Raw genomic sequence first — 113,234 nt, forward strand, 5'->3', positions numbered from 1 at the left:
CCACCGCCCGGATGGGCACATCCAACCGCCCGAACGAACTCAGGTCTGGATAAAACTTGGGGGCAACGTCATCGAAGATTTGTGCTTAAAAATCAAAGACGAACCGCGGTCCGAAACAATCGAGTGGGAGTAGTGCTGCAGGCGGCTATCGCGTGCTTGGCGTAGGTCTAGGATTGTCTCTCGCCTCCAAGAGACGAACTTAGCCTGTTTGGAGCGACAATCATACCGCTCCGAACAGGGGAGTGCAGCAGCGTAGTTGAGCGTGCGGAAGGGAGGGGTGCTCGCTTCGGTGCTCATTACATGCCTGGTACGTCAGCAAATCATCGGCCGGGATGAAGACAACTGGAGCGCGCCGCACAGGTGATGCGTCCGGCGCGAATACCGAGCCCTCAGTGCCCTGATATCTAGGCAATCGTCTTCAAATACAGGCTTGGATCGAAGTATTTGCTCGCTGGCGTGAAGTCCTTGATGCCCGCATTGGCCATGAAGAAGTCTGTCGACTGCTGCAGCCAGTTGGCGACCGTCCCGTCCGAGTACATCCGCTTCCAGTCCTTGGACGTGAACATCTTTTGGGCCTTGAACGACTCGTTGATATCCGACAGCGGCGTCTGACTGTAATGACCCTTCTGCAGCTTCTCCATCGCTTCTGCGCTGTTCGCGACGATGTAATCATTGGCATCCGCCCAGCCGCGGATCAGCTTGGCCAAGGTCTCCTTGTTGGGCTCATAATAGTCATTGGCGGCCGCCCAGCCGCCAATGATCGCCGCCTTCGGATAATAGGCTGACGCATCGGCCAGTTTGATCGCGCCCGGCACCTTGTCTCGAACCGTTACATTAAACGGCACCCAGAGCGCGACGGCAGGGACCGCGCCGGAAATGAAGGCGGTTACGGCGGCCGGCATGGTCTGGTTGACGAGTTCGACCTCCTTGGGATCGACCTTGTTGGCACGGAGCGCGGTATCCAGGAATACGTGCGCCGTTGTGCCGGTCGCAGTTGCAATGCGTTTGCCTTTTAGATCCTCGAACGATTTGATGCCCTGATCGCCGCGAACCCAGAGCTGCGCCGTGGCGACCTCGATGTCGTTGATAAGGAAGACTTTGCCCTGGCCGCGCGCTGGGAAGTTCGAGAGCACGGCGCCGGTCGCCAGCACGTCGAGGCTGCCGCCGATCAGTGCCTGGAAGATTTCCAGGCCGGTGTTGAACTGACGTAGCTCGAGATCGAGGCCCTGCTTTTCGAAGGAACCGCGATCCATGCCGGTCCAGATCTGGCCGTCGACGGCGACGGTGTGAAGATAGCCGACGCGGACTTTTGTTTTCGCTTGCGCGATCGCCGGTGCCGAGGCCGTGAAGGTGCCGAGTGCAAGGCCTGCCGTCGTCGTCAGAAATTGCCGCCGATCCATGGTGTGTCCTCCGTTTTGCTTGTTATTCCGAGAATGAGACCGGACGCATCTGCGCCTGCTGGGCGCGATATTCGTCCATCACGAGCTGCCTGATATGGCTTCGCAGTTCGGCGAATTCCGGACGCTCCTGGATCGACTCGTCGCGCGGGTAGGCGAACGGCACGTCGATGATCTCTTTGATCCGTGCCGGCCGCGCGGTCACCACCACGATGCGGGAGGCGAGGTAGATCGCCTCCTCAACGGAATGGGTGATCAGCATGACGGTCTTGCCTTCGGTCTCCAGCACCTTGAGCAGCAGGTTTTGCATGTTGGAGCGGGTCTGAGCGTCGAGCGCGCCGAACGGCTCGTCCATCAGGAGGAATTGCGGCTTCACCGCATAGGCCCGTGCGATCGCGAGCCGTTGCCGCATGCCGCCGGACAAATGTTTCGGATAGGAATTGGCGAAGTCGGACAGGCCCATCAAGCCGAGATAGTGATCGCAGATCGCGTCGCGCTCGGCGGTCGCGACATGGTTGGCGTTGAGCGTCAGGCCGAAGGCGATGTTCTGCTTCACCGTCAACCAGGGGAATACGCCATATTCCTGGAAGATCACGCCGCGTTCGGGGCCGGGGCCCCTGACGGGACGTCCATCGAACAGGACCTTGCCCGTCGTCGGTTTCTGGAAGCCGGCGAGCATGCTCATCGTCGTGGTCTTGCCGCAGCCGGACGGGCCGATCACCGCGATGAAATCGCCGTCGTTGATGTCGTAGCTCACGTCCTCGACCACGTTGAGGCGGCCCTTCGGCGTATCGAAAGACAGCGAAACCCCGTCGAACTGTGCGCGCTTGGTCATGCGATGGCCCGATCCTGCCAGACCAGCAAGCGGGCTGTGATCTTGCGCAGGATCAAGTCCATGATCAGCGCGATCAAGCCGATGCAGATGATGCCGACATAGATGACGTCGAGCAGGAAGTAGGTCGAGGCATTCTGAATCATGGCACCGAGCCCACGCTGCGCCGCGATCAGCTCGGATGCGACCAGCGTTGCCCAGGCTACGCCCAACGCCACGCGCAGCGCTGTGAGGATGTGCGGCACGGTAAGGGGAATGATGACCTTGCGAAAGATCTCGGCCTGGTTGGCTCCGAGCGTCTGCGCCACGCGGATGTAGAGCGGCGTGATCTGCGACACGCCCTCATACATCACGATCACGCCGGAGAAGAAAGAGGCGTAGAAGAGGATGACGAGCTTTGCGAGCTCGTCGACGCCAAAATAGACGATCACCAGCGGGATCAGTGCGATCGGCGGCAGCGCACGGAAGAAGTTGATCATGGGGTCGGCGAAGGTGCGGGCGGGGCGATACCACCCGAGCAGAAATCCGACCGGCACTGCCACGAGGATGCCGAGCGCGACGCCGAGAAAGACGCGCCGGGTCGAGGCGAAGATGTCGATCAGCAGGCCTTCCCTGGTGAGAAGCTCGAAGAACTTGGCGGCGACATGGTGTGGCGCCGGGATCAGCGATACGTTGACGAAGCCGCTCCAGCGCACGGCGTACCAGAGCAGGATTGCACCGATCCATGGTATCAATCCGAGACCAAGGCGTCTCAGGCCGGCTCCGTTCATTCGACGCGTCCACCCAGATTGCGGTTGCTGTTTTCAGAGGTCATATTATAAATAGGATGACCATACAAGTGGCGCCTTTGGTCATAGGCGTCGCAGGCTTTCCCGCATGACACCGTCGCCTTTCACAATTCGAAGCGCCCAGGCGTTTGGCTATCGCTACCCGCTTACGACGCCGGTCATCACGTCGTTCGGGCGGATGAAGGATCGGCCTGCCGTCTTCGTTCGCGTCGAAGACACCGATGGATATGTGGGCTGGGGCGAGGTGTGGTGCAATTTTCCGGCACCTGGCGCCGAGCATCGTGTCCGGCTCGTCAACGACGTGCTCGCGCCGGCTCTGGTTGGATTTCATGCGACCGAGCCGCCCGCTGTGTTCGAGCACTTGACGCAGGGAACTTCGGTGCTGGCGCTGCAATCGGGCGAAGCCGGCCCGTTTGCGCAGGCGATCGCCGGGATCGATCTCGCCGTCTGGGATCTCCACGCGCGTCGCCAGAACGTTGCGCTGTGGAAGCTGCTCGGCGGGGCCAAGCGCACGATCAAGGCCTACGCTAGCGGCATCAATCCGCTCGGGTCTGAGCGGACCGCTGAAGCGGCGCTGGGCCGCGGATATCGCGCGTTGAAGCTGAAGATCGGCTTCGATCCTGCGGGCGACCGCGCCAATCTCGCCGCGCTGCGTCGTCTTGTGAGCGAAGGCCTGCTGGCTGCCGACGTCAATCAAGGGTGGACCATTGCGGAGGCGTTGGAACTTGCACCGCAGATCGAGCGCTTCGATCTCGCCTGGCTCGAAGAGCCGATCCGCGCGGACCGGCCGCGGGGGGAATGGAGACAATTACGTGAGGCCATCGACATTCCGCTCGCAGCCGGCGAGAACATCGCGAGCCGCGCCGGATTCGCTGAGGTGCTGCGCGAGCCGGTTCTTGGTGTTGTTCAGCCCGACATTGCCAAATGGGGTGGGCTGTCGGCGTGCGCGGGCATTGCACGCGACATCCTGGCGTCGGGAAAGATGTTCTGCCCGCACTATCTCGGTGCCGGCATCGGCCTTCTGGCATCCGCGCATCTTCTCGCCGGCGTCGGCGGCGACGGGCTGCTAGAAGTCGACTGCAACGAGAACCCGCTACGCGATCGTTTCTGCGGTCCGGTGCTCGATGTCCGCGACGGCATGATCGAGCTCGGCGACGAGGCGGGCCTCGGCATCACGCCCGACCTTGCCTCCATCGAACAATACCGGACGATCTGATGTCAGCACGCGGTTACGACTACATCATCGTCGGCGCGGGCTCGGCGGGCTGCGTCGTTGCCAACCGGTTGTCGGCCGATCCGGCCTGCCGCGTGCTGTTGCTCGAGGCCGGCGGATCGGATCGGAATTTCTGGCTGAAGCTTCCCGTCGGCTACTACCGGACCATCTACAACGAGCGATTCTCGCGCCTGTTCAGGACCGAGCCCTCGGAAGGGAGCGGCGGTCGCGCCATCGTCTGGCCGCGTGGCCGCGTGCTCGGCGGCTCCTCGTCGATCAACGGTTTGATCTTCATCCGGGGACAGCATGAGGACTTTGACGATTGGGAGCGCGTTGGCGCCGCTGGCTGGAGCTATCGCGAACTCCTGCCCTATTTTCGGCGCTACGAACGCTACCGCGGCGGCGAGAGCCAGTTTCATGGTGGGCTCGGGGAGTTCGAGGTATCCGATCTGCGCAACGACAATCCGGCATCGAAGGCCTGGGTCGAGGCGGGCGTGCAGTTCGGCCTTCCGCGCAATCCCGACTTCAATGGCGCAACGACGCTGGGTGTCGGCACCTACCAGCTGGGTATCGGGCAGCACTGGCGGACCAGTTCCGCCTCGGCGTTTCTGCGCCCCATCGCCGGCCGTCCCAACCTCACGATCATCGCCCATGCGCAGGTCAGCAGGGTTGTCTTCAACGGTCGCGTCGCGACCGGCGTCGAATGGATCAGCAAGGGACAGGTCCACAAGGCGACGGCTGATCGTGAGATCATTCTGTCCGGCGGCGCGCTGCAGTCGCCGCAGATCCTTCAGCTTTCCGGCGTCGGTCCGGCCGACCTGCTGCGCAAGCTCGGCATTCCCGTCGTTGCCGATTCTCCTGAAGTCGGCGCCAATCTTCAGGACCATTATCAGGCCCGGCTGATCGTCCGCCTGAAGGAGCGAATTTCGCTCAACGATCAGGTTCGCAATCCCGTCGCCCTTGCGAAGATGGGCTTGCAGTGGATGCTGGCAGGCAGCGGTCCGTTGACGGTCGGCGCGGGGCAGGTGGGCGGCGCAGCCTGCACGGAATACGCCGTCGGCGGCCGGCCGGACGTGCAGTTCAACGTGATGCCGCTCTCGGTCGACAAGCCTGGCGAGCCCCTGCACAGCTATTCCGGCTTCACCGCTTCAGTCTGGCAGTGCCACGGAAAGTCGCGCGGACAGCTTGCGATCAGCTCGATCGATCCGTTCGAGCAGCCGCGTATCGTACCGAACTATTTCGCCGAGGAGATTGACCGTAAGACCATTGTTGCGGGTTTGAAGATTCTGCGCGAGATCTATCAGCAGAAGGCGTTTCGTCCGCTCTGGGATGTCGAGATGGTGCCGGGCGAGGCAGCAAGGGATGATGCCGGGCTATGGGACTTTGCGCGCAACACGGGTGGTACGGTGTTTCACTGTGTCGGGACCTGTCGCATGGGGCGGGACACGCAGGCCGTGCTCGATCCGCAGCTGCGTGTGCGCGGCGTCGAGCGGCTGCGTGTGATCGACGCCTCGGTGATGCCGCAGATCACCTCGGCCAACACCAATGCGACCAGCCTGATGATCGGCGAACGCGGTGCAGCGCTGGTCATGGCTTGATCGCGCCACCTGAATTCCGGAGGACGAGATGGAATTGAGTTCCGACAGTCACGTCCCCAAGTATGCGCAGATCGCCGACATCTTCCGGCAGCGCATCGCGCGCGGCGTCTGGACTCAGGGATTTCGCCTGCCGGCCAACGAGGAGCTGGCGGCTGAGTTCGGCGTGTCTCGCGTCACGATCAGGCAAGCGGTGGAGCTGCTCGCCCGCGACGGCGTGATCGAAGCGCAGCAGGGCCGCGGCACTTTCGTGACGGGGACCGTGCGGCAGGATCGTTGGCTCAAGGTCGAGACCACGCTGTCCGATCTTGCCGACATGTATCGCGACACCTCGCCCGAGATCATCAACATTTCGGAAAGTCGCAGCAATGCGCCGCTGCTTCCCGGAGACGGCAAGCCGGCCGAAAAATACGTCTTCATGCGTCGGCTGCATTCGCGGCAGAAGCAGCCTTACTGCGTCATCTCCATCTATCTCGACGAGAAGATCTTCCGCAGGTCGCCGAAGCGCTTTCGCAACGAGACCGTGATTCCGATCCTGAACGACCTCAGGGATCCCGCCATCGCCAGCGCGCGCCAGACCTTGACGATCGGTACCGCGGATATCGAGGCGGCGCGGCTGCTGCGCGTGCCGCTGAACTCGCCGGTGGCCGAGGTCCGCCGCATCTTCACGACGCAGGACCGTACGGTGATCTATCTCGGCGAGGTCACCTATCGCGGCGACTTCGTGCGGATCGACATGGATCTGCGACCCTAGCGCCCTCAACGCGAGAACAGCTCCTGGTTCCGGCGCTCGAGCTCTTCTCCGTAGGTGCGCAGAACGTGAGCTTCGCTCAGGGTGCCGATCGTGGCGCGATGGTCGGGACGGTCGACAACCGCGAGCACGTCGGCTTCGCTGCGTTCGAACGCCTTCAGGATCTCGCGAACCGGCGTGGTCGGGAGCAGGTATTCCTCCTGTTGCTGCGCCAGCGACCCGAGCAGCTCCTCGTCCCGGCTGGCCACGGAATGCAGCGTGGCGGCGGGCACGATGCCGGCATAGATGCCGTTGGGATCGCGCAACACGATTTGGCGGACCAGGGCCGGTGAGAACTGCCTTTGCGCCTCGCCGATCGGCATCGTCGTCAGCGCATTCTCGAAGTCGGCGCGCATCAGGGATGCCGCGCTCATCTGCCGGACCCAGCCAACGTCCTGCGGGCCGCGGATCGCCTCGCCGCGCAGATGGAAGCGCCATGTCGCGAAGCTGTAGCCGAACAGCTCGCGGACGATCAGCGCGCAGACGGACGAGGCGACAACGGCGCCGACGGTGACGGAGAAATCGCCGGTGATCTCGAGCGCGAGACAGACCATGCTGAAGGGCGCTCCGAGCACGCCGGTTCCGAGCGCGGCGAGCGCTGCAATCGCGGCGGTGCCGGGCTGAAGCGCGATCGTGGGAAGAGGGCCGGTCAGCACGACGCTGTAGAGCTGTCCGATCAGCGCGCCGAGCAGGAGCGAGGCGAAGTACAGGCCGCCGCGAAAGCCCGAGCCTAGCGAGATGGCGGAGGCCAGGATCTTGAACACGATGGTTGTCGTGAGCAGGAGCCAGGTCGGATTGCTGACCAGCAGTATCTGCATCGCGCCGTGGCCGGCGCCGAGCACGGTCGGCGTCAGCAGGGCGAGGCCGCCGAGGAGCAGGCCGCCGAGCATCGGCCGCAGCAGGCCCTTGAGCACCGTGATGCGCTGAAAGCAGCGCTCGGAGAATGCGACGGCGAGCATGACGAGGATGCTTACGAGGGCGCAGATGATGCCGATCAGCACCGTCTGCCCGATCATTTCGACGGACACAGGCGAGGGGAATCCAGGCACCATCAGGAAGGACTGGTGCGTCAATTGCCGCGCGACGAGCCAGGCGGTTACGGCGCTGGCGATGACCGGCACGAGTCCAGCGGACGTATAGGCACCGAGTACGACTTCGAAGGCATAGAAGGCGCCGGCGAGCGGTGCAGAAAACGCGGCGCTGATGGCTCCCGCGGCGCCGCAGGCCACCAGGAGCCGCATGTCATTGCGCCGGGCGGCCAGGCGCTGGCCGATATGGGAGCCGAACATCGAGCAGATCTGGGTGTAGCCGGCTTCCAGCCCGACCGATCCGCCGAACCCGTTGGACAGCAGTGTCTGAGTCGAGATCAGCAAGCTGCCGCGAAAGGACACCCGGCCGCCATAGAGCGCATTGGCCTCGATCGCGTCGGCGAGCTGCTGTCCCTTGACGCGCCGGGCGAAGTAAAGCCCGATCAGCGCAAGCACCAGGCCACCGAGCACCGGGATCAGTAGCGTGCGCTGCCACGAGATCACGCCGGTGGCACTGAGGTGGGCGTCGAAAGGAATGTCGAACAGCAGGGCGTGAAAGAGCTGGCTGAGGCTCGAGATCGCAGCCACGAGCACGCCGCTGAGCAGCCCGACGACTATGCCGACCAGCACGGGGCCGGTTTCGCGGTTGCGCACGAAATTGCGCAGGAACAGCGGCAGCAGGCGGATGCCGGGCGCCGCAGCCGGCTTCGCAGGATGTGGTGCCTGCGCCATCCTAGGCCGGAACCCGTAGCGGCTCGGTGCGCACGACGCGGAAGCCGATATTGCTGGACGAGGAATCGGGCGTATTGGAGCTTCGCGCCGCGGCGCGGTAGCGATTGCAGTAGGATTCGTGGCAGAGGAAGGATCCACCGCGCACCGACCGGTTGGGAGCAGGCTCGCGGTTCAAGGGATCTCGCGATGGCGTGAGGCGGTGATAGCTCGGCGAAAAATAGTCTTCGCACCATTCCCAGACGTTTCCCGCGGCATTGTGCAGGCCATATCCGTTGGGCGTGAAGGCGTGAACGGGCGCCGTACCGAAATAGCCGTCCTCCATGGTATTGCGGTCGGGAAAGTTGCCCTGCCAGATATTGCAGCGATGCTCGCCGCCGGGCTGCAGCTCATTGCCCCAGGGGTAGGTGGCCTGGTCCAACCCGCCGCGCGCGGCCATCTCCCATTCCGCTTCGGTCGGAAGACGCGTGGCGGACCATTGGCAATAGGCCTGTGCATCGTTCCAGGAGACGTGGACGACTGGATGATCGAGCCTGTCGAGAATGCTGCTCGACGGTCCTTCCGGCTGTGCCCAATAGGCGCGCGTTACCGGCACCCACCATGGCGTTTCCTGAACGCGCGTCGTGCGGTCTGCACGTGTCTCTTCCGGCAACAGCCCGTCGAAGACAAAGCTCCAGCCGTAGCGTTCGGCATCCGTCGTGTAGCCCGTGGCCCGGACGAAGTCGCCGAATTGCAGATTGCTCACGGTGTGACAAGCAATGGCAAACGGCGACAGCGTGACGAGCCGCACCGGGCCTTCGCCGTCTTCGACAAAGCCTCCGCCCGCGGATCCCATGTGGAAGGTTCCGCCGATCAGCGAGCTCCATCGGCGCGGGATCGGGGTTGGACTGGGCAGGATTGCTGCTTGCGCATCAATGCCCGGCGGCGGTTCGTTGCCGGCGGTGCGCAGGGTGCAACAATGTGAGCGATCCCCTGTCATGCCCCTATTTCTGCTTCTCCTCCTCCCAGAAGGCGGTGCCGCCTTCCGCCTTCATCAGCTCGAGAATTTTCTCGCGCGGGATCACGCCGCAACGGTCGGCCCATTGCTGGTACTGAGCCGTCATCTCGCGGACGCGATCCGGATGCTGCGCGGCCAGATCGTTCATCTCGGTGCGGTCGGTCTCCATATCGTAGAGTTCCCATGGGCCGGGGTACTTCCGGACCAGCTTCCACTTGCCGACGCGCACGGCCGCATTGCCCTCGTGCTCCCAGAACAGCGGGCCACGGTTGCCATAGGCTGAGGCGAATGACGGCACGAGGCTCTCCCCTTCGCAGGGCAGGATGGCGTTGCCGTTGTACTCCTTGGGATAGGTGGCGCCGGTGACGTCGAGGATGGTCGCCATCACGTCGGTGAGCTGGCTTGGATTGTGCCGCAGCCCGCCTCTCTCGGAAATGCCGCGCGGCCAGTGCACGATGAACGGGGTTGCGATGCCGCCTTCGTGGATCCAGTGCTTGTAGAGACGGAACGGCGTGTTGGAGAGGTTGGCCCAGGCGGTGCCGTAGCTCTGGTAGGTGTCCTCGGCGCCGGGCATCAGGGTCGGGTCATTGCCGAAGCGCACCGGTCTGCCGTCGCGCGTCTTCGCCTGCGCGATCATGAGCTGGTCGACCAGCTCCTTTGCCGTGACGCCTTCCGGAATGTCCTCGGCGCAGGCGCCGTTGTCGGAGAGGAAGATGATCAGCGTGTTGTCCATCTGGCCGGTCTCGTCCAGCGCCTTCAGGATGCGGCCGATGCCCTGGTCCATGCGGTCGATCTGGGCCGCGTAGACCTCCATGCAGCGCAGCGTCCATTCGCGCTGCTCCGCGTCGGTCCACGGCGGTTGGGTCGGATCGCGATCGGTCAGGCGCCAGTTCGGATGGATGATGCCGTCGTCGACCAGGCGCTTGAGGCGCTCCTCGCGCAGCCTGTCCCAGCCCGCATCGAAGCGGCCCTTGTACTTGGCGATGTCCTCGTCATGGGCATGAAGCGGCCAATGCGGCGCCGTATAGGCGACGTACTGGAAGAATGGCGCGTCGGGCTTCTGCGCCTTGTGCTGGCGGATGAAGGCGGCAGCCTGATCGCTGATCGCATCGGTGTAGAAGAACGAGGGATCCTTCACCGCCTCGTGCTCGATATTGTCGTTGCCGCGGGTGAGCGTGTTGGGATGGTAAAAGGAGCCCGCGCCGATGATGGTGCCGTAGAAGTGGTCGAAGCCGCGCTGCATCGGCCATGCGTCGGTCGGCTCCGTCAGGCTGCTGGCGATGTGCCATTTGCCGCTGAGGTAGGACGTGTAGTTCTTGCTTTTCAGCGCCTCGGCGATCGTCACGCAGCTCTTGTTCAGATTGCCAGCGTAGCCCTCGGGGCCGTTGCTGTAGGTAAGGATGCCGATGCCGGTCTGGTGCGGATGCAGGCCGGTGAGCAGCGAGGCGCGTGAAGGGCTGCAGCGGGCGGTGTTGTAGAACTGCGAATAGCGCAAGCCATTGGCCGCGAGGCGATCGAGGTTCGGCGTCTGGATCTCGCCGCCGTAACAGCCGATGTCCGAGAAGCCCATGTCGTCGTTGAGGATGAGCAGGATGTTGGGGCTGTCAGGGGTCTTTGCGCCATTCGGCATGTTCTTGTCCTCGTGATTGACGTGTGGCGGTTAGTGGCGGCGCGTCAGGCTGATGCTGAGGCGGAAATATTTTGGCAAGTACACGGCGCGCAGCAGCTCGAGCGCCCGTCCGTCCTTGCCAAAAGTGACGCGCTCGATGGAGAGCAGGGGCGAGCCGACCTTGACCCCGAGCAGCTTGGCGCTGCCGGCGTCGGCGAGGTCGGCGCTGATGGTCTGCTGGGCGTCCTTGATGGCGAGGCCAAGCTCGTCCTCAAAGACGCGGTACATGATGATCGAGACCAGATCGCGCTTCTCGAGCTCGAGACCGATATCCGGGGGATAGAAGGCGTGCTCGATGGCGATCGGCGTGTCGTCCGCGAGCCGCAAGCGCCGGAGCTGCCAGACGGCGCGCTCGCGCAGCTGTTCGCGAACGGCGGCGTCGTGCCGGTTGGTCATGCCCTGCTGCAGGATCGTGGCGCCGGCCTGGTAGCCGGCATCGCGGATGGTTTCCGAAAAGCCCATGAGGTGGCCGACCCAGTTCTCGGGCTGGTTCGAGCGCAGGAAGGTGCCGCGGCCGCGCGAGCGGTCGAACATGCCTTCGGTCACGAGGGGGGCTATGGCGTTGCGGATGGTGATGCGGCTGACGCCGAAATGGCGGCCGAGCTCGGCCTCGGTCATCAGGCGGCCGGTCTCGTCGATCAACTTGCCGTCGCGCACCTGGCTGCGAATGGATTCACGGATCTGGATATGCAGGGGCGTCGAGCCCTCCGCGGCTACATCGCTGCCGAGCGGTGCAGGTTTCTTCTTGCGTGTTTGAACAGCCATGGTGTCAGAGCCGCCTGCGTGTCGCTGGATCGAACAAGTGAATGTCCTGGGGACGGGCGGTGATCGAGATCGTGTCGCCTTCGCCGGGAATGTTGCCGTCGGAGACGCGCATGCGGATCATGGTGCCGGCGCAGTCGAGATCGAGTACGGCGGTATCGCCGAGGTCCTCGATCAAATCAACGCGTGCGCCGAGGCCGCCTTCCGTCATGCGCAGGGCGCCGGGGCGTAGGCCGACCACCACGTCCCGCTCACCCGCAGTCGCGGTCGTCGTCTTCAAACGGTGGCCGGCGATGATGACGTCGCCGTCCACGTAGCGGGCGGGAACGAGGTTCATCGGGGGATTGCCGATGAAGCCGGCAATGTCGATCGAGTTCGGACGGGCGAAGACCTCTGCGGGCGTACCGACCTGCTGGATCTCGCCCGACATAAACACCGCCATGCGGTCCGCAAGCGTCATGGCCTCTTCCTGGTCGTGGGTGACGTAGACCGCGGTGACGCCGAGCGAGCGCTGCAGCTTCTTCAACTCGGCCCGGGTTTCCAGCCGCAGCTTTGCATCGAGGTTCGAGAGCGGCTCGTCGAGCAGAAACAGGCGAGCCTTGCGCACGATGGCGCGGGCCAGCGCGCAGCGCTGCTGCTGGCCGCCCGAGAGCTGGCCCGGCTTGCGATCGAGCAAATGGTCGATCTTCACCTTGCGCGCCGCATCCTTCACGGCGGGCGTGATCTCGGCCTTCGGCAGCTTGGCCATCTCCAGCGGGAAGGCGATGTTCTCGGCCACCGTCATGTGCGGGTAGAGCGCGTAGCTCTGGAATACCATGGCGATGTCGCGGTCCCGCGCATCGGTCGAGGTGACGTCCTTGTCGTCGATCAGAACGCGGCCGGCGGTCGGCGCATCGAGGCCTGCGAGGATGCGCAGCGTCGTGCTCTTGCCCGAGCCGGACGGGCCGAGCAGCGCGAAGAACTCGCCCGGCCTGATGTCGAAATTGACGCCCTTCAGAGCGGCGAACTCGCCGTGCATCTTGACTATGTTGCGAAAACTGACCTGACCCTGGCCGCTCATCGGCGTCCTCCGCCCTTGACTGCACCGACCGTCAGGCCCTTCACGATATGCTTCTGCGCGACCACGCCGAGGACGACGACTGGCAGCATGGCAAGCACCGAGACCGCGGCGAGCTTGGCCCACAGCGTCTGCTCGACGGAGACGAAATTGAACATGGCGACCGTGACCGGGCGCACCGTGTTGCCGCTGAGTACGACGGCGAACAAAAATTCGTTCCACGCATTGAGAAACACGAACACGACCGTCACGGCGATGCCGCCACGGACCTGCGGAATGATGATCCGCCACAATGTCTTCAATCGGCTGGCGCCATCGAGATAGGCGGCTTCCTCCATCTCGAAAGGAATGTCCTCGAAATAGGAGACCAGCAGCCAGATCGCGAAGGGCAGGGAGAACGACAGGTAGATCAGGATGATGCCCTGATAGGTGTCGATCCAGCCGATGTTCCGCAGCACCAGGAAGTAGGGGATGATGATGCCGACCGGCGGCAGCATCTGCGTGGCCAGTACGTAGAAGCCCGCGAACTTCTTGCCGCGAAAGCGCAGACGCGCCAGTGCGTAGCCTGCCGGCACCGCCATCAGCATGGTCACGATTGTGGTGCCGACCGAGATGATAGCGCTGGAGAGAAGGTTCGGCAGGATCGATCCCGAGCCGAACAACACGTCGCGATAGGCTTCCCACGTCGGCGTGAACACCAGCTTGGGCGGATAGGCCAGCACGTCGGAATCGGTCTTGAGCGAATTCATGACGCTCCAGACGATCGGAAACGCCCAGGCGAGCAGGAAGACCGTGGAAATCGCGAGCAGGGCGATGATGCGGAAACGCTTTGCGGTCATTTCGCCCTCCGCATCGCAAACAGGATTCCGGAGATGATGATGGTCACGATCAGCAGCGCGACAGCGAGCGCTGAGCCGTAGCCGATCGACAGCTCGGTGAAGGACTTCCGGTACGCATAGAGATTGAGGATCTCGGTCGCCGTGCCGGGACCGCCGGCGGTGACGGTGAAGATCGCTGCGAACGCGGTCAGCGCCACCATGGTCCGCATGATGATGACCATGACGATCGCCGGGCGCAGCAAGGGCAGGGTGATGCGGCGAAAGCGTTGCCAAGCGGAGGCGCGGTCGAGCTGCGCCGCCTCGTAGATGTCCTCGGGCAGCGAGGCGAGCGAGGCCAGCAGCACCATGAACGCGAACGGCGTCCACTGCCAGGTATGGATCGCGATCACCGAGACCATCGCAAGCGTGGGGTCGCCGAGCCAGTTCTTGCTGCCGAGGCCGGCGTTGATGGAGAGGAAATCGACGATGCCGAATTCCGGTGCCAGCATGAAGGTGCGCCAGATCATGCCCACAACGGCCGGCGACAGCACCACGGGCAGGATGGCGATGACCCTGAACCAGCCCTGGCCGCGCTTCATGTCCATGACCAGCAGGGCAAGCGCCAATCCGATGATGACCTGCAGCGCGACGGTCGAGCCGGTATAGACGAGGCTCACCAGCAGCGAGGTCCAGAAGCGTTCGTCGGAGAGCAGCACCTGGTAGTTCTCGACTCCGACGAAGCCATTGGTGAACGGCATCGCCAGGTCCATCCGGAATGCGCTAGTGTAGACCAGGAAGAGCAGCGGAAACGTCGTCGTGGCGAGCAGTGCAAGAAACGCCGGTGCAAGCAGGGTCGCTGCAAACCGGCGCTCGCGCTGCGCCAGGACGCGTCCGAAATCGCTGCGAGGCGCCTCGCTCGCGATCCCGGCCGATGTCACCGCGGTCGTCGCCATGGCTCAGCCGCGCATCATGGGTTCGATGCGGCGCTGCGCATCGTCCAGTGCGGCCTTGATCGAGGCCTGGCCGGAGAGGGCCGACTGGATCGCGGTCGCCATGGTGTCGCCGATCGCCGGCCATTGCGGCACGCGCGGACGCCAGTCGACGTCGGTGTCGTCCTGCAGGGCCCCCATCGTAGCCTCGACGAAGTTCTCGCCAAAGCCGTTCATCAGCTTGATGTAGTCGGGATCCTTCCACACCGAGGTGCGGTTGACGCCCGAGCGTTTGGTGGGACCGGCGAACTTGTGCGCGGTGCGCGCCTGGGTCTCAGCGCTCGCGGCCCACTGGATGAACAGCCAGGTCGCCTTGCGCTTCTTCTCCGGCAGTGCGGAATTGATCGGAAAGCCCCAGTTCCAGATCGACGTGGTGCGCTTGCCCGAGGGCCCCTTGGGCCAGCGGGCATAGGCGACCTTGCCGATCACCTTGGACTTCTCAGGGTTGTTGATGACCGAAGCCGACGAATGCGCGTCGATGTAGCTGGCGACGGTGCCTTGCGAGAAGGCGTCGGCGATATCCGGCCAGTTCCAGTTGGCGGCTGCCGTCGGCGCGTACTTCTTCATGATGTCGACGTACCAGGCGAGCGCCGCCTCGGCCTCGGGGCCGTTGACGGTGAGCTTGCCGCCCTTCATCCAGTCGCCGCCGAACTCGCGGAAGATCGACGGATAGATGTACATGTTCTGGCCGGCACCGGCGACGCCGCGCAACGCTGCGCCCCAGACGCGATCGTTCGGTGTGTTCAACGCCGCGGCATTGGACATGTAGGCCTCTAGCGTGTCGGCCGGCTTCAGGCCCTTCGCGTCATAGAGGTCCTTGCGATAGACCTGGATAGTGACTTCGCCGTCATAGGGCATGCCATAGAGCTTGCCGTCGATGCCGTTGGCGCTGCGCCAGGCCGGAATGATGTCGTCGAGCTTGAACCAGGCCGGATCGGTCAGCGATTTGTCGGCGAGGTAAGTGTCGAGCGGCTCGACCCATTTGTTAGCGGCATAGAGCGCGTAATACATGGGATCGGCGGCGTGGGTCGCGTAGGTGCCGGTCTTCGAGGTCAGGTCGATGACGCTCTTCTGCCGGATCTGCGCTGGCGGAATCTTCTCGAAGCGGACGTCGATGCTGGTGAGCGCCTTGAACTGCGGCGCCAGTGCAATGAGGTTTTCGAAATAGCTTGCCGGGATCACGGCGACCGTGATGGTCTCGCCGGAAACCTGCTGCCAGTCGATCTGAGCGGATTTGTAGGGCGCGAGGTCGGCGTCCTGCGCGGCAGCTTGCCGGAGAAAGGCCGGGCCAAGCGTCGCGAAAGCGGCGGCGGCGGTTCCGGTCTTGAGTAGCGTTCGTCGCGTCGGCGTGAATGACGGCATGCGGTCCTCCCGAAAATCCGGATTTATACTTCCGGTTAGTTAGGACATTTGCCTAAAAGTTATAACAAGTCAACCGCGGCAAGACTGATCGTCATCCAGCCATTTTGCCGGAGCGTGAATCGATACGGACCTCGCCCCTTAAGGAGACACGATTGGGCTGAGTAGCGATAATGTGCAGTTGCAGCCTGGGGGCTGTCCAAGGCGCTGGAGATCTGCGCGAGCCGGGCATTGTAGAGCATTAGGAAGAGGGCCAATCGCTTCCTCCCGAACTCGATCGTCCGATCGCAGGGGTTCAGAAAGTCGCGCTCGCCAAGCCCAGCCTCTGACGGTGGGGAACAGCACCCGCAGCCTGACTGTATTCTATTGAGCGGGAAGAGCCCGGATCGGGCCGTGAAGGGGCAGATAGTCACTCAGACGATGAGGTACCCCGGCGTCCTTTGGAACGCGATTACTTCCCGGTAAAGCGTGGCGCCCGCTTTTCGACGAAGTGGGCTACGCCCTCTCTGAAGTCTTCAGTTCCGCGGCAGATTGCGACCTCTCTGTTTGCGAGCTGGGTGGCTTCGGCCAAGGTCTGCCGGGCCGCCGCCGTCAGCTGCTGCTTGATGATGCGCATGGACCGGGGGGAGCAGAGATTGGCGAAATCCGATGCGGTCTGCTGCACGGTCTCGCGGAAGGTTTCGGCCGGCAGCATTCTGACGAGACCGAGCCGCTCGGCTTCCGCCGCCTCGACGACGCGCCCCGAAAGAAGAAGGTCTGCGGCGTTCATCGGCCCGATGAGCTGGCGCAACATCCAGGCGCTCCCGTGTTCCGCGATCAAGCCGCGCCGGGCGAAGGACGTGGTCAGCTTCGCACCTGCGGCCATCAAGCGGAGATCGCAGTACAGCGCGATGCAAAGACCAACGCCCGCGATCGCGCCGTTGATGCCCGCAATGATCGGCTTGGGAACGGCTAGTAGGTAGCTGTATCGTTGCGCCAGATCGTCATCGCTGTTAGGGGGAACGACCGGTGCAGCGTCGGCAACATTTCCCGTCGACGCATCGGACAGGCGGCCCATATCCGCGCCGGCGCAGAAGCCGCGGCCCGCACCGGTGATCACGATCGCACGGACATCGTCGTCCTCAGACGCGATCGCCATCAGGCGGCGCAGCTCGCTCTCCATGACAGGTGTCCACGCATTCATCTTGTCCGGCCGGTCGAACGTGATTGTCGCGACGCGATCGGACACTTTGAACTTCATCTGCTCGGCACCAACCATGGGCGTGCTCCGTTTGGCGAGCCTTCTAGCAAACCACCGGCACCCATGAAATCGGTTTCGCTCATCAGAAAACTTTTCTATCTATGTGAAAACGTGAGGGAGGAAAGCGTGTCGAAAGAGGTCATCAAAACGGCCAAGCGGCTGTTCGAGATTCTGGAATATTTCGATGAAATGCAGCGGCCATTGAGTCTCAAGGAGGTCGCGCTGCGCTTCGGCTACCCTGTCTCAAGCGCATCTGCGGTCCTCAAGAGTATGGTAGTGCTCGGCTATGTCGATTTCGACCGCTATTCGCGCACGTACATGCCGACGATGCGGATCGTCCAACTCGGGCACTGGGTGCAGGGCGCGCTTTTCGGCGAGCGTGGAATTTCGGCGCTGGTCAACCACCTAAACAAGGAAACGGAAGAGACCGTCAGCATCGCAACGCAGAGTGACCTGTACATGCAATATATCCATGTTCAGCCATCACCGCGCACGATCCAGTTTTCGATCAGACCAGGGACGATCCGGCCCCTCGCGCGCTCGGGCCTTGGATGGATGATATTGAGCGCACGTTCGGACGATGTGGTCGAGAAGCTCGTGCGCCGCATCAACTTCGAAGAAGAGGATCGAAAGAAGAAGGTCGACCTGAAGGAGCTGATGCAGAAACTCCGTAAGATCCGCAAAGATGGCTACGTCATCTCCCTTCATACCGTTACAGCCGGTGCCGGAGTCATTGGCATGTTGCTCCCGGAGCGGCGTCATGGTCGCATCCTGGCGATTGGCGTCGGGGGCCCGGTTGAACGGCTGGTTTCCAAGCGAACGCAGATTCTCAGATCGTTGCGCGAAGGGATCGACAGATTCGTCTCCAGGGAGGACCTCACACCTGCGACGAAAGCCCGCGACTAAGCAGAGTCATTTTCACATATCTGTAAATATCAGCGCATATCTGTAATGCTCTAGCTTTCAGCATCGGCTCGGCACATTGTTCTCCCACTCCACGCCCTGAATGCGCGGAGGTACTAAGATGGTAAAAAAGGGTGGATCGTGCAGGAGAAGGTCGTCGATCTGAAAACCAGGGATGGGGTGATGAACACGTATGTGTTTCATCCTGACCGTCCAGGACCGTTCCCTGTCGTCATCTTCTATATGGACTCGGTCGGTGTCCGCGAGGAGCTGTCAGACATGTGCCGGCGTCTCGCGACGGTCGGCTATTACGTCATCATGCCGAACATGTATTACCGCATGGTCCGCTGCATCGATCTCGACGCCAATAGACTGTGGGATCCAGCTTGCGCAGACAAGCTGGAGCTGATGTGGAAGCTCAACCGCCACCTCACGAACACGATGGTGATGGAAGACACTCAGGTCATGTTCGATTTCCTCGCCAATGAGGAGGCGGCGCGACAGGGCAAGACGGGATGCGTTGGCTATTGCATGAGCGGCCGCTACGTCTATCGCGCGATGGGCGTGTTTCCGGATCGCATGGCCGCAGGCGCGTCCGTCTACGGTGCCCGGCTCGTCACCGACCAACCGGATTCCGCCCATCTCGTCACGGACAAGATCAAGGGCGAGATCTACTTTGCCCTCGCCGAACACGATCACTACGCACCGCCCGAGATGCTGGAGCAGGTGTCTCAGGCAATCAAGACAGCCGGTATCAACGGACGGTTGGAGTACTATCCGGAGGCCGAGCACGGTTTCGCGTTTCCGAGCCGGCGCCTCTACCACAAGGCCAGCACCGAGCGACATTGGGAGCGCCTGTTCGATCTCTTTCAGCGCAATCTGAATTGAGTTCGAACGTCTGAGCCGACCTGCATTCAAGGAAGCCGCCGGGGCGTCGCAGCGCGTGCGGCAGAAAATCATAAGGGAGGAACGATGAAGCTTGCGGATCGTATAAAGGTCATGTTTTCGGCAGGGGCCGTCGTGGCCGCCACTTTGCAGCTCGCTTACGCGCCCAGCGCGATGGCTGCCGACCCGGTAAAGATCGGTCTGGCGCTGCCGCTGAGCGGCGCGGCAGCGACTTACGGACAAGAGCTGCAGCGCGGCGCGGAATATGCAGCGGAACTCATTAATCAGCGCGGCGGCATTCTCAGCGGCCGGAAGATCGAGCTGGTCTTCGAAGACGAAAAGGGCACTCCTCAGGGCGGAGTTGCAGCGGTGCAGAAGCTGATGTCTGTCGGCCGGGTGAAGGCAATCACGGGCGGAACGAACAGCTCGGTCGTGCTTGCGGAGTCCTCTGTCACAAAGAAGCGCATACTGCAGGTGAACGCGGGTGCGCAGGCTGACGCCATCACCGATCAGGGAAGCCCCTGGCTGTTTCAGATCAACAACACGGTATCGCTGAATTCGGAAGCCTTCAACGCCTACATCGTGAAGACCTTGAAGCCCAAGACGGTCGCCTACATGGGCGAGAATTCCGAGTTTAACAAGACCGTTCTGGAGAAGCTCAAGGAAAGCCTCAAGTCAGCCGGCATCGAACTGGTCAGCACGTCGACCTACGATGCCGAGACAAACGACTTCACGTCTATCCTCACCAAAATCAAGGCGAGCAATCCCGACATGATTTACGTCGCCGATGCCTATCCGGCGCGTGCAGCCCAGCTCTGGAAGCAGGTGCGACAGATCGGCGGCTTCAAGATCGAGGTTATGTCGCCGGGCGTGGTGACGCCGGGCATGATCAAGCCATCTGAGGGCGCCATGAATGGCATCATCACCGGTGAAATCTTCATGGCGTCCGATCCGGGGCCCGACGGGAAAGAATTCGTTGAGAATTACCAGAAGAAGTTCAACAGTGTCCCGGGCAAAGGCGAACTGGTGATCTTCGAAGCGATCAACCTGATTGCGTCCGCGATGGACAAGGCCGACACCGATAGCGACTACGACAAGATCTCGAAGGTCATTCGCGAAGGCGCCTGGCAGAGCCCGCGTGGCCTGTTGAAGTTCGACGAAAAGGGCAGGGCGCGCGCGCCGTACTTCTACATTCAGCGTGTCGAGAACGGGGCTGTCGTTCAGCTCGAGCGCGTCAGCGCGAACTGAAGATCGACCGCTGATCTAAGTAGAAGGTGCGTCGGCTTTGGAACTTCTGACTCAAACCCTCGTCAACGGATTGGTGCTGGGCGCCGGCTATGCCGTCATCGCCGTCGGCCTGACGCTGATCTTTGGAATCGTAGGCATCGCAAACTTTGCCCATGGCGCGTTCTTCGCCATGGGCGGCTACGCCTGCTATTTGCTGACGTCGCAAGGCCTGAACTATTTGGCCGCTGTTCCGCTATCCGTCCTGATCGTCGTGATCATTGGAGCGCTGACCGAATGGATTGTCATCCGGCGCAGCCTCTACGGAGATTCGCATCACGGCTCGTTGATCGTGACCTTCGCGCTTGGTCAGGCCGCTGTGGCCGGATTGATCCTGATCTTCGGGCCGGATCCGCTTCCTGTCCCGTCGCCTCTAGGGCAGAGCACGATGCGATTTCTCGGGATCTTCGTCGCTTCGCAGCGCGCTTTCATCTTCGTCTGCTCAGTGCTCGTGCTCGGTGCCCTCGGCCTGTGGCTTCGTCTGAGCATCAAGGGTCAGCAGGTCGTCGCGGTTGCCCAGAACGCGCGCGGCGCGCTTTATTCCGGGATTGACGTGCCCTGGATACGCGCGCTCGCCTTTGTGCTCGGGGTCGGCGCGGCGGGTCTTGCCGGTGCGCTGCTGGCGCCGATCTCGACGATCTATCCGACCATGGGATACAGCGCCCTGATCGTCGGATTTACCGTCGTCATCCTGGGCGGCATGGGCAGTATTCCCGGCGCGATGCTGGGAGCGCTTCTGATCGGTGTCGCCAACGCGCTGTTCGAAACTTACGTCTCTGTCTCGTGGACGCCTGCGTTGGGCTGGGCGCTTGTCATCGCCACGCTGCTGTTCCGTCCACAGGGACTGCTTGGCCAAGTCCAGCAGCATCGGCACTGAGATGGCGATCCAGGATTTCGGCGCGATGATGGACAGGAAGCAGGCCGGCGCCATGTACGGCAACAAGGCTGCGCGCGCCGCGCGAGAGATCATTTACGTCGCATGCGCCGCCATGGCCATCGCGGCGTTCGCCTTCGCGTTCACCGATCCGTTCGTGGTGACCCTCGCCGGTTACACCTGTGCGTTCGCCCTGTTTGCTCTGAGCATCAACATCATCCTCGGCGGCGTCGGCGAGGTGCCGCTCGGCCAATGTCTGTTTTTCGGCGTCGGCGCTTACGGCGCGGCTATCGGAATGGGCAAGCTTGGGTTGCCGTTCGAGGTCGCGGTGCTCATCGCACTTGTGTTTTCCGTGGTGCTGGCCGCCATCATCGGCGTCATCACGCTGCGTTTGACCGGCGCCTATTTCTCGATCGTGTCCTGGGGCCTGACCGGCGTCGCCATGGTCGCGGCGACGAATCTCGAGGAGATTACCGGGGGGCCGCTCGGCCTGTTCGGCTTTCCGCCTATCGAGATCGGCCCGCTTCAGCTGTCGGATCCGCAGACCTACTTCGCGGTCACCGCCACAATTCTTCTGCTTGCGATCGTCTTCCTGGTGGCCCTGCGCCGGTCTCCGTTCGGCGGCGCCATGGACAGTGTCCGCCAGAATCCCCATCTCGCGCGCTCGGTCGGCGTCGATGTGGCGCGCGTCCGGCTGAAGGCTTTCATGCTGAGCGCGCCGTTTGCCGCGCTGGCTGGTGCGCTCGCCGTTCCCTACACGCAGATTGTCACGCCCGAGGTCTTTAGCGTCGCGAACACGGTGGACGGGCTTCTGATGGTCCTGCTGGGCGGCGCGCAGCTCGTGGTCGGACCGGTGATCGGCGCTGCGATGTTCACCCTGATACCGCAGGCGATGAACCTCGATCCGAACGTGAGGATCCTGGTGTTTTCGTCGATCATCATCCTGATCATGATGTTTGCCCCCGGCGGACTGCACCAACTGGGAGTCGCTCTGCGTGACCGGCTCGGAAGGAAGACAGATGACGATCGCAGCCGCTGAACGTCCGGTCGTCTCGGCCCGGGACATCGTCAAGCGATACGGCGGCGTGACGGCTTTGAACGGCGTCAGCCTCGATGTCGAGGAAGGCGAAATCTTCGGCATTATCGGCCCGAATGGTGCGGGCAAGTCGACGCTGTTCGATATCCTCTGCGGCATCACCGTGCCGACCAGCGGATCGATCCGCATCATGGGAAGCGAGATCTCGGGGATGCCGCCGCATCTCATCGCGCGCACGGGCGTCGCCCGAACCTTTCAGAGAACGGCCGTGTTCGCCGAAAGCACGGTGCTGGAAAATCTCCTGTTCGGGCGCCATACGAGCTTTCGCCATGGCGTCTTGGGCCGCATCGTCGGCAGCAAGTCCTATGTCCGGGATCAGCAGGCCTTCCTGGCTGGCGTCGAGGAGGTTCTTGCGCTTATCGGCCTCGACGGAGAGCGGCACCGGAAGGCTGGCGTGCTTGCCTATGGCGTGCAGCGCCGGCTGGCCGTCGGGATCGCATTGATGTCCGATCCGAAGATCATGTTCCTCGACGAGCCCGCGGCCGGCATGAACGGGCGCGAGACCGCCGACTTCATCGCGCTGATCCGCGCGATCGCGCCGGGGCGGACGATCCTGATCGTCGAGCACGACATGGCGGTCATCCGGCAACTCTGCGGCCGCGCGCTCGTCGTCGTCGACGGCAAGCCTGTCGTGGTCGACGCGCCACATCACGTCCTCAGTCATCCGGAAGTCGTGACCGCTTATCTGGGGGCCGACGATGACGAGTGATGGCACGCTGCTGACCGTCAAGGACGTCTCGGCGGCTTACGGAAAGGTCGTCGCGCTCCGCGGTGTCTCGCTTTCCGTCAATCGCGGCGAGATCGTCGCGATCCTCGGCGCCAACGGCGCCGGCAAGACAACGCTTTTGAACGCGATCTCCGGTGTCCTGCCGATCACCGCGGGCCGCATCGAGTTCGCGGACCAGCGCATCGACGGGCGCAAGCCGTGGACGCTCAGCCGGGCCGGCATCAGCCACGTGCCGGAAGGGCGCGAGATCTTTCCGTCGATGACGGTCGAGGCGAACCTGAAGATCGTCGACGCGTTCGGCAGTGGCCCCGTGTTCTCGGTCGAAGACATCCTGAACATGTTTCCGCGCCTGCGCGAGCGCTTCCGGCAGGCCGCCGGCAACCTCAGCGGCGGCGAGCAGCAGATGCTGGCCATCGGCCGCGGCCTGATGGCGCGTCCGCGGCTGATCCTGTTCGACGAGCCGTCACTCGGTCTGTCGCCGTTTTTCTCCAAATTCGTGCTCGGCGCGATCGGCGCGTTGCGGGCCAAGGGCCTCTCGGCGCTCCTGGTCGAACAAAACATGCGCGCGGCGCTCAAGATCGCCGACCGCGCCTATGTGCTCAGGGTTGGCTCGATCGTGCGCGAAGGCTCGGCCGGCGAAATCGCCGACGCGCCCGACATCCAGGAAGCCTATCTCGGCGCCTAGCTGAGATAGATCGTTGCAAGGGATTTGAGACAGACACATGCAGGGTCGACGCAATCTTCCGCTTGATGGCCTCACGGTAATCGATCTTGGCCAAGTCTATCAGGGGCCGTACGCGACGTATCTGATGGCCAAGGCCGGGGCCAGTGTGATCAAGATCGAGCCGCTCGCCGGTGAGCCGGTTCGCCAGCGCGACAGCGTCAGTCGCGGCTCGGGCGCGCCTTTTGCGATGCTGAACGGCCACAAGAAGTGCATCACGCTCGATCTGAAATCCGCCAACGGCAAGGAAATCCTCAAGCGTCTTGTCAAGAACGCTGACGTTCTGCTCGAAAACTACGCGCCCGGCGTGATGGATCGTCTCGGCATCGGCTGGTCGGTGCTGAACGAGCTCAATCCCAGGCTGGTCTACGCCTCGGGATCCGGCTACGGGCTATCGGGTCCGGACAAGGACAATCTGGCGATGGACGTGACCGTTCAGGCCGTGTCGGGGCTGATGAGCGTCACCGGTTTTCCGGACAGTCCGCCCGTCAAGGCCGGTCCGGCGCTGGTGGATTTCATGAGCGGCATTCACCTCTATGCAGGCGTGATGACGGCCTTGTATGAGCGGCAGATCACGGGCGTCGGCCGGCTGGTGGAAGTGGCGATGCAGGAAGCCGTGTTTCCCGCGCTCGCCTCCAACCTTGCCTACATGTACGACATCGGCCGGGCGCCGCCGCGCACCGGCAATCGGCACGGCGGGCTCTCCGCTGCGCCCTACAATGTCTATCCGGCGAGCGACGGCTACATCGCGATCATCGCGACCAACGACAAGCATTGGAGCAATTTGCTGCAGGCAATCGGGCGGACCGAGCTGGCCGACGACCCACGCTTCCGTGACAAGGTCGCGCGCGTTCGCAACATGGACGAAACCGACCAGCTGATTACCGACTGGAGCTCAAAGATCACCCGCGAGGAGGCTTGCGCGGTGCTGGCGAAATTCAAGGTGCCCTCCGCGCCGGTCCGCGACCTCGAGGAGGTCTGCAACGACCGGCATATGCATGCGCGCGGGATGCTGGAATGGCTCGAGCATCCGCAGTTCGGACGGATCGTGATTCCAGACAGCCCGATCCGCATCCACGGTGCCGACAGGTTGCCCGCTGCGGTCTCCTCCCGATTGGGTGCGAACACCGACGAGGTACTGTCCTCCATGCTCGACATGTCGGAATTCGAAATCGCCGCGCTCCGAACCGAGGGCGTGATCGGCGCACGCCCTTCATCCACCTGACGAGAAAAATGACGATGTCAGCTTCGGAAACCCTGGTTGTCGAAACGGCCGCGCGTGTCCTTGCGGATCTTGCCGATCCGCAGACCATCGTGCAGAAGCGCGACAATGCCTGGAAGGCACCGCTCTGGTCGGCACTTCAGGAGATCGGACTGGACCTCGCCTGGGCTTCCGAGACTGCCGGCGGGGCAGGGGCGTCGCTCGGCGACGGCTTCGGCATCATCCGCGAGGCGGGCCGCGCGGCATTGGGAGTGCCACTCGCTGAAACTCTTCTCGCCGGATGGCTGCTGGATCGGGCGGGTCTGACCGCGCCTGGCGGCCCGATGACGGTGGCGCCGGTGCGGCCGAAGGATCATCTCACGCTCGACGAGGCCGGCCGCATCAACGGTCGGGCTCGCATGGTGCCCTTCGCGAGCGATGTCGAGCATCTCGTCGTTCTGGCCACTGGAGACGACGGGCCTTCAGTGGTCCTGGTCCGAACGGCCGATTGCAAGCTGAAGTCCGGCAAAAGTCTGGCGGGAGACGCGCGCGATACCGTGGAGTTCGCGAACGTGCTGCCGGTTCATCGTGCGCGCCTAAAGGAATCGGCAGCGTTCGAGAAGGAGGTCCTCCTGCTGATGGGCGCAGCTGTGCGAGCGCAGCAGATTGCGGGCGCTCTGGACAGGATCCTCGAACTTTCGGTTCATTATTCGCAGCAGCGCGTCGCGTTCGAGAAGCCGATCTCGAAATTCCAGGCGATCCAGCACAGCCTTGCGCGGCTCGGCGGCGAGATTGCTGCGGCCGCGTCCGCGGCTGCGTCGGCGGCCGATACGATCGCCAGCACCGGCCTTGGTGATGACGCCGCGCTGCTGGAGATTGCTGCGGCGAAGATTCGCTGCAGCGAGGCCGCCGAGATCGGGACCGGCATTGCCCATCAGGTACACGGTGCGATCGGCTTCACCGATGAGCATATCCTGCACCGCTTCACGCTGCGTCTGCTGTCGTGGCGTGATGAGTTCGGTGACGAAACGTTCTGGAGCCTCAAGCTCGGCGAGTTCATTGCCGCCAGAGGTCCCCGGGAACTCTGGCCCCTGCTAGCCTCTCGCTGAAGGAGCCGCCATGTCCCTCGTTTATTTTGATGCCATGCGCCTGCCGGCTCATTGCCAGGAGCTGCGTAAGGAAGTCCGTGCGTTTTTGGAGAGCGAGGTCGCAGCCGGCACGTTCGATCCCGACAGGCCGGAGGTCGGCGACAAGAACGCGGATGAATTCTCCCGCCGTGTCGGCGCGAAAGGCTGGATCGGCATGACCTGGCCGAAGAAATATGGAGGTCAGGAGCGCAGCTTCCTCGAGCGCTATGTCGTCACAGAGGAGATGCGCATCGCCAATGCGCCCGTGCGGCGCTTCTTCGTCGCGGACCGGCAGAGCGGCCCGACCCTCATTCGTTACGCCCATGAAAAGATCAAGCAGGACGTCCTTCCCCGCATCATCCGCGGCGAGCTGTGCTTCTGCATCGGCATGAGCGAGCCCAACTCCGGCTCCGACCTGTTCGCGGCGAGCACGAAGGCTACCAAAACGGAAGGCGGCTGGCTGATCAACGGAACGAAGGTCTGGACCAGCAGCGCGCACATTGCGGACTACATGATCGGCCTGTTCCGGACATCGGGTTCGACCAAGGAAAACCGGCGGCATGGCCTGACATCGTTCCTGGTCGACATGAAGACGCCTGGAATCACCTGCCGGCCCATCGGCCAGATGAGTGGCCAGCGCGACTTCAATGAGGTCGTGTTCCTGGACGCATTCATTCCGGATGATCATGTCATTGGCGAGGTCGATGGCGCCTGGAAGCAAGCCACCAGCGAACTAGCCTATGAGCGCTCCGGGCCGGAGCGTTTTCTCGAAACCTACGACGCGCTGCTCGCGCTCACCAACGCGGCGGGCGCCAAGCCGGATGTCCGAGTGACCGTCGGTATCGGGCGGCTGGTCGCGCAGCTGCACACTTTGCGCCGCATGTCCGTCTCGGTGGCGGGGATGCTCGAAGCAGGCCGCGAGCCCGTCGTCGAGGCCGCGATCGTCAAGGACCTTGGCACCGTCTGGGAGCAGGGCCTGCCGCATCGAGTGCGCGAACTCGCTTCGCTGCTCGACCTCGAGGACGACGAAGAGGATGCATTCCGCAACAAGCTCGACTTCGAGCTCAAGATCGCACCGAAGCTGACGATCCAGGGCGGCACTACGGAGGTTCTGCGGGGCATCATCGCGCGCGGACTTGGACTTCGCTAATCAGGACAAAAGGAGTCTGACGCCATATGAGCACTGATATCGCGGTTACCTCGCAAGGCCACGTCGCAATGATCGAGATCCAGCGGCCGCCGCTGAATTATTTCGATCTCCAGCTCATCCGCGACATTGCCGATGCACTCGACAAAATCGATGCGAACAGCGAGATCCGGTCCGTCGTTCTGGCCGCGCAGGGCAAGGCGTTCTGTGCCGGCGCGGATTTCAACACGCCGGCGCAGGGCGCGCAGGCCAACAATGACCGGCAGGACGGCGGTCACCTTTATATCGAGGCCGTGCGTATCTTCCGGAACAAGAAGCCGATCGTCGCAGCGGTGCAGGGCGCCGCGATCGGCGGCGGCTTTGGTCTCGCGATGTCGGCAGATTTCCGCGTGACCTGCCCCGAGGCCCGGTTCGCCGCGAACTTCACCCGCCTCGGCTTCCATCCCGGCTTCGGACTGACCGTCACGCTGCCGGAAGCCATCGGCAAGTCGAACGCCGAGCTGATGTTCTACACCAGCCGGCGCGTCACCGGTGAACAGGCGCTGGCGATGGGATTGGCGAGCGTTTTGGTCCCTCAGGACCAGGTTCGCGCGGCCGCCATATCGCTCGCGCAGGAGATTGCCCAATGCTCGCCGCTCGGCCTGCTGTCGACCCGAGCGACCATGCGAGCCGGGTTGGCGGACCGCGTCAAGAAGGCGACGGATCATGAGCTCGCCGAGCAGAACCGCCTGCGCGTGACGGACGATTTCCGTGAAGGCGTCAAATCCACGGCGGAGCGCCGATCCGCCAATTTCACCGGCAAGTGAGGGCACCATGACGGAAAAGCTCGAAAGATTCCCGGACGGAAGTTGCGATTGCCACGTCCACATCTATGGGCCGTTCGATCGTTTTCCCGTCGACTATTCCGGAAAATTCGCTCCGAAGCAGGAATTCCCGGTCGAGATGCTGTTCGAAGTTTGGAAGTCGATCGGCATTTCGCGCGGCGTGATCGTCCATGCAGGCAATGCCGGCTCGGACAATGAGGTGACGCTCGAGGCCTTGAAGCGCTTTCCGGACAAGCTGCGCGCGGTCGCGATCCTCAATCAGGACGTCACCGACAAGCGGCTGGACGAGTTGACCGATGCCGGTTTCAAGGGCGTGCGCATCAATCTTCTGTATCAGGACGGCCAGCCTGTATTGTCGGGCGGCGGCATGAATCTGGACGACTTGAAGGCCTTGGCGCCGCGCATCGCCGAGCGCGGCTGGCACGCACAGCTATGGATCGAGACCGGCGACCTGCAGCAGCTTGCGCCTGAGATCGAAAAGCTCCCGCTCGACTTCGTCATCGACCACCAAGGCCGCACCATGGCGGACAAGACTGTCAGCTACAGCGGCTACCAGTGGTTCTGCGACCGCGGCCTCAAGAGCGGCCGCTATTGGTGCAAGCTGTCCGGCGCGGATCGCAACACGCGCATCGGCAGCCCCTACGAGGACACAGAAGACTTCATGAAGGCGCTGGTCGCCGCCAACCCCGAGCGGTTGGTCTGGGGCAGCGACTGGCCGCATGTCGGACATGCCGACGATGCGGTCCCGAAGGAGTCCGTGCTGACGGATCTGTTCAGGCGCTGCGTGCCAGACGAGTCCGTCCGCAAGAAAATCCTCATCGACAATCCGGCCCGGCTCTACGGCTTCTGAGAGCCGGAGGCCGCGAAGAGATCACGCCGGGCTGGTCCCGGTGGGAGTCTTGGGACGCAGGGCCGCTGTCGAGCTTGCCGTTGCGATGAGCACGTCGTTGGCGTCCCGCAGCTCGGCCTCCATGAAGCCAATGCTGCGGCCCTGCCGAACGACCTTGCCATAGGTGCGGTACAGGCCGGGATGCGCCGGAAGCAGGAAGGAGACCTTGATCTCGAGGCTCGCGACCGCGATCAGGTATTCGCCGCGCAGCAGGCTCGCAGTCGCCATCGCCGCATCGAGCCACCCCGTGACGATTCCACCCTGCACGATGCCGCCCTTGGGATGTCCTTCGGTGGAATGACAGTGCCGCGGCTCGGCATGCCATTCGATCGTGACGCGATCGCGTGTCTGATCGTAGGAGACGGCGCCGACGCCGAGCAACTCCCACGCGGCCGGGCGTCGCGCCTCGGTCTGCCTGATCAGGTCTTCGTACGACATTTTTGGTGATGGCTCGCAATTGCTGAATGTTCACGAGGCGAGCTGCGGCACGCCTCGCAATCAATCAGCACAGGCGATGTCGCCGCGCAACCGCGCCCGGCGGTGATCAGCTATCCGCCGCGATGCCCTTTTGCCACGTGGAGGGATTTCCGCCAAAGCCGCGGCGGGCACGCTTTTCGAGCCAGTAGCCCATCTGCGGCGGGACCGCGCTGAAGGTCGGATCGACGCCGAGCTTCTGGGCCGCATCCATCGCCCAATTCGGGTTGTGGATGAACTCGCGGCCGACCGCGACGAGGTCGGCCTTCTTGTCCTGCAGGATCGCCTCGGCCTGGTCGCCGTGAATGATCAGGCCGACCGCCATGGTCATGATGTCGGCTTCGCGGCGGATATAGTCCGCGAACTGGACCTGATAGCCGTACTCGTTGAGGCGGAAGAAGTTCGGCACCTTGCTGTTGAGGCCGCCGGCTGCAGTCGATGACGTCGACGCCCTTCGTCTTGAGGATGCGCACCAGCCTGGCGTTCTCCGCCGGACCCCAGCCCGCCTCGTCCTCGATCGACAGACGGACGAACAGCGGCTTCGACGCCGGCCAGTGGGTGCGGACGGACTCGGCCACCACGATGGCAAACCTCATGCGGTTGGCTTCGCTGCCGCCATAATCGTCCTCGCGCTGGTTGGCCTCCGGCGACAGAAACGAATGGATCAGATAGCCGTGGGCGGCATGCAGCTCGACGACGTCGAAGCCGGCCCAGTCGGCGCGCGCGGCCGCCTTGCCCCAGGCGTCGATCGCATCGGGAATCTCAGTGCGCTCCAACGCACGCGGCGTGAAATAGCCGTTGCCGAACGCAAGCGCGCTTGGACCGATCAGGTCCCAGCCGTTCACGTCGTCGACGTCAGCAAGATCCTGGGCGGAGAGGGTGCCATCTCCCTCCCAGGGACGCCGGGCTTTCCCCTTCCGGCCGGTATGTCCGAGCTGAATGCCTGCCGTGGCGCCGTTCGACTTGATGAAGCTCGCGATGTCGCGGAGGGGGGCGATGAACTTGTCATCCCAGATGCCGAGGTCCCCGACCGCTCCGCAGCCGCGGCGCTCGACCTTGGTCGACTCCACGATCACGAGCCCCGCGCCGCCCGCGGCGAACTTGCCCGCGTTGGTGATGTGCCAAGGGGTCGGAAAGCCGCCCTCCGCAACGTATTGCAGCATGGGCGGGACCACGATCCGGTTCCTGAATGCGACGTCCCGAATGCGTAGCGGCGAGAACAGCAGCGTTTCGTTCATCCCGGCCTCCCTTGTTTGTTGCGGGAAGATTAGGGGGGGCGGTGTTCGCATGCCAATGCGCGTCAGTGAGGGCGCAGCATTTCCATGGATGTGAAAAGAGACGTTGACGATGTCCGCGGAAGCGCCAGGCGGCAGCGTTGCCGCTGCCGTCCGGCTTTCTCACGATGCCTGGCGATCAGGACTTCTTCATCAGCGAACACTTGCTCTGGTCGCGGGGGATGTTGGCGTCTTCGGCCGGGACGGTCGCGACGACTTCGTAGAAGTCCCACGGCATCTTGGACTGCTCGACCGTCTTTGCCCGCAGCAGATAGTAGTCGTGGATGTGCATGCCGTCCTCGCGCACATAGCCCTTCTCCGAGAAGAAGTCGTTCACGGGCATCGAACGGAATTTCGCCAGAACGGCGGCGGTGTCGAGCGTGCCGGCCGCTTTGACCGCCTTAAGGTAGTGCATGGTCGCCGAGTACATGCCGGCCTGAACCATGGTCGGCATTCGGCCGACCTTGTCGGAGAATCGCTTCCCGAACGCACGCGATGCGTCGTTGCGATCCCAGTAGAAGGCTTCCGACGTGTACAGGCCCTGCATGTTCTTCAGGCCGACCGACTTGGCATCCGTAATCTGAAACAGCAGCGCCGCGACCTTCATCTTGCTCTTGAGGCCGAGCAAGCCGAATTCGTGAGCCTGCATCAGCGAGTTGGAGGTATCACCACTGGCATTGGCGAGCGCCAGCACATTGGCGCCAGAGCTCTGGGCCTGCAGCAGAAACGAGGAGAAGTCGCTGGTGTTGAAGGGGTGGCGTACCGAGCCGACGACCTTGCCGCCGTTCGCCTTGACCACGGCCGAAGCATCCGCTTCGAACGCATGACCGAAGGCATAGTCGGCCGTCAGGAAGAACCATTCGTTGCCGCCCTGGCCGACCAGCGCCTTCGCCGTGCTGCGCGCCAGCGTGGCGGTGTTGTATGTCCACTGAAACGTGTTCGGAGAGCACTTTTCATTGGTGATCGTCGATGCGCCCGCCGACGACACAATCATCATCTTGTTCTTGTCGCGGACGAGGTCCGCCAGCGCGAGCGCTACCGCGGAGTTGCCGATGTCGAGAATGACGTCGACGTTTTCGGTATCGATCCATCGCCTGGCGATGCCCGAAGCAATATCCGTCTTGTTCTGGTGATCGGCGAAAATGAGCTCGATCGGCTGTCCCAGCAGCTTGCCGCCGAAATCGGCGATTGCCATTTTGGCGACTTCGACTGCCGCAGGCCCGGCGGCATCCGCATACTGCCCCGACTGATCGTTGAGCACGCCGAGCTTGACCGGCTTCGATGCAGGCGTCTGCGCATGCGCCGAAGCAAGGCTCAGGAAAACAATCGACGCTGCCAGCACACTTCTCATTGTTTCACTCCCTTTGAAAATTGTGAATGCTTGAAGTCGGGATTGACCTTGCGGGTTATCCGCGCGGGTGAGGCTCTATTCCGCCGCCTCGCGGTATCGCTCCACCCCGTCCAGGCTTTCGCCACTGGCACGAAGCGCGCCGCCCCATTTGGCAAGCCACCAGCCATATTGCTCGGGCCACTTCTCGAAATTGCCGGTCAGCCCGAAATGCTCCGCGGCATGGAGCGCCCAGAACGGATCGTAGAGCATCTGGCGGGCGAGAAAGATGAGATCGGCCCGGCCGTCCTGCAGGACCTTCTCGGCGAAGTCAGGAGTGCGGATCATGCCGACGGCGCCGGTCGCAATGTCGGCCTCACGGCGAATGCGTTCGGCAAACGGCACCTGATAGCCCGGACCGCGGCCGAGATTGGCGTTGGTCGATCCGGCGCGCAGATTGCCGCCGGTCGAGCAGTCGACGAGATCAACGCCCAGCTCCTTGAGTTTGCGGGAGAAGACGACGCTGTCCTCGATCTCCCAGCCGCCGTCGATCCAGTCGGTGGCCGAGATGCGCACGAACAGCGGCGTGGACGAGGGCAGTGCAGCCCTCACGGCGCGCGTCACTTCAAGCGGAAACCGCATCCGGTTTTCGAGGCTGCCGCCATATTCGTCGGTGCGGAAATTGGCGAGCGGCGACAGGAACGATTGCAGCAAATAGCCGTGCGCCATGTGAAGCTCGATGACATCGAAACCGGCAAGCATGGCCCGGCGCGCCGTCGCGACGAAGGCGTCGCGCACGCCGACGAGACCATCCTTGCTGAGCGGAATGGGCGTCTGGAAGCCATCGGAGAATGGGACATCCGAAGGCCCCGTGGGCACCCAGGTTTCCTCGCCCATCTCAATGTCGCGGTCCGTCAGGTGGCTGTTGCCCCGGAACGCGCGCTGCTGGCTAGATTTGCGTCCGCCGTGATTGATCTGGATCGCCGCCTTCGAGCCGCCGGATTTGATCACGTGAACGATCTGGCGCATGCCGTCGATCTGGCCGTCTTCCCACAATCCGGGATCGCCGTTGGTGATGCGCCCCTTCCGGGTGACGGAGGTCTGCTCGACGAAGACGAGGCCAGCGCCGCCTTGGGCGAACTTGCCGTAGTGGACCAGATGGAACGGCGTGACGTAGCCGTTCACGGCCGAATACATCCCCATCGGCGAGACGACGATCCGGTTGCTCAGCTCGACGCCGCGGAATGCAATGCTTTCAAACAGCTTGACCATGGTGATCTTCCCCTGAATTGGCGGACCGGGACATTTGCGTGTCGGCGTTCGTCATGCTTGCGCGATGGCGCCGGCGCGGCGCAACGCATCGATCTCGCTGTCGGACAAGCCGAGATATTCCGACAACACCTCGCCATTGTGCTGGCCGAGACGCGCAGACGGGACGTAGTCCGGTGCCGCCGTGTCGTGGAGCAACAGCGGGCTGCGGTGGACGAGGATGTCGCCGTATTCGGGATGCGCGATCTCGCGCAGCATACCGCGGGCGTGGAGATGCTTGTCCTCGGTCACCTCGCGCAAATCGCGAACCGCCGCGCACGGCACCCGGTTGACGCGGCAAAGCTCGGTGATCTCGTCGCGCGTAAGCTGCGAGGACCAATCGGACACGATCTGGTCGGTCAGATCGATGTGCTTCAGACGGTCGAGCACGGTCTTGAACCGCGCATTGTCGGCGAGATCCGGCCGCCCCATCGCGCGCGTCAGCCCGGTCCAGTGGGATTCGTTGACGCTAATTATGGCGACGTACCCGTCGGACGCGGGATAGACATTATAGGGCGCTTCCGCGAGGCCGCCGTGACGATTGCCGGTGCGGGGAGCCGCCGCCTTGCGATTGAAGACGTCGGCGAGGTTTGAGGCCATCGCCGGATAGACGGTCTCGACCATCGCGATCTCGACCAGCCGGCCGCGGCCGCTCTTCTCGCGGTCGTAGAGAGCGGTGAGGATACCGGCGTAAAGATGCACGCCGCTGATGAAATCGGTGATGGCAGGCCCGGCCTTGACCGGAGGACCATCGGCGAAGCCCGTCACGCTCATGATGCCCGACACCGCCTGCACGGTCAGGTCCATCGCGAGATTGTCGCGGCTCGGACCCGACAGGCCGTAGCCGGTGGCCGAGCCATAGATCAGCCGCGGGTTGATGGCGCTGAGCGCCGCATAGCCGACGCCCAGGCGATCGAGCACGCCCGGCGCATAGTTCTCGATCAGCACGTCGGCCTTCGCCGCGAGTTCCTTCAGAACCCTGACGCCGTCAGTCGACTTCAGGTTCAGGCTGATGTTACGCTTGTTCGCATTGAGCATCGCGAACGGGACGGCGTTGCCCTTGCTGATGCGGGCGCGATGACGCACCGGCTCGCCGTTCGGCGGCTCGACCTTGATGACGGTCGCTCCGGCCTGCGCCATCAGGAAGCCGGCATACGGACCCTGATAGACCTGGCCGAGATCGATGACGATCACGCCGTCGAGCGGCAGCTTCTTGTTGTTGTTCAAGGTGTCCTCGGTCCTGTCAGAAATTGTAGAGCCGCGCCGGATTGGCGATCAGGATCTTGCGGCGGGTGGCCTCGTCGGGGACGCAGTCGTGCAGCAGACGAAGCAGGTCCTGGAGATCGGGCATAGTCTCGGCGCTGTGGCCGACATGGGGCCAGTCGCTGCCCCACACGACCTGATCGGGCGCGGCCTGAACGATAGCCCGCATGAAGGGCGCCGTGTCGGCATAGGGACGGCCGATGCGCGTGTTGCGGTCGGCACCGGAGATCTTGGTCCAGTAGCGCCCGGTCTTCAGCCGCTCGGTGTAGGCGCGAAAATCGGGATGCTCGTGGCCCTTGTCGGCCATCGTCCGCGACATGTGGTCGATCACGTAGTTCAGCGGCAGTTTCTCGAGCTCGGCCGCGGCGGCGGCCAGGTCCGAGCTCTCGATCCAGAGCTGGGCGTGCCAGCCGCGCTCGGCGATGCGCGGTGCGAGCTTGACCAGATCGTCGTAGCTGGTGCCGAGCGTCGAGACCGGCTTGCCGTCCTGCCGGATCATGGTCACACGCACCGCCTTGAAGCCGGCGTCGGTGAGTTCATCGAGCCGCCGATCCGAGACGTCGGGCCGCAGGATCGCGACGGCACGAAGCCGGTCGGGGTAGCGGCGCAGCGCGTCGTAAGTGACGGCATTGTCGTCTCCCGATCCCACCGCATGGACGATAACCCCCCGCGTGATGCCGAGCCTGTCCCAGACGGCAAAGGCGTCTTCGATCGTGAAGGGCTTTACGGCAGTGAAGCGTCCCTCGTCGCCCTGCGGAAAGCAATCGAAGGGGCCGTAGATGTGAAAATGACAATCGCAGCTGCCTTCAGGCAATCGGTAGTCCATGCAAGCAAATCCCTGTTCGGTCCTGAGAGGTGCTGCCGCCGCTGCGCGCGGTGGCACGGCGAGCGTCATCGTCGTGAACGCGATGGCTGATCTGTATGGTGGTGAGGAGGTTCAACTTGGCGACGGGAGGTCCGCGCGGCGGCCGGTCAACACATCAGTCGATCGCAGCAGAAAAATTCAATTCCGGCTCCATGACGCCTCCCTGCAAGCGCGCCACCCTGTGGTGGGCGGTTTTGTTTTTGAGCGGCCGTGACGCCGTGGCCTTGCTGGCCGGAGAGAACACTAAGAGCGGGGCGGGCCCAAGTCCACCAAGTTACATATATGTAGTTCTATTTCTACATATATGGAAAATGTTGCATCCAAGCATCTGAAACGCTAATTTACCGAACAGATCTATCCACCTTTGGGACGGAATTCTTTCCACATATGTGCAAAAGATGAATTCCAGCATCAAGTCAGCCAAGCGGATCTTCGAAGTCCTCGAATATTTCGAGGACGTGAAACGCCCGGTTTCGCTGAAGGAAGTTGCGACGAAGTGCGACTATCCTACGTCGAGTGCCGCAGCCCTGCTGAAGAGCATGGCGATGCTCGGTTATCTGTTTTACGACAGCTATAATCGCACCTACATGCCGACGATGCGCATTGCCCAGATGGGCCGGTGGCTGGACGCCGGACTCTTCGGCGACAGCGCCATCCTTGCGTTGGTCGATTTCGTCCATGAAAAGCTCGACGAGCTCGTCAGCATCAGCACGCAATCCGATCTGCATGCTCAATACATTCACGCTCTGCAAACCAGCAAGCGCCTGCGCTTCGAAGTCAAGCCCGGCGATGTCCGGCCGCTTGCCATCAGCGGAATTGGGCGAACGCTGCTCAGCGGTCATACCGACGTCGAGATTGCACGACTCCTGCGCCGCATCAACGCCGTTTGCCCCCGGGAAGAGCACTTCGAACTGAATACGCTGATGAAGATCATCAACGGCATCCGGCGAGACGGCTACATGTTCTCCAAGCACATCATCGTTCAGGACGCCGGCGTGATTGCCGTCCTGTTGCCAAAGCGCGACTTCGGGCGCCACCTGGTCCTCGGCGTCGGCGGGCCGGTATCCCGTCTCGAGGAGCGACAGGACGAAATTCTGGCTTGTATCCGCGAAGGCATCGCCCGGTTCCTGGCGTGACCCCGGGCGTTCGACAGAACAAAGCTCTTCCCAAGACCGCAGATGAATTTTGTCGACCTTCATGACCCGATGGGGCGCTCATAGACCCGTCGCCTGGGAGGGCGCGATCGACGTTGGTACGGGGCTGCTACCGACGCTCGAAATCTGCGCGAGCGTCGCTGGCCGTATGGGTTTGCGCGACATATTCGGCGTCGTGCCGAGCCCGATCATCAGCGGCGACCCGCGGGGATGAGTTTGGCGGTCGCTTGCGCGATCCGCCGCTTGGCGTGGGCGTTCAACCTGTGTCTGCTGCCATAGGCGAGGTTCTGGTTCCGGACGCGGAGCTGCCCCCGCATGCACGCGCCGAAGCAGTCCTTGGCCGCAGAGCGGTGTAGCGTGCATAAGGATCGGAGCGTGTGGACTCAAGCCTCAGCCGAAGGAAGACTGTTGTGGCGCAAGCAGGACGTTCGGCCAGCCGTGCATGTCACAGAAGGACCAGAAGCGGAGGCCAGAGTATGATCTAAGGTGCCAATCAACTGAGAGATCATCGCGGTCTATCCGGTGCGCGTGCTGCGGCTCGTCTCCTCAATGTGACGATGCAAACAGCAAATATTGGAGCATAGCATAGGAGATTGTGGCCTGATCCCCGCCCGCGACTGAAGGCGATCTAACCCGTTGCGCGCGGTAGCATGCCCCTTGTCGTGATCTCCGCCGAAAGTTCCTCGATCGTCTTGCGCTGCTCCATCGCGGTTCTGCGGATCAGGGCAAAGGCGGCCGGTTCGGCGAGCGCATGCGAATGCATCACCCGGAGAACGGCGGCGAGCACGACACGGCGTGACCGCAGGCGCTGTTCGAGCTTGAGAATCTGTTGCTTCAGTTCGCTGGTGCGTTCGTTGCGCTCGAATGCCATGACGAGCGCTGCGTAAATGCCGGCCGAACGCAACGGCTTGATCAGGAACGAAGCCGGATCGAGTTCGAACACCAGCTTGAGGCGGCTTGGCGTCTCGGTGCCGAGCAGCGCGATGACAGGCGATCGCGCCAGAAACGCGCGTTGCACCGGTTGCAGCAGGGGCAGGATCTCGTCGTCGATCAGCGACAGATCCGGAGCGAAGGTGACGGGCTCCGTCGGCGGCCATACAACCCCCTCGATCCCGAGACGTTCGAATTGGCGCCGCACGATGGTTGCGTCGCGTTCGTCCTTGATGGCGACGAGCGCCTTGCGTCCGCGTAGCGAAAATGAAGACGGTCTGCTCATTTTACAACCCGCAAATGCGGCGCATTCGGCAATGCGCCGCCCGCCGAGGTTTCTTTCGACGGGCTGACGGCAACGTCGAGCTGCGTCAGGTAAGGATCAGGCTTAACAGGCGCGTCGGCTTCCCAGAAGATATCAAACTGTCCTTGCGGATTGGATACCGCAAGCCGCGGTGTAAGGACGCAATGATTGTTGCCTCCGTCGATCCATACCGGTCCTTGCGGCGAATTGTAGCGATACCCGGCCGCGGCGCGCCGCACCTCGGAAATGTCCGACGTGCCCGCGCGTTGCAGCGCGCGCGCCAGCAGATAGACTGCGACATAGGCGGATTGCCCGTCGACGGAAGGGCTGCTGTCCTCCCCATAGCGCGCCTTCCAGCGCGCGACGAAGGCGCGGTTCTCCGGCAGGCGGATGCTCTCGAAATAGGCCGACGACGTGATGCATCCGGCCGATGCCGGCCCGACGATCGCCAGTTCCGGCTCGCAGAGGCTGCAGCTCAGCATGGGTATCTCCAGCCCCGCAGCCTTGGTGCCGGCGTGGAATGCGCGGATGAAGTCGTAGCTCGAGCTTCCGACCAGCGTATTGAACACGATCGGCGGTTTGCGGCGAACGATCTCGTCGACGATGTGACCGACGGCGCTCTCGCCGAGCTCGAGCAGCCGCTCGGCGAGGATGTGGCCATCCGCCGCGCTGACCAGTTCACGGGTGACGCGATTGGTCTCCCATGTCCACACGTAGTTGGAGCCGACGCAGAAGATCTCCCGCGACAGATTGTCGAGCACGTAGCGGACCAGTGGCAGCACGTTGTGATTGGGCGAGGCGCCGACATAGATCACGTTGTCCGAGCACTCGAAGCCTTCGTAGCGGGCGGGATACCAGAGCAGGCGATCGGTGCGCTCCACGATGGGAAGCACCTGCTTGCGCGAGGCCGAGGTGTAACAGCCGACGATGTGCGCGACGCCGACATTGCGGATGAGGTCGTCGCAGACAGTGTGATATTCGGAGACGATGCCGCGAGGATCGCGAACGTGGGGCGCGATTGCGAAGTCGAATTCCGCCTGGCTGTTGATCTCGTCGACCGCCATCATGGCGCTCTTGAGGATCTCGCGGCCCATCGCCTGATAGGGCCCCGACTGCGAGCAGATGATGCCGACGGGAACAGAAGGCTTGGTCATTGACGGCTTTCGATCGCGTAACGCGAAGATGAAATCATCATCGCCGATGACAGCGCAAGTGGCTTGCCGTTTTGCTGCACAGCACTCTCGAAATTTAGGCAGACAGCATCGTTGACAACGCGATAGGCAGTTACTTAGACTTTTCTCCTACAGGGCAACCTGTCGAACCTCGCGTGCGCCGATCTGGCCGATGACGTCCAGTTCCTTGCACTAAGTGCTTCGTTCGATCACGGACCCTAAAGCGACAGATCATAGCCGCGGCATTTGAGCCATTCGTCACCTCATTCGGGAGGGACGGGTGGCTTTTTTCGTTTGCCGCCGAAGAAGCTGGCGATGCGTCCGCGTCGCCAGAACGGTGGCGCATGCGCGAGACGGCGGTGTGTCATGTGAGCGGGAGGAGAAGAGCGATGGCGGAAACGGATCTCCACTATCTCGGGCTCGTCGACATCGGGCGAAAGATCCAGGCGAAGGAGCTGTCGCCGGTCGAAGCGACCAAGGCGATGCTCGGGCGGATCGAGAAGCTCGACGGCAAGCTCAAGAGTTTTGCCTATGTGATGGCTGACTCGGCGCTCGCCGATGCGGCCGCGGCCGAAAAGGAGATTGCGTCCGGCAAGATCAGGGGGGCGCTGCACGGTGTGCCGGTGGCGGTCAAGGATCTCTGCTGGGCCAAAGGCGCTCCTGCTGCGCATGGCATGACGATTCACCGCGACTTTCGTCCCACCGAAGATGCAACGGTGGTCGCGCGGCTGAAGGATGCCGGCGCCATCATTCTCGGCAAGCTGCAACAGACCGAAGGTGCCTATGCCGATCATCATCCGAAGATCGACCCGCCGAAGAATCCCTGGAATCCGGACCTCTGGCCCGGGGCCTCTTCGAGTGGGTCCGGCGTTGCCACCGCGGCTGGGCTTTGCTTCGGCTCCCTCGGCACCGACACCGGCGGATCGATCCGCTTTCCGTCAGCGGCCAATGGTGTCACCGGACTCAAGCCGACCTGGGGACGCGTCAGCCGGTACGGCGCGTTCGAACTCGCGGCAACGCTGGATCACATCGGCCCGATGGCACGGAGCGCGGTCGATTGCGGTGCCATCCTCGGCGTAATCGCGGGGCAGGATCCCAAGGACATGACATCGGTACCCCTCGCCGTGCCGGACTATCTCAAAGGTCTCTCCGCCGACCTGCGGGGCGTCACGATCGGCGTCGACCGTCGCTGGACCACCGAAGGCATCGACGGCGATGCGGCCAAGGTGCTCGCCGAGGGCTTGCGTGTGGCGGCCGATGTTGGCGCGAAGATCAAGGAGATCGAGTTTCCCGATCCCAAGGCGATTATCGACGACTGGTTCCCGCTCTGTGGTGTCGAGGTCGCGGTCGCGCACGAGGACACCTATCCGGCCCGCAAGGATGAGTACGGCCCGGCGCTCGCGGGCCTGCTCGATCTCGGCCGGCAGCAGTCCGGCATGGACTATCAGAAGATCGTGCTCCGGCGCGAAGCGTTTCGCGGCGCGGTGCGCATGCTGTTCGAGACTGTCGATCTCATCGCTGTCCCGGCCCAAGCGTTCGCGGCGCCCACTCTCGCCAAGATGGCGGCGCTCGGTGAGGACGCCTCGCTGATCGGTGGCCTGCTCCGCTTCACGTGTCCTTTCGACATGACGGGAAGTCCGACCGTGACGCTGCCCGGAGGTTTCGCTGCCAATGGGGGCCCGGTGGGCTTCCAGTTCGTGGGCCGTCATTTCGATGAAGCCGGCCTCGTTCGTGCAGGCGATGCGTTCCAACGCGTTACCGACTGGCACAAGCGTCATCCCGGGATCTGAGCTGAGGGGCCGATCACATGTCCGAAGACTGGTTGAAGACATCCATCATGGCCAAGCGTGCCCTTGCCAAAGGCGCGACCGGCGCGACGCATAGTCTAACGATCGAGCAGCAGGGCGGCTTCCACTACGTCTATGGTCCCTATGCGAAGCCGACCCTGTCGATCGACCCCGGCGGGGTAGTCGTCGTCGAGACCGAAGATGCCTTCGGCGGCGTGCTCACCAAGGAGACCGACAGCCCCACCGCCAAACTCAACTTCCCTTATCTCAACCCGCAATGCGGGCCGATCGCGGTGAAGGGCGCCAAGAAGGGCGATTGTCTTGCGATCTATATCCGCGATGTAGAGACCCGGGGCGAGCAGCCGGCCGGCACGACCTGCATCATCCCGGAGTTCGGCGGACTGGTCGGAACCGGCTCGACGGCGCTGCTGAATCCGCCGCTGCCGGAGCGCGTGAAGAAGTTGCACGTCGACAGGAATGGCGTGCGCTGGAACGACAGGCTCACGCTGCCTTACGAGCCGTTCATCGGCACCATCGGCGTCTCGCCGGAGATCGAGGCGATCTCCTCGCTGCAACCGGACTATCATGGCGGCAACATGGATCTGCCCGACGTCGCTCCGGGTGCAATTATCTATTTCCCGGTCCATACCGACGGCGGAATGCTCTACGTCGGCGATTGCCACGCAACACAAGGCGACGGCGAGCTTTCCGGCGTGGCGATGGAGCAGCGCGCGACCGTCACATTGCAGGTCGACCTCATCAAGGACTGGAGCTTCGCCTGGCCTCGGCTTGAGACCAAGGACTTCATCATGACGATCGGAAGCGCGCGTCCGCTCGAGGACGCGGCGCGCATCGCCTATCGCGAGCTCGTCCGGTGGATGGCGGCCGACTACGGCTTCGACGAGATCGACGCCTACATGCTGCTCAGCCAGGCCGGACGCATGCGCCTCGGCAACATGGTCGACCCCAAATACACGATGGGGGCCTCGATCCTCAAGAATTACCTCAAGCCTTGACATCCAACCGCTTTCAATCACAGGGGACATCACGATGAATTCGGGACATAAGTTACGGATGGCTTTGCTCGGCGCCATGCTCGGTGCAGCGACGACGATGAGTGCTGCTCGGGCCGCGGAACCACCGCTGAAGGTAGGCCTGCTCGAGGACGTGTCCGGCGATCTGGCCTTGATGGGCATGCCGAAGCTGCACGGCTCGCAACTAGCCGTCGAGGAGATCAACAAGAGCGGTGGTATCCTGGGTCGGCAGATCGAGCTGATCCACCTCGATCCGCAGGGCGACAACGCGCGCTACCAGGAGTTCGGCCGGCGCCTGCTCAATCGTGACAAGGTGGACGTGCTGATCGGCGGCATCACCTCCGCCTCGCGCGAGGCGCTGCGTCCGATCGTCGATCGCACCACGACGCCTTACTTCTACACCAACCAGTACGAGGGCGGTGTCTGTGACGCCAGCATGATCAGCATGGGCGCGGTGCCAGAGCAGCAATTCTCGACGCTGATTCCATGGATGGTCGAAAAGTTCGGCAAGAAGGTCTATGTCATCGCCGCCGATTACAATTTCGGTCAGATCTCGGCGGAGTGGAACCGAAAGATCATGAAGGATCTCGGCGGCGAGGTCGTCGGGGAGGAATTCATCCCGCTGGGTGTGTCGCAGTTTGCGCAAACCATTCAGAACATCCAGAAAGCGAAGCCGGACTGGCTGCTGACGATCAACGTCGGTGCTGCCCAGGATTCGTTCTTCGAGCAGGCGGCCGCGGCCAACCTCAACCTGCCGATGGGCTCGTCGATCAAGGTCATGCTCGGATTCGAGCACAAGCGGTTCAAGCCGCCGGCGCTCAACAACATGCACGCTACCGCGAACTGGTTCGAGGAGATCGACACGCCCGAGGCCACTGAGTTCAAGAAGCGATGGCACGCGAAATTCCCCGACGAGCTCTACATCAACGACATGGGGTACAACGCCTATAACGCGCTCTACATGTACAAGGCACTGGTCGAGAAGGCGAAGTCGATCAAGCTCGAGGACATGCGCAAGGTCATCGCGACCGGCGAGGCCTGCATCGACGCTCCGGAGGGCAAGGTCTGCATCGATCCTAAGAGCCAGCACACGTCGCACCGCATGCGCCTGATCTCGGTCGGACCGAAGCATGAAGTGAAGGTCGAGAAGGACTACGGCACGATCCAGCCTTACTGGCTTGGCGAGATCGGCTGCGATCTGACCAAGAAAAACGACAAGGATCAGTACACGCCGAGCCATCTCCCCAAGAAATCGTGATGTCCGGGCGCGGATCTTGCTCGTGTTGCGCATCACGATCTCGAAGGCCGGCGCCGTAACGATGCGGCGCCGGGAGCGACAAGGGGATCAAGATGTCGGCTGAATTGTTCTCGGCATTCTATCAGTTCGCCGACGTGTTCGCGTTTCTCATTCTCTCGGCGGCAGGCCTCGCCATCGTGTTTGGGATGATGGGCGTCATCAACATGGCACATGGCGAGTTCATCATGTGCGGCGCCTATGTCACCGTTGGCCTGGTGAATCTTGGCGTGCCGCTCGCGATTGCCCAAATCATGGCCGCGGTGACCGCAGGTCTCATCGGTGTCGTCGTCGAGTTCCTGGTCGTGCGACGCTTCTACAAGCGGCCGCTGGATTCGCTGCTCGCGACCTGGGGACTAAGCCTCATCGTGACGCAGTCGATGCTCCTGATCGTCGGCTCCACCGTGCGAGGCATCGGAACGCCCGAGGGAAGTTTTGCGATCGGCGGCTATACGTTCTCAACCTATCGCCTGGTTCTGTTCGGTTGCGCGGTGGCCGTGCTGGCCGGCCTCTACATCATCTTCATGAAGACGCGGTTCGGCGTGATCGCCCGCGCGACCATGCAGAATGCGGCGATGGCGAAGGCACTCGGCGCGCGCACCGGGCGCATCTATGCCATCAGCTTCGGGATCGGCACCGGCCTCGCCGGGCTTTGCGGGGCGCTATACGCGCCGACCATGACGCTGATTCCGACCATGGGGGCGACGTTCGTCGTCGAGAGTTTCGTCACTGTCGTGATCGGCGGAGCCAATGTGCTGCTCGGAACGGCGCCAGCGGCGGTGTTCCTGGCGATGATCCGGATGGCGCTGAACGCGAGTTACGGCCAGATCATAGGGCAGATCGGCATGCTGGTGGCCGTCATCCTGATCATCCGCGTGCTGCCCGAAGGGCTCTCCAGCGTGCTGGTTCGTCGTGGGCGCTAGGAGGAAACGTTGATGTTCAAGCTGCTGGAAGGTCCACAGACCCTTGGACGTGGCAGGATGTTCTGGTCTTGCTTCCTGGTTGGGTTGGGGGCGGCGCTGGCCTACCCGCTGTTCGCCGACTCCTACGATGTCGGCAACTTCGCCTACTTCCTGATCTGGATCTTCATGGCACTTGGCCTCTGCCTGATGTGGGGCTATGGCGGGATGCTCTCGTTCGGCCAGACCCTGTTCTTCGGCATTGCTGGTTACGGTTACGGCGTGCTCGCGATCAACATGGGCGGCGGCACCGCGACGATCGCCGCGCTCGTGCTCTCTGTGGTCCTTGCGATGATCGCGGCCGGCATCCTCGGCTACTTCATGATCTGGGGCGGCATCAACGGCATCTTCTTCGGTATCGTGACGTTGTCCGCAACGCTGGTGCTGGCCTTCTTCCTCGGCCAGACGGCGGGGCCGGAATGGCATATCGGTCCAGCGCGACTGAACGGCTTCAACGGCATGAAGGGCATGGACCCGTTGACCGTGGGTGACTTTTACATCGAGGGATCGGCGCTCTACTACGTCATGGTCGCGCTCATCGTGATCGTCTATCTCGCCCTGCGGATGCTGGTGAATTCGGGCATCGGCAACGTCATCGTAGCGACGCGCGAAAATCCGCAGCGTGCGGAAATGCTGGGCTATGACGTCCGTAAATATCAACTTCTGACATTCGTGATCGGCAGCGGCCTCGCGGGGCTGAGCGGCGCGCTGTACACGTCCTGGGGTCAGTTCATCACGCCATCCAGCATCGGCTTGCCGGCTGCCGCGATGCCGATCGTCTGGGTCGCCTTCTCCGGGCGGAGCGATCTGACTGCCACGCTGGTCGGGTCGTTCCTGCTGCTGTTCGGCTTTCAGACCATCACCGTCTACAGCCAGCAGGCCGCACTGGTGCTGATGGGGGCGCTGCTGCTCGCCACGGTGATGCTGGCGCCGCGGGGCTTCGTGCTCGGCATCGGCAAGCTCGTTGCGGACTGGTGGCGCGGACGACGTCGCGGTGACGGTGACGTCATCGCGGAGACCGGTCGCTTGCAGTCGGAAGAGTCCTGATCATGGCGCTGGTCGAAGTCAAAGGCGTATCCAAGCGGTTCGGCGGATTGACCGCGGTCTCGGGCGTCGACCTCACGGTCAATGCCGGCGAAGTGCACTGCCTGATCGGTCCCAATGGCGCCGGCAAGAGCACGCTGTTCAAGCTGATCGTGGGTCTCTACCCCCCGACCGAGGGCAGCATCCTGTTCGACACCATCGACATCACCAAAGAGCGTCCCTATGCGCGCGTGCAGCGGGGCATAAGCATCAAGATGCAAGCCCCGAGCGTGTTCAAGGAATTGCCGGTCCGGCAGAACATTCAGACTGCGCTCCAGGAGCGATTGTCCGGCGCGGAACGCATCGCGGAGGAAGATCGCCTGCTGACGCTGCTCAACCTCGCACCGGACAGCGACAAGCTCGCGGGCGCGCTGTCGCATGGCCAGCAGCAATGGCTCGAGATCGGGATGGCGCTGGCGCTCAAGCCGCACCTCCTGCTGCTGGATGAGCCGACGGCCGGCATGTCGCCGGAAGAAACCTACAAGACCGGCGAGCTGATCAAATCATTCAATGCCGAGGGAATGACGGTGCTCGTCGTCGAGCACGACATGGCCTTCGTACGCCAGGTCGCCCAGCGCGTCACGGTGCTGCATCTCGGCAAGATCTTTGCGCGCGGCAATCTCGAGAGCATCTTGCAGGATGAGAAAGTCGCGGAAATCTATCTCGGCAAGACCCATGCTCACTAAGCCCAATCCCACCGACCGGATTCTGGACGTATCGGAATTATGGGCCGGATATGGTGCGACGCCGATCCTGCAGGGAGTCACCATGTCGGTCGCGCACAGCGAGATTGTCGGCGTGATCGGCCGCAACGGCGTCGGCAAATCGACCTTGATGCGATGCCTGATCGGCCTGCTGCAGACGTGGCGCGGCACGATCCGCTTCATGGAGCAGGACGTCACGGCTTTGGAAGCCGATGCACGGGCGCGGGCCGGCTTCGGCTACATCCCGCAAGGGCGCGAAGTGTTTCCACAGATGACCGTCGAGGAGAATCTTCAGGTCGGAGAGCTGATCGGCGGCCCCGGCGGCAAGAAGCTGCCGGAGCTCGTCTATGAGTATTTTCCGCGGCTGAAGGAGCGTCGCCGGCAGGCCGCGGGCACCATGTCGGGCGGCGAGCAGCAGCAGCTCGCCATCGGCCGGGCGCTGATCGGCAATCCGTTGCTCATGATCCTGGACGAGCCGTCCGAGGGCATCCAGCCGTCGATCGTCCAGCACATCTGCGAGGCGCTGCGGTCGTTCCGCAACGAGCTCGGAACCACCATCATCTTCGTCGAGCAGAACCTCGACACGATCCTGGCGATCGCCGAGCGCTGCTACATCATGGAGAAGGGCAGGATTACGCAGTCGCTGGCAGGCGCCGAGGTCAACGAGGACAACGTCCGCGAACAGCTTCTGCTCTGAACGGCAGCATGCGTGTCTTGAAGTCGTCGATAGGGAGAGAATGAACATGGATCTGGGACTCAAGGGAGCAAGGGTTCTCGTCACCGGCAGCACCAAGGGTATCGGCAGGGCGATCGCCGACACGTTTGCGGCCGAAGGCGCCAATGTCGGCATCTGCGCGCGCAACCAGGCCGACGTCGACAACGCGGTCACCGCGATCAAGGCGAAGGGCGTCGCCGCGTTCGGCAGCTTGGTCGACGTTTCCAACGGTCCGGCGCTCAAGGCCTGGGTGGAGGATATGGCCTCCAAGCTCGGCGGCATCGACGTCGTCGTCGCCAATGTCAGCGCGTTGTCGATTGGGCAGGACGAGGAGAGCTGGGAGAGGGAGTTCTCCACCGACATGATGGGCACTGTGCGGCTGGTCAACGCGGCGATGCCGTATCTGGAGAAGAGCAAGGCCGCCGCGATCGTCACCATCTCCAGCGTGTCGGGCCGCGAGGTCGATTTCGCCAGCGGGCCCTATGGCACGTTCAAAGCCGCGATCATCCACTACACGCAAGGGCTCGCCTTCCAGCTTGCCGGCAAGGGCATCCGCGCCAACTCGGTCTCGCCGGGCAACACCTATTTCGAGGGAGGCGTCTGGAACCAGATCAAGGACGGCAATCCCGAGCTGTACAAGACTGCGCTTGCGCTGAACCCGACCGGCCGCATGGGCACGCCGCAGGAAATGGCGAACGGTGCGGTGTTCCTTGCCAGCAAGGCTGCAAGCTTCATCACGGGGACCAACCTCGTGGTCGATGGCGCGCTCACGCGCGGCGTGCAGTTCTAGGGCCGGACCGCATCGCACTTTCTCCTCGCCTGCGGGGGAGGATCGGGGAGAGGGTGTCTCCGCGTCGGGAGTCCCCAAGAGGAGAAAGCCCTTAGCCGCGCCAGTGGCGCGACCTCTCCCGCAAGCGGGCGAGGTGCACCGAGTTTGTCGTCCGGTTGAGAATAACACCAAGAAGAAGAGCCTCCGATGTCCACCGATCCAATCCACTACAAGCAGATCACCGAACTCTCCGAGCTGTTCCGCCGGGGTGAGCTCCTGCCGTCGAAGGTGACGGAGGCCATGCTGAGCCGGATCGAGAAGCTCGATGGCAGGTTTCACGGCTACGCACTCGTCCTCGCCGAGCGCGCCATGGCTCGGGCGAAAGTTTGTGACGCCGAGCTCGCGAAAGGGATCTGGCGCGGGCCGCTACACGGCGTGCCGATCGGGCTGAAGGATCTCTGCTACACCACCTTTGCGCCGACGGCGGGCGGCACCACGATCCACGCCAAGTTCGTCCCGTCCTTCAATGCGACGATCGTGGACCGGCTCGAGCATGCCGGCGCCGTTACGCTCGGCAAGCTGAAGATGACCGAGGGTGCCTACACCAGTCACCATCCGGACGATCAGGCGCCGCTCAATCCCTGGAACGTCGAGTACTGGGTCGGCTCCTCCTCGAGCGGATCGGGCGTGGCGACCTCGGCGGGGCTCTGCTTCGGCTCGATCGGCAGCGACACCGGCGGCTCGATCCGGTTTCCGTCCGCGACCTGCGGGCTGACCGGCATCAAGCCGACCTGGGGACGCGTCAGCCGTCACGGCGTCTTTCCCCTGGCGGACTCGCTCGACCATGTCGGGCCGATGTGTCGAAGCGCAGCCGATGCGGCCGCCATGCTTGGCGTGATCGCGGGAGCGGATGTCAACGACCCGACGGCGCTGCAGGTGCCGGTTCCGAACTATCTGGCCGGGATCGGAGACGGCATTCGAGGCTTACGGATCGGCATGGACCGCAGCTACACCCAGGATGGGATCGATCCGCAGGTGGTCGCCGCGCTGCTGGACGCCGAGCGGACGCTTGCGGCGCTGGGGGCCGACATCCGCGAGGTCAAGTTTCCGGTCTATGAGAAGCTCGTGAGCATGTGGATTCCGATGTGCTCGATTGAGACCGCGGAGGCGCATCTCGAGACCTATCCGTCGCGGAAGTCGGAATACGGCCCCGATCTGGCGCAGCTGATCGAGCAGGGGAGGTCAATGAGCGGCGTCGAGATCGCGCAGATCCATCACGAGCGCCTGAAGTTCTGCGGCAGCCTCTCGGCGTTGTTCCGTGACGTCGACCTCCTGCTCATTCCCACCATGCCCGTACCGATCCCGACGCTAACCAAGATGGGCGAATACGGCGCCGATCCGAGTGTGCTGCTCAGCATCCTGCGCTTCACCGCGGTGTTCGATTTCTCCGGCAGCCCGACGATCACGCTGCCGAACGGCATAGCGTCGGACGGCCTACCGCTGAGCATGCAACTGGTCGGCCCTCATTTGTCCGAGGATGTGCTCGCCCGCTCCGGGCATGCCTTCCAATCGGTGACGGACTGGCACACCCGGCGTGCTCTGATCGATTGAACCTATTTCGGCCCGGCTCACGGGCCGAACCATCGCTTTCCGCATCACTGACGGTATCTTGAATGATACTGTGGCAGTTCAAGCAGTGGCGATTTCCGCCACTTCTGTAAACTATTCAGTCGATCGACTCCGATAGGTAGCGATATTGCCGGTACTTCAAACAGCGCAAATTATCCTGTGAATTCAAGATCGAAAAATTGCAGCGGATATACCGTCGGGATATGTCCGTCAGATGTGGAGATTTGTGCTTGTAGAACAAGGACGAAACTTCCTGCTCAACAATCGAGTGGGAGTGAGTGATACTCTCGGCGGCGATAGCGGAGCTTGGAGCGCTTTCGACTGGCTCGATCGCCTCGATCACACGACATCATCCGGCGCGAGGCGGCATCGATCCTTGTCGCCGATTTCGATCTGCAGCGTGACATGGGCGATGGAAAAATCATGCGCCAGCTCGTCCGCAACCTTGTCCAGAAAACTGTCGCCGGGATGTCCTGCTGGTATGATCAGATGTGCTGTCAGCGCCGCTCTGGTCGTGCTCAAGGACCAGATGTGCACGTCTTGGACGCTGGCAATTCCCGGGCGCGACCTCAGCCATGCCACGACTTTTGTGCGGTCGATGGATGAGGGCACGTCGTCTCGGCCGGGTTGAACGCGTCCGCGCGGCCCGTCAAGTCGGGGTCGAGCGTGATTTCCGCCTGTTACGTGGTGGCGACACTATCGTGGGCGTCAATACGGCGCGCCTCTACTGAATATTCCAGCATCACCCTCGCAGCCATGTCTCGAGGGCATCTTCCTTCGGCAATCCGCCCGCGTGGACGACCTTGCCATCGACGACGATGCCCGGCGTCGAGGCGATGCCGAATTTCGCGATTTCGGCATAGTCCGTGACCTTTTCGACCTTCACGTCGATGCCGAGTTTCGACGCGGCATTCTTTACCATTGCCTCCGTGGCCTCGCAGCGCTTGCAGCCGGGGCCGAGCACCTTCACGTCCTTCATCTTGCGCACTCCCTGTGTGTCTCAGTGGAAAAGCATGTTGAACAAGAAGCCGACGGCGAGGATGCCCGTGCCGACGACGCCGACGAACACCGCGATCAGGCGCAGCGTCAGAACCTTGCGCAAGATGATCATCTCCGGCAGCGACAGGGCGATTACCGACATCATGAAGGCGAGGGTCGTGCCGAGCGCCGCACCCTTGCCGAGCAGCGCCTCCACGATCGGGATCACCCCGGCCGCATTGGTGTACATGGGGATGCCGATCAGCACCGCGGCCGGCACAGACCACCAGGCATCCGCCCCCATGATCCGGACCATCAGGTCGGCCGGCACATAGCCGTGGATCAGGGCGCCGGCCGCGATGCCAGCGATGATCCAGATCCAGACCTTGCCGACGATGTCCTTGACGGCTTCAATGCCGAGCTGGATGCGGTCAACGAAGGTCAGCCGTTCGTCGGGGACCACCATCGCGGCACCATGGATGTCCTTGACCCAGTCCTGCAGCCAGCCCTCGAGCTTCAAGCGGCCGATCACCCAGCCGGCGACGATGGCGACGCCGAGTCCGAAACCGAGATAGGTGAGTGCTACCTTCCAACCGACGAGGCCGAACAGCAGACCGAGCGCCACCTCGTTCACCATCGGCGCGGCAATGAGAAAGGAGAAGGTAACGCCGAGCGGGATGCCGGCGGAGACGAAGCCGATGAACAGCGGCACGGCCGAGCAGGAGCAGAATGGCGTGAAGACGCCGAGGCCGGCGGCCATGATGTTGCCGAGTCCCTCCCTTTTGCCAGCCAACAGAGCGCGGGTCTTTTCCGGCGAGAAGTAGCTGCGCACGACGCCCATCACGAAGACGATAAGCGTCAGGAGAAGGATGACCTTTGGAGTGTCGTACAAGAAGAAGGCAAGTGCTTCGCCAAGACGGCTCGCCCGGTCGACGGGCAGAAGCGAAACCGCCCATTCCGAAGCGGGGATGAGCTGGCTATAGACCAAGCCCCATGCGGCAAGGGCCATGCCGAGGCCGGCCAGCCATTTCCACCTCGGCTCCCGCTTCGGCTCATCGGCGCGGATCGCGACGCTTTCAACGCTCATGCGGCAATCCTTCCTTTGACGTCCGTTGCGGCAATCACTGCATCGACGATGCGCGCAGCGCTTTGCGGTAGATCAGGGTTGCGCCGATAACGAACCCACTGGGCATCGCGCCGGTCGATGACGAGCCCGGCGGCCTTGAGCACGCCCATGTGCCTGGACATGCGCGACTGTGTGGCACCGAGGTGGCGCATGAGCTCGCAGACGCAATACTCCCGGCCATCCCAGAGGAGCCGGAGCGCGGCGAGGCGGGTGGGTTCCGCAAGAGCGGCGAGAAAGTCTTCCGGAGTTTGCATAGACGCTATATAAGGTCATGCGCATATGCGTTCAAGCGCATAAGCTTCGGGAACCAGCGGCGAGCTCGAAGCGTTAGACGCAAGCCGCAGTTGTTGTGGGGGCGAAGCCGTGTCTGACCTGCTGCCCAGTGCCTTGGATCTCGCGCGGTTTCAGTTTGCCTTTACGGTCGTCTGGCATTTCCTGTTTCCCGCCTTCACCATCGGACTGGCGAGCTATCTTGCCGTGCTCGAAGGCTTGTGGTTGTGGACTGGCCGGACGGCCTATCTTGATACCTATAGGTACTGGCTGAAGATTTTCGCCGTCGCCTTCGCCATGGGCGTCGTGTCCGGCTTGGTCATGTCATACCAGTTCGGGACGAACTGGTCCGTGTTTGCCGACAAGACATCCCCGGTCCTCGGGCCGCTCCTTGGTTATGAGGTGCTGACGGCATTCTTTCTGGAGGCCGGCTTCCTCGGGGTCATGCTGTTTGGCCTTGGCCGCGTTGGTCCGCGCCTGCATTTCGTCGCGACGTGCTTCGTCGCGGGCGGCACCTTGCTCTCGGCCTTCTGGATTTTAGCGGCGAATTCCTGGATGCAAACGCCGATGGGACATGCGACGGGACCGGACGGCCAGTTCATTCCCGACAGCTGGCTCGCGATCATCTTCAATCCGTCGTTCCCCTACCGTTTCGCCCATACGGTCACAGCGGCCTACCTGACGACCGCGATGATCGTGAGCGCCGTGGGCGCCTGGCATCTCCTGCGGGACAGGATGAACGAACGCGCTCGCATCATGTTTTCAATGGCGATGTGGATGGCCGCGATCGTGGCCCCGATGCAGCTCCTGATCGGCGATCTGCATGGCGTGAATTCGTACCACCACCAGCCCACAAAGGTGGCGGCCATGGAAGGTCACTTCGAAACCGAGCGCCGCGCGCCTTCCATCCTGTTCGGCATGCCGGATGCCGAAGCCGGCGTGACTCGCGGCCAGATTGCCATTCCTGCCTTCGCGAGTCTTTACCTCACGCATAGCCTTGATGGAGAGGTCAAGGGGCTCAAGGCTTTCGCGAAAGATACATGGCCCACCAATATCCCACTCGTCTTCTGGGCGTTCCGCATCATGGTTGGATTGGGGATTTTGATGATCATGCTGGGCGTGGCGTCGCTTTGGCTGCGTCGGCGCAACAGGCTCTATGACACGCCATGGCTCCACCGCTTTGCCGTGGCCATGGGGCCGTCCGGGCTGATAGCGGTTACCGCCGGATGGACGGTGACAGAGGCTGGACGACAGCCTTTCACCGTTTATGGACTCCTGAGGACCGCCGATAGCGTCTCGCCGATCGCCGCGCCAGCCGTCGCCGCATCGCTCGCCGCATTCGTTGTCGTGTACTTCGTCGTGTTCGGCGCGGGCATCGCTTATCTGTTCCATCTCTTCCGCCAGACGCCTGAAGCGGGCGAGCACGGACCGCCACAGGGCCAGCCGGTGCGCACGGCCGGCATTACGCCGGCGCCAGCCTTGATAGACCTGGCGCCAGAGACGCACAGAGCAGAACCGCGGCCGGCGGGGATCAGGCCATGAGCATCGACCTCACACTGATTTGGGCCCTGCTGATCGCGACGGCCGTGTTGCTCTACGTGATGATGGACGGCTTCGACCTTGGCGTGGGCATCCTGTTTCCGGCCGAGGTGGCGAGAGCCGACCGCGATGTCATGGTCAATTCCGTGGCGCCGGTCTGGGATGGCAACGAAACCTGGCTCGTCCTGGGTGGCGGCGGATTGTTCGCCGTGTTTCCGTTGGCCTACGCGACGATTTTTCCCGCGCTTTACATGCCGCTCATTCTGATGCTGCTCGCATTGGTGTTTCGCGGGGTGGCCTTCGAAATGCGGTTTCGGGCGCGGACATCGGCCGGTGAGTTATGGTGGGACCGCGCCTTCTCGTGGGGCAGCTTTGCCGCCGCATTCCTCCAGGGTGTCTGCCTTGGCGCCATCGTGCAGGGCATTCGCGTGGAGGGGCGTGCTTACGCCGGCGGCTGGTGGGACTGGCTGACGCCTTTCTCCGTTCTGACCGGTGTTGCCCTGGTTGTCGGCTATGGCCTGCTTGGCGCGTGCTGGCTGATCTGGAAGACCGACGGCGCGCTTCAGGCACGCTGCCGCAACTATGCACGCGTTCTCGGCTTTGCGACGCTCGGATTCATCGCGGTCATATCCGTGATGATGGTCATCCAAAGCCCGGCGTTCCGCGCGCGATGGCTGACGCTGCCAAACATGCTTTATGCAGCGCCTGTGCCAGTTCTCCTGGCCCTGCTGGCGTGGCGCTTTCACCGCGCGCTCGGCAAGGGCGAAGATGTGGTGCCGTTCCTGTGCGCGCTTGGCTTTTTCGTGCTGTCCTATATCGGGCTTGGCATCAGCATGTGGCCGATGATCGTGCCGCCCTCCGTTACGATCTGGCAGGCAGCCACGCATCCCAGCAGCCAGATGTTCCTGCTCGTCGGCGCGGCGGTGCTGGTGCCGGTGATCCTTGTCTATACGGGCTACGTCTACTGGATATTTCGCGGCAAGGTGCGGCACGGTGAGGGGTATCACTGATGCTGCGTGTGTCGCGAACCTGGAGGCAGCTGTTATGGTTCGTGGCGCTGTGGGCGGCAGGTGTGATCACGCTGCTGGCGATCGCAATACCGATCCGATGGCTGCTGAAGACGGGTTAGAGAAGCTGCCGATCGATTGGCGTGGTCAAAGCCGCGGCAAGAAACGCGAGCAGAAAGGACTCCCCTCGGGAAGCCCGTGCATCACCATACCGAGCGCGACCAGCGCAAGCACACTGGCCGTGAGTAGGCTTCGCTCCGCACCACGTGCACTCTCGTAGCGGGAGTCCAACTGGCGTGGTTTGACAAGGATCAACTTCAAGAGGCTCCGGTAGGCGGTAGCTCAGGCCGTTCGCGTTCTCGGAGCCTGCCTGAATGATCCGTCTCTCGGCATTGAGTTCGACACGGCTGCGCATTGCGCTGGTCATCGTGCTCGGATTGATCTTTGCGGCCCTGCAACTCGCTGCAAACGTTGCGCCGTCGCCTAAGAGCACATCTGCTTGGCAGCACGATGGAAGGCTTCACGTCTTCTTTCATCCGGACTGCCCTCATTGCCACAGGGCCATCGAGTTTCTCAGGACACAGCCGCGTGTCGATTTCGTCCTGCACGATGTGTCGAATTCGGCCAACGAAGCCCTGTTCCTTGACATTGCTCGTCAGCACGCCATACCGGAGAACGAACTTGGCGTTCCCCTCTTCGTGCGCGGCTCGCGCTACCTGCTCGGCTTCGAGTCGGCGGAGAAAACGGGCAGGGACCTGCTGGCTCTTGCGGCTGATGAGACCGCGATTGCGCGTCCGGCGGGCTCCGCACGCACAATAAGCTTGCCGTGGCTGGGAGACATCGACCCCGTCGGTTATTCCCTTCCGACGCTGGGCATTCTGATGGGCCTCGCCGATGGCTTCAATCCCTGCGCCATGTGGGTCCTCGTCTATTTGATCTCGCTGATCGCGGGCATCAAGGACTACGGCAAGATCTGGTGGCTTGTGGGAACCTTCGTGCTCGCTTCAGGCGTGCTCTACTTCCTGTTCATGACGGCGTGGCTGAACACATTCCTCGTCGTCGGTCATATCCGTCCGCTCACGCAGATCGTTGGGCTGGTGGCGATCGGGATCGGCATCGATCATCTCTATGAGCTTGCCGTAACGCGTGGCGTGATTGTCTGCGACGTCGGTAATGCCGAACAGCGGCAGCACACGATGCAGCGGATCCGCAAGATCGTCGCCGCGCCCGTCGGCCTGGTAAGTCTCCTGCTGATCGTCGGTCTGGCGTTTGCCGTCAACGCTATTGAGTTCGCGTGCTCGGCGGCGCTACCGGCGATCTACACGCATATGCTCGCGCTGGCAGACCTCTCGACCGGAGCATACTACGCCTACATCGGATTGTACGTAACGTTCTTCATGCTCGACGATCTCGTCATTTTTGGACTCGCGGCATTCACCGTGCAGAAGGTCATTGATACGCGCTATGCCGCGTTGAGCCGCGGGGCCGGCGGCGTGGTCCTGATCGGGCTTGGCCTCTGGATGCTGGCGCGCTGAGAATGAGATTCCCGAGAAGCGAACTGTTATCTCTTGAATCAATGTATTGCCAATACTTGGATTGAGTGGGAGCAAGGGGCGAAAGTCGGTCGTATCGCCGGATGAATTGGTGTCGGAGGGCGTTCTTCTCGTTGCCCGTTCCGCGACGGCTTGTTTGCGAAAGGCCTTCCCGGTTTGACCTACGTCATTGTGACGATCCTCGAAGCTGGTAGCGTGCTCCTGTCCGTTCAAACGCTGTTGCGAGGTCGATGACAATGAAGAGTCTGGCCCTATCGCGCATTTTCTCGGCGAGCCTGGCGGCTGTGATCGCCGTTGCACCATCGCTCTCGCTCGCTTGTACGCGGCTGGTTTATCTCGGCGCCAACAATCAGGTCGTCACTGCGCGGTCGATGGACTGGCGGTTCGAGATGCCGACCGATCTCTGGATCTTCCCGAGAGGCATGGCGCGCAGCGGGGAGGTCGGGCCGAACTCGCTGAAATGGAAATCCAAATTCGGCAGCGTTGTTGCCTCCGCTTACGATGTTTCGACGTCGGATGGCATGAACGAGGCAGGACTGGTCGCCAACGTCCTCTGGCTTACCGAATCCGAATACCCGAAGCTGGATTCCAGCAAGCCCGGCCTGTCCATTGCCGCCTGGGCCCAATACGTGCTCGACAATTTCGCCACCGTTCGGGATGCAGTTGCGGTGCTCGAGACGGATCCTTTCACGATCGTCACCGACAACGTTCCCGGACAGAAATTGCTCGCCACGCTTCACCTGTCTCTTTCGGATGCCACGGGTGACAGCGCGATCGTCGAATACATCAATGGCCGGCCGGTCATCCATCACGACCGCAAGTACCAGGTGATGACCAACTCCCCGACCTTCGAGCAGCAGCTGGCGCTGAACGAATATTGGAAGGAGATCGGCGGCACGGTGATGCTGCCGGGCACGAACCGCGCCGCAGATCGGTTCGCGCGTGCGTCCTTCTACGTCAATGCGATTCCGAAAGATGAAAATCCCGACCGCGCCTTGGCCAGCGTGTTCAGCGTGATCCGCAACGTGTCCGTGCCGTTCGGCATTTCAACGTCGGAACAGCCGAACATTTCCTCGACGCGGTGGCGCACCGTCGCCGACCATCAGCGCAAGCTGTACTTCTTCGAATCCGTGCTGACCCCGAATGTATTCTGGGTGGATCTCAAGGGAATCGATTTCTCGCCTGAAAAGGGAAAAGTGAAGAAGCTCGATCTTGGGCCCCAACAGTCGCGTACTTTTGCCGGCGATGCGACCGCGAATTTCCAGGAGGCTGAGCCATTCAAGTTCCTGGGTCTGCCGATGTGAGCACCACTCGCTGCAACAGCGCCGCAGCGAGGCCAATGCGATTCCCGGGGGGCCGGATGGCCCTCGCGCTGGGGGGAGGGCGGGAGACCGCCTGATGAGCTTGGCGATTCGCGCGCCATGGGAATTGGCCGGGTGGGCAGCCACGGCAGGGGCCGCACAATATGGATTAGGGTCAGCCTGCAGCAGGAGAATGCGTCGCCATCCGGGTTCGCGTGATTTCGCCGGAGCTGTCCAGATGAAGGAAATACTCCGTCGTCCTTTCGCCGGTCCTATGCTGTTCTTCATCCTTGTGTTCTGCTGGACCTGGGCATTCTGGATACCGGCCGCAGCATCCGGCATCAGTGTGCAGACGAGGGGCGGCTGCTTCTCGTACTGGGCCGATGCTGGGCGGCATTGGATTTACATGCGCTACCCGGACGGCCGGCGATTGGAGCGACTATTGGCTGCGTGTTCGACGTCGGCCGCATTCCGGCCAGATGGTATGCAATTATTCTGTTGTTTGCGCCGGTGCTCTTCACCATCGTGGTGCTGCTCGATCGTCCCTCCGGCGGAAGCGATGCAGCGGCGCAAATCAGCAGGACGCTCACATCATTCTTCTCCGCCCCGTCGACGATCGCTCCTTTTCTGCTCGTCACACTGATCAACGGCCCGATTCCCGAGGAGTTGGGCTGGCGCGGATATGCGCTCGACCACTTGCAGGCACGCTTGGGCGCCGTGGCCGCGAGCATCGTTCTCGGTGCGCTCTGGGCGATATGGCATCTTCCGCTGTTCTTTTTTGAGGCATGAAGCACGACGTCGGCATACGGTCCTTGTGGTTTTGGCTTTTCGTCCTGCAGACGATACCAGTCACGATCATATTCACGTGGATTTTCAATAATACGTCCCGCAGCACTCTGGGCGCGATCCTGTTTCATTTCATGACGAATTTGACTGCCGAACTGGCTAACAGGACGGACGGGACGAACCTCTATTCGACAGCGTTGTGGAGTCTCGCGGCTGTCGCGGTGGTGGCGTGCCAAGGCGTCGGCACGTCGATACGAGGTGAGCATGGGTAGCGAAGCCCAGCGCGTTTGAGACGCTGGATTGAGGATTTGCTGCGAAAGGCAGCCGGAACGGAGCGTGATGCGATGCTTGGCGGTGGCCCGTTGGCTGGCGCCACCCATATCCTGCGTTCGCCGTCCCTGCTCAGCATCGCCGTTAGCGGACCAAAAGATTCGGCCGTCCAAACCGCTACGGGCTCGTCGTATTGGAAGCGGATGGCGAGAAATGGCAACGGTCGTTCGGTTCGGATACGTCAGCCCACGACTAAAGCATGATCCGGAAAAGTGCGCAGCGGTTTTCCGAAAAGATCATGCTTAAACAACAACCTAAAGCGCGATGACGATTCATCCTAATCGCATCGCGCTTTAGGTGCGACATCGCTCCCGCTATCCGGCCATCGCACGATGCTCCCGAAAGGCGGCGGCGAGCGTGCGCAGTGCGGCACGCGATTTGGGATCGGTGAGCGTCGAGTGCAGCACGATCTCGGACGACGGCAGGCGCGGCAGCCTGAAGCGCTCTCCGACTTCGATGGTGCCGGGCGGAGCAAGGCGACAGGAAAAGATGGCCATGGCCAACCCGGCGGAGACGGCTGCCGCCACCGCCGACGAGCCGCCACCGAGGAATACTTCTGTCCAGGCGATGCCTGCCTCGTCGAGGGCACGGGTCGCGATATCGCGCACGCCGCAAGAAGGCGACAGAGCTGCCAGCCGTAGAGGCTCGCCCTGCCGATGCTCGAAATTCGGCGCGGCAAACCACCCGAAATGCTCCGGCCCGAGAATCTCGCCATCGCGCCGGTCGTCTTCGCGACGAATGATACAGGCGTCCAGTTCTCCGCGATCGAAGGCGTCGAGCAGCGTGCGCGAATTCTCGAGGCGGACCTCGATACGCAGACCGGGATCATGCGCGTTGAGTTGTGCCAGAAGGGTCGGAAGCTCCGGCCCGGCAACATGCGCGGCAATGCCGAGGCCGAACCGGCGCGGGGTCGTGGAGGCGAGCGCCGACAGCGCGGCTTCATGCGCAGCAAGAAAGTCGCGAGCCCGGTCGAGAAATACGGCGCCGTTTGCGGACAGACGGACGTGTCGCGGCGTGCGCTCGATCAACCGTTGGCCGATCCGCTCTTCGAGGCGCCGCAGCTTGACGCTGATCGCCCCCTGGGTGGTGCCAAGAGCCTCGGCTGCCCGCGTGAAACTCTGAAGGTCGGCGATGGCCACGAAAGCCTGGACCGACTCGACATCGAGGGATGCCATTTCGATCATCCAGATTTGCTGTCTCTGAAATAATCAGCCATATCATTTTTGTATCGTCAAGTTTCGCCTACGATCAGGGCCATCAACAACAGTCGTTCGCAAGACTGCCGCGCCACCCCAGCCTTAACCGTTGTGGGTGAACGGCCGCTCGCGGGACGCCGAGTGATCTCGGCGCTGAAAGGCCTGATCATGTCATTTGCTTCCTCGCGGCAAGGCAATCTTGCCTTGGCCGCCATCTGCTTGTCGGCTCTCATGTTCGGCTTCGAAATATCAAGTGTACCTGCGATCCTGCCGACGCTGGAGAAGGTCCTTCACGCCAATTTTCAAGAGCTCCAGTGGACGATGAACGCCTACACCATAGCCGTGGCGACGGTTCTTATGGCCGCCGGCACACTGGCGGATCGCTTCGGTCGCAAGCGTCTCCTCGTCGTCGCCACTGTTGCTTTCGGCGGTACGTCCCTTCTGTGTGGCTTTGCCCCAAACATGACGACCCTCATCGTCGGGCGTGCGCTCCAAGGCGCGAGCGGCGGCGCCATGCTGATTTGCCAGATCGCCGTGCTCTCGCATCAGTTCAGCACGGCGGCCGATCGCGCCCGGGCTTTCGGCTGGTGGGGCATCGTTTCCGGGTTTGGTCTCGGCTTCGGTCCGGTGATTGGCAGCGGTATCGCCGCCCTGATGGGCTGGGCCTGGGTGTTTCTGATCCACGCCTTCATCGCCGTGCTGACGGTCGTTCTCGCTCTGCATGGTGTCCGGGAATCGAAAGACCCGGCGGCCGGGCGCCTGGATCTCGCCGGCATCGCGACTCTGTCATTGGCCGTCTTTTGCATTGCCTACGTCATTACCCAGGGCAGCGGACTCGGTTTCACCAGCCCGATGGCGCTGGCGATTGTCGCCACGGCCGCCTTCAGCCTCATCGCCTTCATCATCGTGGAGCAGATCGTGCCGCACCCGATGTTCGATTTCTCGGTGTTCCGGATCACGCCTTTTTCCGGAGCACTGTTCGGCTCGATAGGGATGAATTTCAGCTTCTGGCCGTTCATGATCTATCTGCCGATCTGGTTTCAGGCGGGGCTAGGGCTCGATGGACTGATGGCCGGCATGGCACTTCTCGCCTACACCCTGCCGACGCTCGTTGTGCCACCCTTCGCCGAACGCCTTTCGCTGCGCGTTGGCGCAGGCGCAGTCATCCCGGCGGGACTGTTCGTGATCGGTCTCGGCTTTTTCATCATGAAGATCGGAGCAGGCGGCGGTTCGGCGGCCTTGCCGACGACGTTGATCGGCGCGTTGTTGGCCGGGATCGGCCTCGGCGCGACCAACACACCGGTCACCAACACCACGACCGGATCGGTATCGAGCGACAGGGCCGGCATGGCATCCGGCATCGACATGAGTGCCCGGATGATTTCGCTCGCCATCAACATCGCGCTGATGGGGGTCGTCTTGGTCGAAGGCGTTCTGATACGCCTGACTGCAGCACCGGGTTCACTCGACGCGGCACAGCTTCGGCACGTCGCCGAACAGATCGCCGCTGGAAATGGCGCCGCTCTCGATCAGGTCGCCACTGGAGTGTCGAAGGTGCTCGGTCCTGCCGCACTGGCCGGCGGTTTCGGAGACGTGATGCTCTATGGCGCCGTCGGTGTCTGGGTGCTCGCCGCGCTCAGCTTCTTCACCTTCGGCAGGAGAGATGTTGCTGGCGCGCTATGACGTCGGAGAATGGCAATCAGCTCACCAACGCGTCTTGCGCCGTGTCGAACGGAGCTGCGAAGCGAGCTCTCTTCGGCCAGGATCGTCACGAGCTCGAACCGTCGACTTGGCCTGGGCGGGCTCGGCGATCTCCACACTGTGCTTTCACCGGCGCATCAAGGCTATGGATGTCGCGGAATGACAGCGGCGTCGAGCCTCGGAATTTCGGTCAAAGGAGAGGCAAAGCTGCGCAAGACTGACTTGTAACTGCGGTCCTGATTTATGCGCAGGTGCCCAGCACAAACGTTGGATGTCTGCCACCGCATCCGATGCTACGACATCTGGATCGTCCGTCCGGAGCCAGTGTCCATGTCTGTCGCCCCCGCTCAGCCGCCCGTCACCTCGACCGATCCCGAAACCCTCGGCTGGATGCGCGGCTTCCCGCCGGCACCCGACCGCACCATCACCTTCCAGGATGGCTCGTTCCGCAGCTTCCCCGAACTGCGCTGGGCCTGGAGCAACATCCGCCAGTTGGTGCCGACGGTGAACGTCTGGCGCGGGGCAGGGCCCGCATCGGTGCTGCCGCGCGAGGATCACGACATCGGCGCGGTCGGCTCGACCACGATGGACGGGCGGCCCATGACGTTTGAAAAGATGCTGGAAGAGACGTACACCGACGGCATCGCCGTGCTGCACCGGGGCAGGCTGATCTATGAGCGCTATTTCGGCGCGTTGAAGCCGCACAAGCCGCATATCGGGATGTCGGTGACGAAGTCGTTCACCGGCGTTCTCGCCGGCATTCTGGTCGCCGAGGGCAAGATCGATCCGCAGGCGCCGGTGACGGATTACGTGCCGGAGCTGAAGGCGAGCGCGTTTGGGGACGCGCGCGTGCACGAGGTCATGGATATGACCACGGGGCTTGCCTACACCGAGGTCTACACCGACAAGAATTCGGACGTGTGGGGCCTGCGGCGCGCCAACGGCATGGCGCCGATTCCGCCTGACTATGACGGCCCGACCACCATCTTCGATTTTCTCGTGGCGCAGAAGAAGCAGGGCGAGCACGGCAAGGCCTTCGCCTACAAGACCGTCAACACCGACGTGCTGGCCTGGATCTGCCGCCGCGCCAGCGGTATGACGCTGTCCGATCTGCTCTCCGAGCGCATCTGGCAGCCGATGGGTGCGGAGGAGGACGCATATTATCACGTCGACCGCATCGGCACCGAGAGCGGCGGCGGCGGTCTCTCCACCACGCTGCGCGATCTCGCCCGCTTCGGCGAGACCATGCGCAATCACGGCCGCTTCAACGGCCGCCAGATCGTGCCTTCACAGGTCGTTGAGGACATCGCGCGCGGCGGCGACCCCGAGAAATTCAAGCCGGCCGGCTACACCACGCTGCCCGGCGCGTCGTATCGCAACCAATGGTGGGTCACGCACAACGCCCACGGCGCCTACATGGCGCGCGGCGTCTACGGCCAGGGCATCTACGTCGATCCCAGGGCCGAGATGGTGATCGCGCGCTACGCCTCGCACCCCATGGCGGGCAACGCCGCCAACGACCCCGTGACGCTGCCGGCCTACATGGCGCTGGCGAAGGCACTGATGGCGGGCGGGTGAGGGCGCGTCGTCCGTTCGCGCCGCGCACTCGCTGTCATCGCCCGGCTTTTTGGCCGGGCGATCAGTATTCCAGAGACCATTGTGATTGAATCGAAAGGCCGCGGCGTACTGGGTCGCCCGGTCGAGCCGGGCAACGACAGTGCGCCCAAAACCGCAAGATCCGTCGAGCACGCCACGGCCGTTCGCGCCTATATGAGGCCGCCACGGAGGAGGGACGATGAAGGCGGCGCTGCAAAACTATCAGGCCCGGATGCGGCGGGTGCTGGACCATATCGACCGGCATCTCGACGATGATCTGGACCTGGAAAGTTTGAGCGGTGTTGCGGCCTTCTCGAAATTCCATTTCCACCGGCAGTTCACGGCGACCTTCGGGCTATCCGTGCACCGCTACGTCCAGCTGGCCCGTCTGAAGCGCGCGTCGCATCAACTCGCCTTCACCGACGCCGAAAGCGTCACGGACATTGCGATGGATGCCGGCTACGAAGCACCGGATGCCTTTGCCCGCGCCTTTCGGCAACGGTTCGGGCAATCGCCATCGTCGTTCCGGAACTCTCCCGAGTGGGAGCCGTGGCTTGCGGCCTTCGGGCCTCTCGATATCGCGAGGAGCAAGCTCATGCAGAGAACTTTCACGACTGACGACGTGACGATCCGCGATGTGCCCACCACGAAGGTGGCGATCATGGAGCATCGGGGCGACCCGGCGACGCTTCCCGCCACCATCCAGCGCTTCATCTCCTGGCGCAAGGCGGCGGGCCTGCACCCCAGCACAAACCCGACCTTCAATGTCTGGCGTTCCGAGCGGCGTCCTGCGCGCCCAGCCGATTATAGCGTGGACCTGTGCGTCGGCACCGAGCAGCCGATCGCGGCGAACGGCGAGGCGATCAAAGCCGCCGAGATTCCCGGCGGACGCTGCGCCGTTCTGCGTGTCGTCGGCTACACCGACAATCTGGAGCCCGCCGCGCTCTACCTCTATCGCGACTGGCTTCCGGCCAGTGGCGAGGAAGCACGCGACTTCCCGATCTATTGCCAGCGGCTGAGCTTCTTCCCGGAGGTGCCGGAGCATGAGACGGTCGCGGAACTGTTCCTGCCGCTGAAATAGCGGTCTCCGGGCCGGGCCCATTCCGTCGGGTCGCAGCAGGCGGGCAGGTCGACATCAACGGTTGCCACGAGCTCGCGCCTCATGCGCCTCCTGCCAGTGCGGATAGGTGACGTAGGCGGTGACGGCGCCTTGCTCGTGCGAGCGGATCGTGACGGTCTCGCCTTTCGGCATATGGACGATCTCGCCCGGACCTGCCGTGACGGTGCGTCCGTCGTTCGTGACCGACAATTTTCCCTCCAGGACCACCATGACATCGTCGACCACGAGCTTCTCCTCGAGGCTCTGGTTGGGCGCGTAGCGGCCGAAGCCGATCGTGATCGGTCCGCCGTGGCGCTGGTCGACCACATTGCCGGCGAAAATATCGCCGTCCTGTCCCGGCGAGCGTTCAAGCGAAGCGTCGGAGATGGCGAATTTGCGAACTTTCATGAATTCATTCCGTCTTGTGCGGGCCTGGCGGGTGGTGGGCACGGATAGACGCCTGGGTAGGTGTTTTGTTCGCATCGCCTCGCGAGGCGGTTTGACGCAGCGGCGCGGGAATCATATAAGTATTGACTTATATTAGTGTCGGCCGATATTCTTCCGTGCAAGAAACGACAAGGAGAAGCACGATGCAGATCGACGTCGCCAGGGTCTTGGGGCTTGTGACGCGCTCGGTGAGGAGCTTTGAGAAGGACGGAAAACCGGCGAGCGCGGTGATTCTGACGCGCCTCTACGACACCGGCGTCGACGATCTCTGGGACGCCGTGACCAGCAGGGAGCGTATCCCGCGCTGGTTCGCGCCGGTCGAGGGCGACCTCCAGCTCGGCGGAAGATACCAGGTCAAGGGCAATGCGGGCGGCACCATCACGGCCTGTACGCCGCCGACCCATTTCGCCGCGACGTGGGAATTCGGTGGCGTTTTGAGCTGGATCGACGTCAGGCTGAGCGCGGAACGAAGCCAGGCGCGCCTGACCCTTGAGCACACCGCGATCATCGAGGATCATTGGAATCAGTTCGGCCCCGGTGCGGTGGGCATCGGCTGGGACCTCGCCCTTGCGGGGCTCGAGCGATATCTTGTGACCGGGGCTTCGGTTGACCATGAAACGGCAGAGGCCTGGATGGTCTCGCCCGAGGGCAAGGACTTCATGACGGCGAGCGGCGAATATTGGCGTGCTGCGCATGTCGCGAGCGGGGTCGATCCGGCCGCGGCGAAAGAGCGCTCGGACCGCACCATTGCGTTCTATCGCGGCGAGATGCCGCCCGACATCACGCATCCGGGCACAGGAAGCTGATGCACGCCTTCGAAGTCCTCGCCGATCCCGTGCGCCGTCGCATCCTCGAGCTGCTCGGCCTCAAGGAAATGGCGTCCGGCGAGGTCGTCGAAGTGATCGGGGCCGAGTTCGGCATCACCCAGGCGGCCGTCTCGCAGCACCTCAAAGTGCTGCGAGAGAGCGGCTTTGCAAGCGTACGGGCGGAGGCGCAAAGGCGCCTCTATTCGGTCGACGTTGCCGGGCTTCAGGCGGTCGATGCGTGGATTGGACAGTTCAGGAATTTCTGGGAGCCGAAGCTGGACGCGCTGGCAACCGAGATCGCGCGCGGCAAACGAGAGCGTCGCAACGCTCCGATCAGCAAGCGGAGCGGGAAGAGGGCTTGAGGATGTGGCGACGGGCGGAAGGCGCTTACGCCCGCGATATCTTCTCGAATTTCTTGACCAGTCGCTCGCGCTTCAGCCGCGACAGACGTTGGATCCAGAACATGCCGTCGAGCTGGTCGATCTCGTGCTGGTGGCAGACGGCGCGCAAGCCGTCCGACTCCTCGTGTTGCATGTTGCCGTCGAGGTCCTGATAGCTGATCCGCACCCGCGCATGGCGCTGGACCTCGTCGTTGACCCCAGGCATCGAGACACTGCCCTCTCGGTGCAGGATCATCTTGGGCGAGGCCCATGTGATCTCCGGATTGACGTAAGTCCGCGCGCCGTCCTTGGCGTCGAGCTCTAGCACCACGACCCGCAAGGGCACGCCGATATGCGGCGCGGTGATGCCGATGCCGGGTGCGGCACGCATGGTCTCGAGCAGGTCGTTCGCGAGGTCGCGCAAGGAATCGTCGAATGCTATGACGGGGCGGGCCGGCAGCGCGAGCCGGCGGTCGGGATAGCGCACGATCGGGCGGATGGTCATGCAGGCTCCTACCACTCACGGATCATTGAAGCATCCCAGCTTGACGACCTACCTACTGGAAGGTAGCTAAGCGCCATGAGCACCGTTTCCTCGACCGCCGACGACATTCTTGCCTGCGCCCGGACGCTGATCATCGCCGGCGGCTATAACGGCTTCAGTTACGCCGACATCGCCGATGTCGTGGGCATCCGCAAGCCGAGCATCCACCACCATTTCGCCAGCAAGGTCGACCTGGTCCGCACCCTCGTGTCGCGCTATCGCGAGGAGGCCCAGGCGGGGTTGTCGGCGCTCGAACGCAATGTCGCTGACCCCGCCGACCAGCTCAGAAACTACGTGGGGTATTGGGAGGCGTGCATCAAGGACGCGACGGCCCCCTTCTGCGTCTGTGCGCTCCTTGCCAGCGAGCTTCCCATCCTGCCTGAGGAGGTGGCGCTCGAAGTGCGCGCCCACTTCCGCTTCCTGGCATCCTGGCTGGCATCGGTCATGGAGCGCGGCAAGCGGCAAGGACGGCTCCATCTCGCCAGCACGGCACGGGTCGAGGCGGAGGGATTCATGGCGACCGTTCACGGCGCGATGCTGTCGGCGCGCGCTTATGGCGATCCAAAGATGTTCGGAACCATCATCCGGCCGCTGCTGGACCGGCTTTCCACCAGGCACTGACGAGGTCGACACAGGCCTGTGCCGCTCAGGGCGGCCCGGCGTCTCCGCGTCGAATGTAAACTACCAACTAGTAGGTAAGGAAAAGGCAAATGAAAGATCGTGAGATCGCTTTGGAGGCGGCCGACCAGGCGCAATGGCTGAAGCAATACTACTTCCTGCGTGCCGCGTTTTCCGTCGCCTGGGTCATTGCGGCCTTCGTGATCGCGCCAACGTCCGCGGTGATCGCAGCGGCGTTGCTCGTCGCCTATCCGGCCTGGGACGCTGCCGCCAACTATCTCGACGCGCTCTCCAGCGGCGGCTTGAACCAGAACCGCACGCAGGGCCTGAACGTGCTGGTCAGTCTGGCGACCACCATCGCGGTCATCCTGGCCTTGCAGGTGAGCATGAACTGGGTGCTCGGAATCTTCGGGGCCTGGGCAATCCTGTCCGGATTGCTTCAGCTCGGCACGGCCGTGCGGCGCTGGAAGCGTTTCGGCGCGCAATGGGCCATGGTGCTCAGCGGTGGCCAGTCGGCGCTGGCGGGCGGCTTCTTCATCTTCCAGGCCTCGATGCCTGCGGTGCCATCGATCGCGAATGTCGCAGGCTATGCCGCGGTCGGCGCGCTCTATTTCCTTGTCTCGGCGGTCTGGCTCACCGTCAGCACGTGGCGCCGCAGCGCGGCCATGTGAGGCGTTGCTCCAGATGCTTCACGCGTCCGGATAGGGCGTGCCGTCCTTGTGCAGGAAGCGGCCGTCGGATGCGGGGCTCATCATGTCGATGTCGGAGCAGGTGATGAGGTCGGCTTGCGAGCGCGAGCCGACCTCGAGATAGACAGCCGCTGCATTCGACCTGTTGATCATGTGATGGCCGTTGCCGCTTGCCTTGGGGAAGGCCGCGCAATCGCCTGCGCGCAGCAGGGTTTCGCCGCCATCCTCGATCAGCGTCACCTCGCCTTCGAGGATGTAGACGAACTCGTCCTCGTGCGAATGCCAGTGCCGCTGGCTCGACCAGCCGCCCGGCGGCAGGCGCATCAGGTTGACCCCGAAATCCTTCAGGCCCCCGGCATCGCCGAGCCGCTGCCGGATTCGATCGGTGCAAGGAGCATCGAAGGGCGCGGGGTAGCCGGAGCCCTTGCGGGCCGGCACGACGGCAATGTCGATCTTTGGCATGGAGGGATCTCCTGCAATTCAAGGCCACGGATGGTCACGATGTCATTGGCGTCGGTACTACGCCCACACTGGCGGCGACCCGATGGAATCCCGCAACGCGGCAGTCAGGATCGTCAGTTTGGCAGACGGCTGGGCCAGGGCACGCAACAGATAGACGCCGGCCTTCGCCTCATTCCACCGTTCGTCGTCGAGCGGAATTCGTGTCAGTGAACCGGCGCGTATGTCGGTCCCGACGACCCAGTCTGCCAGGAATGCGATGCCGATGTCGGCGAGTGCCGCGAGCCGCATCGCTTCGAAGTCGTCGCATCGAAAAACGGCTTGCGGCCCGGGCGCTACGCCCGCGGGGTGACCAAGCACGTCCGTCCAGCCCAGCAGGTCGGCGCCGTGCAATTTGTCAATCAGCCGATGGCCGGTGAGGTCTTTCGTTTCGGTCGGTGTGCCGTGACGATCGAGATAAGCAGGAGTGGCGACCAGCATTCTGTTCTGCGATGCCAGCTTGGTCGCGATGAGGGTGCTGTCGGCAAGTTCGCCGATCCGGATCACGGCATCGAGCCGCTCCAGCACGGGATCAGCGAGCCTTTCGGTGAGATCGAGTTCGACCGTGAGGCCGGGATGATTCCGCATGACCGTTTCCAGTGTAGGGACCACGTAACGCTTGCCAAAGGTCGGAAAGCAGGCAAGGCGAAGAACGCCGGCGACCGCACCATTGAAAGCGGCGATCTCTGCGTGCGTGTCGGCCAGGTCGTCGAGCAATCGCTGCGCGCGTTCAAACAGTCGTTCTCCGGCATCGGTCACCGCGAGCGCGCGGGTCGAGCGCACCAGCAGCGGCACCCCGACACTGTGCTCCAGCGCGTCGATCTGCCGGACGACGGCCGAGGGCGTCACACCGCGATGACGTGCGGCGCTGGAGAAACTCCCGCCACGAACCACGTCAACATAGATTGCCAGATGTTCCGCAAACCGCGGGTCTTTCATCTTTGCGCCTTTCGCAAAAGGGTTTCGTGCCTAAGGTTCATTATCATTGACTCTCAAAAGCCGTATCTCCTCCCTCGAAGGCGGGCCTTACCGGCCTAAGCCCTTGAATGAAAGGAGATTATCATGAAGGCTCTCGATCGCATCCTGTCGCAATCGGCCTATACCGCGGTAATTGATGTACCGCTCGACCGAGTGGACATCGCCGAATGGCTGTTCACGCTCTCCGAAGCCGAATATCTGCGCTGCTGCCCGCCTGATCACATTGCGGCCGGCGTCAGCACCACAGACGACGGGCGCCGCATGATGATCAACGTCGAGCAGATCGGCACCGGGCTGGTCATCCAACACTATGTGGCGGAAGTGGCCAGCAACACCTACTGCCGCATGAATTCGATCTCGGACGTGTTTACGACAAATGGCCGGACCCAGGTCAATGTTATCTGGGAGCTTCAGGCCGAAGCTATCGATGAAGGGCGCACCCGCTATACGAACAGAGTCACGGCACACCCGACCGACGTCTTCATGGCATTCCTGGACAAGCACGGCATTTCCTTCGAAGACGCCGCCAACGCACGCCAAGCGGCCGGAAGCGACCACAATCGCCGCGAGACGCCGTTGTTCGCCGCCAGCATCGCGCGGCGCGCCAAGGCCCATACACGGGAGCAGGCAAAATGAAAGGCGTCGTCTATGATGGCTTCGGTCCGGCGGAGGTTCTCCGCCTGGCCGAAGTGCCGAGGCCGGAGGTTCGTCCCCAGGATCTGCTGGTGCGTGTGAAGGCGGCAGGCGTCAACCGCGCAGATATTCTCCAGCGAAACGGCGCCTACGGCAATCAGAGCTTTGGCGAGAGCGCCCTGCTTGGCCTCGAGCTGGCCGGTGAAGTCGTTGGCGTCGGCAGCGAAGTCGACGAAGCCTCGATCGGGCAGCGTGTGATGGCGATCGTCGGCGGGGGGGCGTATGCCGAATTCGCCCGGGTCGACCGTCGCATGGCGATCAGCATTCCAGGCAATGTCTCATTCGTCGAGGGTGCGGCAATCATGGAATCATTTGTGACAGCCGTCGAAGCGGTCTCACATGTTGCAGGCGTCGGGCAAGGTCAAACCGTTCTAGTTCACGGTGGCGCTGGCGGAGTGGGCTCTGCCTGCGTGCAGGTCGCCCATGCGCTGGGCGCCACCGTCTACGCAACGGCGAGCGCTTCGCGGTTGGCGGATGTCGGCAGCATCGGCGCCGCCGCTGTGATCGACTATCGTGCCGATGATTTCGAAAGCGTCGTCGCAAGGCTTACCGATCGTCGCGGCGCGGACGCCGTGATCGATTTCGTCGGCGGCGATTACCTGCCGCGCAACCTTCGCAGCCTTCGGCCTGGCGGGACCCTGGTTCAAGTCGGCATTTTGAGCGGCCAGCACGCCTCCTCGATTCCGCTCAACCTGCTGCTACACAACCACTTGCGATTGGTGGGCACCGTCATGAAATCGCGAGGCGTGGACGAGAAGCGGGCGATGGTCCGTCGTTTCTCCGAAGGGTTTTTGCCGCTGTTTGAGTCGGGTGGGCTGAAACCGCTGGTCGACCAGGTGTTTCCGCTGGTACGCGCCGCCGATGCCCATCGCAGCGTGGAGCGCGGCGGAGGATTTGGAAAGGTTATCTTGGCGATGGATTGAGCGCGGGCAGGGGTATCGTGCTTGTGCATGAACCGACCGTCTGAATTCGCGCTGATCATGTCGGGTCGGAGCATGTCGTGAGATAGCCGGGCAAGCGCGAGCCGACCTCGATCGATCACCGAGGACGACGTCAAGGCAGTGTTCGAGGCTTGACCGAGCGCGGCGATGCGGTAAGCCCAGGCTGGCGGTGGCCTCTGTGCTGCGATGCTGTCGATTGGCGGGATGATGACATTGTGCCGGTGTTTTGCCCGACAGGTCAACTCGCCATCCAGCATGGCAAATGACGGACCCCGTAAGTCATTGATTCCACAATGGTCGGCTACTGTGCATGGGGTTGTTTTTCGACTTTTTGTCGGCGGGTCACATGAGCGTGCGGCAAAAATGCCGTGAGCGTTGTCGGTCCGCGCCGTTCTCCTTCGTCTTCCACCCGGACAGACCTGACGGGAGACCGAAATGACTTCTTCCAACTATCGCTGGGTGATCGTCGCCGCCGGCGGCCTGCTCGGCTGCGTCGCGATCGGCGGCATGTTTTCGCTGCCGGTGTTCCTGCAGCCGATCGCAAAGGACACCGGCTGGTCGGTGACGGGCATCTCCAGCGCAATGACGATCGGCTTTCTGGCGATGGCTTTCACCAGCATGGCCTGGGGCACGGCGTCGGACAGGTTCGGGCCGCTGCCGGTGGTGCTGACGGGATCGATGGTGCTGGCGCTCAGCCTGTTCGCGGCGAGCCACGCGACCTCGCTCCTCGTGTTCCAGGTCGTTTTCGGCCTCCTGGTTGGCGCCTCCTGTGCAGCGATCTTCGCGCCGATGATGGCGACCGTCACCGGCTGGTTCGACACAAATCGCAGCCTCGCGGTGTCGCTGGTTTCCGCCGGCATGGGCATTGCGCCGATGACGATGTCGCCGCTGGCAGCCTGGCTCGTCTCCGGCCACGACTGGCGGACCTCGATGCAGATCGTCGCGCTCGTGGTCGGCGCCATCATGATCCCGGTCTCGTTCCTGGTTCGCCGTCCGCCGGCGCTGGCGCATGCCGTGGCCGCACCGGCGGGCGAGGGCGCTGCCCAAGGCGAGATGTCGATGGGCGAAGCGTTGCGCTCGCCGCAATTCCTCATTCTGCTTGCCACCAACTTCTTCTGCTGCGCGACCCATTCCGGCCCGATCATCCACACCGTCAGCTATGCCGTGAGCTGCGGCATCCCGCTGGTCGCGGCGGTGACGATCTACAGCATCGAGGGGTTTGCCGGCCTCGGCGGACGCATCGCCTTCGGCCTGATGGGCGACCGCTTCGGCGCCAAGCGCGTGCTGGTCTCGGGCCTCCTGCTGCAGGCCTTCGGTGCGCTCGCCTATGTCTTCGCGCATCAGCTCACGACGTTCTATGCGGTCGGCGCCATCTTCGGCTTCATCTATGCCGGCACCATGCCGCTCTACGCCGTGCTCATCCGCGAGAACTTCCCGCTCAAGATGATGGGCACGGTGATCGGCGGCACCGCGATGGCCGGCAGCCTCGGCATGGCGACCGGCCCGCTCGCCGGAGGCCTGATCTATGACGCCTTCTCGAGCTATGCCTGGCTCTACATCGCCTCCTGGGCGATGGGCCTGGGTGCCTTCCTGATGGCGATGACGTTCCGCCCCTTCGCAAAGCCGCAAGGGGAGGTGGCGCCTGCGGCGGCGTGAGCTCCGGATCGAGGCGCGGCGTCAGAGCTGCGCCTCGATCGCGGCCTTGTCGATTGCCGACCAGACCTGCCGGATCTTTCGGTCTTGAAATTCGTAGAACACGTTCTCGCAGAAGGCCACGCGCTTTCCATTGACCGCAACACCCAGGAATGTCTCGGCTGGCGTGCAATCAAACTGCAGTCGGGCCGCGATACGGGGAGGATCGGAGATCAGCATCTCGACGTGGAACTGCAGATCCGGGATCTCCCGAACGTCCCGCTCCAGCATCGCGCGATAACCGGCCAGCCCAAGGGGCCGCGCGTTGTGGACGACTTTCTCATGCACGAAATGTCCGAGCGCCGGCCAGTCCCGCCGGTTCAGGCAGGCGATGTAGTCTCTGTAGATTGCGGCAAGGTCGTCTCTCGTCATGGCGAAGTTCCAGCGGCTTCGATCACAACGCACGAGGATCGCGAACCGGTCCAGCTCAGAGGCGCTTCTCGAAGAACAGGTCCGGATAGGGATCGTCGTTGAAGCGGGGGATCTCGCGCCAGCCCGTGCTGCGATAGAGCTGACCGGCTTCGGGCAGCGCGCTGTTGGTGTCGAGCCGCAGCAGCGTGATGCCGAGTTCCCGCGCCGCGCTCTCGGCCACATCCATCAGGCGGCGGCCGAGCCGCAATCCGCGCGCGGCAGGCGCCACCCACAGCCGCTTGATCTCGGCATAGCCGTGATCGGTTCCCTTCAAACCTACGCAGCCGATCGGCAGCCTGTCCGACATCGCGACGATGAAGGTGCCGCGCGGGCGGCGCATGTCCTTGGCATCGGGATCGCGCGACAGCGAGACGTCGAAGCCTTGGCTGAAGCGGCGGCCGAGCTCGGCATAGTATTCGCCGAGGCAGTAGCGCGCTTCCTCGCATCGCGGATCCATCTCGTCCAGCGTGATGCGCTCGCGCGTCAGTGCGGAGGCGATCAGGTCCATCGCCGCCAGCAGCGCCTCGCGCTGCGAATGTTGCGCGAGGAAGCCTTCGGCCTGCGCGTTCGACAGCGCCTCATAGGCCGCGAACTCGCGACGGCCCGCCCGCGTGAGCGTTGCCATGCGCCGGCGGGCATCGTCTTCGCGCGCGGTGGTTTCGATCAGCCCTTCGTCCTCGAGGCTGCGGAGCAGCCGGCTCATCAACCCGGAATCGAGACCGAGATAGTCGCGGATTTCCGCCACGTCCGAGCGCCCGTGCCCGACCGCATTGAGCACCCGCGCCGCCCCAAGCGGCCGGCTGCGCCCGAGGAACGAATTGTCGAGCGCACCGACGGCAGACGTGACGGCGCGGTTGAAGCGGCGGACCCGGGAGACGGCGTCGAGCATAATGTCTGACTTTAGTCAGGTATCACGGCCTGTCAATCGAGCGAGAGCCGATCGAGCTTGCGGTTGTGCGGTAGCGCGCCTCATTGTGAGTTGTTCCCATGCCGCGAGCCGCTACCATGCGCCCACTCGGGGAGTTTGGGTCTACAACAAGCGGAGACAACATGAGCGGGCAGGAACGCAAGGTGAAGGGATCGGACCTGTTTGTCGCGGCGCTCGAAAACGAAGGTGTCGATCGCATCTTCGGCATTCCCGGCGAGGAGAATCTCGATCTGGTCGAATCGCTGCGCGCCTCCAGGATCGAGCTGATCCTGACCCGCCACGAGCAGGCCGCGGCCTTCATGGCCGCCACGCATGGGCGGCTGACCGGCAAGCCCGGCGTTTGTCTGTCGACGCTCGGCCCCGGTGCTCTCAACCTGTCGACCGGGGCCGCCTATGCGCATCTCGGTGCCATGCCGATGATCCTGATCACCGGCCAGAAACCGATCATGAGCAGCCGGCAGGCGCGTTTCCAGATCGTGGACGTGGTCGCGACCATGAAGCCGCTGACGAAGCTGTCGCGGCAGATCGTCAGTGCCTCCAGCATTCCGACCGTGGTGCGCGATGCCTTCCGCGCGGCGATGGAGGAGCGTCCTGGACCGGTGCACCTCGAATTGCCCGAGGACATCGCGGGTGACGAGGTGCCTGATGTCCCGGTGGTCCCCGTCCATCCGATCGAGATCCCGGTCGCCCATCGCGCAGCGCTCGACCGCGCCGCCGAGATGATCGTCGCCGCAAGGCGTCCGCTGGTGATGATGGGCGCTGCGACCAGCCGGCCGCGGTCGACCCATGGCATCGCGAGTTTCGTGCGGCGCACCGGCATTCCGTTCTTCACGACGCAGATGGGCAAGGGGACCGTGCCCGGCGGCACCAACCTCTACATGGGCACTGCCGCGTTGTCCGAGCGGGATTACGTTCACGACGCGATCGACGCCGCCGACCTGATCGTCGCCATCGGCCACGATCCCATCGAGAAGCCGCCTTTCATCATGGGCTCTACAGGCCCGAAGGTCATTCACGTCAGCTACACGCCGGCGAGCGTCGAGCAAGTCTATTTCCCCGATGCCGAGGTCGTCGGGGACGTTGGTCCGAGCCTGGAGCTGCTGGCGGATCGGCTGGAAGGCAAGCTGCCGCAGGCCGCGGCACTGCTCCCGTTGCGCGAAGAGATCCTGGGGCATATCGCCGATCGCGCCACCGAGGCGCGCTGGCCGCCGACGCCGCAGCGCATCGTGCACGACGTCCGCCAGGTGATCCCGGAGAACGGCATCGTCGCACTCGACAACGGCATGTACAAGATCTGGTTCGCGCGCAACTACCGCACCCGCGTCGCCAACACGCTCCTGCTCGACAACGCGCTGGCGACCATGGGTGCCGGCCTGCCGTCGGCGATGATGGCCGCGATGCTCTATCCCGAGTGCCGCGTGCTTGCGGTCGCCGGCGACGGCGGCTTCATGATGAACAGCCAGGAAATGGAGACCGCGGTCCGTCTCAAGCTCAATCTCGTCGTGCTGGTGCTGGAGGACAACGCCTACGGCATGATCCGCTGGAAGCAGGCCGTCGATCATTTCGCCGATTACGGCATGACCTTCGGCAATCCCGACTTCGTCCTCTACGCGAGGGCTTACGGGGCGAAAGGGCATCGGATCGAGAGCATCGACGGCTTTGGCCCGACTCTGGAGGCGGCATTCAAGGAGGGCGGCGTGCACCTCGTCTCGATCCCGATCGACTATTCGGAGAACGTGCGGGTGCTCGTCGACGAGCTGCGGGCGCATGAGAAATCGAAGGCGTGAAAACTACGGTCTCGTGTCCCGGACGCGGCGCAGCGCCTCTTCGGCGGTGCGCCGCAGAGCCGGGACACGAGAGAGCAACCGTACTTGTGCCGTGCGTCCCGATCGCCGACACTTCCAGTCACTCAACCAACCACAGGAATAGAAAATGACCCGCGTTCGTTGTGTCACCGAGATGGGCATGGGCGTCGACGTTCACGGCAGGGACGCCACCAAGGCGGCCAAGCGCGCCGTGTCGGATGCCATCAGGCATTCGAGCCTCGGCTTCTTCCGGATGATCGACAAGACCGCTAACGACATGTTCGTCGATGTCACGATCGGCGTGCCCAATCCGGAAAGCGTGGACAAGGAAGCCGTCGCCAGGGAGCTGCCTTACGGCACGGTGACCGTGACTGCGGTCAAGGGCGGGCTGGAGATCCCCTCGGCCACGGAAGTGGCCAACGACCCCATTCTCATCGCCAATGCCGCCGTCATCGTCAGCTTCGACAAGGACTAGGCCGATGTCCGACAGCGATGAGGCGCTGCTGGATCGTCCGATCTGGAGCGCGCTGACGACCAGCCAGAAGCACTTGGCTGAGGGTGGTCCGCGGGCGCTGCGTTACCCCGTGGACATGACGCCCTTTGCCGACATGATCGACATGTCCGCCGCAAGCTTTGCCGCGCTGGGAGATTTGCTATCCGGCACTCAGGTCGCCGCGCTGTTCACGCCGGAGCCGGTCGAAGTTCCCGCCGGCTTCAAGGTGGTGCTCGCGGATACCGGGGAGCAGATGATCGGCTCGCCGGCCGACAGCTCGCTTCGTGATGCCGAGATCGTCACATTGGCTGCTGCCGACGTTCCCGCCATGATGGCGCTGACCGAACTGACGAAGCCCGGTCCATTCGCGCTGCGTACCCATGAGCTCGGCACGTTCCTCGGCATTCGCTCCGGCGGGGAATTGGTTGCGATGACGGGGGAGCGGATGAAGCCGGGAAAGTTCGTCGAGATGACGGCCGTCTGCGTGCATCCGGACTATCGTGGGCGCGGCTATGCACAGGCGCTGCTCGCGGCGGTCGCGCGCCGGATCGAGGCGCGCGGCGAGATTCCGTTCCTGCACGTGTTTTCGAGCAATACGTCTGCGATTGCGTTGTACCAGCGGCAGGGAATGCGGATTCGGCGTCGCCTGCATGTCACCGCGCTGATGAAGCAGGGATGAGCGTTTCTCGGCGGGGCTTCATATCCGCCGAATTCGCGCTATATCGATCCCAACCAAAATTTGGGGGAAACACATGGACGCCAGAACGACAGATTTTTCCGCCGCGCGGACGGCGATGCAGCGCTATGTCGATCAGGAGATCATTCCGGGCGCATCCTGGGTAGTTCTGCGCGGGCGAGAGGTGGTCGACCAGCAATGCGTCGGCTTTGCCGACCGCGAGGCGAACACGACGCTGCGGCCCGACCATATCTTCCGCGCGTTTTCCAACACCAAGATCTTCGTCACCTGCGCGATCATGCTGCTGGTGGAGGAAGGCCGCATCGGGCTCGATGATGCGATCGAGAAATTCCTGCCGCAGCTCGGCAATCGCAAGGTTCTCAAGCAGGGTGCGGCAAGTCTGTCGGACGCCGAGCCGGCGAGGAGCCCGATCACGATCCGCCAGCTCCTGACCCATACCTCCGGTCTCAGCTACGGCATCTTCGATCCCGGCACGGTGCTGTTCAAAGGCTACAACGAGGCGCGCGTGCTCAATCCGCTGACGCCGCTCGCCGACATGGTCGACCAGCTGGCCGATCTGCCGCTGTCCTATCACCCTGGTACGGCCTGGGAATATTCGGTGGCGACCGACGTGCTCGGCCGTGTCGTGGAGGTCGTCTCCGGTCAGGCGCTCGATGTCTTTCTGAAGTTGCGCATCTTCGATCCGCTCGGCATGACCGATACGGGCTTCCACGTTCCCGAGGCGCAGCAAGGCAGGCTGGTTGCGCTCTACAATGGCGCTGATGTGCTCGATCCCATGAAGCCCGGCCTCACCCGGGCGGACCATCTGCCTTATCCGCAAGCCTATCGGCGGCAATTGCCGCGGCTGTCGGGCGGCGGCGGCCTGGTCTCGACCTTGCCCGACATGCTGGCGCTGGTCCGCGCGCTGCTGCCCGGTTCGGATACGCTGCTGAAGCCGGACACGCTGCGGCAGATGATGACGAACCAACTGCCCGGAGGCCAGACCATCCGCTTCGCCAATCTCGGCCCGATTCCCGGCAAGGGTTTCGGTCTCGGCGGCGCCGTCAGCTTCGCGCCGACACCGTTCGATCCTCCGAACTCGATCGGCGAATTCCAGTGGGGTGGCCTTGCCGGCACCCATTGGTGGATTTGCCCTGAGGCCAATACTGCCGGCGTGCTGATGACGCAGCGCTACATGGGCTTCTGGAATCCGTTCTTCTTCGAGTTCAAGCGCCTGGCCTATCAGGCGGTCGGCGCGGGCTGACGCGAAACGCGGTCCGGTCATCGAGCTCTGCCGCGAAAGGCAAAGCGAGCAGAAGGCGTTGCCTCCCGCTAGCGATGCTGTCGTCAGTCCTTCCACGGGTCGAACTCGACTTCGCCCGCCATGGCGACGGCGAACGGCCGCAGCGTGTGCAGTACCCGCACGGTGCCGGCGTGCTGGGCAAGCACCTCCGGCAGGCGGCGATAGGCCATCGGACTCTCGTCGAGGTCGGCACCGATCAAGGTGACGCCGCGCTCGTTCAGCCAGCGGTCCATCTCCTCGCGCGAGAAGCGCCGCTTCGCCGCCCTTCGTCCGAACAGGCGGCCGGCGCCGTGCACGGTCGAGTAGAGCGAGGCCCTGGTTTCCGGACTGTCGACGCCCTCGAGGATGACGGCGTCGTCGCCCATTGAGCCGCCGACGAATCCCTTCTGGCCAGGAAACGCCGGCGTCGCGCCCTTGCGCACCACCCACAAATCCTTGCCGTCGTGGGTCTCAAGCCAGGCATAGTTGTGGTGGTTGTGCACGCTCTCGGTCACGCTGCCGCCGATGATCTGGCGGACGCGCTCGACGACCCATTCGCGGCCCGCATAGGCGTAACGCCCGGCGAGCTGCATCGCCGCGATGTAGCGGCGGCCGAGCTCGGACTCCTCGTCGACCACGGCAGGCGGAACGTTCATGCCGTCCTTGCCGCCGGCGGCCTTGAGGTAGCGCGTCGCGGAAGTGTGCCCGAGACCCCGGCTTCCGAAATGGACGCCGATCCAGACGAATCCTTCCTCGTCGCGCATCAGATCGACATAGTGGTTGCCCGATCCGACCGTGCCGAGCTGGCTCACCGCCTTCTGACGGTAGGCCTCCATGTCGCTCTCGCGCCAGGCATCGCCGTCGTCGAACAGCGCATGCTCGGCCCGCTCGGCGTTGGCGCGGCCGACGCCGAACGAGATCGTCTTGGCGACGTCGCGGATGATCGTGGGCACGAGGCCCGCGATGTCGTCGAAGCGCGTATCGAGCTTTGCCGCCATGTTGCCGCAGCCGATGTCGAAGCCGACGCCGGAGATGCTGATCTGCTTCTCATAGGCGATGACGCCGCCGACCGGCTGGGCGTAGCCGAGATGGCCGTCGGCGCAGATCACGCCTGACACGACGTTGCCGACCGCCATGCAGTTGCGCATCTGCGCGATCGTCGCGTCCTCGTGCGGGCCGAACACCTTCAGCGGCGCATTCTGGAAGCGGGCCTCCTGCGGGCGCAGGTTCGCGATCTCGCCCGCGACGGCATCGGTCTCGCGCGTGAGATGCTCCTTGCGCGCGGCGTCCTTATACAGGCACCAGGCCGGGAGGCAGCGTCCTTCGCCGACGCGCGAGTCGGGATCGACACCGGCGGCGAGGCAGAGCTCGCGGGCGCGTTCCATGTAGGGATCGGATCGTCGCATGGTCTTGGTTCCTGCATCACCTCCCGCGCGCACCGTTGCAGATGCGCGCGGGTTATCTCAGAGATTTCGCTGGCCCCGGGCGCGATGCCCTGCGTCCGGGGCTGTTGTCGTTGCGCATCGGCTCAACGCCGTTTCCGAGGTCGCGATCCACGCGACCAAGGCGTCGGAGAAGCCGTCGAAGGCACGCGCCTTTCGAGCGCGAGCCCCGGATCCGGGTCTCCCGTTCCGGCCATTGCCGGGATGTTCGAACGGGTCGCATCGCGGACAACAAAAAACCCTCCGGAGCGGCAGGCTCGGGAGGGTCCGTGAGAGAAGCGGACTGTCGATCTTGCCGTCAGGCAGGATCGCTCCCATGAGCCGGGCGTGTACCATCGATTGGCTGGAAGCCATTCGAAGTGCAGACTAGGATTTCGTAGCGATACGGCATTGCTCGGTTCATGGTGTCTGTCGCGAATGGAAGTGCTCGCGAGGCCGCGGGACATACGTCCGCAACCTGCGGATGTCAAGTAAAGGCGCGTGTGAAATTGCATGGGGTCAGCGAACGATGTGCCAATCTATCTCGGCCTCGATGGATTTCGCTTCGGCTGGGTCGCTGCCTGGATCGATGAGCGTGGCGATCATGGCTTCGACTACTCGCCGGGCCTGACGCGCCTGCTCGCGCTGCCGCATGCGCGTGCGATGATCGACATGCCGATCGGCTTGAGTCTAGGCGGCTATCGCGCGTGCGATCTGCGTGCGCGCGAGCTGATCGGCCCTGCCGTGTTTCTTGGCGCGCGCAGAGACCTCTGGAGCTTTCCCGACATGGCGGCGGCCAACCGTTTCTATTGGACGCATGAAGGCAAGGGCAGGGGAGTATCGGCGCAGCTCTGGAATATCAGGGACAAGCTCAAGGAGGTCGACGATCTCATGACGCCGGAGCGGCAGGCGATGGTGGGGGAAGCGCATCCGGAATTGATCTTCTGGAATCTCGCAGGCCGGATCCGGCTTGAACCGAAGACGTCGCTGCGAGGCCGCGAGCAGCGCATCGCCCTGCTGAGAGACCGGGGCTTCACCAGGATCGAACGATGGCTAACGCTTCGCCACGGCACCGGCATCGGCCGCGACGATCTCATCGATGCGTGCGCCTGCGCGGTCGCGGCACGCGACAGTACGCAACGTGTCGGCGGAGAGGAGATCGATCTGCGCGGATTGCGGATGGAGATCAATTTTTGAAGTCAGCCCTCTCGATCGCCATTGTTTTCGAAGTGACCGCGACTATTGCGGCTTGGATTCGAGGAGACGCCCTCGTCGTTCAGTCTTGTTGCTCTCGCTTGGTACTCATCGGCCATCGCTCGCAACCGTTGCGCAGCTTCGCTGTGCGCGAGATCGTCCGCGACGCGGCGACAGCGTTCAGCGTGATCGAGCAGGGCGCGTTTCTCGACGTTCATCCAGCGACAACGCTCGAGGGGGGACATCGGTCCCTCCGCGCGCTGCCGGAACAGCGCGACGTCTTCGCAGCAAAATCCGGGAAAAAATAGCAACATTTTCATGTCGCCCCGGAACGTGGCGCCGGAGCCGACGTTTTACGCCATAGGCTGTTGAGGGACAAAATGCCATGTGCGACGTGTGCCAATTGGCGACTGCGATGCTCGCGATCGCCTTTACGGCCCTGCTTTTGATCACGGGTGAACGGTTCATCGAGCATCGACTGCAGCATGAGGCAATGACCCCGATCGTGGTGAGGGCGACGCTGCCGCCATAAGCGCAGGTTCGTCGGGATGAAGTGTGACTTGCGCCGCACGGCGCCTCGCCTAGATTGAGCACGGCTCAGTCCATGCACCAAAGGTCCCGATGTCCGATCTGTCCGCCTTTCCCATCACCAAACGTTGGCCGGCCAAACATCCCGAACTGCTCCAGCTTTATTCCTTGCCCACGCCGAACGGCGTCAAGGTCTCGATCATGCTGGAGGAGATCGGACTTCCCTACGAAGTCCACCTGGTCGATTTCGGCAAGGACGATCAGAAGACGCCGGAGTTTCTCTCCCTCAATCCGAACGGCAAGATCCCGGCGATCCTCGATCCCAACGGTCCCGGGGGCAGGCCGCTGCCGCTGTTCGAGTCCGGAGCGATCCTGCAATACCTCGCGGAGAAGTCCGGCAAGCTTCTGCCGGAGGACGCCGCGCGACGCTACCAGACCATCCAGTGGGTGCACTTTCAGATGGGCGGCATCGGGCCGATGTTCGGCCAGGTCGGCTTCTTCCACAAATTCGCCGGCAAGGATTTCGAGGACAAGCGGCCGCTGGAGCGTTACGTCAATGAGTCCAAACGCCTGCTCGGCGTGATGGAGACGCAGCTTTCCGGCCGGCGGTGGTTCATGGATGACGACTACACCATCGCCGACATCTCCATGCTCGGCTGGGTGCGGAATCTCATCGGGTTCTACGGCGCCGGCGATCTCGTGGCGTTCAGCCAGTTCAAGGCGGTCGGCGGCTGGCTCGAACGCGGGCTGGCTCGTCCGGCGGTGCAGCGCGGGCTGAACATTCCGCAGCGGCCCTAAAGCATGATCCGGAAAAGTGCGTAGCGGTTTTCCGAAAAGATCATGCTTAAACAACAACCTAAAGCGCGATGACGATTCATCCTAATCGCATCGCGCTTTAGTCCTTCGTTAGAACAGCCGGCCGCCGTTCGGCACAGGCTTGCTCGGCTGCACCAGCACGACCTTGCCCTCTGCATCGGGGAAGCCGAGCGTCAGCACCTCGGAGACGACCGGGCCGATCTGGCGCGGCGGGAAATTGACGACGGCCGCGACCTGTTGCCCCACGAGGGTCTCGAGCGGGTGGTTTTCGGTGATCTGGGCCGAGCTCTTGCGCACGCCGATGGCAGGGCCGAAATCGATCCACAGCCGCCAAGCCGGCTTGCGCGCCTCCGGAAACGGCTTGGCGTCGACGATGGTGCCGACACGAACATCGACTGCGAGGAAGCTGTTGAAGTCGATGGTCGGTGAGGCGGCAGCTGCGGGATCGTGGGTAACGTGCATGGGATGTCCGCTCGGAGAGTTGGGGTGGTCCGCAATATTGTCGCGCGAACCGGAGTTTCGTACAACGCCGCAACCGAAGCATCACGCATGCGCGAGGAAACGTCTTGTCCAACATCATCTACGGCATCAAGAACTGCGACACCATGAAGAAGGCCCGCGCCTGGCTCGATGCTCATGGCGTGCCTTACGAGTTTCACGACTACAAGGCGGCGGGCGTGGAGAAGGACAAGCTCAAGCAGTGGAGCGACAAGGTCGGCTGGGAGACGCTGCTCAATCGCGCCGGGACGACCTTCAAGAAGCTCCCGGACTCCGACAAGGAAGGCTTGAGCGAGAAAAAGGCGTTGGCATTGATGCTAGCGCAACCATCGATGATCAAGCGACCGGTGCTGGAAATCGGCAGCAAGCTGCTGGTCGGCTTCAAGCCGGATATCTATGCCAAGGAGGTCGGCGCCAAAGCGCGCTGACCGCTAGTTCAGCTCGATGGTCTCGGCGGTGATGCCGGGCCCCGGCTGGTCGGAGAACTCGACCGTCTCGGCGGGCGCGATGCGGGCAGGGGCGCGATGAAACAACTCCCGATCGATCACAGCGCGTAGCTTTGGACGCGGCAGCGCGTCATTTCCGCGCATCAGGTTCTTGATCTCGAAGCCGCCGTCCTCGCAGAACGTCTTGATCGACGCGATGACATGACAGACCTTGCCGTCGGTCTGGAAGGGCAGCAGCAGCCGTTCATAGGCGACGATGCGCCCGTAGATGTCCTCGACATTGGCGACGCTGTAGACGGGCAGCCCGCGCGCGACGCATTCATGATATATCGGTATCACGAACGGGGCGAGCCGCGGCCCGACATAATCATCGAGCAGGACGCCCTTGCCGGTATGTCCATAGGCACGCGAGATGCGCGTGCCTTCGCTCTGGATGACGAGGCGCGGCGTCGGCGTCGAAAATTCGACCGTATAGTAGATGAGATCCGAGAGCTCTTCCTCGAGTCGCGCGGGCTGATACTCCCAGATCGCCGGCGCGATCTGCTGGCGCGCATAAAGTCGCAGCCACGTGTTCAGGAGATCGCGTTGCCGGATCGATTTGACGACGGAGGGAGCGGCGTTTGCAAAATCCAAAGCAATATTCTCCGCACGTGAAGACGCGCGCATGATCCAGCCTGTGGGAAAATTTTCGATGAAGGCTGGCGCACGGAACGAAAGACCGTTAACGACGGCTTGATGGCCGGTGCCTTGCGAACCGGGAGGCCGGGCAGGCACGACATCCAGACATCTCCGACTAAGGGAGCATTTGTATCCCAGCCAGAGGCCTGATCTGCTCAGCTTTCTGCCTTGCCTAACCCCCGTCACCTCCGGCATATTCCGCGCCCGGAGGCGGCGCCCCGGGTGGGCTCCAAGTCCTCCGGACAGCCGAAGCAACAAGGACAGCCACGCGCCTCGCGCGGGCAGGGGGAAATCTGTTTGGCCGATGAGTTCATTCTCGAAACGGAAGGCTTGACCAAGGAGTTTGCGGGCTTCTTCGCCGTCCGCGACGTTGCGCTCAAGGTTCGCCGTGGGAGCATTCACGCGTTGATCGGCCCGAACGGGGCCGGCAAGACGACCTGCTTTAATCTTTTGACCAAGTTCCTCAAACCGTCAGCCGGAAAGATCCTCTACAAGGGGCAGGACATCACGGCGATGGCGCCGGCCGACGTGGCCCGCATGGGTCTTGTGCGTTCGTTCCAGATTTCGGCGGTATTTCCGCATCTCACCGCGCTGGAGAATGTCCGTGTCGCGCTTCAGCGCCAGCACGGCTCTTCGTTCGATTTCTGGCGCTCCAAGTCCGTTCTCAATCGCTTCAACGATCGCGCGCGCGAGTTGCTCAACGATGTCGGCCTCAGCGAGTTTGCAAACACGCCCGCGGTCGAGATGCCCTATGGGCGCAAGCGCGCACTTGAGATAGCAACGACGCTCGCGCTCGACCCAGAGATGATGCTGCTCGACGAGCCGATGGCCGGCATGGGCCACGAGGACATCGACAAGATCGCGGCGCTGATCAAGCGCATTTCGGCGAAATACACCATCCTCATGGTCGAGCATAATTTGAGCGTCGTGGCCAATCTCTCCGACATCATCACCGTGCTGACGCGCGGGCAGGTGCTCGCGCAGGGCCATTACTCCGAGCTCACCAAGGACGAGCGCGTCAAGGAAGCATATCTGGGAGCCGGTCATGCCTGACACTGCGATCGCCGAGGCCCCGGCCAGGGCTGCGACCGGCGGACCCATCCTTCAAGTCCGCAACCTCGAAGCCTGGTACGGCGAGTCCCACATCCTGCACGGGATCAACTTCGACGTGAACGCGGGCGAGGTCGTCACCTTGCTCGGGCGTAACGGCGCCGGCAAGACGACCACGCTGAAGTCGATCATGGGCATCATCGGCAAGCGCTCCGGCTCGGTGAAGTTCAACAACCAGGAGATCATCCGCGCAACCTCCGACAGGATCGCGCGGATGGGCATCGCGTTCTGCCCGGAAGAGCGGGGCATATTCGCCAGCCTCGACGTGCGGGAGAACTTGATGTTGCCGCCGGTCGTCCGCGAGGGCGGACTGCCGCTCGACCAGATCTTCGATCTGTTTCCGAACCTGAAGGAGCGGCTGGGCAGCCAGGGCACCAAGCTGTCGGGCGGCGAGCAGCAGATGCTCGCGATCGCGCGCATCCTGCGCACCGGCGCGAGCTTCCTGATGCTGGACGAGCCGACCGAGGGCCTTGCGCCCGTCATCATCCAGCAGATCGGTCACACCATTGCGCGGCTCAAGAAGGAGGGCTTCACGATCCTCCTGGTCGAGCAGAACTTCCGCTTCGCATCCACCGTCGCCGACCGCTACTACGTGGTCGAGCACGGCAAGATCATTGACGGATTCTCCAACTCGGAGCTTGCCGCCAACATGGACAAGCTGCACACCTATTTGGGCGTCTAGAGCATGATCGGGATCCAGAGGGCCGCGTCAGCGCAAAGTGCGTCGCGGTTTTCCGAAGAGATCGTGCTCGAGTTGAAGAACTGCCAACGAGAAAATTCAAAAAGGAAAGTTGCATGAAGACCAGGTCGATTGCGTCATTGCTGCTGACCACCGCGCTCACCTTCGCCGCAACAGGCGTCGCGTTGGCGCAGGACAAGACGGTCAAGATCGGCGCGCTGTCCGATCAGTCCGGGCTCTACGCCGACCTCGGCGGCCCCGGCTCGACGCTCGCCGCGCAGATGGCGGTCGAGGATTCCGGCCTCGCCGCGAAGGGCTGGAAGATCGACGTGATCTCCGGCGATCACCAGAACAAGCCCGATATCGGCACCGCGATCGCGCGGCAGTGGTTCGACGTCGACAAGGTCGACGTCATCGTCGACGTGCCGAACTCGGGCGTGGCGCTCGCCGTCAACAACGTGATCAAGGAAAAGAACGGCGTCTACATCAATTCGGGTGCGGCGACCTCCGACCTCAGCAACGCGCAGTGCTCGCCCAACACCGTGCATTGGACCTACGACACCTACATGCTGGCCCATACCACCGGCCAGGCGCTGGTGAAGGCCGGTGGCGACACCTGGTTCTTCCTGACCGCGGACTACGCCTTCGGTGCGGCGCTCGAGCGAGATACCAGCGCGGTCGTCACGGCCAACGGTGGCAAGGTGCTCGGCGGCGTCAAGCACCCGCTCAACACGCCGGACTTCTCCTCCTTCCTGCTCCAGGCGCAGGCCTCCAAGGCCAAGATCATCGGCCTCGCCAATGCCGGCGGCGACACCACCAACACGATCAAGCAGGCGGCCGAGTTCGGCATCGGCAAGGGCGGCCAGAAGCTCGCGGCGCTCTTGCTCTTCCTCACCGACGTCAAGGCTATCGGCCTCGAGACGGCGCAGGGACTCAATTTCACCGAGACGTTCTACTGGGACATGAACGACAAGACCCGGGCGTTCTCCAAGCGCTTCGCCGAGAAGATGAAGAACAATGCCCCGCCCACCATGGTGCAGGCCGGGGTCTATGCCGGCGTGCGCCACTATCTCAAGGCCCTCGAAGCGCTCGGCGGCAATCCTCATGACGGCGTCAAGATCGTTGAGAAGATGAAGTCGATGCCGACCGAGGACGACCTGTTCGGTAAGGGCGAGATCCAGCCCAACGGCCGCACCATCCACAACGCCTATCTGTTCGAGGTCAAGAAGCCCTCGGAGTCCAAGGGGCCATGGGACTTCTACAAGCTGGTCGGCACGGTGCCGGGCGACCAGGCTTTCACGCCGCTGTCCGAGAGCAAGTGCGCGCTGTTGAAGAAGTAAGATAACGGCCCGCAGGCCTCGAGGCCTGCGGGCGACTTTCAGGGAACGCCGAAGGGACCGGGTGCGGGATCGATGCAGGCTCTATACGCTCAGCTACTGGTGGGACTGATCAACGGCTCGTTCTACGCGCTGCTCAGTCTCGGGCTTGCCGTGATCTTCGGCATGCTCAACATCATCAATTTCGCCCATGGCGCGCTCTACATGATGGGCGCCTTCGTCGCCTATTTCCTGCTGAACCTCGGCGGGATCAACTACTGGTGGGCATTGCTGCTCGCGCCCATCATCGTCGGCATCTTCGGCATGATCCTGGAACGGACCATGCTGCAATGGCTGACCGGGCTCGATCATCTCTACGGCCTGCTGCTGACCTTCGGCATCGCGCTGATCGTGCAGGGCGTGTTCCAGAACTATTTCGGCTCCTCCGGCCTGCCTTACGCCATTCCGGATCAGCTCAAGGGCGGCATGAATCTCGGCTTCATGTTCTTACCCGTCTATCGCGGCTGGGTCGTCGTGTTCTCGCTGGTGGTGTGCCTTGCGACCTGGTTCCTGATCGAGAAGACGCAGCTCGGCGCCTACCTGCGCGCCGCCACCGAAAATCCGACGCTGGTGCGCGCCTTCGGCATCAACGTGCCGCGCATGATCACGCTGACCTACGGTCTCGGCGTCGGCCTTGCCGCGCTCGCCGGCGTGCTCTCGGCGCCGATCAACCAGGTGCGGCCGCTGATGGGCGCCGACCTCATCATCGTGGTGTTCGCGGTGGTCGTGATCGGCGGCATGGGATCGATCATGGGCTCCATCATCACCGGCTTCGCGCTCGGTGTGATCGAGGGCCTGACCAAGTATTTCTACCCCGAGGCCTCCAACACCGTCGTGTTCGTGCTGATGGTGCTGGTGCTCTTGGTGAAGCCAACGGGATTGACGGGAAGGGCGGCCTGAGATGACAACCCTGACGGACGACACGCTGCCGGTGACCCCTCGCGCGATGCGCGACGAGATGATCGTGTTCGTGCTGATGGCGCTGCTGCTGGCGGCCGTGCCGTTCACCGGCGTCTATCCCTTCTTCGTGATGCAGGCGCTGTGCTTTGCGCTGCTCGCCTGCGCCTTCAATCTGCTGATCGGCTACGGCGGCCTGCTGTCCTTCGGCCACGCGATGTTCCTGGGCACGGCGGGCTATTGCAGCGCGCATGCGCTGAAGGTGTGGGCGCTGCCGCCGGAGCTCGGCATCCTCGTCGGCATCGCTGCGGCGTTCGTGCTCTCGATCATCACCGGCTACATCTCGATCCGCCGCCAGGGCATCTATTTCTCGATGATCACGCTGGCGCTGTCGCAGCTTCTGTACTTCATCTATCTCCAGGCTCCATTCACCCACGGCGAGGACGGTATCCAGGGCATCCCGCAGGGGCCCATGTTCGGCATCTTCGATCTCTCCAAGCCGACGGTGCTCTATTACGTCGTGCTGGTGGGCTTCCTTGCCGGCTTCCTCCTGATCTTCCGCATCATCAACTCGCCGTTCGGCGAGGTGCTGAAGGCGATCCGCGAGAACGAGCCGCGGGCGATCTCGCTCGGCTACCGCACCGACCAGTACAAGTTCCTGGCCTTCGTCCTGTCGGGCACGCTTGCCGGCTTTGCCGGTGCGCTGAAAGTGTTCGTGGCGCAAAACGCCTCGCTCACCGACGTGCACTGGTCGATGTCGGGCGAGGTCGTGCTGATGACGCTGGTCGGTGGTCTCGGGACCATTTTCGGTCCCGTGGTCGGCGCCTTCGTCATCATCGCCATGCAGCAATATCTAGCGGGCTTCGGCCAGTGGGTGACGGTGATCCAGGGCGCGATCTTCGTGATCTGCGTGCTCACCTTCCGCCGCGGCGTCATCGGTGAAATCGCGCATTACTTCCGCCGGTCACTCTAAGCGATTGATCTTGCATCAATTTCATTAGTGCATGAAAGCGGTGGATGATCCGGCTCCGCGGGCGTGAGATGACACGCGCGCGGATCGAAAATGGTCTATGACAGTTTCATGACAGCCCCTCCGGGCCTGACCATTTCCAACCGGTAGCCTATTCCCATGATGCGTTGGTTTCGTGCGTTCCTGCCCAAGGAAGAACGGTTCTTCGATCTGTTCGACCGGCACGCCCAGACGGTGATCCAGGGCGCGATCGCGCTCCAGGGCATGCTCAATGGGGGCGAGGAGACGCCGGTCTATTGCCAGCGCGTCAACCAGTTCGAGAACGATGCCGACAACATCACCCGTGAGGTGCTGACGGCGGTGCGCCGCACCTTCATCACCCCGTTCGACCGCGGCGATATCAAGAACCTCATCACGTCGCTGGACGATGCCATCGACCAGATGCAGCAGACGGCCAAGGCGGTCATGCTGTTCGAGGTCCGCACTTTCGAGCCTCCCATGCGCGAGATCGGCGGGCTCCTGATCGAATGCGCCAATCTGGTCGGGCGTGCGCTGCCGCTGATGCAATCGATCGGCCCGAACGTCGCCATGCTGACCGCCATCACCGAAGAGCTCGGCAAGCTGGAGGGCCGGGTCGACGATCTCCACGACATCGGCATGAAGGAGCTGTTCCTGAAGCATCGCGACGGCAATGCCATGGACTTCATCGTCGGCGTCGAGATCTACGACCACCTCGAAAAAGTGGCTGATCGCTTCGACGACGTCGCGAACGAGATCAACAGCATCGTCATCGAGCAAGTGTAGGGCAGGGCCGCCGTGGATGCCGCGTTGGGTCTTCCCATCCTGGTCGGCTTGATCGCCGTCGCGCTGCTGTTCGACTTCCTGAACGGCCTGCACGACGCCGCCAATTCGATCGCGACCATCGTCTCGACCCGCGTGCTGCGGCCGCAATTCGCGGTGTTCTGGGCCGCCTTCTTCAATTTCATCGCCTTCATGGTGTTCGGACTGCACGTCGCGCAGACCATCGGCACCGGCATCATCGATCCCGCGGTCGTCGACGCCCAGGTGATCTTCGCAGCGCTCGTCGGCGCGATCGTCTGGAACCTCGTGACCTGGGCGCTCGGCATCCCGTCCTCGTCGTCGCACGCGTTGATCGGCGGCCTCGTCGGCGGCGGTATGGCCAAGGCGGGGATTTCGGCCGCGGTATGGAGCGGCCTGTCCAAGACGGTGCTGGCAATCGTGCTGTCGCCGCTGGTCGGCTTCCTGCTCGCAACGATGCTGGTGGCGATCGTGTCCTGGGCCTCGGTGCGCTCGACGCCGTTCGCGGTCGATCGCGCCTTTCGCATCCTGCAATTCGCCTCCGCCTCGCTCTATTCGCTCGGCCATGGCGGCAACGACGCGCAGAAGACCATGGGCATCATCGCGGTGCTGCTGTATTCGCAGGGTCATCTCGGCGGCGAGTTCTCGGTGCCGTTCTGGGTGGTTCTGTCCTGCCAGGCGGCGATGGCGCTTGGCACGCTGATGGGCGGCTGGCGCATCGTCCGCACCATGGGCCTGCGCATCACGAAATTGACGCCTATGCAGGGCTTTTGCGCCGAAACGGGGGGCGCCGCGACCCTGTTCATGGCGACCTATCTCGGAGTTCCCGTCTCGACCACCCACACCATCACCGGTGCCATCGTCGGCGTCGGCGCCGCCCGCCGCGTCTCGGCGGTGCGCTGGAACGTCGCAAGCTCGATCGTCTATGCCTGGGTGATCACGATCCCGGCCTCGGCCATCGTCGCGGCGCTGACCTGGTGGCTGGTCGAGATCTTCGTCAAGTGACGAGCTTCAGTCCGGCAATCCCGGCGACGATCAGGGCGATGCTGGCAAGGCGTAAGGCCGTTGCCGGCTCGCCGAACAGGACGATGCCGAGCGTCGCAGTGCCCACCGCGCCGATGCCGGTCCAGACCGCATAGGCGGTTCCGACCGGGAGCGATTTGAGCGCAAGTCCAAGCAGGATGACGCTGCCGGCCATGGCCGCCAGGGTGATCACCGACGGCACAAGCCTGGTAAAACCCTCAGTGTATTTCAGGCCAATCGCCCAGGTGATCTCGAGAAGACCGGCGACGAACAGGATGCTCCAGGCCATGACGACCCTCCATTCAAGGCAGGGTCGTCCCCGCGGCTGAGGTGCTGAGAAACGGAAGGCCGTCCTTCCCGAAAGCCGATATGGGGCTGGCCGAATGGCTCCGCAATCACCAAATGAGGCTTGATCAGGCCCGTTTTCCCTGCCACACGCTCCCGCCATGTCCGACATCGCCATCACCACAGCCGAATCGCCGGCCCGTTCCCCGCTTGCCGCCGAAGTGGCGCGGCGGCGGACCTTTGCGATCATCTCCCACCCTGACGCCGGCAAGACCACTCTGACCGAGAAGCTGCTGCTGTTCGGCGGCGCCATCAATCTCGCTGGCCAGGTCAAGGCCAAGGGCGAGCGCCGCAATACGCGTTCCGACTGGATGAAGATCGAGCGCGAACGCGGCATCTCGGTCGTGACCTCGGTGATGACCTTCGAGTTCGAAGGCCTCGTGTTCAACCTCCTGGACACGCCGGGCCACGAGGACTTTTCGGAAGACACCTATCGCACGCTCACCGCGGTCGATTCCGCCGTGATGGTGATCGACGCCGCCAAGGGCATCGAGGCGCGCACCCGGAAGCTGTTCGAGGTGTGTCGCCTGCGCGACATTCCGATCATTACCTTCATCAACAAGATGGACCGCGAGAGCCGCGACGTTTTCGAGCTGCTCGACGAGATCGAGAAGACGCTGGCGCTCGACACCACGCCGATGACTTGGCCGGTCGGCCGCGGCCGCGACTTCCTCGGTACCTATGACGTCGTCAATGGCGGCGTGCGCCTGCTCGAAGGCGGCGGCGCCAAGACCGGTGCGGCGCAGCAGATCGAGATTGAGGAGCTGGCCAAGCTCAACGCCAATCTCGACGTCGCTGCCGTGAAGGACGAGCTCGAGCTTGTCACGGCGGCATCAAAGCCGTTCGAGCTCGAGGCGTTCCGCGAAGGTCATCTGACGCCGGTTTATTTCGGTAGCGCGCTGCGCAATTTCGGCGTCGGCGACCTCCTGGAAGGCCTCGGCAAGTTCGCGCCCGAGCCGCGTGCGCAGGACAGCGACCAGCGCAAGGTCGAGGCCACCGATCCGCGCATGAGCGCCTTCGTGTTCAAGATCCAGGCCAACATGGATCCGAACCACCGTGACCGCATCGCCTTCGCGCGGCTGTGCTCCGGCAAACTCAGCCGCGGCATGAAGGCGAAGCTCGTGCGCACCGGCAAGAGCATGCCGCTGTCGAGCCCGCAATTCTTCTTCGCGCAGGATCGCTCCGTGGCGGACGAAGCCTTCGCCGGCGACGTCGTCGGCATTCCCAACCACGGCACGCTGCGCATCGGCGATACGCTGACGGAAGGGGAAGATTTCAACTTCGTCGGCGTGCCGAGCTTCGCTCCGGAAATCGTCCGCCGCGTCCGTCTCACCGACGCGATGAAGGCGAAGAAGCTGAAGGAAGCGCTGCAGCAGATGTCGGAAGAGGGCGTGGTGCAGGTATTCCGCCCGCGTGACGGCGCGCCGGCGCTGGTCGGTGTGGTCGGTGCGCTCCAGCTCGACGTGCTGAAGGCGCGGCTCGAGGCGGAATATTCGCTGCCGGTCGAATTCGAGGTCAGCGAATTTCAGCTGGCGCGCTGGGTCTCCTCGGAGGACCGCAAGAAGCTCGACACCTTCATCGCCGCCAACACCTCCAGCATCGCCGACGACGTCGACGGCGATCCCGTGTATCTCGCCCGGAACGAATTCTATCTCGGCTATACCAGGGAGCGCGCCGAGGGCATCGAGTTCAGCAACGTCAAGGACGTCAAGAAGAAGGGGTAGGGTAGCCACGTCCCTCCGCTGTGCAGCCATACCCTCCGCTGTCATGCCCCGGCTTGACCCGGGCATCCAAGAGCGGATTTGAACGCGTATGTGAACGAGCGCAGGCTTGATACGCGCGCGGCCAGTGCCACTTTCCATCGGGATGGGTACTGTGGTTTCGTGGTCATGTGGCGCTCTCTCCTTGTACTCCTCCTTGTGACAATCCTGCCGGCATCGGCCGATGCGTGGCGCCGCCCTCTCGAAGAGGAGCCGTTCTCGTATGAGCCTTGCGGCGGGCCTTTTCAGGGACCTTGCATCACCGAAATTCCATTTCCATTCGGCGAGACTCTCCAGCTCACGGTCGAGAGCGTTCCATCGCAAGCCGACATTGCGAAGTACCGGCGGCCCGATCATGAACTTGATACGATCGGCGACCTCTTCGCTGAATTGCGTTCGTGTTGGTCACCTCCCCCCGCTGACCATGCGCGGGCGGGCATGCAGATGTCGGTGCGGTTCAGCCTCAACCGATCGGGCGGTCTGATCGGCCCGCCGCGCATGACATTTGCGACCGCGGGCGTCCCCGCCGACACCCGCGCGACCTATCTCAATGCCATCAACGCATCGTTGAAGGCCTGCCTGCCGCTGAAATTCACCAGCGGCTTTGGCGGCGCGCTGGCGGGCAGGCCGATCGCGATCCGCTATGTCGACAATCGCGAGCTGGGCAAGTAACCGCGAGGACTCCTCCATCCCTCATCGACACGGCACTTTCGCGGCTCTCACCATGAGGGACACGAGTTGCGAGCGGCGGCCAATCGATGATACCTCAGAGGTGGGGGCTGTGGCCAAAAGGGGAGGATGCCGTGGGTCTGCTGGTCATGATCCTGGGGCTTGCGCTGTTTTTTGCGGCGCATGTGTTCACCACCAAACGCGAGATGCGCGCCCAGGCGATCGCGAGGCTGGGCGAGGGGTCCTACAAGATCCTCTATTCGCTGGTCTCGCTGGCGGGGCTTGCGTTGATCATCTGGGGCTTTGCCCACTATCGCGCCACCGGCTGGATCGACGTCTGGTATCCGCCGAAGGCCATGAAGCACATCGCGCTCGCATTGATGCTGCCCGCGGTCGTCCTGGTGGTGGCTTCATATCTGCGGGGCCGCATCTATGCGACGCTGAAGCATCCGATGCTGGCCGGCATCAAGCTGTGGGCGGCGGCGCATCTGCTCGCCAACGGCGATCTCGGCTCGATCATCCTGTTCGGCTCGTTCCTGGGCTGGGCGGTGTATGACCGTATTTCGCTCAAGCATCGCACCGACGCCGGCGGCCCGCCGATTCCGGTCGGCGGCATCACCAACGATCTGATCGCAGTTGCGGTCGGCATCGTCGCCTATGTGGCGCTGGCGTTCGCATTCCATCCGGTCGTGATCGGTGTTCCCGTCATCGGCGTCTAGCCGGTCAGCACAAGACGAGACCCCGATGTCCATGCGCGGAAGCTAGTAAGAGCAACAAGCCGAGGGCCCTTCGATGGATTGGTCGCATTCGCAGATCCCGCCAATGCGGTACGAGGCGCGCTTTGGCGATCGGGTCGTGCCCGCCTTCCGGGATCGGCCGGCGAGCCTGTGGGCGATGATCGCGGAAGCCTGCGCCCGCAACACCGACGGTGAAGCGCTGATCGCGGGGAATGTCCGCCTGAGCTGGCAGCAGGCCGTGGAGCAGGCCGCACGGATTGCAGCGGGATTTCGCAGGCTCGGATTGCAGCGTGGCGATCGTGTCGCGATCCTGCTCGGCAACCGCATCGAGTTTCCCCTGCTGCTGTTCGCCGCCGCGCATGAGGGGCTGGTGACGGTGCTGCTCGGCACGCGCCAACAGAAGCCGGAAATCGCCTATGTGCTGACCGATTGCGGCGCAAAGATCCTGATCCACGAAGCGGCGCTCGCCGAGCGGCTGCCGGATGCGCAGGATGTGCCCGATGTCATCCATCGCATCGTCGTCGACGACGATCCGGGTCGGTCGCGTTTCGCGGTGCTCGCCGACAACCCGCCGGCGTCTGCCCCGGTCGAGGTGGGCGAGGAGGACACCGCGATGATCCTCTACACCTCGGGGACGACGGGAAAGCCGAAGGGCGCGATGCTGGCCCATTGCAACATCGTTCATTCCTCGATGGTCTTCGTCTCATGTCTGCAATTGACAGAGGCTGACCGTTCCATCGCGGCGGTGCCGCTCGGCCATGTCACCGGCGTCGTCGCCAACATCACGACGATGATCCGCTGCGGCGGCGCGCTGATCATCATGCCCGAATTCAAGGCGGCCGATTACCTCAAGCTCGCCGCGCGCGAGCGCGTCACCTACACGGTGATGGTGCCGGCGATGTACAATCTCTGCCTGCTCCAGCCCGATTTCGACAGCTATGATCTGTCGAGCTGGCGCATCGGCGGCTTTGGCGGCGCGCCGATGCCGGTCGCGACCATCGAGAAGCTCAAGACGAAGATTCCCGGCCTGAAGCTGATGAACTGCTACGGCGCGACCGAGACGACGTCGCCGTCGACGATCATGCCGGGCGAATTGACGGCGAGCTACATCGACAGCGTCGGCCTGCCGTGTCCCGGCGCGCGCATCATTGCGATGGGATCGGACGGACGGGAGCTTCCTCCTGGCGAGATCGGCGAGCTCTGGATCCAGAGCGCCTCCGTCATCAAGGGCTATTGGAACAATCCCAAAGCCACGGCCGAAAGCTTCACCAGCGGGTTCTGGCACTCCGGCGATCTCGGCTCCGTCGATGCGGAAGGTTTTGTCCGCGTGTTCGACCGGCAAAAGGACATGATCAACCGTGGCGGCCTGAAGATCTATTCGGCCGAGGTCGAATCCGTGCTGGCGGGGCATCCCGCCGTGGTCGAGAGCGCGATCATTGCCAAGGCGTGCCCCGTGCTGGGCGAGCGCGTCCACGCGGTCGTGGTGACGCGCAGTCCGGTCGCGGACACCGAGTTGCGGGCCTGGTGCGCGGAACGGCTGTCGGACTACAAGGTTCCCGAAACCATGGCGATCACGGCAGACCCGTTGCCGCGCAATGCCAACGGCAAGGTGCTGAAGCGGCAGCTGCGGGAGCTCCTGGGGGCTTGAGCCGGGCAGCGGCCACGCGGGGCTCTCCCGGGTGGTTAACGCCTTGATCGGGCTCGCTTTGCCTTGCCACCGCCATATCGTTAGGGTACCTCGCGGCCAAGTGGGGACGGGATTCCTGACGCGGACGCTTCGGCGCGCGCACCCGGATGGGCATGGGATTAGCATAAGTGTCTGAATTATTTAACGAAGTCGACGAGGAAGTACGTCGCGAACAGCTCAAGAAGCTGTGGGACAAGTATTCGATTGTCTTCATCGCCCTGATGGTGCTGGTCGTGGCTGGCGTCGGTGGCTGGCGCGGCTACCAATATCTGGAGGCCAAGAAGGCCGCTGAGGCCGGCGCCGCTTTCGAGAAGGCCGTCGAGCTGTCCGAGCAGGACAAGCACGCCGACGCCGAGAAGGCCTTCACCGAGCTCGCCGCCACGGCTCCATCCGGCTATCGCACACTGGCGCGGCTGCGTGCTGCCGCCCAGGCCGCCAGCCGCGATCCCAAGGCCGCCGCGAAGATGTATGACGACATTGCCGCCGATCGCAGCGTCGGTGGGGAGTGGCAGGACCTGGCGAAGATCCGCGCCGCCGGCCTGCTGCTCGACAGCGCCAGCTACGCCGACATGCAGCAGCGGCTGGAGCCCTCCGCCGCGCCGAAATCGACCTTCCGCCACAGCGCCCGTGAGATGCTGGCACTATCGGCCTGGCGCAACAACGACTTGACCGCAGCCCGCAAATGGCTCGACGCAATTGACGGAGACGGCGAAACGCCGCCCGGCCTGCGCTCGCGCGCCGAGGCGCTCCAGGCCCTGCTGCCGCCCGTCGCCAAGAGCTGACGACGGCCCTCTGACTTGAGACGAGACACAAGATGCGCCGCACGCCACGCTTGATCGCAGCCGCCGTCCTGATCGCCCTCACGGGCGTTCTGGGCGGCTGCTCCAGCTTCGATCCAAGCGATATGCTCGACTTCCTCGACACCAAGAAGAAGCTGCCGGGCGACCGCAAGCCGGTCTTCCCGGAGGGCGTGCCGGGCCTCGAGCAGGGCGTGCCGAAGGAGCTGTACAAGGGCACGCAGCAGCAGCCCGATCCGAACGCGCCTGCCGTCGCGGCTCTGCCCGCGGAGCCCCCGCCTGAACCCGCCAGGCCAGCGAAGGGTGCCAAGGCGAAGCAGACGAGGCAGCCAGCCGCAGTGGCGCCGGCTGAAGCGCCCGCCGGCGAGATCGACGGCGAGGCCCAGCCGGAGGCTGCGCCACCCACCGCCGCTCCGCCGCCCAAGCACAAGATCGTCCGCAAGCGCACCACCGCACCGCCGCCGGATCAGCCTGTCCAGCAGGCGCAACCTGCCCAGACCACCCAGCAGCAATCGCAGAGCGCTTTCCCGGCGCCGCTGCCGAGTGGCAGCTTCTCGCGATAGACCATGATCAGGACCCGGAGGGCCGCGTTAGCGCAAAGTGCGAAGCGGTTTTCCAAGAAGATCATGCTCAAACAACAAACCTGAAGCGTGATGAGGATTCATTCCAGCCGCATCGCGCTTTGATAGTCTCATTGCATTGACAGGCGCAGCCCCGGCAGCGCACGAATGACCGATGTCCTTCACAATCGCCATCATCGGCCGGCCCAATGTCGGCAAATCGACGCTGTTCAACCGCCTGGTTGGACAGAAGCTCGCGCTTGTCGATGACCTGCCGGGCGTCACCCGCGACCGCCGCGAAGGCGAGGCCAGGCTCGGCGACCTCCAGTTCACCATCATCGATACCGCCGGCCTCGACGAGGGCGCCAAGGGCTCGCTGACCGCGCGCATGCAGGAGCAGACCGAAACCGCGATCGCGCAAGCCGACGCGCTGTTCTTCGTCGTCGATGCCCGCATCGGTCTCACGCCCACCGATCGCGCCTTCGCCGATTTCGCGCGCAAGGCCAACAAGCCGGTGCTGCTGATCGCCAACAAGAGCGAGGGCAAGCATGGCGATGCCGGCGCGATGGAGGCCTTTGCGCTCGGCCTCGGCGATCCCATCCAGATTTCGGCCGAGCATGGCGAGGGCATGGGCGAGCTCTATGACGCGCTGGCCAAGCTGATGCCGGAGCCCGTCGACGAGGACGACGAGGGCGAGGACGATACGCCGCTCTCGGAGGAGGAGGCCGCGACGCGTCCGATCCGGGTCGCCATCGTCGGTCGGCCCAATGCCGGCAAGTCGACGCTGATCAATCATCTCCTCGGCGAGGAGCGTCTGCTGACGAGCCCGGAGGCCGGCACCACGCGCGATTCCATCGCGGTCGAGATCAACTGGAAGGGCCGCGATTTTCGCGTCTTCGACACCGCAGGCCTGCGCCGGCGCTCGCGGATCGAGGAGAAGCTGGAGAAGCTCTCGGTCGCGGACGCGTTGCGCGCGGTGCGCTTTGCCGAGGTCGTCGTGCTGATGATGGACACGCAGAACCGCTTCGAGGAGCAGGACCTGCGCATCGCCGATCTCATTGAGCGCGAGGGCAGGGCGGTCGTGCTCGCCGTCAACAAATGGGACCTGATGGAGACCAAGGGCGGCGGCGCCATCTCGGGCCTGCGCCGCGATGCCGACCATTGGCTGCCGCAGCTCAAGGGCGTGCCGATCGTCGCCGTCTCAGGCCTGATGGGCGAGGGCATCGACCGCCTGATGCAGGCGATCCAGGACGCCTACGCGGTCTGGAACAGGCGCGTGCCGACGGCCGCGCTCAATCGCTGGTTCGAGCAGGCGATCCAGGCCAATCCGCCGCCGGCGGTGTCCGGCCGCAGGCTGAAGCTGAACTACATCACGCAGAACAAGGCGCGCCCGCCGAGCTTCGTGCTGTTCTGCTCGCGTGCGGACGCGGTGCCGCAATCCTACTTGCGCTACCTCACCAACTCCATGCGCGAGACCTTCGATCTCCCGGGCACGCCGGTGCGCATCACTCTTCGCGAGAAGGCCAATCCTTTCGCGCACAAGCGCAAGCGGCCGTCGTGAGCGACGGCTCCGGCGAGGCGACAGCGCAGGGCGCTGCGCCAGTCCGGCGCGGTGCGGTCGCTCGCGGCGACGGAGACTGCCTGAAACGCCAATGCCCGGGACGAGCCCGGGCATGACGTGTGTGACGTCGCGTAACCGCTACGTGGTCACTTCTTCACCAGCGGGCAGTCGCTGTCCTTGAGCGGCTTGGCCGCGTCTTCAGGCGCGATGGTGGCGACCAGCTTGTAATAGTCCCACGGGCCCTTCGACTCCTCGGGCTTCTTCACCTCGAACAGATAGGCCGGGATGAGGCGGCGGCCGTCGGCGCGCAGCGGTCCCTTGCCGAACAGCGGATCGTCGGTCGGCAGCTCCTTCATCTTGGCGACGACCTTGGCGCCGTCATGCGGATTGCTGCCGAGCGCGTCCATCGCCTTCAGGTAATGCAGGATCTCGGCATAGAGGCCCGCAACCGTCATCGAGGGCATCGAGCCCTTGGGCGAGACCTTCTGGAAGCGCTTCGACCATTCGCGCGTCTGGTCGTTGAGGTCCCAATAGAAGGACTCGGTGAAGGTCAGGCCCTGCGCGGTCTTCAAGCCCAGCGAGTGTACGTCGTTGATGAACAGCAGCAGGGCGGCGAGCTTCTGACCGCCCTGGACAATGCCAAATTCGGCGGCCTGCTTGATCGCGTTGGTGGTGTCGCCGCCCGCATTGGCGAGGCCGATGATCTTGGCCTTGGAGGATTGCGCCTGGAGCAGGAAGGAGGAGAAGTCCGCCGTGTTCAGCGGGTGCTTGACGCCGCCGAGCACCTTGCCGCCGGTGGCGGTGACGACCGCGCCGGTATCACGCTCCAGAGCATGGCCGAAGGCATAGTCCGCGGTGAGGAAGAACCAGCTATCGCCGCCCGCCTTGGTCAGCGCCTTGCCGGTGCCGTTGGCGAGCATGTAGGTATCGTAAGTGAAGGAGACGGTGTTGGGCGTGCAGGCCTTGCCGGTGAGGTCGGCGGTGGCCGCGCCCGAATTGAGCAGCACCGCGTTCTTTTCCTTGACGAGGTTGCTCACCGCGAGCGCAACGCCGGAACTCGGCGTGTCCGCGATGGCGTCGACCTTGTCGGCGTCGATCCATTGCCGGGCAATGTTGACGCCGATGTCGGGCTTGTTCTGGTGGTCGCCGGAGAGGACCTCGATGGTCCAGCCCTTGGCCTTGAGGCCGGAGTCTTCGACCGCCATCTTCACCGCCGCGACCGAATTCGGGCCGCCGATGTCGGCGTAGAGGCTCGACATGTCGTTGAGCACGCCGATCTTGACGGTCTTGTCCTGGGCGTAGGCGGATGTGGCAAAACCGAAAGCGGCGCAAGCAAGAAGCGCCGCGGAGCGGCGTGCGAACGTCGTCGTCATGAAAGGTCTCCTCCAATGTCAAATATGCGGACGGCTCTCTTCCGGAGCCTTGTTTCCGGCTGATGGCTCTAACCTGTCCCGCGGCCGGCGGCAATGCACCTAAAGCCGGATGACGCTGCGTCTTAGCGTCATCCGGCGGTTAACTATTGGGCAAGATGCGTTGAGGCGCTATTTGAGCGCGGCCGATGTCAGCTTGAATTTCCGGATGCGCTTTCCGGTATCGGCCTCGGCGGTATAGACGTTACCCTTGGCGTCAATCGCCATGGTGTCAGTCAGGCCGGCGCGCGGAAGCTCATCAGGGTGCGGGACTTGTAGTCGTAGAACTTGCCGGTCTCGGTCCAGTCAGGCGCGCACATCGGCACGATGAATTCGGCGACCTGTCCGGGCGTGTCGAGCGTCGCGGGATCCTCGCCCGGCATCAGGGTGGCGCGCATGCGCGTGCGGACCGGGCCGGGGTTGAACAGATTGACGCGCAGCTTCGTATTCGCCGTCTCCTGCGCCCAGGCGCGGGCCAGCGTTTCCAGCGCGGCCTTGGACGCGGCGTAGGGGCCGACATAGGCGGTCGCCTTGTTGGCGGCGCCGGAGGTGACGAACACGGCGCGGCCGGCGTCGGACTGCCTCAGCAGCGGCTCCATGCAGCGGATCAGCTGGAAGTTCGCGGAGACGTTGACCGCCATCACGTCGTTGAAGGCCTTCAGCTCGATATGGCCGAGCGGCGAGGAGGGGCCGAGCACGCCGGCATTGCCGACGAGGATGTCGAGCTTGCCGTAGCGCTCGTGCAGGCCAGCGCCCAGCCGCGCGATGCCGTCGGAATCGGTGAGGTTGAGCGGCACCAAAGTGGCGCTGCCGCCGACTTTTCGGATCTCGTCATCGAGCTCTTCCAGCCCGCCCTGCGTGCGCGCCACCGCAACGATATGCGCGCCGGCCTTCGCCAGCGCAATTGCGGTGGCGAAGCCGATGCCGCGCGAGGCGCCGGTGACGAGAGCGATGCGATCAGCGAGGGGTTTTGTCATGGCGGGGTTTTACAGCCGTGGATGGCCGGGACAAGCCCCCATGATCCCGTCATTCCGGCGCGGTCCGCAGGACCGAACCCGGAATCTCGAGATCCCGGGCTCGATGCTTCGCATCGCCCCGGGATGACGCCATTGGTGTCAGCTCGCCTCAGCCAGCAACGACAATTGCCGTGGTTGTGGCTCGGTCTGGGTCTGGTCGGTGAGATGGGTCGGATAGGCGCCGGTGAAGCAGTGGTCCGAGAATTTCGGGTTGGCGGGGTCGCGGCCGGGCTCGCCCATGGCACGGTACATGCCGTCGATCGACAGGAAGGCGAGCGAGTCGGCGCCGATGATCTCGCGCATCTCCTCCAGCGAATGCGTCGCTGCGAGCAGGCCGCCGCGGTCGGGCAGGTCGATGCCGTAATAATCGGGATAGAGGATCGGGGGCGAGGCGAGGCGGAAATGGACTTCCTTGGCGCCGGCATCGCGCATCATGCGCACGATCTTCTTCGAGGTGGTGCCGCGCACCAGGGAGTCGTCGATCAGGATGATGCGCTTGCCTTCGATCGCGGCGCGGTTGGCCGAATGCTTCATGCGCACGCCGGATTCGCGGATCGCCTGCGTCGGCTGGATGAAGGTGCGGCCGACATAATGGTTGCGGATGATGCCGAGCTCGAACGGAACGCCGGAATGCTGGCTGTAGCCGACCGCAGCGGGCACGCCGGAATCCGGCACCGGAACGACGACATCGATCGGCACGTGGCTCTCGCGCGCGAGCTGCGCACCGAAGGCCTTGCGCACTTCGTAGACCGAACGGCCGTGGACGATGGAGTCCGGCCGGGAGAAGTAGATGTATTCGAAGATGCAGGGACGCGGTGCCATCGGCGGGAACGGCTTGTGGATGTCCTGGCCGTTCTCGTCGAACACGATGACTTCGCCGGGCTCGATGTCGCGGACGAAGCGCGCGCCGATGATGTCGAGCGCGCAGGTCTCCGAGGTCAGGATCGGACAGCCGTCGAGATCGCCGAGCACCAGCGGGCGGATGCCGCGCGGATCGCGCGCGCCGACCAGCTTCTTGTTGGTCAGCGAGACCAGCGCATAGGCGCCTTCGATCTCGCGCAGCGCGTCGATATAGCGCTCGATGAAGCGGGCGCGCTTGGAGCGCGCGACCAGGTGCAGGATCACCTCGGTGTCGGTGGTCGACTGCATCATCGCGCCGTGCCGCACCAGCTCGCGGCGCAGCGTCAGGCCGTTGGTGAGATTGCCGTTATGCGCGACGGCGAGGCCGCCGGCATTGAGCTCGGCGAACAGCGGCTGCACGTTGCGCAGGATCGTGGCGCCGGTGGTGGAATAGCGGACATGGCCGACCGCGACATTGCCGGGCAGGCGGTCGATCACCTCGCGGCGGGAGAAGGTGTCGCCGACGAGGCCGAGGCGGCGTTCCGAGTGAAAGCGGCTGCCGTCGTAGGAGACGATGCCGGCCGCTTCCTGGCCGCGGTGCTGAAGGGCGTGAAGGCCGAGCGCGGTGATGGCGGCCGCATCGGGGTGACCGTAGATGCCGAACACGCCGCATTCCTCGCGCAGCGTGTCCCCCTCCAGATCGTCCTGAAGCTCCAGCGCGGCCGGGCCGGGACCGGCGTCGGGATCGAGATCAAGTTGGGCGTCCTGGTCAGGGTGTCGCATCTCGTCCGCGCCTCTCTCTAGGGCTCAATCAACGCGCCGCAGGTTTCTCGATCAGCTTTTTCAGGCTGTCACGAGCAGGTTTACTGTATCCGTCGCCACTGCCCGAAGGCTGCTGCTCGGATTCAGCTTGATCATCATCTGGTTTGTTTTTCTTGAATCTCTTCAAGATGGTGTTCTCGGGGTCGTCAGGCAAGAGGGCCATCAACCAGTCCCCGGTTCCCTGGAGCACCACGCGGGACTTGGCCCCCGTGACCCAGTCCGGACGCTGCTTGTCCGGGACCAGCCAGGTGAAGAACAGGAAAGCGACCACGACGATCAAAAGCCCGCGAGCCAGGCCAAACAGGAAGCCGAGGGTGCGGTCCAGCGCGCCGATCCGCGAATCCAGGATCATGTCGGAGATCCGGACCGTGATCACGGAGACCACGACGAGGGTGCCCACGAACACGCCGGCGACGACGACCACGCTCGCGACCGTGTCGTTGTTGAAATAGGTCTTGGCGGTCGGCAGCAGTTTCGAGAACGAGTACAAAGTCACGATCGCCGCCGCGCCCCAGGCCGCAATCGACAGGATTTCGCGCATGAAGCCGCGGACCATCGCGAGCAGGCCCGAGATCAGCATCACACCGAGCAGGATCAGGTCGAGGAGTGTTACTGGCATCGGCTGGTCTGGTCCGCTCGTACTCTCAAAGGTGCTCAGCGAATCGGTGTTTGGCCGCTGCCTTAAAAGAGGGGCAGACGGCGTTCCCGGCAAGGCCGCAACCACGCAATCCCATGCTGCTTTTGTGACGGCTGTATAGCGGCGGGGGCCGGGGACGTCACCTCCACCTAACCCTCTCCGCGGCGGAATCTTGCCGGTGTGGCATTTTTCTCTGCCGGGGCGTTCGATTCGCCTCGGCGGGAGCCGCGGGCGGCGATCTCGGCCACCAATGTTGTCAGGCTGTTCACCGCATTCAGCGACAATCCGGCATCGCCGCTGGTCTCGCCGCGTGCCGATTCGGGCAGCACGGCGCGCTGGAAGCCGAGTTTTGCCGCCTCCTTCAGCCGCGCCGGGGTCTGCGCCACCGGACGCACCACGCCGGAGAGCGAGATCTCGCCGAAATAAACGGCATCGGTGGGTAACTGCGCATTAACCAACGACGACACCAGCGCCGCAGCGGCGGCGAGGTCGGCCGCGGGCTCGTGGATGCGCAGGCCGCCGGCGACGTTCAGATAGACGTCGTGGCCGGACAGCTTGACCCCGCAATGCGCCTCCAGCACCGCCAGCACCATCGACAGCCGGCTCGGGTCCCAGCCGACCACGGCGCGGCGCGGGGTGCCCAGCGAGGTCGGGGCCACCAGCGCCTGCAATTCGACCAGGACGGGCCTTGTGCCCTCGATGCCCGCAAAGACTGCGGTGCCGGGCGTGCCGAGATCGCGCTCGGACAGGAACAGCTCCGAGGGGTTGGTGACCTCGCGCAGCCCGAGGCCCGTCATCTCGAACACGCCGATCTCGTCGGTCGGGCCGAAGCGATTCTTCACGGCGCGCAGGATCCGGAATTGCTGCGAGCCTTCGCCCTCGAACGACATCACCGCGTCGACCATGTGCTCGACCACGCGGGGACCTGCGATCTGGCCGTCCTTGGTGACATGGCCGACCAGGATGATGGCCGCCCCCGTTTTCTTCGCAAAGCGGATCAGCGCCTGCGCCGAGGCGCGCACCTGCGTCACCGTGCCGGGCGCCGATTCCACCGTGTCGGTCCACATGGTCTGGATCGAGTCGATCACGATCAGCCGCGGCACCGCGCCCTCCGACAGCGTCGAGACGATGTCCTCGACCGAGGTCTCGGCGGCGAGCTGGACCGGCGCGTCCGACAGCCCGAGCCGCTCGGCGCGCAGGCGCACCTGGGCGACCGCCTCTTCGCCGGAGATGTAGACCACGCGGTGGCCGGCGCGCGCCAGCAGGCTGGTCGCCTGCGTCAGTAGCGTCGACTTGCCGATCCCGGGATCGCCACCGACCAGCAGCACCGAGCCGCGGACGAAGCCGCCGCCGGTGACGCGGTCGAGCTCGGTCATGCCTGAGGAGAGGCGCGGAGCATCCGGGCTTTTCCCGGCAAGGCTCTCCAGCGCAAACGTCCGGCCCTTGCGTTTGGACCGGATCGACACCGGCACGCTGCCGCTCGTGTCTTCTTCCGCGAGTGTATTCCACTCGCCGCAGGACTCGCACTTGCCCTGCCAGCGGTTATAGGCCGCGCCGCAGTTCTGGCAGACGAAGGAGAGGGTGCTCTTGGCCATGGGGGGACAGATGAGTCGAGGTTTCAACCTGCTGGATAGCACGGAACGGCGGCCCTGATGGCCGGCGCTTCGATTATCTCAATCCGACACGATAGATATACCGTTCATTAGCTCTGTGCCGCTGTGGCGGGGTTGATTTTGCGAAGTATTAGCGGACGCGGGTCCAACCTCGGAACCGATCGGGGTGGGAATGGAAATGCCGGGATTCCGACGAATATTGCTCGCTGCGGGCATGGCCTGCAGCATTTTCGCGTATGCCGGCGGGAGCCTTGCCAAGCCCCTCGACATCGTCTTCGTCAACCCCGGCAAGACCGGCGAGGTCTATTGGGACATGGTCGCGCAGACCATGCAGGCGGCCGGCCGCAGGCTCGACGCGCATGTCGAGGTGCTGACCAGCGAGCGGAATTACCGCACCATGCAGGAGCTCGGCTTCGGCGTGGTGGCACGTCCCGACAAGCCCGATTTCCTCATCCTGTCGAACGAGGAGTCCGCCGCCGTCCCGATCCTGGAGGCGGCCGAGGCCGCTGGCGTCAAGACGCTGCTGCTCTCGAACACGCTGATCGGCGAGGATGCGGCGCGCCTTGGACCGCCGCGCGAAAAGCTCAAGACCTGGCTCGGCGACATCACGACCGATCTCCAGACCGCGGGTGCACGGATGGCCAACGCGCTGATCGGGGTGGCGCGTGCCGAGAAATCGCAGAGCCCCGACGGCAAGATCCACATTCTCGGAATCGGCGGCGACGAGATCACACCGGCCTCGATTGCCCGTAACGCCGGTCTCAAGCTGGCCGTGGATGCCGCGCCCGACGTCGTGGTGGACCGGCTGCTGTTCGCCAACTGGACGCAGTCGGAGGCCGAGCGGGTCACTGCGAATTATCTGGGCTGGGCTTCTCGCAAGGGAATCCGGCCCGCCGGCATATGGGCCGGAAACGATCCGATGGCGCTCGGCGCGCTCCGCGCGGCCATCGCTGCCGGCCTTGTGCCCGGTCGAAACATCCAGGTGGTGGGTCTCAACTGGTCGGAGGACGCGCTGCGCGAGATCAAGGCGGGTCGTCTGCTCCTGACCGACGGCGGGCATTTCCTGCTTGGTGGCTGGTCGATTGTTCTCCTGCGCGACTATGCCGATGGCTGCGATTTCGCAGCTGTTTCCCCCCGCGTCGAGGTCAAGACGTCGGCGATCACGCGCGACAACCTCGCCTCGGTTGGCGACCTCATCAGGATGCGTGCGTTCGACCGGATCGACTTTGCGCGGTTCAGGGCGAAGGCCGGCCGCTGCGGCCAATATGACTTCTCCCTCGAGGCGCTCATCTCGTCACTGTCGCTTCCCGAAGGCGTTGCGGACTGATGCGCAAGGATGAGGCGATGACCGATCCGGATCGCAACCAGCAGGCGCCGCCGCCGCGCCTGCGCTCGGTCGTTCACGCGATGATCTGGGCTACCGTGCCCGTTCTGCTGCTGGTGCAACTGCTGGCCTCTGCCGGCGTCGAGGCATCGAGCTTCTGGTCGCAGGTCAGGCAGCTCGACGCCCGCATGGTCCGGGTCGCCGAGAGCCGGGCCGAGCTGATCGCCGAACCGCTGTGGAAGATGCGTTACGACCAGGTCACGGGCGTGCTCAACGAGATCATGCACGACGAGACCATCGCGGCGGCGGCCGTCTATGACGATACCGGCGCCGCGATTGCCCGCGTGGTCGCCCGGCCCGACGACCAGCAGGTCGCGGAAGTCTCGCGCCCGATCCACTACAGCAATGGCAACATGGCCGTTCAGGCCGGTCGCATCGCCATCGCTTATTCGCGCGCGACGCTGTACGCGGATGCGGGCAGCCGCCTGGTGCTGCTGCTGGTGGTCGGCCTGCTCGCAACGTTTGCGACCCTGATCGCCATGCGGATCTCCGCCAACATCTTCATCGGCCGGCCGCTGGCGGCCATGATGTCGGCGATCCAGCGCAGCAAGCAGGATGGCCGGGCCTATCCGGCGGACGTCACGTCCTCGAACGAATTCGGCCAGCTCGCGCGCGCCTTCAACGCCATGCAGCACACGACGTCAGGCGCGCTGGATCGGCTCGGGCACATGGCGACGCACGATCCGCTCACGGGGCTGCCGAACCGGCGCTCCCTGACCGAGCGCCTGGCCGTGGCAAGCCGGGACGGAGGCTCGCCGGATACGCTGGTCGCGTTTTGCTTCATCGATCTAGACGACTTCAAGGGCATCAACGACACCTTCGGTCACGACGCTGGCGACAAGTTCCTGGTTCAGATTTCGGAGCGTCTTCGTAGCGCGGTCGAAGCGGAGGACTGGGTTGCACGGCTCGGTGGCGACGAGTTCGTCGTCATTCGTCCCGAGGTGAGCCACGAACAGGCAGCGCACGCATTCGCTCAGCAGGTGCTGGACGCCATCTCCGAGCCCATCCGCCTCCACGACAAGCTAGTGGTGCCGCGCGCGAGCATCGGTCTTGCCGTGCGCCGCGCCGACGATCCGGAGCTGTCGCATCTACCGACGCTCGCCGACATCGCGCTCTATCATGCCAAGAGCAAGGCGCCCGGCACGGTCGCCGTGCTGGACGAGGCGCTTCAGCGCGACTATCGCCGCCGCAGGGACCTCGAGCTCGCCATTCCCACCGGATTCGCCGAGGGGCAGTTCGAGGTTTGGTACCAGAGCCAGGTCGATCTCGAGACTCACGAGGTTGTCGGTCTGGAAGCGCTGATCCGCTGGCGGCATCCTGAGCATGGCGTGATCGGCCCCGGCGAATTTCTGCCGCTGATCGAGCGCAGCGGCAACAATGCGCGGCTGACCCGCTACGTGCTGACCGATGCCTGCCGGGCGTTGCAACGGTTGGCCGCCGCCGGCAGGCCGCAGATCCGGATCGCGATCAATTTGCCGCCGTCCGAGCTTGCCGACCATTCGCTCGCCGCCGAGCTGCGCGCGACCTGTGCGCGCTTCGACGTTGCGGCCTCATCTCTCGAACTCGAGATCACCGAGGGATCGCTGATCAACAACATCGCCAGCGCCTCCGAGACGCTGCATCGCCTGCGGCGCCTCGGCGCCACGATCGCGCTCGACGATTTCGGCACCGGCTACAGCTCGCTCGCTCACCTCAGGCGCTTCCCGCTCGACAAGGTCAAGATCGACAAGGCATTCATCCGGGAGATTCCCGAGAGCGCGGAGGACAAGGCCATCGTCGGAGTGATCGCGTCGCTCGCCGACACGTTGGGGCTGACCCTGGTCGCAGAAGGCATCGAGCGCGCCGAGCAGGCCGAGGCCATGCGTGATATGGGCGTGAGGTTCGGGCAGGGCTTCCTCTATCAGCGGCCGCAGCCGCTCGAGGTCCTGTTGCAATGGCTCCACAGGCAGCCGGCGGCGCCGAGAAGCGGCACCACCGGGAGCCCATCGATCGCGCCGGAATTCGCCGCCTGAGCGTCGCCGTGTTACGGCTGAGCCGCGCTCCAGAGCATCGAGAGGCCGGCTGCGATCATGATCGCGTCCATCACCAGGCGGAACACGTCCGGCCTCAGATGCAGCACGAAGCGTTTTGCGATGAAGGCACCTGACATCAGCGAGGAGCCGGCGATCAGGCCCTTCATGAACACGTCGCCCGTCAGCGCGCCGAAACGCTCGAATGTCACTGATTTCGCGAAGTAGAGGCCGAGCGATGAGGCCGCTTCGGTGGCGAGGAAAGCGCCCTTGCTGAGGCCGTAGAACAGGAACAGCGGCACGCTGAGCGGGCCGGTCGAGACCACGATGCCGGTGAGATAGCCGATGATCGCGCCGCCGACGGCCAGATGCCAGAGATTGGCCTTGAGCTCATGCCGCGCCAGCCAGTGCCGCACCGGCACCATCGCGATCAGGAAGATACCGATGGTGAGATCGACGACGTGCGAGGGCAGCGCCAGCAAGGTCCGCGCACCGAGCGCTGCAGCCGGAATGCCCGTGACCGAATAGGCCGCGCAGGCCCGCCAATCGACCTCACGCCACCAGGCCAGGATCCGCGAGAAGTTCGCCATCACGGAGGCGACGGCCATGATCGGCACGGCCTCCTTCGGCCCATAGGCATAGACCAGCACCGGCATCAGCATGATCGACGAGCCGGTGCCGACGATGCCTGAGATGGTGCCGGCGACGAGGCCGACGCTGAGGACGAAGAGAAAGGCCAAGACAGTCTCCACGAATCGGGAGAGTTTAGCCCCTGGCAGCGATACCGGCGATCCGCGCCAGGCGAGGGAACCTGTGCTGCGCGTGCGCATGCCGGTCTGAGCTCCGTCTCTGAGGCGTTCGGTGCAAGCGGCTTCGCAGCGACAATCGTGCGTCGCGGCGACACGCCGTCACGGAGCATGGAGATCAATTTCGCTCTCTTTGGCCACGGAGTGGCTGAATTTCGGTCTGATCTTGCGGCGCGCCGTGCGAGTTGCCATCATCCATGCAAACCGTGATCATGATGCCGTGACCCTCACGTCTCTCAGAAGCAGCGTCCGCCGCCTTTACGAGGGCGCAACGTCCAGCGGCGTGCGCTTCCGCTATGCGCTGCTCGCCTTCGACATCGTGACGGTGCTGTTCATCATCGCAACCTCATTCCTGCAGCCAAGTGAGATCATTGAAACGCTCGATGTCCTGTTCGGCGTCATGCTGCTTGCCGACTTCTCGGCTCGGCTCCTCGTCGATCGGCATCCGTTTCGAAAATTCACCGAAATCGCAACGTGGGCCGACATGGTTGCGATCGTATCCTTCCTGGCGCCGCTTGCCGGCGAGGCGGGCGGTTTTCTCCGGATCCTGCGAACCTTGGGGCTGCTACGTGACTACCAGATGCTGGTGAGGTTGCGCATCGATTCTCCGTTCTTTCGTCGCAACGAAGACGTCATCTTCGCCGTCACGAACCTGGCAGTCTTCATATTCGTCATGACCGGGATCGTTTACGAGACTCAGAAGTTTCGCAACGACGAGATCCGGAACTATGCCGATGCCCTGTATTTCACCGTCACGGCACTGACGACGACCGGCTTTGGCGACATTACCCTGTCGGGCACGGTCGGTCGTTTGATAACCGTCGTGATCATGATCTTCGGCGTAACGCTGTTCTTCAATCTCGCCCGCGCGCTCCTCAGTCCCAACAAGGTGCGATTTCCGTGTCCGGCTTGCGGGCTCCAGAGGCATGACGCCGATGCGGTGCATTGCAAGGCCTGTGGAACTCTTCTCAACATTCCGGATGACGGGGCAGTCTGAAGAGCTCTCGCTGCCGGCGACGCCGTCAATGCGTGCTTGCTCGACGATTTCGATCTGGATGCGGTGCCTGTGAACGTCATCGACGGCAGGAAGTTGTGGTGAGGGTCACCGCAGCACCACCCATGCCGGCGCGTGATCGCTCGCGCCATCCTCGGCGCGGATCTTCCTGTCGACGCCGGCTTTTGCCAGGCGCGGGGCGAGGGCAGGGCTGAGCAGGAGATGATCGAGCCGCAGCCCTGCGTCGCGCGGCCAGCGGTTTCGCTTGTAGTCCCAGAACGTGTAGATGCGCTCGCCCGGGTGTAGCTCGCGGATCGCGTCGCACCAGCCTTGTTCGACCAGCGATGCAAAGGCCGCGCGGCTCTTCGGCTGGATCAGCGCATCCTTGTCCCACGAGCGCGTCGGGTAGATGTCGATCTCGGTTGGCGCCACGTTGTAGTCGCCGGCGAGCACGACGGGCAGATCCTGCTTGATGAACGTCTTGGCGTGGCGCTTGAGCCGCGCGAACCAGTCGAGCTTGTAGTCGAATTTCGGCCCCGGCTGCGGATTGCCGTTGGGCAGGTAGATGCTGGTGACGATGATGCCGCGCACGGCGGCTTCGATGTAGCGGGCTTCGAGATCGCCAGGCTTTCCCGGCAAGCGGTCGCGGGTGAGAATGGGCTCGGCATTGCGGGCCAGGATGGCGACGCCGTTCCATGTCTTCTGTCCACACCAGACCGCGCCGTAGCCGGCCTTTTCGATCGCAGCCGCCGGAAATTCGCCATCACTTGCCTTCAACTCTTGAAGCGCGACGACATCGGGCTTTGCGACGCGCATCCATGCCAACAGATTGGGCAGGCGGCGGTTGATGTTGTTGATGTTGAATGTCGCGATCTTCATGTAGAGCTACCGGCTCCTGCCTTCCGTCACCGGAGATACAATGTCCAAATTGAGCTTTGTTGCCATCGCACTCGTCGTCGCGTTCTCCGGAGGCGCATCGGCACAATCGTCCGATCCGCGCGGTGCGTGCAAGGCGGACTACGACAAATTCTGCGCCGGCATCGCGCCGGGCGGCGGCCGGGTCGTCGCCTGCCTCAACGGCAAGCGCGACCAGCTCAGCGACACCTGCAAGGCGGCGCTGGACAGTCGGAAGAAGTAAGCAGGGCAGCCAATCTCGCGTCGCGGACAAGCCGCGGCGCGAAAGCGATGCGGCGCAGAGCCAGGCCCGGAAAGCGAGAAGCGGCGTCGATCAGGTCGGCAGAGGCGGTGGGCTTGCGGGCTGCTCGATTGGCGGCGGTGGGAGCGGCTGCTCGGCTCCCGTCGGCAGCGCCGGCCGTTCCAGCGGCTCCACCACATCGCCGCCTTTGTAGACGCGGGCATAGCGGTGGCCGAGGCTGGTGAGCACCTCGTAGCCGATCGTGCCGAAATGGTGCGCGAGCTCGTCGACGGTGATGCCGTCGCCGAGCAGCGTCACCATGTGACCGCGCCGCGCCGCGTTCGGCGGCAGGTCGGTGATGTCGATGGCGATGAGGTCCATCGAGATGCGGCCTGCGATCGGGCAGCGCTTGCCGGCCACGATGACGTCGGCGCCGCGGGTGCCGTCATTGGAGCTGGCGGCACGGAAATAGCCGTCGGCATAGCCGACCGCGATGATCGCAAGTTTCGTCGGCCGCCGCGCAGTCCAGGTGCCGCCATAGCCGACGCTCTCGCCGCGCTCGACATTGCGGATCTGCACGATGCGCGCCTTGAGCTCGACCACCGGCTGCATCGGATTGTCGGCCTCCGGCGTCGGGTTGACGCCGTAGAGCGCAGCCCCCGGTCGGACCAGGTCGAACTGGAATGGCGCGCCGAGGAAGATGCCGGAGGAATTGGCGAGGGCCGCCGGGACGCCCGAGAACTCGCTTGCAATGCTGCGGAAGGTCGCGAGCTGCTTGGCATTCATGGGGCTGTTGAGCTGCTCGGCCGAGACCAGATGGCTCATCACCAGCGTGATGCCGTGATCGCCGGCGTTGATGCGGGGGATGATGGCCTGCGCGTCCGCAAGCGTCAGGCCGAGCCGGTTCATGCCGGTGTCGATGTGAACAGCCGCGCCCCCGGTCCAGCCGCTGCGGCGGCAGAATACGTCCCATTCGGCTAGCTCGTTCAGATCGCCGATCACCGGACGGCAATTGATCTTGGCGTAGTGCTCGCCGGTGTTCTGGAAATAGCCTCCGAGCACGTAGATCGTGGGCTCCGGAACGGCCGCGCGCACCTTGCGCGCCTCCTCGAGGGTGGCGACGAAGAAGGTCCTGCAGCCCGCTTTGCTCAGCGCCCGTGACACCTGCTCGGCGCCGCAGCCATAGGCGTCGGCCTTGATCACCGCCGAGCATTCGGCCGGCACCGCCGTCTTCTCGAGCTTGCGCCAATTGGCGATGATGGCATCGAGATCGACGGTCAGCACGCCGCCATAGGCCGCGAGCGCGGCAGCCTGATTGGCCTCTGCGGAGGGAAGACCGGATTGCGGGATCGTTTTCGGGTCGGACGCCATTGTCATGGCGCCGTTTTACGCAAGAGGCAGGTCCGGTTCAACCCAGGGAACAATCTAGTAGTCGCTGCGATCCGGCAGCTGGCCGTCATGCGCGAGGTCGCCGAAGCGCGTGACCGAGGAATCGAAGTGCAGCTCGACCGTGCCGGTCGGGCCGTGGCGCTGCTTGCCGATGATGACTTCGGCCCGGCCCACCGTGCGTTCCATGTCGGCCTGCCATTTGGCGTGTTCCTCGGTACCGGGACGCGGCTCCTTCATGGCGAGGTAATATTCCTCGCGGAACACGAACAGCACGACGTCGGCGTCCTGCTCGATCGAACCGGATTCGCGCAGGTCCGAGAGCTGTGGCCGCTTGTCGTCGCGCGATTCGACCTGACGCGAGAGCTGCGACAGCGCGATGACGGGGACGTTGAGCTCCTTGGCCAGCGCCTTGAGGCTGGTCGTGATCTCCGTGATTTCCTGCACGCGGCTGTCGTTGGCGCGCTTGCTGGAGCCGGACAGAAGCTGGATGTAGTCGATCACGAGGAGGTCGAGGCCCTTCTGGCGCTTGAGCCGGCGCGCGCGCGCCATCAGCTGCGCGATCGAGAGGCCGCCGGTGGCGTCGACGTAGAAGGGCAGCGACTGCAGCTCGATCGAGACCTGTCGGATCTTCTCGAAATCGGCTTCCGAGATGCCGCCGCGCCGGATGTGGGAGGAGGGAATGCCGGTGCGCTCGGCCACGATACGCGTGGCGAGCTGGTCGGCCGACATTTCGCAGGAGAAGAAGCCGATCACGCCGCCATTGGCGGCCTTCATGGTGCCGTCGGCCTGCAGCTCCGGAACATAGGCTTGCGCGACGTTGTAGGCGATGTTGGTCGCCAGCGAGGTCTTGCCCATGCCGGGACGTCCGGCGACGATGATGAGGTCGGAGTGCTGCAGGCCGCCCATCTTGGTGTCGAGGTCGCGCAGGCCCGTCGAGATGCCCGACAGCTTTCCGTCGCGCTGGAACGCCTTTGCCGCGAGATCGACCGCGACCGTCAGCGCCTGCGAGAATTTCTGGAAGCCGCCGTCATAGCGGCCGGATTCGGCGAGTTCATAAAGCTTGCGCTCGGCGTCCTCGATCTGCGCCCGTGGCTGGAAGTCGACCGGTGCGTCGTAGGCGACGTTGACCATGTCCTCGCCGATGCCGATCAGGTCGCGCCGCAACGACAGGTCGTAGACGGTGCGGCCATAGTCCTGGGCGTTGATGATGGTGGTGGCTTCGGCGGCGAGCCGCGCCAGATATTGTCCGATGGTCATGCC

Annotated in this window: 110 protein-coding genes and 1 pseudogene (1 of these 111 running past the window's edge); 66 read left to right on the top strand and 45 right to left on the bottom strand. The window is 63.6% G+C overall.

What is annotated here, in order from left to right; genetic code table 11:
- Positions 1-404: 404 nt before the first annotated feature.
- From ACM42_RS24340 to ACM42_RS24350, 3 genes are read right to left on the bottom strand one after another with little or no spacing between them, the layout of a single operon-like run.
- On the bottom strand, positions 405-1,400 hold the full coding sequence (locus ACM42_RS24340; protein ID WP_271530279.1) for an ABC transporter substrate-binding protein: 996 nt from the start codon (positions 1,398-1,400) through the stop codon (positions 405-407).
- A 22-nt stretch (positions 1,401-1,422) separates the two neighbouring features.
- Positions 1,423-2,232, bottom strand: a complete 810-nt coding sequence (locus ACM42_RS24345) for an ABC transporter ATP-binding protein (protein WP_271530280.1) — start codon at positions 2,230-2,232, stop codon at positions 1,423-1,425.
- Positions 2,229-2,999 (bottom strand): ABC transporter permease, encoded by a 771-nt coding sequence (locus ACM42_RS24350; protein ID WP_271530281.1) that lies wholly within the window; start codon positions 2,997-2,999, stop codon positions 2,229-2,231. Before ACM42_RS24350 ends, ACM42_RS24345 begins: the two co-directional genes overlap by 4 nt.
- A 106-nt stretch (positions 3,000-3,105) precedes the next feature.
- Here ACM42_RS24350 and ACM42_RS24355 point away from each other — a divergent pair, with 106 nt between their 5' ends.
- From ACM42_RS24355 to ACM42_RS24365, 3 genes are read left to right on the top strand one after another with little or no spacing between them, the layout of a single operon-like run.
- A complete protein-coding gene (locus ACM42_RS24355; protein WP_271530282.1) occupies positions 3,106-4,233 on the top strand; it encodes a mandelate racemase/muconate lactonizing enzyme family protein in 1,128 nt (375 codons plus the stop codon).
- Positions 4,233-5,828: a GMC family oxidoreductase gene (locus ACM42_RS24360; RefSeq protein ID WP_271530283.1), complete on the top strand. Its 1,596-nt coding sequence runs from the start codon at positions 4,233-4,235 to the stop codon at positions 5,826-5,828. The genes ACM42_RS24355 and ACM42_RS24360 overlap by 1 nt, the downstream gene beginning before the upstream one ends.
- 28 nt (positions 5,829-5,856) lie before the next feature.
- On the top strand, positions 5,857-6,579 hold the full coding sequence (locus ACM42_RS24365; protein WP_271530284.1) for a GntR family transcriptional regulator: 723 nt from the start codon (positions 5,857-5,859) through the stop codon (positions 6,577-6,579).
- Between the two features lie 5 nt (positions 6,580-6,584).
- Here the strand turns inward: ACM42_RS24365 and ACM42_RS24370 are convergent, their stop codons facing one another.
- The 9 genes from ACM42_RS24370 to ACM42_RS24410 all read right to left on the bottom strand — a co-directional run bounded on the left by ACM42_RS24370 (position 6,585) and on the right by ACM42_RS24410 (position 17,281).
- Positions 6,585-8,375: a chloride channel protein gene (locus ACM42_RS24370; RefSeq protein ID WP_271530285.1), complete on the bottom strand. Its 1,791-nt coding sequence runs from the start codon at positions 8,373-8,375 to the stop codon at positions 6,585-6,587.
- 1 nt (position 8,376) lies between these two features.
- A complete protein-coding gene (locus ACM42_RS24375) occupies positions 8,377-9,207 on the bottom strand; it encodes a formylglycine-generating enzyme family protein (protein ID WP_271530286.1) in 831 nt (276 codons plus the stop codon).
- A 148-nt stretch (positions 9,208-9,355) separates the two neighbouring features.
- Positions 9,356-10,999, bottom strand: coding sequence for an arylsulfatase (locus ACM42_RS24380; RefSeq protein ID WP_271530287.1), 1,644 nt, complete (start codon positions 10,997-10,999; stop codon positions 9,356-9,358).
- A gap of 30 nt (positions 11,000-11,029) precedes the next feature.
- Positions 11,030-11,803 (bottom strand): GntR family transcriptional regulator, encoded by a 774-nt coding sequence (locus ACM42_RS24385; protein ID WP_271530288.1) that lies wholly within the window; start codon positions 11,801-11,803, stop codon positions 11,030-11,032.
- 4 nt (positions 11,804-11,807) lie between these two features.
- On the bottom strand, positions 11,808-12,860 hold the full coding sequence (locus ACM42_RS24390; protein WP_271530289.1) for an ABC transporter ATP-binding protein: 1,053 nt from the start codon (positions 12,858-12,860) through the stop codon (positions 11,808-11,810).
- Entirely contained in the window at positions 12,857-13,696 is an 840-nt protein-coding gene (locus tag ACM42_RS24395) for a carbohydrate ABC transporter permease (RefSeq protein ID WP_271530290.1), read from the bottom strand. The genes ACM42_RS24390 and ACM42_RS24395 overlap by 4 nt, the downstream gene beginning before the upstream one ends.
- A complete protein-coding gene (locus ACM42_RS24400) occupies positions 13,693-14,628 on the bottom strand; it encodes a carbohydrate ABC transporter permease (protein ID WP_271530291.1) in 936 nt (311 codons plus the stop codon). Before ACM42_RS24400 ends, ACM42_RS24395 begins: the two co-directional genes overlap by 4 nt.
- Before the next feature lie 3 nt (positions 14,629-14,631).
- Positions 14,632-16,026, bottom strand: coding sequence for an ABC transporter substrate-binding protein (locus tag ACM42_RS24405; protein WP_271530292.1), 1,395 nt, complete (start codon positions 16,024-16,026; stop codon positions 14,632-14,634).
- A 448-nt stretch (positions 16,027-16,474) separates the two neighbouring features.
- The gene (locus tag ACM42_RS24410; protein ID WP_271530293.1) at positions 16,475-17,281 is read right to left on the bottom strand and encodes an enoyl-CoA hydratase-related protein; all 807 of its coding nucleotides are present in this window, start codon (positions 17,279-17,281) and stop codon (positions 16,475-16,477) included.
- A 108-nt stretch (positions 17,282-17,389) separates the two neighbouring features.
- Here ACM42_RS24410 and ACM42_RS24415 point away from each other — a divergent pair, with 108 nt between their 5' ends.
- The 12 genes from ACM42_RS24415 (at position 17,390) to ACM42_RS24470 (ending at position 28,902) form a co-directional block, all read left to right on the top strand.
- Complete coding sequence (locus ACM42_RS24415) at positions 17,390-18,169, top strand: IclR family transcriptional regulator (RefSeq protein ID WP_271530294.1); 780 nt, start codon at positions 17,390-17,392, stop codon at positions 18,167-18,169.
- A gap of 180 nt (positions 18,170-18,349) precedes the next feature.
- A complete protein-coding gene (locus ACM42_RS24420) occupies positions 18,350-19,054 on the top strand; it encodes a dienelactone hydrolase family protein (RefSeq protein WP_271530295.1) in 705 nt (234 codons plus the stop codon).
- Between the two features lie 84 nt (positions 19,055-19,138).
- On the top strand, positions 19,139-20,299 hold the full coding sequence (locus tag ACM42_RS24425; protein WP_271530296.1) for an ABC transporter substrate-binding protein: 1,161 nt from the start codon (positions 19,139-19,141) through the stop codon (positions 20,297-20,299).
- 70 nt (positions 20,300-20,369) lie between these two features.
- Positions 20,370-21,212, top strand: a complete 843-nt coding sequence (locus ACM42_RS24430; RefSeq protein ID WP_271530714.1) for a branched-chain amino acid ABC transporter permease — start codon at positions 20,370-20,372, stop codon at positions 21,210-21,212.
- Positions 21,213-21,324: 112 nt separating this feature from the next.
- Positions 21,325-22,248, top strand: a complete 924-nt coding sequence (locus tag ACM42_RS24435) for a branched-chain amino acid ABC transporter permease (RefSeq protein WP_271530297.1) — start codon at positions 21,325-21,327, stop codon at positions 22,246-22,248.
- Positions 22,229-23,014: an ABC transporter ATP-binding protein gene (locus ACM42_RS24440; protein WP_271530298.1), complete on the top strand. Its 786-nt coding sequence runs from the start codon at positions 22,229-22,231 to the stop codon at positions 23,012-23,014. The genes ACM42_RS24435 and ACM42_RS24440 overlap by 20 nt, the downstream gene beginning before the upstream one ends.
- Positions 23,004-23,717 carry an ABC transporter ATP-binding protein gene (locus tag ACM42_RS24445; RefSeq protein WP_271530299.1) on the top strand — a complete coding sequence of 238 codons (714 nt, stop codon included), beginning with the start codon at positions 23,004-23,006 and terminating at the stop codon, positions 23,715-23,717. Before ACM42_RS24440 ends, ACM42_RS24445 begins: the two co-directional genes overlap by 11 nt.
- A gap of 37 nt (positions 23,718-23,754) precedes the next feature.
- Entirely contained in the window at positions 23,755-24,978 is a 1,224-nt protein-coding gene (locus ACM42_RS24450) for a CaiB/BaiF CoA transferase family protein (protein ID WP_271530300.1), read from the top strand.
- 14 nt (positions 24,979-24,992) lie between these two features.
- Positions 24,993-26,063, top strand: a complete 1,071-nt coding sequence (locus ACM42_RS24455; RefSeq protein WP_271530715.1) for an acyl-CoA dehydrogenase family protein — start codon at positions 24,993-24,995, stop codon at positions 26,061-26,063.
- Positions 26,064-26,073: 10 nt separating this feature from the next.
- Positions 26,074-27,231 (top strand): acyl-CoA dehydrogenase family protein, encoded by a 1,158-nt coding sequence (locus ACM42_RS24460; RefSeq protein ID WP_271530301.1) that lies wholly within the window; start codon positions 26,074-26,076, stop codon positions 27,229-27,231.
- A 26-nt stretch (positions 27,232-27,257) separates the two neighbouring features.
- Complete coding sequence (locus ACM42_RS24465; RefSeq protein WP_271530302.1) at positions 27,258-28,034, top strand: enoyl-CoA hydratase/isomerase family protein; 777 nt, start codon at positions 27,258-27,260, stop codon at positions 28,032-28,034.
- 7 nt (positions 28,035-28,041) lie between these two features.
- Positions 28,042-28,902, top strand: a complete 861-nt coding sequence (locus ACM42_RS24470; RefSeq protein WP_271530303.1) for an amidohydrolase family protein — start codon at positions 28,042-28,044, stop codon at positions 28,900-28,902.
- Positions 28,903-28,923: 21 nt separating this feature from the next.
- Here the strand turns inward: ACM42_RS24470 and ACM42_RS24475 are convergent, their stop codons facing one another.
- From ACM42_RS24475 to ACM42_RS24505, 7 genes and pseudogenes are all read right to left on the bottom strand, one after another.
- Positions 28,924-29,379, bottom strand: a complete 456-nt coding sequence (locus ACM42_RS24475) for a PaaI family thioesterase (RefSeq protein ID WP_271530304.1) — start codon at positions 29,377-29,379, stop codon at positions 28,924-28,926.
- A gap of 106 nt (positions 29,380-29,485) precedes the next feature.
- Complete coding sequence (locus tag ACM42_RS24480; protein ID WP_271530305.1) at positions 29,486-29,824, bottom strand: oxidoreductase; 339 nt, start codon at positions 29,822-29,824, stop codon at positions 29,486-29,488.
- Positions 29,825-29,900: 76 nt separating this feature from the next.
- Positions 29,901-30,704: pseudogene (locus ACM42_RS24485) on the bottom strand (oxidoreductase); the annotation flags it as partial.
- 124 nt (positions 30,705-30,828) lie between these two features.
- Positions 30,829-32,040: an ABC transporter substrate-binding protein gene (locus ACM42_RS24490; protein WP_271530306.1), complete on the bottom strand. Its 1,212-nt coding sequence runs from the start codon at positions 32,038-32,040 to the stop codon at positions 30,829-30,831.
- 75 nt (positions 32,041-32,115) lie between these two features.
- Positions 32,116-33,288, bottom strand: coding sequence for an NADH:flavin oxidoreductase/NADH oxidase (locus tag ACM42_RS24495; RefSeq protein WP_271530307.1), 1,173 nt, complete (start codon positions 33,286-33,288; stop codon positions 32,116-32,118).
- Positions 33,289-33,339: 51 nt separating this feature from the next.
- Positions 33,340-34,551: a CaiB/BaiF CoA transferase family protein gene (locus tag ACM42_RS24500; protein ID WP_271530308.1), complete on the bottom strand. Its 1,212-nt coding sequence runs from the start codon at positions 34,549-34,551 to the stop codon at positions 33,340-33,342.
- Between the two features lie 16 nt (positions 34,552-34,567).
- Positions 34,568-35,413 (bottom strand): amidohydrolase family protein, encoded by an 846-nt coding sequence (locus tag ACM42_RS24505; protein WP_271530309.1) that lies wholly within the window; start codon positions 35,411-35,413, stop codon positions 34,568-34,570.
- A 437-nt stretch (positions 35,414-35,850) separates the two neighbouring features.
- Here ACM42_RS24505 and ACM42_RS24510 point away from each other — a divergent pair, with 437 nt between their 5' ends.
- On the top strand, positions 35,851-36,588 hold the full coding sequence (locus ACM42_RS24510) for an IclR family transcriptional regulator (RefSeq protein ID WP_271530310.1): 738 nt from the start codon (positions 35,851-35,853) through the stop codon (positions 36,586-36,588).
- A 646-nt stretch (positions 36,589-37,234) separates the two neighbouring features.
- Here the strand turns inward: ACM42_RS24510 and ACM42_RS24515 are convergent.
- Both ACM42_RS24515 and ACM42_RS24520 read right to left on the bottom strand, forming a co-directional pair.
- A complete protein-coding gene (locus tag ACM42_RS24515; RefSeq protein WP_271530311.1) occupies positions 37,235-37,822 on the bottom strand; it encodes an ANTAR domain-containing response regulator in 588 nt (195 codons plus the stop codon).
- Complete coding sequence (locus ACM42_RS24520; RefSeq protein ID WP_271530313.1) at positions 37,819-38,994, bottom strand: transporter substrate-binding domain-containing protein; 1,176 nt, start codon at positions 38,992-38,994, stop codon at positions 37,819-37,821. The genes ACM42_RS24515 and ACM42_RS24520 overlap by 4 nt, the downstream gene beginning before the upstream one ends.
- A gap of 407 nt (positions 38,995-39,401) precedes the next feature.
- Here ACM42_RS24520 and ACM42_RS24525 point away from each other — a divergent pair, with 407 nt between their 5' ends.
- The 9 genes from ACM42_RS24525 to ACM42_RS24565 all read left to right on the top strand — a co-directional run bounded on the left by ACM42_RS24525 (position 39,402) and on the right by ACM42_RS24565 (position 48,968).
- Positions 39,402-40,802 (top strand): amidase, encoded by a 1,401-nt coding sequence (locus ACM42_RS24525; RefSeq protein ID WP_271530314.1) that lies wholly within the window; start codon positions 39,402-39,404, stop codon positions 40,800-40,802.
- A gap of 17 nt (positions 40,803-40,819) precedes the next feature.
- A complete protein-coding gene (locus ACM42_RS24530) occupies positions 40,820-41,815 on the top strand; it encodes an acetamidase/formamidase family protein (RefSeq protein WP_271530315.1) in 996 nt (331 codons plus the stop codon).
- A gap of 58 nt (positions 41,816-41,873) precedes the next feature.
- Positions 41,874-43,091: an urea ABC transporter substrate-binding protein gene (locus ACM42_RS24535; RefSeq protein ID WP_271530716.1), complete on the top strand. Its 1,218-nt coding sequence runs from the start codon at positions 41,874-41,876 to the stop codon at positions 43,089-43,091.
- Positions 43,092-43,183: 92 nt separating this feature from the next.
- The gene (locus tag ACM42_RS24540; protein ID WP_271530316.1) at positions 43,184-44,050 is read left to right on the top strand and encodes an ABC transporter permease subunit; all 867 of its coding nucleotides are present in this window, start codon (positions 43,184-43,186) and stop codon (positions 44,048-44,050) included.
- Between the two features lie 12 nt (positions 44,051-44,062).
- The gene (locus ACM42_RS24545; protein WP_271530317.1) at positions 44,063-45,133 is read left to right on the top strand and encodes a branched-chain amino acid ABC transporter permease; all 1,071 of its coding nucleotides are present in this window, start codon (positions 44,063-44,065) and stop codon (positions 45,131-45,133) included.
- Positions 45,134-45,135: 2 nt separating this feature from the next.
- Positions 45,136-45,855, top strand: coding sequence for an ABC transporter ATP-binding protein (locus tag ACM42_RS24550; RefSeq protein WP_271530318.1), 720 nt, complete (start codon positions 45,136-45,138; stop codon positions 45,853-45,855).
- Complete coding sequence (locus ACM42_RS24555) at positions 45,845-46,570, top strand: ABC transporter ATP-binding protein (protein WP_271530319.1); 726 nt, start codon at positions 45,845-45,847, stop codon at positions 46,568-46,570. Before ACM42_RS24550 ends, ACM42_RS24555 begins: the two co-directional genes overlap by 11 nt.
- A 46-nt stretch (positions 46,571-46,616) precedes the next feature.
- Positions 46,617-47,378 carry an SDR family NAD(P)-dependent oxidoreductase gene (locus ACM42_RS24560; RefSeq protein WP_271530320.1) on the top strand — a complete coding sequence of 254 codons (762 nt, stop codon included), beginning with the start codon at positions 46,617-46,619 and terminating at the stop codon, positions 47,376-47,378.
- A gap of 186 nt (positions 47,379-47,564) precedes the next feature.
- Positions 47,565-48,968 (top strand): amidase, encoded by a 1,404-nt coding sequence (locus tag ACM42_RS24565; RefSeq protein WP_271530321.1) that lies wholly within the window; start codon positions 47,565-47,567, stop codon positions 48,966-48,968.
- Between the two features lie 357 nt (positions 48,969-49,325).
- On the opposite strand, the gene ACM42_RS24570 is transcribed toward ACM42_RS24565, so the two are convergent.
- The 4 genes from ACM42_RS24570 to ACM42_RS24585 all read right to left on the bottom strand — a co-directional run bounded on the left by ACM42_RS24570 (position 49,326) and on the right by ACM42_RS24585 (position 51,344).
- A complete protein-coding gene (locus ACM42_RS24570; protein ID WP_271530322.1) occupies positions 49,326-49,598 on the bottom strand; it encodes a cation transporter dimerization domain-containing protein in 273 nt (90 codons plus the stop codon).
- Positions 49,599-49,728: 130 nt separating this feature from the next.
- The gene (locus ACM42_RS24575; protein WP_271530323.1) at positions 49,729-49,965 is read right to left on the bottom strand and encodes a thioredoxin family protein; all 237 of its coding nucleotides are present in this window, start codon (positions 49,963-49,965) and stop codon (positions 49,729-49,731) included.
- A gap of 21 nt (positions 49,966-49,986) precedes the next feature.
- The gene (locus ACM42_RS24580; RefSeq protein WP_271530324.1) at positions 49,987-51,051 is read right to left on the bottom strand and encodes a permease; all 1,065 of its coding nucleotides are present in this window, start codon (positions 51,049-51,051) and stop codon (positions 49,987-49,989) included.
- Positions 51,048-51,344, bottom strand: a complete 297-nt coding sequence (locus ACM42_RS24585) for an ArsR/SmtB family transcription factor (protein ID WP_271530325.1) — start codon at positions 51,342-51,344, stop codon at positions 51,048-51,050. Before ACM42_RS24585 ends, ACM42_RS24580 begins: the two co-directional genes overlap by 4 nt.
- Positions 51,345-51,453: 109 nt before the next feature.
- Between ACM42_RS24585 and ACM42_RS24590 the strand changes: the two genes are divergently transcribed.
- From ACM42_RS24590 to ACM42_RS24610, 5 genes are all read left to right on the top strand, one after another.
- Positions 51,454-52,902: a cytochrome ubiquinol oxidase subunit I gene (locus ACM42_RS24590; RefSeq protein WP_271530326.1), complete on the top strand. Its 1,449-nt coding sequence runs from the start codon at positions 51,454-51,456 to the stop codon at positions 52,900-52,902.
- Complete coding sequence (gene cydB / locus ACM42_RS24595; protein ID WP_271530327.1) at positions 52,899-53,909, top strand: cytochrome d ubiquinol oxidase subunit II; 1,011 nt, start codon at positions 52,899-52,901, stop codon at positions 53,907-53,909. Before ACM42_RS24590 ends, cydB begins: the two co-directional genes overlap by 4 nt.
- Positions 53,910-54,280: 371 nt before the next feature.
- Positions 54,281-55,441, top strand: coding sequence for a glutaredoxin family protein (locus tag ACM42_RS24600; RefSeq protein ID WP_271530328.1), 1,161 nt, complete (start codon positions 54,281-54,283; stop codon positions 55,439-55,441).
- Positions 55,442-55,689: 248 nt separating this feature from the next.
- On the top strand, positions 55,690-56,763 hold the full coding sequence (locus tag ACM42_RS24605; RefSeq protein ID WP_271530329.1) for a linear amide C-N hydrolase: 1,074 nt from the start codon (positions 55,690-55,692) through the stop codon (positions 56,761-56,763).
- 447 nt (positions 56,764-57,210) lie between these two features.
- Positions 57,211-57,549, top strand: a complete 339-nt coding sequence (locus tag ACM42_RS24610; RefSeq protein WP_271530330.1) for a CPBP family intramembrane glutamic endopeptidase — start codon at positions 57,211-57,213, stop codon at positions 57,547-57,549.
- 641 nt (positions 57,550-58,190) lie between these two features.
- Here ACM42_RS24610 and ACM42_RS24615 read toward each other — a convergent pair.
- Positions 58,191-59,051 (bottom strand): LysR family transcriptional regulator, encoded by an 861-nt coding sequence (locus ACM42_RS24615; protein WP_271530717.1) that lies wholly within the window; start codon positions 59,049-59,051, stop codon positions 58,191-58,193.
- 189 nt (positions 59,052-59,240) lie between these two features.
- On the opposite strand from ACM42_RS24615, the gene ACM42_RS24620 reads away from it, so the two are divergent.
- The 3 genes from ACM42_RS24620 (at position 59,241) to ACM42_RS24630 (ending at position 63,450) form a co-directional block, all read left to right on the top strand.
- On the top strand, positions 59,241-60,755 hold the full coding sequence (locus tag ACM42_RS24620) for an MFS transporter (protein WP_271530718.1): 1,515 nt from the start codon (positions 59,241-59,243) through the stop codon (positions 60,753-60,755).
- A 348-nt stretch (positions 60,756-61,103) separates the two neighbouring features.
- Entirely contained in the window at positions 61,104-62,351 is a 1,248-nt protein-coding gene (locus ACM42_RS24625; protein WP_271530331.1) for a serine hydrolase domain-containing protein, read from the top strand.
- Positions 62,352-62,568: 217 nt separating this feature from the next.
- Complete coding sequence (locus tag ACM42_RS24630; RefSeq protein WP_271530333.1) at positions 62,569-63,450, top strand: AraC family transcriptional regulator; 882 nt, start codon at positions 62,569-62,571, stop codon at positions 63,448-63,450.
- 54 nt (positions 63,451-63,504) lie between these two features.
- Here ACM42_RS24630 and ACM42_RS24635 read toward each other — a convergent pair whose 3' ends face one another.
- Positions 63,505-63,876 carry a cupin domain-containing protein gene (locus ACM42_RS24635; RefSeq protein WP_271530334.1) on the bottom strand — a complete coding sequence of 124 codons (372 nt, stop codon included), beginning with the start codon at positions 63,874-63,876 and terminating at the stop codon, positions 63,505-63,507.
- 182 nt (positions 63,877-64,058) lie between these two features.
- On the opposite strand from ACM42_RS24635, the gene ACM42_RS24640 reads away from it, so the two are divergent.
- Together ACM42_RS24640 and ACM42_RS24645 are read left to right on the top strand one after the other, a co-directional pair.
- Complete coding sequence (locus tag ACM42_RS24640) at positions 64,059-64,721, top strand: SRPBCC family protein (protein WP_271530335.1); 663 nt, start codon at positions 64,059-64,061, stop codon at positions 64,719-64,721.
- Positions 64,721-65,083: an ArsR/SmtB family transcription factor gene (locus ACM42_RS24645; RefSeq protein WP_271530336.1), complete on the top strand. Its 363-nt coding sequence runs from the start codon at positions 64,721-64,723 to the stop codon at positions 65,081-65,083. Before ACM42_RS24640 ends, ACM42_RS24645 begins: the two co-directional genes overlap by 1 nt.
- Positions 65,084-65,108: 25 nt before the next feature.
- On the opposite strand, the gene ACM42_RS24650 is transcribed toward ACM42_RS24645, so the two are convergent.
- On the bottom strand, positions 65,109-65,606 hold the full coding sequence (locus ACM42_RS24650; protein ID WP_271530337.1) for a peptide deformylase: 498 nt from the start codon (positions 65,604-65,606) through the stop codon (positions 65,109-65,111).
- Positions 65,607-65,681: 75 nt separating this feature from the next.
- On the opposite strand from ACM42_RS24650, the gene ACM42_RS24655 reads away from it, so the two are divergent.
- Together ACM42_RS24655 and ACM42_RS24660 are read left to right on the top strand one after the other, a co-directional pair.
- On the top strand, positions 65,682-66,266 hold the full coding sequence (locus ACM42_RS24655) for a TetR/AcrR family transcriptional regulator (protein ID WP_247802506.1): 585 nt from the start codon (positions 65,682-65,684) through the stop codon (positions 66,264-66,266).
- Between the two features lie 89 nt (positions 66,267-66,355).
- Positions 66,356-66,934: a DUF308 domain-containing protein gene (locus ACM42_RS24660; RefSeq protein ID WP_028182085.1), complete on the top strand. Its 579-nt coding sequence runs from the start codon at positions 66,356-66,358 to the stop codon at positions 66,932-66,934.
- A gap of 18 nt (positions 66,935-66,952) precedes the next feature.
- On the opposite strand, the gene ACM42_RS24665 is transcribed toward ACM42_RS24660, so the two are convergent.
- Both ACM42_RS24665 and ACM42_RS24670 read right to left on the bottom strand, forming a co-directional pair.
- Positions 66,953-67,414: a cupin domain-containing protein gene (locus ACM42_RS24665; protein ID WP_271530338.1), complete on the bottom strand. Its 462-nt coding sequence runs from the start codon at positions 67,412-67,414 to the stop codon at positions 66,953-66,955.
- A 57-nt stretch (positions 67,415-67,471) separates the two neighbouring features.
- The gene (locus ACM42_RS24670; RefSeq protein ID WP_271530339.1) at positions 67,472-68,389 is read right to left on the bottom strand and encodes a LysR family transcriptional regulator; all 918 of its coding nucleotides are present in this window, start codon (positions 68,387-68,389) and stop codon (positions 67,472-67,474) included.
- A gap of 123 nt (positions 68,390-68,512) precedes the next feature.
- On the opposite strand from ACM42_RS24670, the gene ACM42_RS24675 reads away from it, so the two are divergent.
- From ACM42_RS24675 to ACM42_RS24685, 3 genes are all read left to right on the top strand, one after another.
- The gene (locus ACM42_RS24675) at positions 68,513-69,064 is read left to right on the top strand and encodes a hypothetical protein (protein ID WP_271530340.1); all 552 of its coding nucleotides are present in this window, start codon (positions 68,513-68,515) and stop codon (positions 69,062-69,064) included.
- A complete protein-coding gene (locus ACM42_RS24680) occupies positions 69,061-70,044 on the top strand; it encodes an NAD(P)H-quinone oxidoreductase (RefSeq protein WP_271530341.1) in 984 nt (327 codons plus the stop codon). The genes ACM42_RS24675 and ACM42_RS24680 overlap by 4 nt, the downstream gene beginning before the upstream one ends.
- A gap of 453 nt (positions 70,045-70,497) precedes the next feature.
- A complete protein-coding gene (locus ACM42_RS24685; protein WP_271530342.1) occupies positions 70,498-71,718 on the top strand; it encodes an MFS transporter in 1,221 nt (406 codons plus the stop codon).
- 21 nt (positions 71,719-71,739) lie between these two features.
- Here ACM42_RS24685 and ACM42_RS24690 read toward each other — a convergent pair whose 3' ends face one another.
- Positions 71,740-72,126, bottom strand: coding sequence for an ester cyclase (locus ACM42_RS24690; protein WP_271530343.1), 387 nt, complete (start codon positions 72,124-72,126; stop codon positions 71,740-71,742).
- A gap of 55 nt (positions 72,127-72,181) precedes the next feature.
- Positions 72,182-73,054, bottom strand: coding sequence for a bifunctional helix-turn-helix transcriptional regulator/GNAT family N-acetyltransferase (locus ACM42_RS24695; protein ID WP_271530344.1), 873 nt, complete (start codon positions 73,052-73,054; stop codon positions 72,182-72,184).
- Positions 73,055-73,215: 161 nt separating this feature from the next.
- Here ACM42_RS24695 and ACM42_RS24700 point away from each other — a divergent pair, with 161 nt between their 5' ends.
- From ACM42_RS24700 to ACM42_RS24715, 4 genes are all read left to right on the top strand, one after another.
- The gene (locus ACM42_RS24700; protein ID WP_271530345.1) at positions 73,216-74,880 is read left to right on the top strand and encodes an acetolactate synthase large subunit; all 1,665 of its coding nucleotides are present in this window, start codon (positions 73,216-73,218) and stop codon (positions 74,878-74,880) included.
- 145 nt (positions 74,881-75,025) lie between these two features.
- Entirely contained in the window at positions 75,026-75,373 is a 348-nt protein-coding gene (locus tag ACM42_RS24705; protein WP_271530346.1) for a Lin0512 family protein, read from the top strand.
- A 4-nt stretch (positions 75,374-75,377) separates the two neighbouring features.
- On the top strand, positions 75,378-76,070 hold the full coding sequence (locus ACM42_RS24710; RefSeq protein ID WP_271530347.1) for a GNAT family N-acetyltransferase: 693 nt from the start codon (positions 75,378-75,380) through the stop codon (positions 76,068-76,070).
- Positions 76,071-76,143: 73 nt separating this feature from the next.
- Complete coding sequence (locus ACM42_RS24715) at positions 76,144-77,331, top strand: serine hydrolase domain-containing protein (protein WP_271530348.1); 1,188 nt, start codon at positions 76,144-76,146, stop codon at positions 77,329-77,331.
- Positions 77,332-77,414: 83 nt separating this feature from the next.
- Here the strand turns inward: ACM42_RS24715 and ACM42_RS24720 are convergent, their stop codons facing one another.
- Positions 77,415-78,755 (bottom strand): RtcB family protein, encoded by a 1,341-nt coding sequence (locus ACM42_RS24720; protein ID WP_271530349.1) that lies wholly within the window; start codon positions 78,753-78,755, stop codon positions 77,415-77,417.
- Between the two features lie 546 nt (positions 78,756-79,301).
- On the opposite strand from ACM42_RS24720, the gene ACM42_RS24725 reads away from it, so the two are divergent.
- The 3 genes from ACM42_RS24725 (at position 79,302) to ACM42_RS24735 (ending at position 81,290) form a co-directional block, all read left to right on the top strand.
- A complete protein-coding gene (locus ACM42_RS24725) occupies positions 79,302-79,967 on the top strand; it encodes a DUF429 domain-containing protein (protein WP_271530719.1) in 666 nt (221 codons plus the stop codon).
- A complete protein-coding gene (locus ACM42_RS24730) occupies positions 79,964-80,272 on the top strand; it encodes a hypothetical protein (protein ID WP_271530350.1) in 309 nt (102 codons plus the stop codon). The genes ACM42_RS24725 and ACM42_RS24730 overlap by 4 nt, the downstream gene beginning before the upstream one ends.
- Before the next feature lie 313 nt (positions 80,273-80,585).
- The gene (locus ACM42_RS24735; RefSeq protein ID WP_271530351.1) at positions 80,586-81,290 is read left to right on the top strand and encodes a glutathione S-transferase family protein; all 705 of its coding nucleotides are present in this window, start codon (positions 80,586-80,588) and stop codon (positions 81,288-81,290) included.
- A 108-nt stretch (positions 81,291-81,398) separates the two neighbouring features.
- Here the strand turns inward: ACM42_RS24735 and ACM42_RS24740 are convergent, their stop codons facing one another.
- Positions 81,399-81,770, bottom strand: coding sequence for a tRNA-binding protein (locus ACM42_RS24740; RefSeq protein ID WP_271530352.1), 372 nt, complete (start codon positions 81,768-81,770; stop codon positions 81,399-81,401).
- A 104-nt stretch (positions 81,771-81,874) separates the two neighbouring features.
- Between ACM42_RS24740 and ACM42_RS24745 the strand changes: the two genes are divergently transcribed.
- Positions 81,875-82,234: an ArsC family reductase gene (locus tag ACM42_RS24745; RefSeq protein ID WP_271530353.1), complete on the top strand. Its 360-nt coding sequence runs from the start codon at positions 81,875-81,877 to the stop codon at positions 82,232-82,234.
- A 3-nt stretch (positions 82,235-82,237) separates the two neighbouring features.
- On the opposite strand, the gene ACM42_RS24750 is transcribed toward ACM42_RS24745, so the two are convergent.
- Entirely contained in the window at positions 82,238-82,918 is a 681-nt protein-coding gene (locus tag ACM42_RS24750; protein WP_271530354.1) for a hypothetical protein, read from the bottom strand.
- Between the two features lie 309 nt (positions 82,919-83,227).
- On the opposite strand from ACM42_RS24750, the gene ACM42_RS24755 reads away from it, so the two are divergent.
- The 7 genes from ACM42_RS24755 (at position 83,228) to ACM42_RS24785 (ending at position 89,786) form a co-directional block, all read left to right on the top strand.
- The gene (locus ACM42_RS24755; RefSeq protein WP_008551999.1) at positions 83,228-83,983 is read left to right on the top strand and encodes an ABC transporter ATP-binding protein; all 756 of its coding nucleotides are present in this window, start codon (positions 83,228-83,230) and stop codon (positions 83,981-83,983) included.
- Entirely contained in the window at positions 83,976-84,722 is a 747-nt protein-coding gene (locus ACM42_RS24760; protein WP_028178026.1) for an ABC transporter ATP-binding protein, read from the top strand. Before ACM42_RS24755 ends, ACM42_RS24760 begins: the two co-directional genes overlap by 8 nt.
- Before the next feature lie 113 nt (positions 84,723-84,835).
- Complete coding sequence (locus ACM42_RS24765) at positions 84,836-86,059, top strand: ABC transporter substrate-binding protein (protein WP_271530355.1); 1,224 nt, start codon at positions 84,836-84,838, stop codon at positions 86,057-86,059.
- Between the two features lie 72 nt (positions 86,060-86,131).
- Positions 86,132-86,995 (top strand): branched-chain amino acid ABC transporter permease, encoded by an 864-nt coding sequence (locus ACM42_RS24770; RefSeq protein WP_028178028.1) that lies wholly within the window; start codon positions 86,132-86,134, stop codon positions 86,993-86,995.
- Position 86,996: 1 nt separating this feature from the next.
- Positions 86,997-87,965: a branched-chain amino acid ABC transporter permease gene (locus ACM42_RS24775; protein WP_271530356.1), complete on the top strand. Its 969-nt coding sequence runs from the start codon at positions 86,997-86,999 to the stop codon at positions 87,963-87,965.
- Between the two features lie 156 nt (positions 87,966-88,121).
- A complete protein-coding gene (locus ACM42_RS24780; RefSeq protein ID WP_028178030.1) occupies positions 88,122-88,766 on the top strand; it encodes a DUF47 domain-containing protein in 645 nt (214 codons plus the stop codon).
- 12 nt (positions 88,767-88,778) lie between these two features.
- Positions 88,779-89,786: an inorganic phosphate transporter gene (locus ACM42_RS24785; protein ID WP_271530357.1), complete on the top strand. Its 1,008-nt coding sequence runs from the start codon at positions 88,779-88,781 to the stop codon at positions 89,784-89,786.
- Here the strand turns inward: ACM42_RS24785 and sugE are convergent.
- Entirely contained in the window at positions 89,779-90,093 is a 315-nt protein-coding gene (gene sugE, locus ACM42_RS24790) for a quaternary ammonium compound efflux SMR transporter SugE (protein ID WP_271530358.1), read from the bottom strand. The genes ACM42_RS24785 and sugE overlap by 8 nt on opposite strands.
- Before the next feature lie 157 nt (positions 90,094-90,250).
- Between sugE and ACM42_RS24795 the strand changes: the two genes are divergently transcribed.
- From ACM42_RS24795 to der, 7 genes are all read left to right on the top strand, one after another.
- Complete coding sequence (locus ACM42_RS24795) at positions 90,251-91,873, top strand: peptide chain release factor 3 (RefSeq protein WP_271530359.1); 1,623 nt, start codon at positions 90,251-90,253, stop codon at positions 91,871-91,873.
- A 165-nt stretch (positions 91,874-92,038) separates the two neighbouring features.
- Positions 92,039-92,581, top strand: coding sequence for a hypothetical protein (locus tag ACM42_RS24800; protein ID WP_271530720.1), 543 nt, complete (start codon positions 92,039-92,041; stop codon positions 92,579-92,581).
- 131 nt (positions 92,582-92,712) lie between these two features.
- Positions 92,713-93,297, top strand: coding sequence for an NnrU family protein (locus ACM42_RS24805; RefSeq protein ID WP_271530361.1), 585 nt, complete (start codon positions 92,713-92,715; stop codon positions 93,295-93,297).
- Between the two features lie 73 nt (positions 93,298-93,370).
- On the top strand, positions 93,371-94,963 hold the full coding sequence (locus ACM42_RS24810) for a class I adenylate-forming enzyme family protein (protein WP_271530362.1): 1,593 nt from the start codon (positions 93,371-93,373) through the stop codon (positions 94,961-94,963).
- Between the two features lie 167 nt (positions 94,964-95,130).
- Positions 95,131-95,784 (top strand): tetratricopeptide repeat protein, encoded by a 654-nt coding sequence (locus ACM42_RS24815; protein ID WP_271530363.1) that lies wholly within the window; start codon positions 95,131-95,133, stop codon positions 95,782-95,784.
- Between the two features lie 32 nt (positions 95,785-95,816).
- Positions 95,817-96,362, top strand: a complete 546-nt coding sequence (locus ACM42_RS24820; protein ID WP_271530364.1) for a hypothetical protein — start codon at positions 95,817-95,819, stop codon at positions 96,360-96,362.
- Between the two features lie 172 nt (positions 96,363-96,534).
- Positions 96,535-97,920 carry a ribosome biogenesis GTPase Der gene (gene der / locus ACM42_RS24825; protein WP_271530365.1) on the top strand — a complete coding sequence of 462 codons (1,386 nt, stop codon included), beginning with the start codon at positions 96,535-96,537 and terminating at the stop codon, positions 97,918-97,920.
- Positions 97,921-98,066: 146 nt separating this feature from the next.
- On the opposite strand, the gene ACM42_RS24830 is transcribed toward der, so the two are convergent.
- The 5 genes from ACM42_RS24830 to radA form a co-directional block, all read right to left on the bottom strand.
- The gene (locus tag ACM42_RS24830; RefSeq protein ID WP_239623216.1) at positions 98,067-99,293 is read right to left on the bottom strand and encodes an ABC transporter substrate-binding protein; all 1,227 of its coding nucleotides are present in this window, start codon (positions 99,291-99,293) and stop codon (positions 98,067-98,069) included.
- 272 nt (positions 99,294-99,565) lie between these two features.
- A complete protein-coding gene (locus tag ACM42_RS24835; protein ID WP_271530366.1) occupies positions 99,566-100,306 on the bottom strand; it encodes an SDR family NAD(P)-dependent oxidoreductase in 741 nt (246 codons plus the stop codon).
- Between the two features lie 138 nt (positions 100,307-100,444).
- Positions 100,445-101,968 carry an amidophosphoribosyltransferase gene (gene purF, locus ACM42_RS24840; RefSeq protein WP_131871524.1) on the bottom strand — a complete coding sequence of 508 codons (1,524 nt, stop codon included), beginning with the start codon at positions 101,966-101,968 and terminating at the stop codon, positions 100,445-100,447.
- A gap of 28 nt (positions 101,969-101,996) precedes the next feature.
- Positions 101,997-102,626 carry a CvpA family protein gene (locus ACM42_RS24845; protein WP_018317599.1) on the bottom strand — a complete coding sequence of 210 codons (630 nt, stop codon included), beginning with the start codon at positions 102,624-102,626 and terminating at the stop codon, positions 101,997-101,999.
- A gap of 167 nt (positions 102,627-102,793) precedes the next feature.
- Positions 102,794-104,239, bottom strand: a complete 1,446-nt coding sequence (radA, locus tag ACM42_RS24850) for a DNA repair protein RadA (RefSeq protein ID WP_239623219.1) — start codon at positions 104,237-104,239, stop codon at positions 102,794-102,796.
- Positions 104,240-104,471: 232 nt separating this feature from the next.
- On the opposite strand from radA, the gene ACM42_RS24855 reads away from it, so the two are divergent.
- Both ACM42_RS24855 and ACM42_RS24860 read left to right on the top strand, forming a co-directional pair.
- Positions 104,472-105,584 (top strand): ABC transporter substrate-binding protein, encoded by a 1,113-nt coding sequence (locus tag ACM42_RS24855; protein ID WP_271530367.1) that lies wholly within the window; start codon positions 104,472-104,474, stop codon positions 105,582-105,584.
- Positions 105,584-107,653 (top strand): putative bifunctional diguanylate cyclase/phosphodiesterase, encoded by a 2,070-nt coding sequence (locus ACM42_RS24860; protein ID WP_271530368.1) that lies wholly within the window; start codon positions 105,584-105,586, stop codon positions 107,651-107,653. The genes ACM42_RS24855 and ACM42_RS24860 overlap by 1 nt, the downstream gene beginning before the upstream one ends.
- An 11-nt stretch (positions 107,654-107,664) precedes the next feature.
- On the opposite strand, the gene ACM42_RS24865 is transcribed toward ACM42_RS24860, so the two are convergent.
- Positions 107,665-108,390: a sulfite exporter TauE/SafE family protein gene (locus ACM42_RS24865; RefSeq protein WP_271530369.1), complete on the bottom strand. Its 726-nt coding sequence runs from the start codon at positions 108,388-108,390 to the stop codon at positions 107,665-107,667.
- Positions 108,391-108,676: 286 nt separating this feature from the next.
- Here ACM42_RS24865 and ACM42_RS24870 point away from each other — a divergent pair, with 286 nt between their 5' ends.
- On the top strand, positions 108,677-109,453 hold the full coding sequence (locus tag ACM42_RS24870) for a potassium channel family protein (RefSeq protein ID WP_271530721.1): 777 nt from the start codon (positions 108,677-108,679) through the stop codon (positions 109,451-109,453).
- A 105-nt stretch (positions 109,454-109,558) separates the two neighbouring features.
- Here the strand turns inward: ACM42_RS24870 and ACM42_RS24875 are convergent, their stop codons facing one another.
- Complete coding sequence (locus ACM42_RS24875; protein WP_271530370.1) at positions 109,559-110,329, bottom strand: exodeoxyribonuclease III; 771 nt, start codon at positions 110,327-110,329, stop codon at positions 109,559-109,561.
- Positions 110,330-110,369: 40 nt separating this feature from the next.
- Between ACM42_RS24875 and ACM42_RS24880 the strand changes: the two genes are divergently transcribed.
- Positions 110,370-110,588, top strand: a complete 219-nt coding sequence (locus tag ACM42_RS24880; protein WP_061876693.1) for a cysteine rich repeat-containing protein — start codon at positions 110,370-110,372, stop codon at positions 110,586-110,588.
- A gap of 90 nt (positions 110,589-110,678) precedes the next feature.
- On the opposite strand, the gene alr is transcribed toward ACM42_RS24880, so the two are convergent.
- Complete coding sequence (gene alr / locus ACM42_RS24885; RefSeq protein ID WP_271530722.1) at positions 110,679-111,956, bottom strand: alanine racemase; 1,278 nt, start codon at positions 111,954-111,956, stop codon at positions 110,679-110,681.
- Between the two features lie 54 nt (positions 111,957-112,010).
- Positions 112,011-113,234: the 3' portion of a replicative DNA helicase gene (locus ACM42_RS24890; protein WP_028178051.1), read on the bottom strand. It continues 282 nt past the right edge of the window; only the last 1,224 of its 1,506 coding nucleotides appear in the window; the start codon falls outside the window, past its right edge; it ends in the stop codon at positions 112,011-112,013.

The sequence above is a fragment of the Bradyrhizobium sp. CCBAU 25338 genome, assembly GCF_028128965.1.
Classification (GTDB): domain Bacteria; phylum Pseudomonadota; class Alphaproteobacteria; order Rhizobiales; family Xanthobacteraceae; genus Bradyrhizobium; species Bradyrhizobium liaoningense.

Excerpts from the sequence above, each read along its gene's own strand:
- ACM42_RS24340 (WP_271530279.1), bottom strand. The coding sequence starts at position 1,400 with ATGGATCGGCGGCAATTTCTGACGACGACGGCAGGCCTTGCACTCGGC.
- ACM42_RS24345 (WP_271530280.1), bottom strand. The coding sequence starts at position 2,232 with ATGACCAAGCGCGCACAGTTCGACGGGGTTTCGCTGTCTTTCGATACG.
- ACM42_RS24350 (WP_271530281.1), bottom strand. The coding sequence starts at position 2,999 with ATGAACGGAGCCGGCCTGAGACGCCTTGGTCTCGGATTGATACCATGG.
- ACM42_RS24355 (WP_271530282.1), top strand. The coding sequence starts at position 3,106 with ATGACACCGTCGCCTTTCACAATTCGAAGCGCCCAGGCGTTTGGCTAT.
- ACM42_RS24360 (WP_271530283.1), top strand. The coding sequence starts at position 4,233 with ATGTCAGCACGCGGTTACGACTACATCATCGTCGGCGCGGGCTCGGCG.
- ACM42_RS24365 (WP_271530284.1), top strand. The coding sequence starts at position 5,857 with ATGGAATTGAGTTCCGACAGTCACGTCCCCAAGTATGCGCAGATCGCC.
- ACM42_RS24370 (WP_271530285.1), bottom strand. The coding sequence starts at position 8,375 with ATGGCGCAGGCACCACATCCTGCGAAGCCGGCTGCGGCGCCCGGCATC.
- ACM42_RS24375 (WP_271530286.1), bottom strand. The coding sequence starts at position 9,207 with ATGGGATCCGCGGGCGGAGGCTTTGTCGAAGACGGCGAAGGCCCGGTG.
- ACM42_RS24380 (WP_271530287.1), bottom strand. The coding sequence starts at position 10,999 with ATGCCGAATGGCGCAAAGACCCCTGACAGCCCCAACATCCTGCTCATC.
- ACM42_RS24385 (WP_271530288.1), bottom strand. The coding sequence starts at position 11,803 with ATGGCTGTTCAAACACGCAAGAAGAAACCTGCACCGCTCGGCAGCGAT.
- ACM42_RS24390 (WP_271530289.1), bottom strand. The coding sequence starts at position 12,860 with ATGAGCGGCCAGGGTCAGGTCAGTTTTCGCAACATAGTCAAGATGCAC.
- ACM42_RS24395 (WP_271530290.1), bottom strand. The coding sequence starts at position 13,696 with ATGACCGCAAAGCGTTTCCGCATCATCGCCCTGCTCGCGATTTCCACG.
- ACM42_RS24400 (WP_271530291.1), bottom strand. The coding sequence starts at position 14,628 with ATGGCGACGACCGCGGTGACATCGGCCGGGATCGCGAGCGAGGCGCCT.
- ACM42_RS24405 (WP_271530292.1), bottom strand. The coding sequence starts at position 16,026 with ATGCCGTCATTCACGCCGACGCGACGAACGCTACTCAAGACCGGAACC.
- ACM42_RS24410 (WP_271530293.1), bottom strand. The coding sequence starts at position 17,281 with ATGGTTGGTGCCGAGCAGATGAAGTTCAAAGTGTCCGATCGCGTCGCG.
- ACM42_RS24420 (WP_271530295.1), top strand. The coding sequence starts at position 18,350 with ATGAACACGTATGTGTTTCATCCTGACCGTCCAGGACCGTTCCCTGTC.
- ACM42_RS24425 (WP_271530296.1), top strand. The coding sequence starts at position 19,139 with ATGAAGCTTGCGGATCGTATAAAGGTCATGTTTTCGGCAGGGGCCGTC.
- ACM42_RS24435 (WP_271530297.1), top strand. The coding sequence starts at position 21,325 with ATGGCCATCGCGGCGTTCGCCTTCGCGTTCACCGATCCGTTCGTGGTG.
- ACM42_RS24440 (WP_271530298.1), top strand. The coding sequence starts at position 22,229 with ATGACGATCGCAGCCGCTGAACGTCCGGTCGTCTCGGCCCGGGACATC.
- ACM42_RS24445 (WP_271530299.1), top strand. The coding sequence starts at position 23,004 with ATGACGAGTGATGGCACGCTGCTGACCGTCAAGGACGTCTCGGCGGCT.
- ACM42_RS24450 (WP_271530300.1), top strand. The coding sequence starts at position 23,755 with ATGCAGGGTCGACGCAATCTTCCGCTTGATGGCCTCACGGTAATCGAT.
- ACM42_RS24455 (WP_271530715.1), top strand. The coding sequence starts at position 24,993 with ATGTCAGCTTCGGAAACCCTGGTTGTCGAAACGGCCGCGCGTGTCCTT.
- ACM42_RS24460 (WP_271530301.1), top strand. The coding sequence starts at position 26,074 with ATGTCCCTCGTTTATTTTGATGCCATGCGCCTGCCGGCTCATTGCCAG.
- ACM42_RS24465 (WP_271530302.1), top strand. The coding sequence starts at position 27,258 with ATGAGCACTGATATCGCGGTTACCTCGCAAGGCCACGTCGCAATGATC.
- ACM42_RS24470 (WP_271530303.1), top strand. The coding sequence starts at position 28,042 with ATGACGGAAAAGCTCGAAAGATTCCCGGACGGAAGTTGCGATTGCCAC.
- ACM42_RS24475 (WP_271530304.1), bottom strand. The coding sequence starts at position 29,379 with ATGTCGTACGAAGACCTGATCAGGCAGACCGAGGCGCGACGCCCGGCC.
- ACM42_RS24490 (WP_271530306.1), bottom strand. The coding sequence starts at position 32,040 with ATGAGAAGTGTGCTGGCAGCGTCGATTGTTTTCCTGAGCCTTGCTTCG.
- ACM42_RS24495 (WP_271530307.1), bottom strand. The coding sequence starts at position 33,288 with ATGGTCAAGCTGTTTGAAAGCATTGCATTCCGCGGCGTCGAGCTGAGC.
- ACM42_RS24505 (WP_271530309.1), bottom strand. The coding sequence starts at position 35,413 with ATGGACTACCGATTGCCTGAAGGCAGCTGCGATTGTCATTTTCACATC.
- ACM42_RS24510 (WP_271530310.1), top strand. The coding sequence starts at position 35,851 with ATGAATTCCAGCATCAAGTCAGCCAAGCGGATCTTCGAAGTCCTCGAA.
- ACM42_RS24515 (WP_271530311.1), bottom strand. The coding sequence starts at position 37,822 with ATGAGCAGACCGTCTTCATTTTCGCTACGCGGACGCAAGGCGCTCGTC.
- ACM42_RS24520 (WP_271530313.1), bottom strand. The coding sequence starts at position 38,994 with ATGACCAAGCCTTCTGTTCCCGTCGGCATCATCTGCTCGCAGTCGGGG.
- ACM42_RS24525 (WP_271530314.1), top strand. The coding sequence starts at position 39,402 with ATGGCGGAAACGGATCTCCACTATCTCGGGCTCGTCGACATCGGGCGA.
- ACM42_RS24530 (WP_271530315.1), top strand. The coding sequence starts at position 40,820 with ATGTCCGAAGACTGGTTGAAGACATCCATCATGGCCAAGCGTGCCCTT.
- ACM42_RS24535 (WP_271530716.1), top strand. The coding sequence starts at position 41,874 with ATGGCTTTGCTCGGCGCCATGCTCGGTGCAGCGACGACGATGAGTGCT.
- ACM42_RS24540 (WP_271530316.1), top strand. The coding sequence starts at position 43,184 with ATGTCGGCTGAATTGTTCTCGGCATTCTATCAGTTCGCCGACGTGTTC.
- ACM42_RS24545 (WP_271530317.1), top strand. The coding sequence starts at position 44,063 with ATGTTCAAGCTGCTGGAAGGTCCACAGACCCTTGGACGTGGCAGGATG.
- ACM42_RS24550 (WP_271530318.1), top strand. The coding sequence starts at position 45,136 with ATGGCGCTGGTCGAAGTCAAAGGCGTATCCAAGCGGTTCGGCGGATTG.
- ACM42_RS24555 (WP_271530319.1), top strand. The coding sequence starts at position 45,845 with ATGCTCACTAAGCCCAATCCCACCGACCGGATTCTGGACGTATCGGAA.
- ACM42_RS24560 (WP_271530320.1), top strand. The coding sequence starts at position 46,617 with ATGGATCTGGGACTCAAGGGAGCAAGGGTTCTCGTCACCGGCAGCACC.
- ACM42_RS24565 (WP_271530321.1), top strand. The coding sequence starts at position 47,565 with ATGTCCACCGATCCAATCCACTACAAGCAGATCACCGAACTCTCCGAG.
- ACM42_RS24575 (WP_271530323.1), bottom strand. The coding sequence starts at position 49,965 with ATGAAGGACGTGAAGGTGCTCGGCCCCGGCTGCAAGCGCTGCGAGGCC.
- ACM42_RS24580 (WP_271530324.1), bottom strand. The coding sequence starts at position 51,051 with ATGAGCGTTGAAAGCGTCGCGATCCGCGCCGATGAGCCGAAGCGGGAG.
- ACM42_RS24585 (WP_271530325.1), bottom strand. The coding sequence starts at position 51,344 with ATGCAAACTCCGGAAGACTTTCTCGCCGCTCTTGCGGAACCCACCCGC.
- cydB (WP_271530327.1), top strand. The coding sequence starts at position 52,899 with ATGAGCATCGACCTCACACTGATTTGGGCCCTGCTGATCGCGACGGCC.
- ACM42_RS24600 (WP_271530328.1), top strand. The coding sequence starts at position 54,281 with ATGATCCGTCTCTCGGCATTGAGTTCGACACGGCTGCGCATTGCGCTG.
- ACM42_RS24605 (WP_271530329.1), top strand. The coding sequence starts at position 55,690 with ATGACAATGAAGAGTCTGGCCCTATCGCGCATTTTCTCGGCGAGCCTG.
- ACM42_RS24615 (WP_271530717.1), bottom strand. The coding sequence starts at position 59,051 with ATGGCATCCCTCGATGTCGAGTCGGTCCAGGCTTTCGTGGCCATCGCC.
- ACM42_RS24620 (WP_271530718.1), top strand. The coding sequence starts at position 59,241 with ATGTCATTTGCTTCCTCGCGGCAAGGCAATCTTGCCTTGGCCGCCATC.
- ACM42_RS24625 (WP_271530331.1), top strand. The coding sequence starts at position 61,104 with ATGTCTGTCGCCCCCGCTCAGCCGCCCGTCACCTCGACCGATCCCGAA.
- ACM42_RS24630 (WP_271530333.1), top strand. The coding sequence starts at position 62,569 with ATGAAGGCGGCGCTGCAAAACTATCAGGCCCGGATGCGGCGGGTGCTG.
- ACM42_RS24635 (WP_271530334.1), bottom strand. The coding sequence starts at position 63,876 with ATGAAAGTTCGCAAATTCGCCATCTCCGACGCTTCGCTTGAACGCTCG.
- ACM42_RS24640 (WP_271530335.1), top strand. The coding sequence starts at position 64,059 with ATGCAGATCGACGTCGCCAGGGTCTTGGGGCTTGTGACGCGCTCGGTG.
- ACM42_RS24645 (WP_271530336.1), top strand. The coding sequence starts at position 64,721 with ATGCACGCCTTCGAAGTCCTCGCCGATCCCGTGCGCCGTCGCATCCTC.
- ACM42_RS24650 (WP_271530337.1), bottom strand. The coding sequence starts at position 65,606 with ATGACCATCCGCCCGATCGTGCGCTATCCCGACCGCCGGCTCGCGCTG.
- ACM42_RS24655 (WP_247802506.1), top strand. The coding sequence starts at position 65,682 with ATGAGCACCGTTTCCTCGACCGCCGACGACATTCTTGCCTGCGCCCGG.
- ACM42_RS24660 (WP_028182085.1), top strand. The coding sequence starts at position 66,356 with ATGAAAGATCGTGAGATCGCTTTGGAGGCGGCCGACCAGGCGCAATGG.
- ACM42_RS24665 (WP_271530338.1), bottom strand. The coding sequence starts at position 67,414 with ATGCCAAAGATCGACATTGCCGTCGTGCCGGCCCGCAAGGGCTCCGGC.
- ACM42_RS24670 (WP_271530339.1), bottom strand. The coding sequence starts at position 68,389 with ATGAAAGACCCGCGGTTTGCGGAACATCTGGCAATCTATGTTGACGTG.
- ACM42_RS24675 (WP_271530340.1), top strand. The coding sequence starts at position 68,513 with ATGAAGGCTCTCGATCGCATCCTGTCGCAATCGGCCTATACCGCGGTA.
- ACM42_RS24680 (WP_271530341.1), top strand. The coding sequence starts at position 69,061 with ATGAAAGGCGTCGTCTATGATGGCTTCGGTCCGGCGGAGGTTCTCCGC.
- ACM42_RS24685 (WP_271530342.1), top strand. The coding sequence starts at position 70,498 with ATGACTTCTTCCAACTATCGCTGGGTGATCGTCGCCGCCGGCGGCCTG.
- ACM42_RS24690 (WP_271530343.1), bottom strand. The coding sequence starts at position 72,126 with ATGACGAGAGACGACCTTGCCGCAATCTACAGAGACTACATCGCCTGC.
- ACM42_RS24695 (WP_271530344.1), bottom strand. The coding sequence starts at position 73,054 with ATGCTCGACGCCGTCTCCCGGGTCCGCCGCTTCAACCGCGCCGTCACG.
- ACM42_RS24700 (WP_271530345.1), top strand. The coding sequence starts at position 73,216 with ATGAGCGGGCAGGAACGCAAGGTGAAGGGATCGGACCTGTTTGTCGCG.
- ACM42_RS24705 (WP_271530346.1), top strand. The coding sequence starts at position 75,026 with ATGACCCGCGTTCGTTGTGTCACCGAGATGGGCATGGGCGTCGACGTT.
- ACM42_RS24710 (WP_271530347.1), top strand. The coding sequence starts at position 75,378 with ATGTCCGACAGCGATGAGGCGCTGCTGGATCGTCCGATCTGGAGCGCG.
- ACM42_RS24715 (WP_271530348.1), top strand. The coding sequence starts at position 76,144 with ATGGACGCCAGAACGACAGATTTTTCCGCCGCGCGGACGGCGATGCAG.
- ACM42_RS24720 (WP_271530349.1), bottom strand. The coding sequence starts at position 78,755 with ATGCGACGATCCGATCCCTACATGGAACGCGCCCGCGAGCTCTGCCTC.
- ACM42_RS24735 (WP_271530351.1), top strand. The coding sequence starts at position 80,586 with ATGTCCGATCTGTCCGCCTTTCCCATCACCAAACGTTGGCCGGCCAAA.
- ACM42_RS24740 (WP_271530352.1), bottom strand. The coding sequence starts at position 81,770 with ATGCACGTTACCCACGATCCCGCAGCTGCCGCCTCACCGACCATCGAC.
- ACM42_RS24750 (WP_271530354.1), bottom strand. The coding sequence starts at position 82,918 with ATGCGCGCGTCTTCACGTGCGGAGAATATTGCTTTGGATTTTGCAAAC.
- ACM42_RS24760 (WP_028178026.1), top strand. The coding sequence starts at position 83,976 with ATGCCTGACACTGCGATCGCCGAGGCCCCGGCCAGGGCTGCGACCGGC.
- ACM42_RS24765 (WP_271530355.1), top strand. The coding sequence starts at position 84,836 with ATGAAGACCAGGTCGATTGCGTCATTGCTGCTGACCACCGCGCTCACC.
- ACM42_RS24770 (WP_028178028.1), top strand. The coding sequence starts at position 86,132 with ATGCAGGCTCTATACGCTCAGCTACTGGTGGGACTGATCAACGGCTCG.
- ACM42_RS24775 (WP_271530356.1), top strand. The coding sequence starts at position 86,997 with ATGACAACCCTGACGGACGACACGCTGCCGGTGACCCCTCGCGCGATG.
- ACM42_RS24780 (WP_028178030.1), top strand. The coding sequence starts at position 88,122 with ATGATGCGTTGGTTTCGTGCGTTCCTGCCCAAGGAAGAACGGTTCTTC.
- sugE (WP_271530358.1), bottom strand. The coding sequence starts at position 90,093 with ATGGCCTGGAGCATCCTGTTCGTCGCCGGTCTTCTCGAGATCACCTGG.
- ACM42_RS24795 (WP_271530359.1), top strand. The coding sequence starts at position 90,251 with ATGTCCGACATCGCCATCACCACAGCCGAATCGCCGGCCCGTTCCCCG.
- ACM42_RS24800 (WP_271530720.1), top strand. The coding sequence starts at position 92,039 with ATGTGGCGCTCTCTCCTTGTACTCCTCCTTGTGACAATCCTGCCGGCA.
- ACM42_RS24810 (WP_271530362.1), top strand. The coding sequence starts at position 93,371 with ATGGATTGGTCGCATTCGCAGATCCCGCCAATGCGGTACGAGGCGCGC.
- ACM42_RS24820 (WP_271530364.1), top strand. The coding sequence starts at position 95,817 with ATGCGCCGCACGCCACGCTTGATCGCAGCCGCCGTCCTGATCGCCCTC.
- der (WP_271530365.1), top strand. The coding sequence starts at position 96,535 with ATGTCCTTCACAATCGCCATCATCGGCCGGCCCAATGTCGGCAAATCG.
- ACM42_RS24830 (WP_239623216.1), bottom strand. The coding sequence starts at position 99,293 with ATGACGACGACGTTCGCACGCCGCTCCGCGGCGCTTCTTGCTTGCGCC.
- ACM42_RS24835 (WP_271530366.1), bottom strand. The coding sequence starts at position 100,306 with ATGACAAAACCCCTCGCTGATCGCATCGCTCTCGTCACCGGCGCCTCG.
- purF (WP_131871524.1), bottom strand. The coding sequence starts at position 101,968 with ATGCGACACCCTGACCAGGACGCCCAACTTGATCTCGATCCCGACGCC.
- ACM42_RS24845 (WP_018317599.1), bottom strand. The coding sequence starts at position 102,626 with ATGCCAGTAACACTCCTCGACCTGATCCTGCTCGGTGTGATGCTGATC.
- radA (WP_239623219.1), bottom strand. The coding sequence starts at position 104,239 with ATGGCCAAGAGCACCCTCTCCTTCGTCTGCCAGAACTGCGGCGCGGCC.
- ACM42_RS24855 (WP_271530367.1), top strand. The coding sequence starts at position 104,472 with ATGGCCTGCAGCATTTTCGCGTATGCCGGCGGGAGCCTTGCCAAGCCC.
- ACM42_RS24860 (WP_271530368.1), top strand. The coding sequence starts at position 105,584 with ATGCGCAAGGATGAGGCGATGACCGATCCGGATCGCAACCAGCAGGCG.
- ACM42_RS24875 (WP_271530370.1), bottom strand. The coding sequence starts at position 110,329 with ATGAAGATCGCGACATTCAACATCAACAACATCAACCGCCGCCTGCCC.
- ACM42_RS24880 (WP_061876693.1), top strand. The coding sequence starts at position 110,370 with ATGTCCAAATTGAGCTTTGTTGCCATCGCACTCGTCGTCGCGTTCTCC.
- alr (WP_271530722.1), bottom strand. The coding sequence starts at position 111,956 with ATGGCGTCCGACCCGAAAACGATCCCGCAATCCGGTCTTCCCTCCGCA.